Below are 113,297 nucleotides of genomic sequence, written 5' to 3' on the forward strand. Positions count from 1 at the left end.
AATACGCCGGATACCTGGTGGCCCTGGACGGTGACGGCAACGCCGGCGTGGGCCACCGGGACGTGCAAGGGCTGATCGCAGCCGGCATGCACCGCGGACCACCCAGTCAGGGCAAAGCCGAGACTGGCTTGGAGCAGATTAGCGCGCATGGCGGTCTTGGGTCACACGTTGCCACTGTCCCTGGACCAGTACTTCGTGAGGCAGGAAGCGGGCTTTGTAGTCCATCTTGGGGCTGTGCTCGATCCAGTAACCCAGGTACAGGAAGGGTAGGCGGAGCTGCCGGGCTTGCTCCAACTGCCACAGCACGGCGTAGGTGCCGTAACTGCAGTGTTCCTCGGGCTCGTAGAAGGTGTAAACGGCAGAAAGGCCATCGGCCAGCATGTCCAGGATGGCCACCATCTTCAGGACCCCGTTTGCTCTGAACTCCACCAAACGGGAGTTCACGCGGGTTTGCAGCAGGAATTCGGTGTACTGATTCACGCTGTCATGGTCCATGCCCCCACCGGCATGGCGCGCGGCTTGGTAGCGCAAATAGAGCGCGTAGTGCTCTTCGCTGTACCCCAAGCGCATCACACGGGCAGTCAGTTGCGCGTGCTGTTTCCAGGCTCGTTTATGGCTGCGGCTTGGGTTAAATGCTGCCACCGGCACCCGCAGTGGCGTACAGGCTTGGCAGCGGTCGCACAGGGGGCGGTAGGTGAAAAGCCCCGAGCGCCGAAAGCCTTGGGCAACCAACTGACTGTAGGCATCGCTGTGAATGAGGTGGCCAGGCGTGGCCACTTGGGAGCGCGCCAAGCGATCCGGCAAATAACTGCAGGCGTACGGAGCAGTCACATAGAACTGCACCTGGGTAAAGGGCAAATCCTTGAGTTGACTCACGGCGTGGGCATCACCTGGGACCAAGCCGAGGGATCATAGGCCCAGGGGTCGAGCTCGGGGGCGGCGGTGGCCCGGTGGATGTGGTGCAAGAACGCTTCCAGCGGTACCGGGGCCGCACCCATGTGCGCCAGGTGCGCGGTGGCTTGCTGGCAATCGATCCACTCGATGCCGTCCCGCCGGCACAAGGCCACCAAATAACTGAGTGCCAATTTGGATGCGTCGGGGGCGTTGGAAAACATCGATTCGCCGAAGAACATGCGCCCAATGCGCAAACCGTACAGGCCGCCGATCCGCTGCCCGCCCCGCCAGGTTTCAACGGACTGCAGCACTCCACGACGTGCCAACTCGGTATAAGCATGCTGCATGGCCGGGACAATCCAGGTTCCGGACTGGCCGGCGCGAGGCGCCCTGGCGCAATCTTGCAGGGTTCCGACGGGGTCGGCATTCACTCGGAGTTGGCACTGGGGGTTGTGAAGAAAAGCTTGCAAGGTCTTCCTCAGAGAGCGGTGCAGCTTGAAATCACGCGTTTTGAGGACCATGCGGGGGTTGAGGCACCACCACAGAATGGGCTGGTTCTCGCCGAACCAGGGAAAGATGCCTTGCCGGTACGCGGCAAGGAGGCGTTCGGGGCGCAGGTCGCCTCCAATGGCGAGCAGGCCCGGTGCATCGGTTTCCGGCCCCAGCGCGGAGCGAGGGTCGGGAAAAGACAGGGAATTCGGGTCTAGCTGGACAATCACGCTTTCATTGTGGAGGTTGGGGGCGGTGATGGTGGTTTACGGAATTCCCAATTGCGACACGGTCAAGAAGGCGCGCGCCTGGCTGGTGGCCGCCGGCTACGCCCCCCAGTTTGTGGACTTCAAGAAACAAGCGCCGACGGTGGCGCAGTTGAAGGCGTGGGCCGATCAAGTGGGGTGGGAACGCTTGCTCAACCGCGCGGGCACCACGTGGCGCAAGTTGGACGAGGCGACCCAGGGGCTGGCGCACGATGCGGCGGGTGCCATTGGCTTGATGGCCACCCACAGCAGTTTGATCAAGCGCCCGGTTGTCGATTGGGGTGGGGGCCGCTTGACCGTGGGTTTTCAGCCTGCGGTATATGAAACGATGGCGAAAGGCGGTTGATGTTCACGGGCATAGTTCAAGGGGTGGCCACGGTCGTGGGTTTGGAGCGGCGCCCAGGTCTCTCAACCCTGACTTTCGAGCTTCCCGCGGCGTTTGACGACGGGCTCGCGATCGGGGCGAGTGTGGCTTGCGACGGCGTGTGTCTCACGGTGACCGAGCGGCCCGCAGCCAATCGCGCCTCGTTTGATGTTATGGGCCAAACCCTGGCGTTGACCACGCTGGGTGGATGGGAGGTGGGCTCGCGTCTGAATGTAGAGCGGGCGGCCAAAGAGGGGGCAGAGATTGGCGGCCACCCACTGTCGGGTCACGTGGATGTGACCGCGACGGTGAGCGAGGTTCGGCGCCCGGACAACAACCATGTGCTGCGGCTGGCCGTGCCGGCTCCGTGGATGCGCTACATCTTTGCCAAGGGGTACGTGGGCGTCAACGGTTGCAGCTTGACCGTGGCGACGCTGGAGCGGCGTCCGGATGGTTCAGGTTGGTTTGAGGTCTGGCTGATTCCGGAAACTTTGCGCATGACAACCTTCGGCCAGAAAGGCGAGGGCGCTGCGGTGCATCTGGAAATCGACCGGGCGACCCAGGTGGTGGTGGACACCGTGCGGGAGGCCCTGAGCGAACAGCTGGGGCCACTCTTGCCGGTGCTGGAGCGATTGGCTGGTCAACAGGGAATTGACCTGACGGAGTTACCGAAAGCCTTGATCCGGTCCTGAATCACAGCGGCCCGTCGTCCCGCTGCAGCGGGGCGACCAGGGGCAGCGTCATCACCAGTCGCGTGCCTTGGCCCTTGTGGGTATGCAGGCCAATATGGCCGCCCAGCGCCGTGGTGACCAGGTTGTGCACGATGTGCATGCCCAGGCCGGTTCCACCTTGCCCCAGCTTGGTGGTGAAGAAGGGTTCAAACACGCGCTTGGCCGTGTCCGGGGACATGCCGTGCCCATCGTCCTCGTAAGTCAAGGCCACTTCGTCGGTGTTGGCGTGTGCGCTGATCCGGATGAGGCCACCTTCACGCCCCTCAAAACCGTGCTGCAGGCTGTTGTTGATGAGGTTGGTGATGACCTGTTCCAGCGCCCCAGGATTGCTGTCGAGGGTGATGCCCTGGGGGATTTCCAACACCAACTGGTGCGCCCCATTTCGCAACAGGTGGTGCATGGTGGCATCGACCTTGGCGATGCATTCGTCAAGCAGAAACTTGCGGCGACGCATGGAGGTTTGGTCCACTGCCACTTGCTTGAAAGCCGCAATGAGGTTGGCTGCCCGCTCCAAATTGTTTTGAACCAGGTGTGCGGCCTCGCGGGCGAAGGTCAAGAAGTCGTCCAGAACGGAGCGGCGGAGTCCTTGGGCGAGCGCCTTTTCCAGTTCGGCAACCCGGTCAATGAAGGTGGACGCCGCCATGACGCTGTTGCCAATCGGGGTGTTCAACTCGTGAGCGACGCCCGCAACCAGGTGCCCAAGTGCGGCCAGTTTTTCGGTCTGAACCAATTGGCTGATGGCCTGCTCCAGGTGATCTTGGGCCGCCACCAAGGCGGCATTGCGCTCGGCCATGCTGCTGGCGAGCTGATCGTTGGCACGGCGCAGCGCCAGTTCCGTGGACTTCTGTGTGGTGATGTCGGTGTAGGTCGTCACGAAACCCGCAATTTGGTCGTCGAAACGAACGGGTTCACCCTCCACGAGATGGGTTCGCCCATTTGGGCGGGTGCGTTCGAAACGGTGCGGCAAAAACTGGCGGGCCAGTTCCAGGCGCTTTGCGATTTGCTCCGTGGAGTCCCCTGGCCCATAGTCTCCGCGCGCCGCCATGATGGCCAGAAGGTCTTCAAACCGGGCTCCGCGGAAAATGGCCTCGGGGGGGAACTCCAAGACCTCGACAAAGGCTTGGTTCCACAGTTGCAGGACCAGGTCCTGATCGAAGAGGCTGATGCCCTGCGGCAGGTGATTGATGACCTGCGCCACCAGCGCGTCATTGCGGTTGAGTTCGGTCCGCAGCCGCTTCTGTTCGGTGACGTCCACGTAGGTGGTGACGAACCCCCCCTCCGCAATGGGCTCGCCCCGGATTTCAATGACGGTTCCATTGGGGCGCGTCCGGGTGAAGACATGGGCTTCGAACCGCAAGGCGCGTTCCGTGAATCGAGCCAACATGGCTTCCGGGTCGGTCACCGGCCCAAATTCGCCGCGAGCTATGTTGTAGCGCCACAAGTCCGGCAGCGAGACGGGCCGCTCGAACATGTCAGACGGCAAGTCCAGCAACTCCACCATGCGCTGGTTCCAGAGGACCATGCGAAGGTGGCGATCCATGACCGAGACGCCACCGGGAAAGTGGTCGCACAAGGTCCGCAGCATTCGCGCCGCTTGGGGAAAGCAGTCTTCGCAATCAGCGGGCAGGTGGGTGGCGTCCACGAATCAAGGGCTCAAACCGAGGGACTCCATATTCGCAGCGAATGAGCCTGAATAGAAGCCCAAACAACTCAGGGCTTCCCTAGGGAAGCCCTGAGTGGAGAGCCAACGCCCCCCGGGGGGGGCCTTAGTCTCAGGCGGCCAGCAGTTGGCGCAACACGAACGGCAAGATGCCGCCGTGGAAGTAGTAGTCCACCTCAATGGCGGTGTCGATCCGCAGCGTCAGTTTGACTTCCTGCTTGCTGCCATCGGCACGGGTAATGACCAACTTGGCGTCGCCCTGGGGCTTGATCTCCTTGGCCAGCTCGATGTCGATGGTTTCGTCCCCCTTCAGGCCCAGGCTCTCCCAGCTGTCACCGGTCTTGAACTGCAGGGGCAGCACGCCCATGCCGATCAGGTTGGAGCGGTGGATGCGCTCGAAGCTCTTGGCGACGACCGCCTTGATGCCCAAGAGTTGCGTGCCTTTGGCGGCCCAGTCGCGGCTCGAACCCGTGCCGTACTCCTCGCCCGCGAAGATCACGGTCGGCGTGCCTTCGGCGATGTACTGCATGGCGGCGTCGTAGATGGCCATCTTGTTGCCACCCTTGAGGGTGTAACCGCCTTCTTCACGGCTGCCGTCCGCCTTGGCGGGCAGCATCAGGTTTTTGACGCGCACGTTGGCAAAGGTGCCGCGCATCATCACGTCGTGATTGCCGCGGCGCGCGCCATAGCTGTTGAAGTCGGCCTTCTGAACCCCGTTCTCCAGCAGGAACTTGCCTGCTGGCGTGGTTTCTTTGAACGAACCGGCCGGGCTGATGTGGTCGGTGGTGATGGAGTCGCCAAACAGGGCCATAACCTTGGCGGCTTGAACGCCCGTCGTGACGGCCTTGGGCACCATCTCGAAGTCACCAAAGAACGGTGGCTCGGCGATGTAGGTGCTCTTGGGCCAGTTGTAGACCTGACCCTTGACGCCCTTGACGGCGTCCCACAGCTTGCCCGGCTTGTTCTTGACCTTGTCGTAGTTTTCCTTGAACGCCTTGGCGTTCATGGCGTGCTTCATCAGCTTGTAGACCTCGTCGCTGGTCGGCCAGATGTCGCCCAGGAACACATCCTTGCCCTTCTTGCCCTTGCCCACGGGTTCCTTCATCAGGTCCTTGGTGACGTTGCCGGCAATGGCGTAGGCCACCACCAGCGGCGGGCTGGCCAGGAAGTTGGCCTTCAGGTTCGGGTGGATGCGGGCCTCGAAGTTGCGGTTGCCGCTGAGCACCGCGGCGCAGACCAGGTCGTTGTCCTGGATTACCTTGTTCAGCTCGGGCGTCAGGTCACCGGCGTTGCCGATACAGGTCGTGCAACCGTAGGCGGCGACGTTGAAGCCGAGTTTCTCGAGGTAACGCAGCAGGCCGGCCTTTTCCAGGTACTCAGTCACGATGCGCGAGCCGGGGGCCAGCGAGGTCTTGATGTGCGGCTGCACCTTCAGGCCCGCTTCCACGGCCTTCTTGGCCAGCAGGCCAGCGGCCAGCAGCACGCCCGGGTTGCTGGTGTTGGTGCAGGACGTGATGGCGGCAATGAGCACGTCGCCGTTCTTCACATCCACGCCGTTGTCGGCCTTGAAGGTCTTGGCGAGCTTGTCGGCGGGCTGGTTGAAGCCGTTCTCGGCCACCGGCTTGCTGAACAGCTCGCTGAAGGTGCCGGCCAGGTTGGTGATCTCGATGCGGTCCTGCGGGCGCTTCGGGCCGGCCAGGCTGGGGGCCACGGTCGACAGGTCCAGCTTGACGGTGCTGGTGTAGTCGATCTCGCCGGTCTTCGGCACGCCGAACATCTTCTGGGCTTTCCAGTAGGCTTCGAAGGCCTCAATCTCGGCCTTGGTGCGGCCGGTGCCCTTGAAGTACTCGACGGTTTTTTCGTCGACCGGGAAGAAGCCCATGGTGGCGCCGTACTCGGGGGCCATGTTGGCGATGGTGGCGCGATCCGGCAAGGCCAGGGTGCGCGTGCCCTCGCCGAAGAACTCGACGAACTTGCCCACCACCTTGTGCTTGCGCAGGATCTCGGTGACGGTCAGCACCAGGTCGGTGGCGGTCACGCCTTCGCGCAGGGCGCCGGTCAACTCGAAGCCCACCACGTCCGGGGTCAGGAAGTACACGGGCTGGCCCAGCATGCCGGCCTCGGCCTCGATGCCGCCCACGCCCCAGCCGACGACGCCGATGCCGTTGATCATGGTGGTGTGGCTGTCGGTGCCGACCAGGCTATCCGGGTAGTACACGCCGGCCTTGGTCTTGTGCACGCCGCGGGCCAGGTACTCCAGGTTCACCTGATGCACGATGCCGAAGCCCGGGGGCACGACGCCGAAGGTGTCGAAAGCCTGCATGCCCCACTTCATGAATTCGTAGCGCTCGCGGTTGCGCTCGAACTCCAGCTTCATGTTCAGGTCCAGCGCCTTCTTGTTGCCGAAGTGGTCGATCATGACCGAGTGGTCGACGACCAGATCCACCGGAACCAAGGGCTCAATGGCCTTGGGGTTCTTGCCCATCTTGGCGGCCACGTTGCGCATGGCGGCCAGGTCGGCCAGCAGGGGGACGCCGGTGAAGTCTTGCAGCACCACGCGGGCCACAACAAAGGGGATTTCATCGGTCCGCTCGGCGGTGGGCTTCCAATTGGCCAGCTGCTCGACGTGCTCCTTGGTGACCTTTTTGCCGTCGCAGTTGCGCAGCACCGACTCCAGCACGATGCGCATCGACACCGGCATGCGGTTCACGTTGGGGAACAGCTTGGCCAGCTTGGGCAACGAGAACAACTGGCCTTCCTTTCCCGAGGCCGTCTTGAAACTGGCCTGGGTCTTGGCAAAAGGATGGGCAGGGGCGGCGGCTTTCTTACTCATGCGACTCAACCTCACTGGGATTGGCGGAAAACCCCCATTGTGACCGGGCGAACGTTTCGTTTTCCTGACGTGGTTCAACGAATACAGGGTGCCTCCTGTACGAGGCTTCGTCAAAATGAGGGGATGAACCCGGAAACGCCCCTCGACTTGTATTGCCTGTGCGCCGCCTGGTGCGGAACTTGCCGGGGTTACGAACAGGTCTTGCAGGCTGTGGCGGCGCAACGCCCGGGCGTGCGGATCCACTGGGTGGACATTGAAGACCAAGCCGAGCGCGTCGGCGATGTGGATGTGGAAACCTTCCCCACGCTGTTGCTGGCAGAGGCCAAGGTGATCCGCTTCTTTGGACCGGTGCTTCCGCATGAGGCCTCCGTTTTGCAGCTCCTGGACCGGGCACATGATTGGTTGGTTACCGACCCTGAAGCCACTCACTTGCTGACGCGCCTGCGCGCAGCGGATTGACGCACGATGCAGCACCTGATTTTTGTGTACGGCACTCTCAAGCAGGGTTTTCGCAATCACCCTGTCAACCAAGGCGAACGGGTGGCGGGCGAATTCACCACGGTGCAGCCCTTGCCGCTTTACATCGTGGGTCCACGCTACCTACCGTGGCTGGTGAATCAGCCCGGCGAGGGCTACCCGGTCCATGGCGAGTTGTACGAGGTGAACGACGAGGGCTTGGCTCGCATGGATGAACTCGAAGCACTGCACCTGCCCGATTGGTATGTCCGTGAGCCGGTACAGGTCAGGGAGCCGTCGGGGCGTTTGTGGAGTTGCCAGGTTTATTTCGGCTCGGCTTCGCGGTTGCAATTGGACGCCGTGCACGCGGGGCCCTTGCCGGCTTACACCCAAGAGCATGCTGAACAGCGAGTCGCCGCGCTGCGTGGTGCCGGGCTTTTGTAACGCTTGCTGGGGATTTGTTGGCCGAACCGGCAGTTTGGCCGGGCATTTGGATGGGTTTGACCGTCCAATTCGAACCAGACTGGGGAACTCAGACCCCTAACATCGGTTTCCCCGGGTCTTGCCGAGGTTTTGCCGTGCCCAAAGTTGTTCCGCTTCAAAAACCTGCACCCACGCTGGCTGAGCCCGAAGCGTCGCTGGACGCTGCCCGGCGAGGCGCGATGGACCTGCCCGGGCTGATGGGCCGGGCCGGGCAATGGCAAGCCCAAGGACAGCTGGAGGCCGTCGTCGCGCTGTACCAGGCTTGGCTCGAGCACCCGCATCACCCGGCGGCCACGCGAGCGGTGGCGCTCTTCAACTGTGGGACGGTCCTGGGGGCCTTGCAGCGCCATGACGCAGCCATTGAGGCGTACCAACAAGCCTTGGCGCACAAGCCTGACTTTGCCCAGGCCAAGCTCAATCTTGCCCATCAGTTTGAGCATCAACGCCAGTTTGATGCTGCACTCCAGCATTGGAAAGACGTTTTTGAAGCCATCGACCGCTTTGATGGCGTGGGCGTGAGCCCTGTTGACCTGCAGTTGCACGCGTTGAACAACAGTGCACGCCTGCTGGAAACCCTCAGGCGGTATGACGAGTCCGAAGCCTTGATGAAGCGCAGTCTGCTTCTGAAGGCCAGCCAAGGCGATGTGATTCAACACTACGTGCACATTCGTCAAAAGCAGTGCGAGTGGCCGGTTTATCAGCCGGTTGGGGCGGTAACGCCGAATCAGTTGCTGACCTACACCTCCTTGCTGGCCACTTTGAGCGCCAGTGATGACCCCGCCGTGCAGTTGCTCACCGCGCAGCGGTTTGTGTTCGAGCGGGTGGTCAAGTACACCGGCAAGCCATATCACCAACTCCATGGACCGAAGGCACGGGCAGGACGCTTCCGTATCGGCTACCTCAGCGGCGACCTGTGTACCCATGCGGTCGGCCTTCTCACGGCGGAGTTGTACGAGCTGCACGACCGGGCGCAGTTCGAGGTCATCGCCTACGAGTGGAGCCGGGAAGACGGAACCGAGCTTCGCGACCGCATCAAGAAGGGCTTTGACCACCGGGTTAGCCTGCACGCGCTGGACGATGAAGCGGCCGCGCGGCGGATCGCTGCGGATGGGGTTGACGTGCTCGTCGACTTGCAAGGGCTGACCAGCGGGGCCCGGCCCAACATCCTGGCATATCGTCCGGCACCCATCCAGGTGGCGTACCTGGGGCTGCCGGCAACGTCCGCGCTGCCCGGGGTGGATTGGATTTTGGCGGACCGGTATGTGATGCAGCCGGAATACCTTCGGTATTGCAGCGAGCAGCCCATTTACATCCAGCCCTGCTACCAGGTCAGTGATCGCCAGCGCCCCATGGGCGCGCCACCCACCCGAGCGCAGTACCAGTTGCCCGAGGGCGCCTTCGTTTTTGCCAGCTTCAACAACAACCACAAGGTGGGCGAAGACGTGTTCGCGGGGTGGATGCGCATTCTGTTGGGCGTGCCGGGCTCGGTGTTGTGGCTCCTCGCGGACAACCGCTGGGCGGAGGCCAATCTCAAATCCTCGGCCCAGGCTGCGGGGGTGGATCCGAGTCGGCTGATCTTTGCCCCCCGGGTCACACCGCCGGACTACTTGGCCCGCTTTGCCTTGGCGGATTTGGTGCTGGACACCTTCCCGTACAACGCCGGCACCACGGCCAGTGATTGTTTGTGGGCGGGCGCACCGATCTTGACCCGCTCGGGTCGTAGCTACATCAGCCGCATGTGCGGCAGCCTGCTTACCGCCGTCGGACTGCCCGATCTGATCACCGAGACGCAGGCGGACTACGAGCGCTTGGCCATCCAGATTGGGCGCAACCCCGCACGGGCGGCGTCCTACAAGCGCTACTTGCAGGAACGGGGGCGGCAGAGTGCGCTATTTGACATTCCGGCCATCGTGCGCGATATAGAACGTCAATTCATCCATTTGGCTACCCAGGCGCGGGCGGGATTGCCGCTGAGCCCGCTGAATTCGCAGTAAGTCATGAGTCGCAGCCCCGACCCCTTCTTCGACGAGCCCAACCGCCCGCGTGGCGGCCGCTCGCCGTTGCAGGTGGCTCCGGCGTATGCGGCACCACAGGAATCTGCGAAACCCGAGGCGCCGCCCGAGGGGGCGTCGGCGCCAGTGACCGATCCGCTGCTGCAATGTGTGGCGTGGCTGACGGCGCACCACGGCCGGGCGCGGTCGCCCGAGAGCCTGCTCGCGGATGAGCAGGTGGATGGGCAAGTTAGCCCGGATCAGGCCCTGCGCATTCTTCGAGAGAGTGGCTACAACGCCGGACTGCTGCCCAAGCGAATTCCCGACATCAATCCGCTGCTGTTGCCGGCGATTTTGTTGCTGGAGGGGAACGATGCCTGCGTGTTGGTGCGGCCCCTGGAGGGCGAGGGCGAACGCCGCTACGAAGTGGTGTTCCCGGATGGGGATGGCCAACCCGCGGCGGCGACGGCCGCTGAATTGGGGGCGGCCTACAGCGGGTTCGTCTTGGTGGCGACGCCCCGACTGGAGCACGCCACTGAAAGCCGAGCCGATGCGCTGGCCGGAGGCGGCGAGGCCCATTGGTTGTGGGGCACGCTCAAGCGTTTTGTCCCTTACTACCGCTCGGCCATGTTGGCCGCCTTGCTGTCCAACGTCCTCATGCTGGCCATTGGCCTGATTACCGCGGTCATCTTTGACAAGGTATTGCCCACGCAAGCCACTGTGACCTTGTGGACGCTCGCGATTGGGGGGGGCATTGCCCTGGCCTTTGATCTCTGTGCTCGCCAATTGCGCAGTCATTTGCTGGACTTGGCCGGGCGCAAAACTGATCTCATCATTGGATCCAAGCTGTTCCGCCACACCCTGGGCGTTCGCATGGAGCATCGCCCAGAATCCGCGGGCGCCTATGGCTACCAATTGGGGCAAATCGAGGTCATTCGGGACTTCTTTGCGTCCGCCAGTTTGTCGATTTTGACGGACCTACCGTTCATCCTGGTCTACATCGCGATGACCTTTGTGGTGGCGGGTCAGCTGGGATGGGTTCTCGTCCTGGCATTGCCCGTTTTGTTTGGCTTTACGTGGGTCATTCAATCGCGATTGCGCAAAGCCCAGCGAACCCTGCATGGCGAACAAGCCGATTTGCACGGCACGCTGGTGGAGGCGCTCGAAGGGTTGGAGGACCTCAAGACGTCGGGCGCGGCGGGCCGTTTTATTCGGCGCTATGAGACCAGCACCGCTGTGGCGGCGGAAGCCAGTCTGCGCTCCCGCACCATGATTGCCCTATCCAACAACTTGACCATGACCGGGCAGCAACTCATCACCCTGGTGATGCTGGTGTTTGGGGTCTATCTCATTCAGGACAAGGTCTTGACATCCGGGGCGCTCATTGGCGCCGTCATGTTTGCCGGCCGTGCTGTTGCGCCGATATCGAGTTTGGTGATGTTGGGCACGCGCTACCAAAGCGCGAAGGCGTGCATGCAGGCGATCGACCTGCTGATGCAAAAGCCGCAGGAGCGCGATGCCCGGCGCGCCTATGTTCCCCTCAAAGATGTCAAAGGGCGGCTGGCGCTCAATGACGTCGGCTTCAGCTATCCCTTGCCCCAGGGCGTGCAGGGCAACCCGCCCAAGGTGTTAAAGGCCGTTGGCCTGCGGTTCGAGCCGGGCGAGCGGGTTGCGGTGCTGGGGCGGATCGGCTCGGGCAAGAGCACCATCTTGCGTCTTTTGGCGGGGCTCTACCAACCGACCGAAGGGGCGGTTGAATTCGACGGCATCGACTTGCGTCAGGTGGACCCGGCAGAGCTGCGCGCGCGCATGGGCTTTGTGAGCCAGGAGCCACGGCTATTCAACGGCACCCTCAGGGACAACGTCACCATGGGCCGGGCCGACATCGATGCAGCGCGCTTGGTGGACGTGGCTCGGCTAACCGGATTGGATCGGGTGGTCAGCGCCCATCCTCAGGGCTGGGACATGGCGGTTGGGGAAATGGGCGGTTTGCTCAGTGGGGGGCAGCGCCAGTTGGTCGCCCTGGCGCGGGCGTTGGTGCACAAGCCGCAAATTGTGCTGATGGATGAGCCCACCAGCAGCATGGACGCGCAAAGCGAGTTGCAGTTTTTACGCCAGTTGAAAGAGGCCATGGCCGCCAGTTCGGCCACGATGATTGTGGTCACCCACCGCCCAGCGGTGTTGGAACTGGTGCAGCGCATCGTGGTGGTGGATGGTGGTCGTGTGGTGATGGACGGCCCGCGTGATGGCGTTTTGGCGGCGCTGTCGGGGCAGCGCCCGGCCGGCCCTGAGGGTGAGGCGCAGAAAGTTCGAATTCACCCGACCGCACAGCCGGTTGCCAAGTCCTCCACGCTATGAGTGCACTGGGTTCGGGTGAAGGCCAGTTTTTGAGTCCCATGGCGGCCGCGCAGGTGGATGAGCGCTTGCCGCGCGCCACCTGGGCGCTGTATTTGATTGCCGCCGCTGTGGTGGCGTTTGTCGCATGGGCGTCGTTGACACGCGTCGACGAGGTGGCGCGGGCTGATGGCCGCCTCGTGCCGGATGGCCCCACCCAAGTGATTGCGTCCTTGGAGTCTGGCCTGCTGGGGGAGTTGCTGGTCAAAGAAGGGGACTTGGTGGTCAAAGGCCAAGACTTGGTGCGCCTGGACCCCACGCGGGTGGAAGCCGCCCAAAACGAAGGACAGGTTCGCCTGCTGGCCCTCAAGGCGTTGGTGGCGCGGCTGCGTGCGGAAGCTCACGGGAAAGAGCTGCGGTTCCCGCCGGAATTGGCGGAGGCCAAAGCGCAAATTGAGTCTGAGCGCGAGTCCTACACCAGTCGACGGCGTTTGCTGGAAGAAAGCTTGGCGGGCATGTCCAGTTCGCTGTCCCTGGTGCAAAAAGAGTTGACGATGGCCCGCCAGATGGCCGCACAAGGGCTGATGAGCAATGTTGAAGTCATGCGCCTGACGCGGCAGGTCAGTGATTTGCAGCAAGCGCGACAAGAACGGCTGAATCGCTTTCGTCAAGACGCGAGCGGGGAACTGGTGCGGGCGCAAAACGATTTGGCTGCCTTGGAAGAGCAGTTGGTGGTGCGCAGCGACCAGCTCAAACGTACGGTGCTCACCAGTCCGGTCGCGGGGGTGGTCAAGGCCATCAAGAACAACACCGTGGGGGGCGTGGTAACCAGCGGTTCTCCGATCCTGGAAATCGCACCCATGGGGGGGCGGACCCTCATTGAGGCCCGAGTCCGGCCGCGAGACATCGGTTTTGTGGCCGTCGGGCAGAAGGCGGAGATCAAGCTGGCGGGTTACGACGTGAATGTGTACGGTGATTTGCTGGGGCGGGTCGACTACATCGGTCCGGACGCGATGGGCGAGCCGGATCGCGGACCCGATGCCACGTACTACCGGGTGCTGGTGGTTGGCGAGGAAAACCGGCTCAAGCAGGTGAATGGCAAGAACTTGCCGCTCATCCCAGGCATGGGGGCGACCGTGGACATTCGAACGGGCGAACGCTCCGTGCTCAGCTACTTGGTCCGCCCCATGTTGAAGAGCCAAGAAGCCCTTCGAGAGCGCTGAGACCCGGCGGAGCGTGCGGAAAGCCGGGCGAAGCTCCGCTTTTTCCGCGGCTGGTGCGGGGGCGGTTGGTGGTTTGATGCCCCCTGTCTCTTCACGCCCGGATCGACCATGCTGCGCAGCCTGCCCCTCTTCAAACCCGCTCTGATGGTCGGTGCTTTGGTGTTGGCGAGTGCGGGTGTGGATTCCGCGCCGCGAACCCAACGAAAGCAGGCGCAGCCGCTTTCGGCGGCTGCCCAGGCTGAGACGCCAACGCCCACCGTGCGTTGTGGCGATGACGACCGATTGGCGCTCAAGCGCGATCCTGTGAACGGCGCAGACCTGCAGTTTGCGCAGTCGGACCCCCGGGGCTATTTGGTGCAATTGGCGGACCTCGCGGTCGAGCGCAGTCGGCTGGTGGGCATGGCCCAGCTGCTCAGTTTGGCGGCACAAGATGAACTCAAGGAAGCCGAATGGGCCAGTCGGCCGGAAGCCAGCCTCAGCCTGTCGACGGTGGGGGCTTCAACCGGCGTCTCGGGCGGGGCGACGCACAGCCGCGCAGAGGGCCGTGCCACGCTGTCCGTGGCGGGTGTGCTGTGGGACGGTGGCCAGCGACGCCAATTGATCGAGTGGCGGAAACAACTCGTGGAGGCGGCGCAAGCGGCACGTCAGGGGCAGGCGGAGCAGATTGCCCTGCAGACCGTGGCCTTGAGCTTGGACCGCAGCCGCTACACCCTTCAGTTGCAGATCTATCGCCAGTACGTTCGGAAGATGGCTTGCTTGGTCGAGTCGCTCGATGCCATCACCCAATTCGACAAAGGCCGATCCAGTGAGTGGGTGCAGGCCCAGAAACAGCAGCAGCAAGCCGAATTGGCCCTGGCGTCGACGCAGGACTACTTGCAAAGTGTTGAAACGCGATTGAAGCGCTTGGTCGGAGACCCGTTGCCACCGCCGGGCAGCCTGTCTGCCGTGCTGATTCGCGTGCCCGAACTGGCGGCGCTGCAAAAGGATTTGCTGGCGTCACCAGAAGTCGCTCAGTCGACTGCCCAGGCGCTGGCTGCTCAGCGGCAAGCGGACGCACTGGCGGCGGGTCAAGGGCCGCGGTTGAACTGGGTCCTGAACGGCAGCGCGGTGGCGGCCAGGGGCGGGAACAACAGCCACGATGCGGCGGCCGGTTTGCAAGTGACGATTCCGCTTTATCGTCCGTCCGATACACCAGCGCGCGATGCCGCGCGCCGGCGTGCGGAGGCGGTCAACCTGGCCCGTGACGAGTCCCTGGATGCCAAGAACTGGCGATTGATGGAAGTGCACGATGCGGCCTCCAATTCGCTGGATCGAGCGCGTCGCATCGCCGAACTCTTGCGCAGCAGCCAGCAGTTGCGAGGGGCCACGCTGCAGCAGTGGCAACAGTTGGGACGCCGCTCATTGTTTGATGTGATGGGCGCCGAGTCGGACTACTACATGCTGAGGATCCAGCAGATCAATGCCCTGTACGACGCCCAGCAAGCCGTTGCCCTGATGGGTTCCATGGGGCGCGGGGTGGGGGCGCTGTTGCGCTAACCTTGCGCCTTTTGGGCGAAGGGGGAGTGGCGATGCGGGCTTGGGTGCAGTGGGGCCTCGTGCTGGGCATGGTGAGCGGTGCACCGGTGCAGGCGGATTCGTTCACCTCGTCTGCCAGCTCGGCGGGAAGCTCGGCGTCAAACGTGTCCGGCAGTGTGTCGGATTCAGTTGGGATGTCCAGTGACAGCGCCAAGGGCAAAAAACAGGTGGTGGCCGGCCGGTATCAAGTGCAGGCTCTTGAGCCTTGGACCGACGGTCGCGTTCTGGTCCGGCTGCAAGCCCAAGACGAAGACCGCATGTTGACGCTGCGCTTGCCGCCGCAGGCGGTGCAAGCGGGCCAGTTGCGGGCTGGGGCCGTCCTGGACATCGAGGCCCGCTCCTACGGCTGGGCGCTGGCGCGTTCGGTGGGGGAGGCGTTCTTTTTACTGCTCAACGACGCGCGCGAATTGGAAACGAAGGCGCTGTGATCCGAGCGTTGCGACGGGCCCGGCCGAGGCCCATCCGACGCCTCCTTGTCGCCGCCCTGGTCGTGGTGGGCGTCAATGCATCGGCCGGCTCGGCGCCTGGCTGTGTTGCCCCCCCGGAGCGCGACGCGCAGACGCAAGATCGTTTTTTTCAATGGGCCGAACGGGTCCGCCGGGATCTGGATGCAGCGGGCGCAGAAGTCGCGCTGATTGCGCGGGCGGGAATGGACCTGGAACGGTTGGGGGTCCGCTACACGCATGCGGCGCTGGCTTGGCGTGACCACCCTGCCGGCACGTGGGCTGTTCGTCAGTTGTATTTCGACTGCACCGAGCAGAGGCCGCGGCTGTTTGACCAGGGGCTGACGGCCTTCCTGATGGGAGGTGATGGCGTCGATTCCGGTTATCTCTTGGCCCTGCCGTTGCAAGGAGAGCCTGCCCTGGCTCTGCAGCGTTTCGTCCAAGACCGAGATCGAGCGCTGGCTCTCTTGGCCGCCCGCTACCAAGCCAATGCGCGCTTGGCCGACGAAGCCGCGCAAAACTGCAATCAGTGGGTGGCCGAGGTCCTTGCGGCCACGTGGTCCGGTGGCGACGGCGCAGGCCGGACGGTTGCCCACGACTGGATGCGGGCCCAGGGGTGGGAATCCGGCGCCGTGACTTTGCCCAACCGCCTGTGGCTGTGGGCCGCAGCCCTGACGCGGCACTTGGGCTGGACTGGGCAAACGGAATCCGACTTGGCATCCAACCAAATGCGGGTGACCTTGCCTGAGGATTTGGCCCGATGGTGGCGGCACCAGTGGCCCCAGGCATCGCGGTTGGAGTGGTGTTTGGGCGCCGGGGGTATCGGCGTTCACCAGGGGTGGGCGCGAAGTTGGCCCCAGGGGTGCGAGGTGGAGGGCCCTTAATTGCGCCGTGGCTCGGGTGTGCGGGTGGCCAGCAGGATGCCGGTCAGCGCCAACAGGAGCGCGAGGCCATGCAGAGCCGTCGCGTGTTCCCCAAGGTAAAAAATACCGACCGTGGCGCTGCTAACGGGGATCAGAACGGTGAAGACCCCCGCGCGACTGGCAGGGTACCCCTCCAACCCCCGCATCCACAGCCAGACGGAGAACATGCTGGCGGCCAACGCATAAAACGTCAACAGCCCCCAATCCTGGACGGCGACTTGGCGCCACTCAAAGCTCTGGGCTTGCCACAGGGCCAGGGGCGCCATGAGAAGCAGCCCCCACAAGTTGATGAGCGCCGTGATGCGGCGCGGCGAAAGCTTGTCGCCCAGTCGCTTGCCCGAGACCACATACGCCGCTTCACAAAACACAGCCCCCAACAGCAGAAGGTGTCCCCAGATTGAACCCGCGCTGTCAGCACCGGATGAGGGTCGGGCCAAAGCCAACAGGGCGATACCCACCCCGGAACAAAAGATGGCCAGTCGTACGCGGGGGGCGATGCGTTCACGCAACCACAAGGCGCTGAGCACTGCCACCGCGGCCGGAATGAGTGCCATCACCACGCCGGCCGACAAGGCGGAGGTCGCCTTGACGCCCAGCAGCATGCATATAGAAAAACCAAAATTGCCCAGAAAGCTGCACACAAACAACCAGGCGTGATCGACCCTGTTCAGCACTGGCTCCTGCGCAGGCCGACGAATCCAATGCAGCATGGCCAGCGCCGCCAGGCCAAACCGCAGGCCCGCCAACAGAAAGACGGGAAAAACCGCCACCAGGGCTTTGGAGAGCCCCACGTAACTTCCCACCAAGGCCATGCTGGCCGCCAGAAAAAGCCAGGCCGGCATCACGCTGCGGCCCCGCTGCGTTTCAGTGAGGGGTGGAGGAGGGGAAGCAGCTGAACGGCCAAGAGCGCCCCGAGGATCAATCCGCAACCCAACAGGCCCTGCAGATTGAGCCGTTCGCCCAAAAGCCAGTAACCGAAGAGCGCAGCAAAGAGGGTCTCGCTGCTCAAGATGATGGCAGCGTCGCTGGCCTGCGCATGGCGCTGCGCCACGACCTGGGCGGTGAACGCCATGCCCACGCTCAAGAGGCCCGTGAAGGCCACTGCGGGCCACACCTGAAGGACCTGGGTCCAGGTGAACGGCTCGGCAACGAGCGCGTAGCCCAGGCTGAGGACGCCCACCACCGCAAACTGTCCGCAGGCCACGCTGAATGGGGCGTCAAAACGGTTGGCCAAGCGCCCCACCCAGAGGACATGGGCGGCCCAGGGGAGGGTGGAGGCCAGCACCCACAAGTCGCCAGCGTTGAAGCTCAAAGTGTGGGCCCCACTGAGCAAGAAGGCGCCCGCAACACAGGCCAAAGCGCAGGGCCAAACACTCCAGTGCGGGGATTCCTTGAGCCAGATGGCCGCGAGCAGGGGCACCAGGGGCACGTACAACGCGGTCAGAAAACCGGCATTGGTGACCGTGGTGGTCTGAATGCCAATCTGCTGAAAGCCAGCCCCCACTGTCATCAACATGCCCAGGATCACGACCGCCGGGCCCATCGATTTCGTGCGGCTCTCGGGGCGCCGGCGCGGCTGCTCCCACAACGCGAGGGGCAAGACTACGAGGGCACCGAGTAAGAAGCGAACCCCGGTGAAGGCCATGGGCCCCAGGGCCGCCATGCCCTGAGCCTGAAAAACAAAGGCCGAGCCCCAAATGATGGCAACCAAGGTGAGGAGCAAGTCAGCTTGCAGGCGAGTCATGGCAATCGTGAGGGGAAAAATTTATTGGGCCTGAGCTTCCAGGCGTTGCAATTCGTCAGCCGTGAACCCAGCCAACGCGCGGGCGCCCAGATTCAGCGGCTTGCGGGGACGCGGCGCTTGATAACGCGCACACAAGGCGGGGAAGTCGGTTTCGGGGTCCACGCCGTCCCGTTCACAGGCCCAGTGGTACCAGCGATTGCCGATGGCCACATGCCCTATTTCGTCGCGCAGGATGAGGTCCAAGATCTCGACCGCGCGTGCATCCCCCGCCGCGGCGAACTTCCTCTGCAGCGGGGGGGTGGCATCCAAGCCGCGGGCTTCTAAAGTGCGTGGAACCAAGGCCATGCGGGCGCGAAAGTCGTGCGCCGTGCGCTCGCACATCGTCCACAGGCCATCGTGCGCCTCCAGCGCGCCATAGTCGCAGTCCAGGGTTTGCAAGTGTTCACGCAGCAGTTGAAAGTGCTGGCCCTCTTCAGCCGCCACCTGCAACCAATCCGAATAAAACGCGAGCGGTAGCCCGGAAAAACGCTGCACGGCGTCCAGGGCCAAATTGATGGCATTGAATTCAATGTGCGCGATCGCGTGCAGCAGAACGGCGCGACCCGCTGCCAGGTGAGGGCTGCGGCTGCGGATGGCCACATGCGCCACAAGACGCGGGGCGGGCGGTCGGCCGGGAATGGCGTGGGTGGGGACGAGGGATCGCTCAGCATCCAACGTGAGTTGCCCCGCCCGGTATGCCGCCCACAGGTCCTGCACCGCCTGCGCTTTGGTGACCGGATCGGGTTCGCACAAGAGATCCAGTGCACGCTGGCGAAGCTCGACAATCATGGGTTGCGATTATCCCGTGGAGGCTGCAAATGAGCATTTATCGGCTGGGCGAGCATGCCCCCGTTGTTCCCGTGACGGCATGGGTGGCGCCCAATGCCACCGTCGTCGGGCGTGTGACGCTGGGGGCCGACAACTCGGTGTGGTTCGGTGCCGTGCTTCGTGGCGATTCGGATACCTTGACGCTGGGCGACCGGGTCAACGTGCAAGACAACGCGGTGTTGCACGCGGACAGTGGGTTTCCCCTGGTCATTGAGCACGACGTCACCATCGGGCATCAGGCCATGGTGCATGGGTGTCACGTCGAAGCGGGGTGTTTGATCGGCATTCAGGCCGTGGTGCTCAACGGTGCGCGCATCGGTGCGGGAAGCTTGGTGGGGGCCGGCGCCCTGGTGACCGAAGGCAAGGTGTTCCCGCCGCGCAGCTTGATTGTGGGGAGCCCGGCCAAGCTGCTGCGAGAACTGACCGAAGAAGAAAGTGCGCGCCTGCGGCAATCCGCCGCGTACTACGCGCAGAACGGGGTCCGGTACGGGGCGGAATTGGAAGCAGTGGCATGAGTGAGTTTCAGAAGTTTTTGTTTGAAGGCTTGCCCGTACGTGGGGTGGCCGTTCGGCTCACCGATGGATGGCGGGACATGCAAGCTCGTCGATCGGAGCCGCTACCCGAGGCCGTAACGACCCTGCTTGGGGAAATGAGTGCCTGTGCGCTGCTGCTGCAAGGCAACCTGAAGTTCCAAGGGGCCTTGGTGTTGCAGATGGCGGGCGACGGACCGGTGAAATTGGCCGTCGCGGAGGCGCGCACCGAACTCACGTATCGCGCCACGGCAACCGTCACGGCGGCGGTTCCGCGCCTGGACAGCCAGGGGCAGTTCGACTTGGCCGACTTGCTCAATGTCCATGGCGGGGGACGTTGTGCCATCACGCTGGATGCCGATGACCGCCCCAGTGGCGTGCCACCGTACCAGGGCGTAGTGCCCCTCAACGACGAACAGGCCGCCCGCTTCAGTCGATTGGCGCAAGCGGTGGAGCAGTACATGCGGCTCTCCGAGCAGTTGGACACGAAGATCGTGCTGGCTGCCGATGCGCACAGCGCAGCCGGGTTGATGATTCAGCGCATGCCGCTGAGCGGCGAAGGCAATTTGGAGGGGCACTTGGGCGCCGAGCGCGCAGCGGAGTTGGAAGACGCCTTCCCGCGCTTGGCCATGAAAGTCGAAACCTTGAAGTCGGAAGAGCTTTTGGGCCTCCCGATTCAAGAGGTGCTTCACCGCCTGTTCTGGGAAGAACCCCTGAGGGTTTTTGAACCCGCAACGCCCCGGTTCGCCTGTACTTGTTCGCGCGAACGGGTGGGGCGCATGCTGGTGGGTCTGGGGCGCGAGGAGATTGAGTCCATCCTCGCAGAGCGTGCCGATGTTGAAATCGCCTGCAACTTTTGTGGCCACCCGTACCGTTTCGATGCCGTGGATTGCGCGCAGCTGTTTCAGACCGGGGGCGGTGTGAGCGCGGCCCCCAGCGGCCTGCAGTAAGCGCCGTCAGTCCACGCGACGAATGCGGTCCAGCGCGGGGGCGCGCACCGTGCGCTGGGCTTGGATGTAGGTCTCCAAGGCCTCCACGTCCAGCATGGCGTTTTGCCGTTGGCGGCCGGCCCGAAATCCGGGGAAGCCATCACCGCCTTCGGCGACGAAGTTGTTGACCACAAGGCGGATTTCGCGCTCGGGCGTCACAGGACGGCCGTTCAGCATCAGGCTGCCCGGCACGATGCGGGCCCCCAACGGGCGTCGGGCGTCCCATGTGTAGCTCAGGCCTGTGGAGGGCTGAAGCGGGTCGTAGCGACCACTCTCGCGCCATTGGCTCTCAATGAGTTTCTGCAATTCGGCACCACTGAGCGTCATCATGACCAAGGTGTTGCCAAAAGGCTGGGCCGTGTAGAGGTCCGCAAAGCGAATCAGGCCGTCGGCGTGTCGCGGTAAGGGGGCCCGAACCCCCCCCGTGTTGGTCAGCGCCAGTTCGACCCCGAGATGCCGGACCGCCGCGAGTTGCGCATCGGCCACCAAATGCCCCATGGGCCAGCCGCCTGCGCGATCCCCCGCACCCGTCCGGATTTCCTGATCCAGCCGGCCGATTTCTCGCTCCATCAAGGGTTTGGCTTGTTGAAGGTAGGTGTCGAGGAGCCGAGTCTGGTCGGCATCAGGGGCGTACTGGTCCAGGCGGACCAGGTGGTTTTTGGCCTGGCTCGTTTGCACGTCCCGGGTCTTGCGGTCCAGTTGCAGTTCAATCTCGGTGACGATGGAACCGTATTTGTCACCACTGGTGACCAGCTTGCCGGCAATGCGACAGGTATAGGCCCGGTGGGTGTGCCCGGACACCACCACGTCGACCGCGGGGTCAAAGCGCTGGGTCAAATCCACGATGGGACCGCTGATGCCGGGACATTCATTGTGGCCCCCAGTGGGGTACCCGCCTTCGTGGATCAGCACCACGATGGCTTCGATGCCTTGGGCTTTCAATTCGGGAACCAGTCGATTAACGGTCTGGACCTCGTCGTCGAATCGCAGACCCTCTATGGCACTGGGCAACACCAGATCGGGCGTTCCCTTGAGGGTTAAGCCGATGAAGGCGACCGGGACGCCCTCGAAGTGTCGAACGGAATAGGCGGGCAATAGGGTCTTGCCGGACTGGACATCAATGGTGCTGGCTGCGAGGTATTCAAAGCTGATGCCCTTGTACGGATTCGACCCTTTGCAACCCTCGGTGGGATGGCACCCCCCACGGATACGGCGCAGCAGTTCCACATGACCTTTATCGAACTCGTGGTTGCCCACGGCCGAGATGTGCAACCCCATGAGGCTGAGTGACTCAAGGGAGGGTTCGTCGTGAAAGAGGGCCGACAGCAGGGGGCTCGCTCCAATCAAATCACCTGCCGCAACAAAGACATGATTGGGTTCCCGGGCGCGAAGGGTCTTGACGGCCGTTGCCAGCGCCTTGGAGCCGCCAACCGGGATTTGCAGGACCTTCGATGGATCCGCAGGGTCGTTCATGCGGAAGGCAGCCGGCGGCATCAAGTTGCCGTGAAAGTCGTTGATCGCCAAGACCTGCACCCGAACGGGAGCTTGCGCAACGGGCGGCTGCGCCGAAGGGGTGTGCGAACAAGCGGTCAGGAGGGCTGCGGCGGAGAGGCCGATGCCGCGCAGAACATGCTTCATGGGAGGAACCCGCGCCGAAAAGCGCGATTCTCGTGCGAATACCGCGTCAAGAAAGCGAGTGCGGAAAGGAAGGCAGCGCCTGAATGAGGGCTTGTGCTCGGGGTAAGCGCTCACTCATGGGCCCCGCCAGGACTTGATGGGGGATGTCCTGGGCCTGAAGCAAAGCCAGCAGTTCTGCATGTGTGGAAGCCCGGACCGCTGGGGACTCCCGCAGGTGCCCATCTGAAATCCAGGGAATGCCTTCGGGGCTGCAGAGCAGGGTCAAGTCGAAGTGGCGCTGGGCGCTCAGTGCCGCTGTCAGCGCCTGAGCATCGTAAAAGTAATGCAGGCTGTAGACCGCGGTCATCAGGGCCGTGGTGTCTGCGATCACCAGCGGGTGGGCCTTCGCAGCGGCCGCAATGCGCTGGGTTTGTTCGTCCGCAATGTGAGCCTGTTCCTCGCGAGCCGGCGTGCGACGTTCGCGAATGCACCACTCACGCAGGTATTCGCTGACGGTCGCCGCGTTGTGGGTGGCGTATTGCAATCCGAGTAGGGCTGTCAGGGTGCTCTTGCCGGTGCACTCGGCCCCCAGCAAGGCCACGCGACAACTCATGGACGGGGCATCCGTGGCGCCCGAGCCCATGCCCTCCAACCCAGAACCGACAAGGGGATGAAGGCCGCGTAAAGCAGGACCGTGAGCCAGTAGGCGCGCAGGGAGAAAAGGATCACGGAGACGGCATTGACCGCCACCCAAAACCCCCAGTTCTCAAGGTACTTGCGGCCCAGTTGAACGGTGGCTACCACGCTGGCGACCGTGGGCACGGCGTCCCAATACGGGAGCGGGGAGTCGGTGTAGTGGTCCAGCACCCAACCCAAGAGGGGCGCTCCCACAGCAATGCTGCCCAAGCTCCACGCCCAGGCCGTGGGGGCCATGCGCCGAACCGTCAACGTGGATTGTGCTCGCCCTTGCCACCACTGCAGGAAACCCCAAATGGCCATGGCCACGAAGAACAGCTGAAGAGCGGCCTCCCCGTACAGCTGACCGTGGAAGAAGAGCAGACCATAGAGGAGGGACGAGGCGGCCGCCAGGGGCCACCCGACCAACCACTGGCGCATGTTGGCCAGCACCATGGCGATGGACAGCAGGAAAGCAAGGAGTTCAAGCCACGTGAACGGGGTGCCGACCAGGGTCCAGGCCGGTTGGAGCAGCGCGTCCATGGGGCTTAGCGTTTCGAGCCTGAGGCTCGGGACGCCGGATCAAGGGGCAATTTCACGAAGATCTCGTCAGGCTTGATCAGGCCCAACTCGAAGCGGGCCTTTTCTTCGACCATTTCCAGCCCCTCGCGCAAGTCCTTCAGTTCCGCCCGGGCCCGGGTCTGGGTTTCACGCGCCTGGGCGTTGGCCTGCTCTTGCTGCTGCAACTGGGTTTGCAGCTCGGCCACGCGCGCGGCCGAGCGCTGGCCGAACCAGAGCTGGGCTTGAACCCAGATCAGGCCGGCTGCCAGCAAGAGGGCGATGAAGCGCAAGACTTAGCGCAGGTTGTAGAACGCCGAACGGCCCGGGTAGACCGCGACGTCCCCCAGATCTTCTTCAATGCGCAGCAGCTGGTTGTACTTGGCCATGCGGTCCGAGCGCGACAGGGAACCGGTCTTGATCTGCCCCGCGTTCAAGCCCACGGCGATGTCGGCAATGGTGCTGTCTTCGGTTTCGCCCGAGCGGTGCGAGATGACGGCCGTGTAACCCGCGCGCTTGGCCATCTCAATGGCAGCAAAGGTCTCGGTCAGGGTGCCGATCTGGTTGATCTTGATGAGGATCGAGTTGGCGATACCCTTGTCGATGCCTTCCTTCAGGATCTTGGTGTTGGTGACAAACAGGTCATCACCCACCAGTTGAACCTTCTTGCCCAAGCGTTCGGTCAGGTGCTTCCAGCCGTCCCAATCGCTTTCGCCCATGCCGTCTTCGATGGAGATGATGGGGTACTTGTCGACCCAAGTGGCCAGCATGTCGGTCCACTGGTGGCTGGTCAGCTTCAGGCCGCCCTCACCGTCGAGGTGGTACAGGCCGTCCTTGTGGAACTCGCTGGCCGCGCAGTCCAGCGCCAGGGCGATCTGTGTGCCCGGGGTGTAACCCGCGGCCTCGATGGCCTGCAGGATCATTTGGATCGCAGCCTCGTGGCTGGGCACGTTGGGGGCGAAGCCGCCTTCGTCACCGACGGCGATGCTCATGCCTTGGTCGTGCAGGATCTTCTTCAGCGCGTGGAACACCTCGGCGCCCCAGCGCAGGGCCTCGCGGAAGCTGGTGGCGCCGACGGGGACGATCATCAGCTCTTGCAGGTCCAGGTTGTTGTTGGCGTGGGCGCCGCCGTTGACGACGTTCATCATCGGCACCGGCAATTGGCAGCCGCCCATGCCGCCGAAGTAGCGGTAAAGGGGCAGGCCCGACTCTTCCGCCGCGGCGCGGGCCACGGCCATGGAGACCGCCAGCATGGCGTTGGCGCCCAGGCGGCTCTTGTTCTCGGTACCGTCCAAGTCAATGAGCGTCTTGTCCAGGAAGGCTTGCTCGGCCGCATCCAGGCCCATGACGGCCTCGCAGATTTCGGTGTTGATGTGCTGGACGGCCTTCAGCACGCCCTTGCCCAGGTAGCGGCTCTTGTCGCCGTCGCGCAGTTCGATGGCTTCACGGCTGCCCGTGCTGGCGCCGCTGGGTACCGCGGCACGGCCCAGCGTGCCGGATTCCAACAGCACATCGCATTCAACGGTGGGGTTGCCCCGGCTGTCGAGAATCTCGCGGCCGACGATGTCAACAATGGCGCTCATGGCGTTCCTTGAGAAGTGAAAAATCCAGTTCGTGAAGTCTAGGGACGTAACCCGCCGTACTCAGACCGGCGCGTAGCCCTCGACCAACGTGACATTGAAATACTCGGTGGCTCCGGCGCGAAAGCCCCGTGCCTGGGTATAGGCGTCGCCGTGGTACCAGGCCTTGGCCCGCTCCATGCTGGGAAAGCGCAGGACCGTGATTCGCGCTGGGTTCCAGTCGCCTTCAACGGTTTCGAAAGCACCGCCGCGAACCAGGTACTCGCCCCCACAGGCAGCGATGCTGGCAGGGGCCGCCGCCATGTAGGCTTTGAAGGCTTCGGAGTCGGTGATCTTGACGGTGATGAGGGCGTAGGCAGGCGTGGTGCTCATGGATGCAAACAGGGCGGGGCCTCAGCAGGCGAAATCGTTTTCCAGCAGAGGCTGAGATTTGACGATGCGATCCAAGGCCGCCAGTTGTTCCAGCAGGGCGCGCATGTGCTTGAGCGGCACCGCATTGGGACCGTCACACAATGCCTGATTCGGATCGGGGTGGGTCTCCATGAAGAGACCTGCCACACCGGCTCCGATGGCAGCCCGAGCCAATACCGGTACAAACTCGCGCATGCCGCCACTGCTGGTGCCTTGTCCGCCCGGCAGCTGCACGCTGTGGGTGGCATCAAAAACCACCGGGGCCCTGGTTTCGCGCATGATGGCCAGCGAGCGCATGTCGCTCACCAGGTTGTTGTAGCCGAAGCTCACGCCCCGCTCGCAGGCCAGGAAGGAATCTTCGTTCAAGCCCGCTTCGCGTGCGGCGATGCGGGCCTTGTCGATCACGTTCTTCATGTCGCCCGGGGCCATGAACTGGCCCTTCTTGATATTCACCGGCTTACCCGAGCGAGCGACCGCCTGGATGAAGTCGGTTTGGCGCGCGAGCAAGGCCGGCGTTTGCAGCATGTCCACCACGGCAGCGACGGGGGCGATTTCGTCTTCACGATGTACGTCCGTGATCACGGGGATGTTCAACTCCCGGCGGACTTTGGCCAGAATTTCAAGGCCTTTTTCCATGCCCACGCCCCGGAACGCCGTGGCGCTGGTTCGGTTGGCCTTGTCAAAGCTGGACTTGAAAACGAACGGAATGCCCAGGGCTGCGGTCATTTCCTTGAGTTGACCGGCTGCGTCCATTTGGAGCTGCTCGCTTTCAACGACGCAGGGCCCCGCAATCAGGAAGAACGGCTTGTCCAGCCCAACCTCGAACCCGCACAGCTTCATGCTTGGCCTCCTTTGCGCGCTTTTTGAGCCAACGCCGCCTTGATATACGCAATGAACAGCGGGTGGCCTTCCCAAGGCGTGCTCTTGAACTCGGGGTGGAACTGCACGCCCATGAACCAGGGGTGCACGTTTTGCGGCAACTCGACGATTTCAGTCAACTTCTCACGCTGGGTGATGGCTGAAATCACCAGCCCCGCCGCCTGAAGTTGATCCAGATAGTGCTCATTGGCTTCATAACGGTGGCGGTGGCGCTCGGTCACCACATCCCCGTAGATGCTGTGGGCCAGCGTGCCGGGTTTGACATCGGAACTTTGCGCGCCCAGGCGCATGGTGCCGCCGAGGTCCGAATGGACATCGCGCTTCTGAATGGAGCCATCGGCGTCCAGCCACTCGTCGATGAGGGCGATCACTTTGTGCGGTGCCTCGGGTTCCATCTCGGAACTGTTGGCACCTTCTAGGCCGGCCATGTGGCGGGCGTATTCGATCGTGGCCACTTGCATGCCCAAGCAAATGCCCAGGTACGGGATCTTGTGTTCGCGTGCATATTGAGCGGCGCGAATCTTGCCTTCCACCCCCCGCTTACCGAAGCCACCCGGCACCAAGATGGCGTCGTATTGGGCGAGCTGCTCAATATCGGCAGACTCCAGCGCTTCGGAGTCCAGGTACTCGATATTGACGCGAGCGTGGTTGTGGATGCCGGCGTGGCGCAGCGCCTCGTTGAGTGATTTGTACGAATCAGACAAATCGGTGTACTTGCCGCACATGGCAATGCGCACTTCGTGCTGTGGGTGCTCGACTTCGCGCACCAGGGTGTCCCAGCGCGTCAAGTCGGTGCTGCGGGTGCTGAGTTGTAACTTGGTGCAAATGAGCTGGTCCAGCCCCTGTTCGTGAAGGACACGCGGCACCTTGTAAATGGTGTTGACGTCCCACATCGAAATCACGCCGTACTCGGGCACGTTGGTGAAGAGCGAGATCTTTTCCCGCTCGTCTTCCGGGATCCGTCGGTCTGCACGGCAGAGCAGGGCGTCGGGCTGAATGCCGATTTCGCGCAGTTTTTGGACCGTGTGCTGCGTCGGCTTGGTCTTCAATTCCCCGGCGGCAGCGATCCAAGGCACATAGGTCAGGTGCACGAAGGCCGTATTGGTCTGGCCCATGCGCAGGCTCATCTGACGCGCAGCTTCCAAGAAGGGCAGGGACTCGATGTCGCCCACCGTGCCGCCGATCTCCACGATGGCCACATCCACTGCGTCGTCGGTCCCGGCACCCGCACCGCGCTTGACGAAATCCTGAATCTCGTTGGTGATGTGCGGAATCACCTGCACGGTCTTGCCGAGGTAGTCGCCGCGGCGCTCCTTCTCCAGCACCGACTTGTAGATCTGACCGGTGGTGAAGTTGTTGGCGCGTTTCATCCGGGTGGTGATGAAGCGCTCGTAGTGGCCCAGGTCCAGGTCGGTCTCGGCGCCGTCGTCGGTGACGAAGACCTCGCCATGCTGGAACGGGCTCATCGTGCCCGGGTCCACGTTGATGTAAGGGTCCAGTTTGATCAGCGTGACCTTGAGGCCACGCGACTCAAGCAAAGCAGCCAAGGAGGCAGCGGCCACACCCTTGCCCAGGGAGGACACCACACCGCCGGTGACGAACACGTATTTGGTCATGTTTGTGCAGGGCATTCCCACGCGCTGCACCCCCTTGGCATCGATGCGGGGGGCCGTGCAGGCCGAAAACGCTCAAGAGGAAAGGCGAAGTATAACGGCTGGGGTTTACCCGCGAACGAGCTCTTCGATCAGATCCAGTACCTGGTGCGCCGTTGTTTCGGGCCGCACAAACGGGAAGAGGTGCCCCCCTTCCACGATACGCAGGTTCGGTCCGACAAAGCGTTGCGTGGCGTCCCAACCGCCCTGGCGCATTTCCTCGCTGTCACGCCCCGCGATCAGCCCCACCGGCACGCGCAAGCCGCGGGTCGCACGGTTCAGGTGATGTGGCAGGGTCGCGTAGATGGCGGTCTCCACCTCTCGCAAAAAAGTCAGGCGCCAGCCTCCGCGCTCGGGGTCGGGTTCGAAGGCCGTGTCCAGGTAATCCTGCAGCACGCGCGGGTCCCAGGCCTGGAAGTAAGGCTTGCTGCGAAAGTGTGTTTCGAGGCTCTGCCGGTCGGGCCAATGGTTGCGCCGCCGCTGGGCCACAGCAGCCGGCGGTACGCGGTGGATCCAACCACTGGCCTTACCGGCTTGCACCACGCGGGCGCGCCAGCCACTGACGTAGGGGGTGTCCAGCATCACCACCGCCTGCACGGTCGCCGGCCGTTTGCAGGCCGCCAGCAGGCTCAGGGCGCCGCCCAGAGAATGCCCAACCAAGACACGGGGTTGGGTGGGGGGCAGTTCGGCGTCCGCGAAGTCCAGCAGCTGCGCCACCAGCTCATTCCAGTTGCTACGCACCGGGAACCGGGGATCGTGCCCATATTGCGGGAGCGCCAGCACGGTGTGACCCGCCGCGCGCCATTGCTCGAACAGCAGGCGGTAGCAACTGGCAGGGTAACTGTTGGCGTGGGAGAAGAGCAGCGTCGACATGGGCGCGTAGTGTGCCGGCCGCCGTATCGCAGAATGCCCTCCACCTCAATGAGATTTAGGGAGATCGCTCCATGCTTAGATCCCAGTATCTAGCCCTCGCACTAAGCCCCTGGCTCGCCGCGCCCGCCGTGGCAGCGCCCAAGCCCTGCGAGGAACTCAAGACAGAGATTGCGGCCAAGCTTGATGCCGCTGGGGTCAAGGCCTACACCTTGAGCATCGTGCCAGCCGACCAGGTGGGGGAGAAGAAAGTGGTGGGCCAATGCGACGCCGGCCGCAAGCGCATCACGTACGAGCGCGGGTGATCAGGTGAGCAGCCCTTTGAGCCGGTAGAGCTGCTCCAGCGCCTCCCGCGGGGAGCAGCTGTCCACATCCAGGGCTTTGAGCGCGCGCAAGGCTTGGGGCTCGTCGGCCACGGGGGCGGGCGGCGGGGCTGCGAACAGGTCAACTTGCGATTGCGTGCCGACCTTCTGTGCTTCCAAGGCTTCGAGGCTTGAACGGGCTTGGCGCAGCACCGGGCCGGGCATACCTGCCAGCCGCGCGACCTGCACGCCATAGCTGCGACTGGCCGGGCCGGGTTGCAGCTCGTGCAGAAAGGCGATGTCGTCGCCCGCCTCCACGGCGGAAACGTGCACGTTGTGCGCTTCGCTCTTTTGGGCGGGCAGTTCGGTCAGCTCGAAGTAGTGCGTGGCAAAGAGGGTGAGCGAGCGGTTTTTGTCGTGCAAATGCGTGGCAATGGCGCCCGCCAAGGCCAAGCCGTCGAAGGTGCTGGTGCCGCGGCCTATCTCGTCCATGAGCACCAGGCTTTGCTCGCTGGCGGCGTGCAGGATGGCGGCTGCCTCGGTCATCTCCAGCATGAAGGTGGATTGGGCGTTGGCGAGGTCATCCGCCGCGCCGATGCGCGTGTGGATGGCGTCCATCGGGCCCAGGCGGCAGGCGGTGGCGGGCACGTAGCTGCCCATGGCGGCCAGCAGGGCGATCAACGCCACCTGGCGCATGAAGGTGCTTTTGCCACCCATGTTGGGGCCGGTGATGACGAGCAAACGGCGCTTGGCATCCAGGCGGCAATCGTTGGGTTGAAAGGCGGTGCCCTTGGTTTCGGCCAAGCGGGCTTCGACGACGGGGTGGCGCCCGGCTTGGATATCGATGCAGGGGTAGGACACAAACTCCGGCGCGCACCAGTTCAAGGTGGCGGCCCGCTCGGCCAGTGCGGCCAAGACGTCCAGGCTGGCCAGGGCGCGTGCCGTGAGGGCCAGGGGCTCGACGAAGGTGGAGAGATCGTCCAGCAAGCGCTCGAATAGGAATTTCTCACGGGCCAAGGCGCGCTCGCTGGCGGAGAGCGCCTTGTCCTCAAACGCCTTCAGCTCGGGCGTGATGAAGCGCTCGGCGTTCTTGAGGGTCTGGCGGCGCTGGTAGCGGTCCGGCACTTTGTCCTTTTGACCCTGCGTCACCTCGATGTAGAACCCATGCACCTTGTTGAACTGCACGCGCAAGTTGGGGATGCCGGTGGCTTCGCGCTCGCGGGCTTCCAAATCCAGCAGGAAGGCGTCGCAGTTGGCGTTGATGGCGCGCAACTCGTCCAGTTCGGCGTCAAAGCCGGTGGCGATCACACCGCCATCGCGCAGCCAAACGGCCGGCTGCTCCATCAGCGCGGTGCGCAGCAGGTCCTCGACGCCGGGTGGGGTGGCCAGGGCGGCGCGCAAATCGTTCAAAAGCCCGGCGCCGGGTGGCACGCAGGCGGCCAGGGTGGGGAGCTCGGCCAGGGTGTCGCGCAAGCCGGCCAGTTCGCGTGGGCGCACCTGGCGCAAGGCCACGCGGCTGACGATGCGCTCCACGTCCGAGACGCGGCGCAAGGCCTCGCGCAGCGGGTCAAAGCCCAATTCCATCAAGGTGGCGATGGCGGTCTGGCGCGCCATGGCCGGGTGGCGGTCGCGTGGCGGTGTCAGCAGCCACTGGCGCAAGCAGCGGCTGCCCATGCCCGTGCGGCAGCTGTCCAGCAAGGAGAGCAAGGTGGGGCTGTCCTCGCCGCGCAGGGTCTGGGTGAGTTCCAGGTTGCGTTGCGTGGCGGGCGGTAGGTCCATCAGCTCGGTGGCGCGCAGCACCGAGAGTCGCTTGACATGCCCCAGCGCGCGGCCTTGGGTGTGCTCCAGATAGGCCAGGAGCGCACCGCCCGCGGCTTGGGCGACCGGGAGATCTTGGGCATTCAGGCCCTGCAGGCTCGCCACGCCGAGTTGCTCGCACAGCTTGCGCTCGCCCAGGGGTGTGTCGAACTGCCAGGCCGGGCGTGCGGCCACAGGGGCGCGCACCACCGCCAGGGCTTCGGGCTGGCCCGGTGCGCTGTGGTCGCGGGCCACCAAGATCTCGGCGGGGTTCAAGCGGGCCAGCCAGCCGGACAGCTCCTGGCGGCTGCATTCCAAGAGGCCGATTTCGCCCTGTGAGAGCGTCACCCAGGACAAACCAAAGCGCCCCGCCGCGGCGTGCAGCGCCAGCAAGGGCGCATCCTGCTTGTCCGCCAGCAGCTCCGAATCGGTGATGGTGCCCGGCGTCACGATGCGCACCACCTTGCGCTCCACCGGCCCTTTGCTGGCACCCACCTCGCCCACTTGCTCCGCGATCGCGACCGACTCGCCCAGCTTCAACAGCTTGGCGAGGTAGTTTTCCAGCGCCGCCACGGGCACGCCCGCCATCACCACGGGCTCCCCCCCACTCTGGCCGCGAACTGTCAGCGTGATGTCCAACAGCGCGTTGCACTTGCGGGCGTCGTCGTAAAAGACTTCGTAGAAATCTCCCATCCGGAAGAACACCAGCAGGTCGGCATGCTCCGCCTTGATGCGCAGGTACTGCTGCATGAGCGGCGTGTGGGCGCTGAAATCGAGGGTCTCGCTCATCGAACGGGTATCGCAAATGAACAAAGCCCTCGGGAGAGGGCTTTAGGAGGAGCTGAGTGTAGGGGTTTCAGAGTGGCACGTCGCTGCTGGGATCCCGAACCAGCGTAGCGCGGCGTGACTTGGGCTGGGCTCCGGCGGGTGCAGGCGCCTCGGTGGCCAATTCTTCGGTTTGAATCACGCGGCTGTAGGGGGCCAGAAGCGGCACCAACTGGGCATAGATCTTGGGTGATCCGGCCAAAATTTCCCGCTGGTGGAGGAAATCCGATTCGCCGGTGAAGTTTCCGCACAACCCGCCGGCCTCTTGCACGATCAGGGAGCCTGCGGCGACGTCCCACGGTGACAAACCGGTCTCGAAAAAGGCGTCGTAATAGCCCGCGGCAACGTAGCAGAGGTCCAGCGAGGCGGCACCGGGGCGTCGTACACCAGCGGTCTGCTGCATGATTTCTTCAAACAGCTTCAGGTAGCGCTTGAAGTTGTCCCCCTTGCGGAAGGGGAAACCCGTTCCCACCAGGGCGTCCGACAACCGGGTGCGGCGCGATGCGCGCAGGCGGCGGTCGTTCAAGAAGGCGCCCCGGCCTTTGCTCGCATGGAACAGGTCGTTGCGGGTCGGGTCGTACACCACCGCTTGTTGCACCACATTGCGGTGCGCGAGCGCGATGGAGACGGCATAGATGGGCAGGCCGTGAATGAAATTGGTCGTGCCATCCAGCGGGTCGATGATCCACTGGTACTCGGACTGCGAGTTGCCGTGCTCTTTGCCGGATTCTTCGGCCAGGATGCCGTGCTGAGGATAGGCCTCAAGCAGGGTCTTGATGATGACGGCTTCGGCCGCATGGTCGACTTCGGTCACGAAGTCGTTCGTCGCCTTGGTGCCCACCTTGATGCTGTCCAGGTCCAGCGATGCGCGGTTGATCACAGCGCCAGCGGCGCGGGCGGCCTTGATGGCCACGTTGAGCATGGGATGCAGAGCTGCAGACGACATGAAGCGGTCTTCCTGAATGGGGGTGGGCTGGCGATGAAAAAGAACGGAGGGCTTGGCAACAGCCAGCCCTCGGATAATCGCGAGATTCTACTAAGTCTGACGAGTTTTGCGTGACTCTCACCCGTTTTGTCCTGATGAACCCGAGCCATCCGGGAAATGTTGGCGCGGCGGCGCGGGCACTCAAGGTGATGGGGTTCCGTGAACTTGTGCTGGTTCGGCCGCGCTTCGCCGATGTGCTGACGCAGCCTGAAACGATCGCGTTCGCCAGTGGGGCTACCGATGTGCTGAGTGCGGCTCGGGTGGTGGGTTCCTTTGAGGAGGCGGTGGCTGGCATGCAGCGGGTGGTGGGTACCGCCATGACACCGCGTGATTTCGGCCCCGCTTGCCACGCCCCACGCCCCCTCTTTGAAGCGTGGGCCACAGAGTCCCAGGTGCCGAGCTTGGCCTTGGTTTTCGGTAGCGAGCGCTTGGGTCTCAGCAACGAGGACGTCTATCGCTGCCACGCGGTGGTTTCCATTCCGACGGCGCCCGATTACGGGTCCCTCAATTTGGCGCAGGCGGTGCAATTGCTGGCCTATGAATGGCGCCAAGCGCTCGGAGGCTTCCCGGTACAGGCCCGCACGGCGCCACCGGATTTGGCCGACGCCCAAGCGGTGCAGGGTTTGCTGCGGCACTGGGAGCGGGCGCTGATTCAGATTGGGTTTCTCGACCCCGCGGCACCCAAGAAGCTCATGCCGCGCCTGAACCAACTCTTCAATCGGGCGGGCGTCCAGAGCGAAGAGGTGCACATTCTTCGTGGCATCGCCCGGGCGATGCAGAAGTCAGCCAGTGCGAACCCCGGGTCGGAGATGCCCCGGACCTGACCACGGGTTTGTTGGGTTTCGAAGGCCGGTCGCACGGGGGCTGCCTACACTCGCCGTTCGTCCTTAGAAATTTGAACCATGTTTGCCCGACTGCGCGAAGACATCGCCACCATTCTTGAGCGTGACCCCGCGGCACGCACGGCTTGGGAGGTCTTCTGGTGTTATCCGGGGCTACATGCCCTGATCCTGCACCGAAGAGCCCATTGGTTGTGGGTGCATGGATTCAAGACCCTGGGGCGGTTTGTGTCGCAGGTCAGCCGGTGGTTTACGGGCATCGAGATTCACCCGGGCGCTCAATTTGGTCGGCGGGTGTTCATCGACCATGGCATGGGGGTGGTGATCGGTGAGATGGCCGAGATCCATGACGATGTCACGATTTATCAAGGCGTCACCCTGGGTGGCACCACCCTGGTCAAGGGCGCCAAGCGCCACCCCACGTTGGCGCGTGGCGTGGTGGTGGGCGCCAACGCCTGCGTGCTCGGCGGTTTCACGGTGGGGGAGGGGGCCAAGATCGGCTCCGGGGCGGTCGTCACCAAACCAGTGCCCCCCGGTGCCACGGCGGTCGGAAATCCCGCGCGAATCATTGAGGCTTGCCAAGATCAGGCGCGAGAACAGGCGGCAAGCAAGATGGGGTTCAGCGCGTACGCGGTGACTCAAGGGGACGACCCGGTCGCCCAGGCCCTGAAAGGGCTCATTGACAACGCTGCGGGTCACGAACACCAAATCGCCCTGGTGTGGGCGGCGATCAAACGGCTTGAACAGGGGCAGCGAGACTGTGTGCCTGCGGATGCGCAGGAAGCGGAGCGATTCGATGCCGAACAGCTCAGTCGCCTGGTCAAACCGTCCTGATCATCGTGGGGGGCGCAGGGCGGACTTCGGTCGGAAGGCTTTGCAGACGGTCTCGCGGGTTTCAAGGTAGGGCCCGCCCAGTAAATCGATGCAGTAGGGCACCGCGGCAAAGATGCCAGCTGCATCGGGAAGTCCAGCCAAGGTTTCGGCAATGGCCTTGGGTTGTCCCGGCAAGTTCAAAATCAGACACTGCCCGCGGATGACACCCACCTGACGAGATAGCAGAGCGGTGGGCACAAACCGAAGCGAAATCTGACGCATTTGCTCGCCAAAGCCCGGCATCACGCGATCCGCGATGTCGAGCGTCGCTTCCGGGGTGACGTCTCGCGGCGCTGGCCCGGTTCCGCCCGTCGTCAACACGAGGTCGCATCGAGCGAGATCGACCAAGTCCTTCAAGGCCAGTGCGATGGTGGCCCGCTCATCGGGGATCAATCGCTCGACAAACTCAATCGGGTTGTGTAGCGCTTCAGTCAACCACTCTTTGAGTGCGGGCAGCCCCTTGTCTTCATAGACGCCGCTGCTGGCGCGGTCTGAGCATGAGACCAAACCGATGCGAACGCGATCCAGCTCGGGGGCGGTCATTCCGCCGCCTCCGCTGCATCCGGTTGATCCTTCAGAAATTGAAAGAGTTCTCGGAAACCGCGACCGCTGCGAGCCTCGGGGTTGGCTGCGGCGTCCTTGCGGGCCGAACGCACCAGGCTACGCAATTGCTGCACATCCACGCCAGGGTGGCTATCGATGTAGTGCTGAAGGGCGGTGTCATGGGCGATGAGTTCAGCGCGAACCGCTTCAAGCCTGTGAAGGCGGAGTTGGTCCTGCGCATGCCCCAATTTGAAGGTGGCCACGGCCTCTTCGAAGGGCCCGGGGTCGACCTGGCGCATGAGCTTCCCGATGTACTGCAATTGCCGACGTCGACCGCCATGGGCGGTGATCTTCTTGCAGTCACGCAGCGCCGTACGCAGCGATTCCGGCATGTCCAGGTTACTCAGGCGGCTCTCGGGCAGGGTCAACAGCTCCTCCCCCAATTTTTGGAGGGCATCGCTTTCGCGCTTGAGTTGGGTCTTGCTGGGCCCGTAGGCCTCGTCCTCGGCGTCGTGCAGCAGGTGAGATTGCGGGCCAGGTCGGGCACGCTTGGGGCGATCAGGGTTTGCCATGGCCTCATCATAATGAGCACCTCTTTGATCGAGCACTCCCATGACCCACGCGAACCACGGCTTCACCCACACTACCGCCGAATTTCAAGACCTCGTGGATCGCACGTTGGCCCACGCGAAGCGTCTGGGGGCCAGTGACGCGGCGGCGGAGGTGAGCGAAGGGACGGGGTTGTCGGTGTCCGTCCGTTTGGGAAAGCTCGAGAACGTGGAGCGCAACCGCGACAAGTCGTTGGGTGTCACGGTTTACTTGGGGCAGCGGCGTGGCCATGCCAGCACTTCGGATTTTTCTAATCGGGCCCTGACCGACACGGTACAAGCGGCGTACGACATCGCGCGGTTTACGGCAGAAGACCCCGCGGCTGGGCTGCCCGATGCCACGGATTTGTTCTTGGGGCCTGCGCCAGACCTGGATCTGTTTCATCCGTGGGATCTGAGTGCAGAAATGGCGTGCGAGTTGGGCTTGCGATGTGAAGCGGCAGCGCTCGGGCTTGACCGGCGGGTGACCAACAGCGAAGGCGCGCATGTGTCCGCCCAGCAGTCGCACTTTGCGGCCGCTAACAGTCGGGGCTTTCGGGGCGGTTATGCCAGCAGTCGGCATTCGTTGTCGGTCGCACCCATTGCGGGACGCGGTGCTGATATGCAGCGCGACGCCTGGTACAGCTCAGAGCGGGCGGCTACAGACTTGGCCTCTCCGGAGGCCATTGGCCGCTATGCCGCGGAGCGGGCGCTGTCGCGCTTGAAAGCGCGCAAAGTGGCGACCGCGGAAGTGCCCATTCTGTTTGAGAACACGGCGGCGGTGGGGCTGTTGGGCGCCTTGGTTCAGGCCACCAGCGGTGGCGCGCTGTATCGGCGTGCGACGTTCCTGCTGGATAGCCTGGGTCAGTCGGTCATGGCCAATCACATTGACATTGATGAAGACCCCCTCATTCCGCGGGGCAAGGGCAGTTCGGCCTTTGACGATGAAGGGGTGAAAACTGTTCAGCGGCGGGTGGTCGAAGCTGGGCAGTTGGCGGGGTATTTTTTGTCTAGCTATTCAGCCCGGAAGCTGGGCCTGAAGACCACGGGCCATGCCGGCGGATCCCATAACCTGGTCATGCGCAGCCGCTGCACCGCACCAGGGGATGACTTGAGGACCATGCTGAAGCGTCTGCATCGCGGGCTGTTTGTCACGGAACTGATGGGGCAGGGGGTGAACTACGTGACGGGCGACTATTCACGTGGTGCCAGTGGTTTTTGGGTGGAGAACGGCGAGATTGCCTTCCCGGTGCAGGAGGTGACCATCGCCGGTAATTTGCGAGAGATGCTGAACGACATCGTGGCCATCGGTGCGGATGCGTACACCATGGGTGCCAAAACGGTCGGATCAGTGCTCGTGCGCCGAATGAAAGTCGCCGGAACCTGAGGTTTGCCCTGAGCGTTCTTTGGAGGGACTTCCCTAGACTCTGAGCGGCCTTTTTTTGCCAAGGAGTCTTTGATGGAACGTCGTTCGTTTGTCGGTCACGCTGGTTTGGCCGGCATTCTTGCTGCGGGCGTGGCCCCGGCAGCCCATGCGCAAACCACACTGCGCTGGCGCTTGGCGTCCAGCTTTCCGAAGGCGCTAGACACCATTTTTGGCGCTGCCGAAGTGTTCGCCAAAAAGGTGAGCGACATGTCGGGCGGCAAGTTCCAGATCTCGGTTCACGCTGGTGGCGAACTCATGCCGCCGTTTGGTGTGGTGGATGGCGTGCAAAACGCCACGGTGGAAATGGCACACACCGCGCCGTACTACTTTTTCGGCAAGGATGAAACCTTTGCCATCGGGTGCGCCATTCCGTTTGGCCTGAACAGCCGTCAGATGACCGCGTGGCAGTACGAAGGCAATGGCCTGAAACTCATGCGCGAGTTCTACGCGAACTACAACATCATTCATTTCCCCATGGGCAACACCGGCGCTCAGATGGGGGGCTGGTACCGCAAGGAAATTAAGTCGGTTGCGGACATCAAGGGCCTGAAGATGCGCATTGGCGGTTTTGCCGGCAAGGTGCTGGAGCGCATGGGGGGTGTGCCGCAAAACATTCCGGGCGGTGAGATCTACCAAGCGCTGGAAAAGGGCACGATCGACGCCGCCGAGTGGGTGGGGCCCTACGACGACCAAAAACTGGGGTTCTACAAGGTGGCGCCGTTCTATCACTACCCCGGTTGGTGGGAAGGTGGCCCTCAACTGGACCTCTACATCAACACCAAGGCCTACAACAGCCTGCCTGCCGAGTACAAAGCCATCATTGAATCCGCATCTGCGTTTGCGCACACCGAGATGCAGGCCAAGTACGACGCGCGCAACCCGGCCGCGCTGACACAGCTCCTGGCCAACAAGGCCAAGCTGATTCAAATGCCGATTCCGGTGATGGATTTGGCCTTCCAGGAATCCATGGCGCTATACAGCGACCTGTCCAACAAAAACCCGAACTGGAAGAAGGTTTACAGCGACTATGCAGCGTTCCGCAAGGAAGCCAATCGCTGGTTCCGCTACACCGAAGCGTTCTTCGACAACTACATGCAGAGCAAGGTCAACAAGCTGTAAAGGCTTGCTTTGAAACCATGGACAAAGGGCCCCCGCGGGGGCCCTTTGTGTTGATGGACGATCCTGAATCAGGGTGTCGATGCCGGTTCACTGGCTGGTGAAGCAGGGGAGGACGGAGACTCCTCCTCCATGGGCGGTGGCGGCACGAAACTGGGCATCGCGGGTTCCATGTTCTGGTAAATCTGCTCCACATCCACATCCTTCGCGTTGGTCACAGGGTCCTGTGAAACCAAGCCAGGGAAGGTGATAACTGCGGCGACCATCAGGAGCTGAAGAACGATGAACGCGATCGAGCCTTTGTAAATTTGGGAGGTGCTGACCGCAGGGATGGTCGCCCCGGTGATGCGGTCTTGGTAATCCTTCTGGGGGGCAACGCTGCGCAGGTAGAACAAGGCAAAGCCGAAGGGGGGCGTGAGGAAAGAAGTTTGCAGGTTCATTGCCAGGATCACGCCAAACCAGATCATGACCATGTCGGGGGTCATCCAGGGCACCATTTCTGGCAGTACCTTGGCGGCCACCGGGGCCAGGATTGGGACCACGATGAAGGCGATCTCAAAGAAGTCGATGAAACAACCCAGGATGAAAACCAAGAGGTTCACGACGATGAGGAAGCCCAAGGCCCCACCGGGGAGCTGATCAAACAAGTGTTCGACCCAGACGTGCCCATCCGCCGCGTTGAACGTAAAACTGAAGACCGTCGAGCCAATCAGGATGAACAGCACGAAGCACGACAGACGCAGGGTGTTGTCCAAGGCTTGGTTGAGTAACTTGAGGCTCAACCGCTGCTTGGCCAGCGCCATCACCAGGGCCCCCACCGCCCCCATGGCGCCGCCCTCAGTGGGGGTCGCCACGCCCAGAAAAATCGTCCCAAGTACCAGAAAAATCAGCACCAGCGGCGGAATCAGGACAAAGGTGACCTGCTGCGCCAAGCGCGACAAGAGGTTCAGCCTCAACAGCTTGTTTGCGAGGGCCAGTCCCCAAGCCAAAAGGGCGGCGACGGTCATCGACATGATCACGATTTCATCTTGCGGTGCCGCGGTGCCCCGCTGGAGCCAAGCACCCATCAGCCGTTCGTGTTGAGTCGACCAGAACAGGCCCGCGCCTACACAGATCAACACCAGGACCATCAAGGAACGGTGGCCTGAACGGCCGTTCGCCTCTCGGTAGATGCGCGCTTCGACAGGGAGGGCCGGAACCCATGCGGGTTTGACGATGGCCACGCCCACGATAAACAGCAGGTAGAGGCCGACGAGCATCAGCCCCGGAACCAGCGCACCCGCGTACATGTCACCCACAGAGCGTCCGAGCTGATCAGCCAGCACGATCAGAACGAGGCTTGGCGGGATCGCTTGGGCCAGCGTTCCCGAAGCGGTGATGGTTCCCGTCGCAATCGCTCGGTTGTACCCATAGCGAAGCATGATGGGCAGGGAAATCAGTCCCATCGAAATAACCGCCGCCGCCACCACGCCGGTAGTGGCGGCGAGCAATGCGCCGACCAAAATCACGGCGATTGCGAGGCCCCCCCGAACGGGGCCGAAAACCTGCCCGACCGTCTCCAGCAGGTCCTCGGCCATCCCTGAGCGCTCCAGGATGATGCCCATCAGCGTGAAGAAAGGAATCGCCAGCAGGGTGTCGTTCTGCATGATGCCGAACACCCGCAGGGGCAGAGCTTGAAACAGGCTGGCCCCAATGTGCAAGATGTCGGGGTGAAGGGTGCTGAGTTCCATACCAATGAAACCAAACAGCAGCCCTGTTGCGGCCAGCCCAAAAGCCACCGGGATGCCGGTGAGCAGGAGCACAAACAGCCCGAGAAACATCAAGGGCACAAAATTCTGAGCCATCCAGAGCGTCATGCTTGCCCCTCGGGCGCAGGGCTTGCCGGCGCAGTCGCGTGCGAGTTTTCTACGCTAAAGGGGTGCTCAAGGTGACCCCTTAGATACGCCACGCGCTTGATGATTTCGGAGAAGGCTTGTATCCACAGGAGGGTGAACCCCAGCGGAATCAGAAGCATCACGGGCCAGCGAACGAGGCCGCCTGCGTTTTGGCTCATTTCACCCGAATGCCAAGCTTGGGTGAACAGCGGGTATGACAGATCGATGAGCAGCCAACTAAATGGCGTGAGGACCATCAGGATCCCGAGTAGATCGATGATTGCGTTGGCGCGCGTGGAGAGTCGATTGGACAGAAAGTCGATCCGTACGTGTCCATTGCGGAGGAATACATAGCCCGAGCCCAGCATAAATACCGCGGCAAACGCATACCACTGGATTTCGAGGAAGGCGTTCGAGCCAATATTGAAGGCCTTGCGGACCACCGCATTTCCGGCGCTCACTAACACGGCGGCCAGTACCAACCACCGCAGCACACTTCCAATCCAAATGCTCAGCCGATCAATGGCTTGCGAAAACTGTAGCAACCCGTGCACTTGCCCCTCCGTGCGCCAGACGGCGCAATGAGGCGCGATTCTAGGTGGGGGGCTCTAGGGCAAATCATGCGATTACCCCAGTTCGCGGGCTTGTAGGAAGAGCTGGGTTGAGCGGCTGCCAGAGCGGCAAAACAGCAGAATCGGCGGGGGCAGCGTGCGGAGCAGCTCGGCGCACGCCTGGATTTGGGCTGGGGTTTGAAAACCGCCGCTCACCGGCAAGAAACGGTATTCCAGACCGGCCGCCAGTGCGGCCGCCTCGATCGCCGCGTTTTCAGGCTGATCCGGACCGTGCTCGTAGTCGGGCCGGTTGTTGATCACGCTTCGGAAACCCAAGCGCGCGAGCTCGGCCATGTGCTCCGGCCCCAATTGCGGAGCGGCGCAAACGTGTTCGGCGATGGGGCGAATCGTGATGCTGTGCATGTCAGCCCGCCAGTGTTTTCTTCACCACTGCAGACACCAATCCCATGTCTGCCCTGCCGGCGAGCTTGGCCTTCACCGCCCCCATCACCTTGCCCATGTCGCCGGGTCCCGTCGCACCCACCTCGGCCACGATGGCGCGCACCTCGGCTTCTATGGCTTCGGAGGAAAGGCGCTCGGGCAGGTAGACCTGCAGCACCGCCACTTCGGCTTCTTCCTTGGAGGCCAGATCCTCACGCGCAGCCGCACGGAACTGCTCCATCGCGTCTTTGCGCTGTTTGATGAGCTTGTCGACGATGGCAATGAGCTGGGTGTCGTCCACCACAATGCGCTCATCCACTTCTTTTTGCTTGACGGCGGCCAGCAACATGCGAATCGTGCCCAAGCGCTCAGTCTCTTTGGCGCGCATGGCGGATTTCATGTCTTCGGTGATGCGTTCTTTCAGGCTCATGGGGGCTCCTAGAAGGTCAGAGGATGCTGGAAAGCAAAAAGCCCGCTGGGACGCGGGCTTTTTTGATGGGCCGAAGCCGATCAGTACATGCGCTTGGGCAGCTGCATGCTGCGAACGCGCTTGTAGTGGCGTTTGACAGCAGCGGCCTTCTTGCGCTTGCGCTCGGCCGTGGGCTTCTCGAAGAACTCGCGGGCACGCAGATCGGTCAGCAGACCGAGCTTTTCAATGGTGCGCTTGAAACGGCGCAGGGCAACGTCGAACGGCTCGTTCTCTTTGACGCGGATGGTGGTCATGGGGGAAAGCTTCCTTCAGATTTCGCTCGGTGTTCGCGGCGGGCATACAGGGCTGGCAGGCGCTCGGGGTCCGGACCGAAGTACCGGCTGACCTTTGCACACCCTATCCTGACGAATCGATGCGAGGGTTTGCTAGCAAAGCCTGAGAGTATATCGAAATTCGCGGGAAATTCTCGCGTTTACTGCGAAAGGGTTTGCGTGGTGCTTGTCGCTTCTTCTTGCACCCGCATCGCTTCCACTTCGGCAACCTGGGCGCTGTGCAGGCAGTTGTCCGCCATGCGCTGACCGATCTTGGAATTCATCAGCATCGACTTCACGGGCACCTGGAGCCACAACAGCCCATCCTGAGTATTCTCCAGGCGGATAACACCTGTGGTGGTCGGTTGGGGGGTGAGTGTGTAGACCTTCTGATCCAAGGTCAGCAAGAAGCGCCCATTCCACTGCGGATGCGGTTCCAACCGTACCTTGCGGCCAAATTCGCACTGCGACTCGCCCAACAGCACATTGGGGACTACCGAGAGTTGGGCGTCATCCAGCGGCAGCGGCTCCTGAACGGGGACTGGGGCGACAGCTTTGGTGACTTTGCGGCTGCTCTTGGTGCTGGGCACGGTTGGTGTCGCCCAGCTGGGAGTCAGGGCCAGAATCAGGGTGGCAACCAAGAGTGCGCGCATGGAGGGCCTCAAACAGCTTCGGGAGGGGATGATTTTCGCTCAGGCGAAATAGCGCTGTGTGACGTCTTGTGACAGGGGATACCCGGTCTGATAGGCGCGCTCCAGCAGGCACCAAAACAGACGATAGCTGGCGCGGTCGTGCAGATGGTCGCGATGGCGTATGGGGGCCCAGTGGGCGTTCTGGGCCAACTCCAAGATCTCGATGGCTTCTTCGACCTCGGCCGTGCTGGGCATGAAGGCGGCGAGGATCGGGTCAATTTGATCCGGGTGGATGCTCCACATGCGGGTATAGCCCAGGCTCTGCGAGGCTTTCCGGGCGGCGGCTTCGAGATCGGCCGGGGACTTCAGTTCGGTCACGACGCAGTGCGAAGGCACCTTGGCGTGCGCATGGCAGGCCGCGCTGATGTCCAGCTTGGCTCGGAGCACCAGGGGGTGTTCGAATTGCCCTTGCAGGGTGAGCGCACTGCGGGGAATCGCGCCGTGGTGGGCGGACACGAAGTCCATCAGGCCGAATGAGAGCGATTCGATGCTCGGATGTGCGGCCATCTGTTCGACATCCCGCAGGCCGCCATGGGTTTCGATCAGCCCATGCAGCGGGGGCGGCTCTCGGTCCACCCAGGCGGCCCGCACCCGTTCGATTCCCAGCGCGAGCTGCGCTGCAGACGCCAACTTGGGCAGCATCAGGTAGGCGGGCTGGATCGAACTGGCGGCCAAAGCGGCCAATTCCAGGTCAAAAGCCCCATGATCGACGGGGTGAACGCGAACGCCGACCCGGCCAAAGCGGTTGTCCGTACCGTTCAGCAATTCCGTGACGAGCTGAATGTGCTCCGCTTCGGCCCCGATGGCCGCACCATCCTCGCAATCCAGCGTGACATCAAAGAGCGGGCCGCGTGTGGCTTGCAGCGCCAAACTCTTGCGCATCAGTCTTTCCACGCCACAGTAGTGGTCGACCCGGGGGAGCGAAGGCGCCGGCGCGCTTTCCAAAAAGAGCGCATTGCGCGGGTGGATGAAAGGGTGCGACATGGTGCAGGGCTCGAAACGAAAAAGGGCCGGTTGAACCGGCCCAGGACTTTAGTTCGCGCGCCATTGGGCGCGTGATGGCACTTATTTCAGCAAGTGCTCGATGGCCGCTTTTTCTTCCAACAACTCGTTCAGGGTCTTGGTCATGCACTCGCGGCTGAAGGCATCGATCTCCAGGCCTTGCACAATCTTGTATTCGCCGTTTTCGCAGGTCACGGGGAAGCCGTACATCACGCCCTCAGGGATTTCATAGTCGCCCAGAGACGGGATGCCCATGGTCACCCATTCGCCCTGCGTGCCCAGGGCCCAGTCGCGCATATGGTCGATCGCGGCGTTGGCGGCCGAGGCGGCGCTCGAGAGGCCACGGGCGGCGATGATGGCTGCGCCCCGCTTGCCCACGGTGGGCAGGAACACGTCCTTGTTCCAGACTTGATCGTTGATCAGATCCTTGACCGAGGCGCCGTCGATGGTGGCGAAGCGGTAGTCGGCGTACATGGTGGGCGAGTGGTTGCCCCAAACCGTCAGTTTGCGGATGCTGCCGACGGCCTTGCCGGTCTTGGCGGCAATTTGGCTGGCCGCGCGGTTGTGGTCCAAGCGCAGCATGGCCGTGAAGTTTTTGGCCGGCAGGTCCGGAGCCGATTTCATCGCGATGTAGGCATTGGTGTTGGCGGGGTTGCCGACCACGAGCACCTTGACATTGCGGCTGGCGACCGCATTCAGGGCCTTGCCCTGTGCGGTGAAGATCTGGGCGTTGGCGGCCAGCAGGTCGGCGCGCTCCATGCCCGGGCCGCGCGGACGTGCGCCCACGAGCAGGGCGTAGTCGGTGTCCTTGAAAGCGGTCATCGGGTCGCTGTGGGCTTCCATGCCGGCCAGCAACGGGAAGGCGCAGTCTTCCAATTCCATCATCACGCCCTTGAGCGCGTTCTGGGCTTTCTCGTCCGGAATTTCCAGGAGTTGCAGGATGACCGGTTGATCCTTGCCCAGCATTTCGCCGGAGGCGATGCGGAACAACAGGGCGTAACCGATTTGACCGGCTGCGCCGGTGACGGCGACGCGAACGGGTTTCTTGCTCATGGACGAGGCTCCAAGGGTGAGTTGAGTGAGAAATGGGGGCGAGTGTAGGGCAGGGTTCCTACTGATTTCTGACGGTGTTTCTGTTGCACGTCAAGCTTCTTTGTCAGGCGCACGATAGGCGCGTTGCCTAGAATGCCCGGCCGTTGTTTCTTGCCGTTTCAGTCCTCACTGAGCATTCAAGGCACCCAATGAACACCAAAACACGCCCTCAATTCACCAACCTCAATGTCTTCCGGGACTTGACGACCTATCGCTTGCCGGCGGCGGGCTTTGTCTCGATCCTGCATCGCATCAGCGGCTTGCTGCTGTTTCTCTTGTTGCCGTTGCTGGTTTGGTTCTTTGACAAGAGCCTGACCAGTGAAATCAGCTACGACGAATTCCGGGTCGCCTTTGTGGCTGGTATCGGGTTTGTGCCGGGCTGGCTGATCAAGCTCGTGAGCTTGGGGCTGATTTGGGCCTATTTGCACCACTTTCTGGCGGGCGCGCGGCACCTGTGGATGGATGTGACGCACAGCGTCAGCAAGGCGCAAGGCCAGTCCAGCGCGGTGGTGGTGCTGACGCTGAGTCTGATCTTGACGGCGCTGCTCGGCGCCAAGCTGTTTGGCCTGTACTGAGGAACCTGAAATGACCACTTACGGAAACAAGCGTCTGGTCACCGGCGCCCACTACGGGCTGCGGGACTGGCTGGCCCAACGGATCACGGGCGCCTTGATGGCGCTGTTCACCCTGGCCGTCTTGGTCCAGGTGTTGATGCCGGGGGAACTCGGCTATGACCGCTGGGCGGGGATTTTCTCGGCCCAGTGGATGAAGGCCCTGACTTTTACCGTCATCCTCTCGTTGGCGTATCACGCCTGGGTGGGGATTCGCGACATTTGGATGGACTACGTGAAGCCGGTCGGCGTTCGCCTGGCCCTGCATGTGTTCACCCTGGTCTGGCTGGTGGCTTGCACCGGCTGGGCGGTTCAAGTGCTCTGGAGGCTCTAAGCCATGCAAACTTCTCAATTGGCCCGTCGCAAATTCGACGTCGTCATCGTCGGGGCCGGCGGCTCTGGCATGCGTGCCTCTCTTCAATTGGCACTTGCCGGTTTGAATGTGGCCGTGCTGTCCAAGGTGTTCCCGACCCGCTCGCACACGGTGGCCGCACAAGGGGGTATCGGGGCTTCGCTGGGCAACATGAGCGAGGACAACTGGCACTATCACTTTTTCGACACCGTCAAGGGGTCAGACTGGCTGGGTGACCAGGACGCCATCGAATTCATGTGCCGTGAGGCGCCGAAAGTGGTCTACGAGTTGGAACACTTCGGCATGCCCTTCGACCGCAACCCGGACGGCACGATTTACCAGCGCCCCTTCGGTGGCCACACGGCCAACTACGGTGAAAAGCCGGTGCAGCGTGCCTGTGCCGCGGCCGACCGCACCGGCCATGCGCTGTTGCACACGCTGTACCAGCAGAACGTCAAGGCCCGCACCCAGTTCTTCGTGGAGTGGATGGCGCTGGACCTGATCCGCGACGCCGATGGCGACTGTGTGGGCGTGACCGCTTTGGAGATGGAGACCGGCGAGGTCTACATCCTTGAGGCCAAGACCGTGCTGATGGCCACGGGCGGCGCGGGCCGCATCTATCAAGCCTCGACCAATGCCTTCATCAACACCGGCGACGGTTTGGGCATGGCGTCGCGTGCGGGCATCCCGCTGGAAGACATGGAGTTCTGGCAGTTCCACCCCACCGGCGTGGCCGGCGCCGGTGTGCTGTTGACTGAAGGCTGCCGCGGCGAAGGCGCGATTCTGCGCAACGCCAACGGCGAGCGTTTCATGGAGCGCTATGCCCCGACGCTGAAGGACTTGGCGCCGCGCGACTTTGTCTCCCGCTCCATGGATCAGGAGATCAAGGAAGGTCGCGGCTGTGGTCCCAACAAAGACTATGTGCTGCTGGACATGACCCACCTGGGCAAGGAAACCATCCTCAAGCGCCTGCCCTCGGTGTTTGAGATCGGCCACAACTTTGCCAACGTGGACATCACCAAGGAGCCGATCCCGGTGGTGCCGACCATCCACTACCAGATGGGCGGGATCCCGACCAACATCAACGGTCAGGTGGTGGTGCCCCAGAACGGCAACCCCAATGAGGTCATCAACGGGCTCTACGCCGTGGGTGAATGTTCGTGCGTGTCGGTGCACGGTGCCAACCGCCTGGGCACCAACTCGCTGCTGGATCTGGTCGTGTTCGGCCGGGCAGCGGGCAAGCACATCGTCGAGTTCAATCTCAAGAACCGCGAGCACAAGCCCTTGCCCAAGGACGCGGCCGATCGCACCCTGGCTCGCATGGCCCGACTGGAGTCAGCCAGGAGCGGCGAGTACGCGCAAAACGTGGCCAACGACCTGCGCGCCACCATGCAAAAGCACGCCGGCGTGTTCCGCACCCAGGCCACCATGGAAGAGGGCGTCAAGCGCGTGGCGGAGATCCGCGAACGTGTGAAGGCCATCGGCCTGAAGGACACCAGCAAGGTGTTCAACACCGAGCGCGTGGAAGCGCTGGAAGTCGAGAATTTGATTGAGGCGGCTCAGGCCACCATCGTGTCAGCCGCGGCCCGTCCGGAAAGCCGGGGTGCGCACGCCCACAACGACTTCCCGAACCGCGACGATGCCAACTGGATGAAGCACTCGCTGTGGTACAGCGAAGGTTCGCGGTTGGATTACAAGCCGGTGAAGCTCACGCCGCTCACTGTGGAATCGATCCCGCCCAAGGTGCGCACCTTCTAAGGAGAACAAGAATGGCGAATAAACGCACCTTCAAGATCTATCGCTACGACCCGGACAAGGACGCCAAGCCCTACATGCAGACCCTTGAGATCGAGCTCGATGGGTCGGAGCGCATGCTGCTGGATGCCCTGGTCAAGCTGAAATCCGTCGATCCCACGCTGTCGTTCCGCCGCTCTTGCCGTGAAGGCGTGTGTGGCTCGGACGCGATGAACATCAACGGCAAAAATGGCCTGGCTTGCTTGACGAACATGCGCTCGCTGCCGAACGAGGTGGTGCTCAAGCCGCTGCCGGGGCTGCCCGTGGTTCGCGACCTGATCGTCGACATGACGCAGTTCTTCAAGCAATACCACTCGATCAAGCCCTTCTTGGTCAACGACACGCCGCCGCCGGACAAAGAGCGTCTGCAGTCACCCGTGGAGCGCGAGGAGCTTGACGGTCTGTACGAGTGCATCTTGTGTGCGTCGTGCTCGACCTCGTGCCCGAGCTTCTGGTGGAACCCGGACAAATTCGTGGGACCGGCCGGTCTGCTGCAGGCCTACCGCTTTATCGCGGACAGTCGCGATCAAGCCACGGCGGAGCGCCTGGACAACCTGGAAGATCCGTATCGCCTCTTCCGTTGCCATTCCATCATGAACTGTGTGGATGTCTGTCCCAAGGGACTGAACCCCACGAAGGCCATCGGCAAGATCAAAGAATTGATGGTGCGTCGCGCCATCTGATGAGCATGTCCGCCGAAACCCTGCTCGATGAGCGATCGCTTTCCAAACTGCGGTGGCGTTGCCGGCGTGGGTTGCTGGAGAACGACCTGTTCATCGAGCGTTTCTTCGAGCGCCATGGCGACCGGTTGACGGAAGACCTGGGTGCTGCCATGACGCGTTTGATGGAGTTGGCGGACAACGACTTGCTTGATCTGTTGCTGGCCCGCCGCGAACCTGAAGGCGAACTTGACGACTTGCAGATTCACCGTCTGCTGCACTTGCTGCGCGAGCCGCCTGACCGTCAGAATTCCCCATAAACCCCCAATCTGGAGCCCCATCCCATGATGACCCCTTCCGACGTCAAGGCCACGCTGGCTTTCAGCGATGGCAGTCCCAGCATGGAGCTGCCCCTCTACAAGGGCTCGATCGGCCCGGATGTCATTGACATTCGCAAGCTGTATGCCCAGACCGGCAAGTTCACTTACGACCCCGGTTTCCTGTCGACGGCCTCCTGCAACTCGACGATCACCTACATCGACGGCGACAAGGGCGAACTGCTGTACCGCGGCTACCCGATCGAGCAGCTGGCCGTGAACTGCGATTACCTGGAAACCTGCTACCTGCTGTTGTACGGAGAGCTGCCGAATCAGAGCCAGAAGGACGAGTTCAACCACCGCGTGATGCGTCACACGATGGTGAACGAGCAGATGCAGTTCTTCTTGCGTGGTTTCCGCCGTGACGCCCACCCGATGGCGGTGATGACCGGTTTGGTGGGGGCGATGTCGGCGTTCTATCACGACAGCACCGACATCAATAACCCCGAACACCGCGAAATCGCGGCGATCCGCCTGATCGCCAAGATGCCCACGCTGGTGGCCATGGCCTACAAGTACACCATCGGCCAGCCCTACATCTACCCGAAGAACGACCTCTCGTACGCCGGCAACTTCATGCGCATGATGTTTGCCACGCCCTGTGAGGAGTACAAGCCCAACGATGTGCTGGTCCGCGCCATGGACCGCATCTTCACCTTGCACGCCGACCACGAGCAGAACGCGTCGACCTCGACCGTGCGTCTGTGCGGCTCCTCGGGCACCAACCCGTTTGCAGCAATTGCGGCGGGCGTCGCCTGCCTCTGGGGACCGGCGCACGGTGGTGCCAACGAGGCCTGCCTGAACATGCTCGGCGACATCCAGCAGAACGGCGGCGTGGCCAAGATCGGCGAGTTCATCAAGCAGGTGAAGGACAAGAACAGCGGCGTCAAGCTGATGGGTTTCGGTCACCGCGTCTACAAGAACTACGACCCGCGCGCCAAGCTGATGCGCGAGACCTGCCACGAGGTCCTGGGCGAGCTCGGCCTGCAGGACGACCCGCTGTTCAAGCTGGCGATGGAGCTCGAGAAAATCGCGCTGGAAGACGAATACTTCGTTGCTCGCAAGCTCTACCCGAACGTCGACTTCTACTCGGGCATCGTGCAGCGCGCCATTGGCATCCCGGTGCCGCTGTTCACGGCGATCTTCGCTCTGGCCCGCACGGTGGGTTGGATCGCTCAGCTGAACGAGATGATCGGCGACCCCGAGTACAAGATCGGTCGCCCGCGCCAGCTCTTCGTCGGCGCCAGCTCGCGTGACGTCAAGCCGATTGGCCAACGCTAAGACCCGCCCGAGACCGAGTCCTGCGGCTCGGGTTTGAACGGTCCACGCCCCCCACTGCTGTTGTGAAGTGGGGGGCGTTTTGTTATTCGGACGGCGTGGATGAATTGGGGCGTGCGGTGCACTGAAGCCAGTGCAACAGCACGCCATACAGCGCTTCGGGGTAGACCGGCTTGGAGACGAAATCTGACATGCCGGCGGTTAGGCACCGGTTGCGGTCCTCGACAAAAGCGTTGGCCGTCATGGCAATGATGGGCCAGTCGGCGCTGCGGGGCAGGCTTCGCAGTCTTCGTGTGGCCTCCAATCCATCCATGCGGGGCATCTGCATGTCCATCAGGACCACATCAAAGTCCTGCGCCTGCGCCAATTCGACCGCGGCCGCGCCATCCTCCACGGAGGTCACCACCAGGCCCACATCGTTCAGCAGGGCCTCGGTGATTTCGCGGTTGATCGGCTCATCTTCGGCCAGCAGGACACGGCGGCCTGTGTGCAGCTGGCGGAGTGCCCGCTCGGCTTCGGCCTGCAGCAGTCTGGGCCCCTCGGGGCGCTGCGGGCCAACTTTTTGCAGGCGGGCGGTGAACCAAAAGCGGCTGCCCGCGCCGGGCTGACTCTCCGCGCTGGCATCGCCCCCCATGGCCTGGGCCAGTTTGCGGCAAATCGCCAAGCCCAAGCCAGTACCGCCATATTGCCGCGTGGTGCTGTTGTCCGCTTGCTCAAATGCCACGAAAAGGCGCTGCAGCGTTTCGGGAGCAATGCCGATCCCCGTGTCAGCCACTTCGAAACGCAGCTTCACGTCGGCGTCGCTTTCTTCTTCGACCAGGACGCGCAGCGTGACGCTGCCGCGCTCGGTGAACTTCACGGCGTTCGTGGCGAAATTCAGCAGCGCTTGTTGCAGCCGCAAGGGGTCTCCGAGCAGCCCACTGGCCACTGGGTGAACCTCGGTTTCGATCCGCAACTGCTTGGCCTGGGCGCGCTCCGCGATCATGGACACCACATTGGCCACAAGACTGGAGACTTGAACGGGTTGCTGTTCGAGCACCATCTTGCCCGCTTCGATCTTGGAGAGTTCCAAGATGGCGTTGATGATGCCCAGCAAGTGTTCGCTGGCTTGCGTGAGTCGATTGAGGTGCTCGCCTTGCCGATCATCCAGTTTGCCGCGCCGAATCATCCGGGCCATGCCCATGATGGCGTTCAGGGGCGTGCGAATCTCGTGACTCATGTTGGCCAGAAAGGCGCTCTTGGCCACGTTGGCGGCATCCGCCGCCTCTTTGGCCTCGGTGAGCTCCAGCGTGCGCTCTTCGACCAACTGTTCCAGGTGGTGGCGGTGGCGTTTCAGCTCGGTTTCGATGGCCTTTTGTTCGGTGACATCCTCTTGGAGCAGCACGAGTTCAGTCACCTGACCGTCCGCGTTCTTGCTCGGGTACAAAATGGTGCGCACCAAGAAGGGCCCCAGCTCACAAGTCACCTTGGGGTTGTCGGCGCGGTCGTACTCCATCGTCAAGGGTGCGACGGCATCGCCGCGAAATGCGGCTTTGAGCGCGGGCAGGATGCCCATGCGCCCCAATTGCGCGTCCTCCAAAACGTTGTACGCCGCCAGCGCTTCGAACGGCACGCCCCAGATGCGCTCCCAAGCCGCGTTGACCCGCCGAGTGAAACCGTCCGGGCCCAGGATTTGAATGCCCAGCGGCGACTGGTCCACCAGGGTGCGAAACCGCGCCTCGGACTCGCGCAGCTGGCGGTCAATGATTTTGCGCTCCGTGATGTCTCGCATCACCGCCATCACGTGCGCGCGCCCACTGGCGTGGCTGATGATGTCCGTGCTGATTTCGACCGTGCGGCGCGTACCGTCTTTGCGGGTAATCGTCCACTCTTCGCGCCTTAGGTGGTCGCCGGCGCGCATGCGGTCCATGCGGGCCCGTGCTTTTTCTTGCACGTCGGGGTCAACGTAGACCGTCTGGTACCAGCCAAGGCGGTTGATCTCCTCCAGCGAGTACCCGGTCAGGGCCACCATGGCCGGGTTCCAAAGCAAGAACGCCACAAAGGGTGGGGCCTCAATGGCGTGACAGACTGCTATCCCATCGGCCATGGTGTGAATCAGTGATTCATTGAACGCCAAACTGGACCGCAGTTCGGCGTCGACCCGTAGACGATCACTGACATCTCGGCAGGTGGCAAAGATCGCGGGCCGGCCATTCCAATGGCCGTGCGCAATGCGACTCTCCACCGGAATGCTGCGGCCATTGGCACACAGCAGGGGCACGTCACACTGCTCGCGCTCCCCCCGCACCATTTCTTCAAACCACAGCTGGGTTTCCTGCAAAAACTCGGGTGGGTGCAGCCCCAGAATGGACCGCCCCAGCAAGGCGGACTCGGAGTACCCCAACCGGGTCAAAACCGTTTGGTTGACCTGCAAGATGGTGCCCGCCGGGTCCACGACGAACAAAAAATCTTCACTGGAATCAAAGAACGCGCGGAAGTTGGCTTCGCTGTTGCGAAGAGCCACCTGGGCTTGCTGGTGGGAGGCTGTTTCCTGAACCAGTTGCACGGAATTGGTGGCCAGGTTACTCACCAAGGCCAGGGTGACCTGCACCAGAGACTCGGCGGACTGTTCCCATTGTTGGCGTGCGGCCTGCTGCGCCGCCGGCAAATTCAGTCCCCCCCGCAGAGCTTTCACCAGCAGCGCCATATGGCGGTCCGTCCCCAAGATATGGGCGACCAACCACTGCACCAAGAAGTTCAGCGTTTGGGTGGTGACGTTGGCATCACCGCGCTCCAAGCCGGCATGCAGGGCGGCAATCTGGTCTCGAAATGACTGGTGCGCAGCCTGGTGGCTGAGGTCAAAGGGCAACTCGCCCAAGGCGTCCCGCCAGATGCGCTCTTCGGTCGAGAAGTGTTCTTGCGCGTACTGCTCCAACTGATCCAAAAGGCCACCAAGCGGGGGGATTGCACCTCCCAGGGCAATGGCACGCGCCAACTCGTCCAACATCAACGCCAAGTGCCGATGTTGAGCATCGATCTCGGGCAAGCCCGTCTCGAAGTGCGGATCCCACGGAAAAATGGTGATGTCGGCCATGGTGGGGAAGGGGAGCGAACGGTTGATCTTCGCCGAATCCCCGCGTGGTCGCACGTGAAATGAGGCGCCTCCTCCATTCGCAGGGGCGGACAATGGCCGGCATGAACGCCTCAGTGCTTGTTTTGGGAAGCGTGAATCGCGACCTCATCGCGCATGCCCCGCGCTTACCGCTTCCCGGTGAAACCCTGCGGGGCCATCACTTTGTGTCCAGCTTGGGCGGCAAAGGCGCCAACCAAGCCGTGGCGGCAGCACGGTTGGGGGCCCAGGTTCGCTTAATCGCGCGCGTAGGCCGCCTGGATGGGGGGGAGGAGCTGCTCGCGGCCCTGCGACGGGAAGGCGTCGACGTAACGCGGTGCCAGCAACCCGATGCCGAGTCGCCGGGCGTGGCCCTCATCGTGGTTGGGGCGGATTCGGGGGAAAACCAAATCGTGACCGTGGCAGGGTCCAACGCCACCTTGCGCGCCGAATCTTTGGATTCCCTGCCGCTTTCGGGTGTTCAGTGGTTGGTGGCCCAGCAAGAGTTGCCCATCGAGGCCCTGGACGCGGCGTTTCGGCATGCCCGGGCTGCGGGGGGTCGGGTCCTCCTGAACGCGGCGCCTTTCCGCGAAGAGGCGCGCCGACTGCTGCCCCTGGTGGATGTGCTGGTCGTCAACGAAGGCGAAGCCGCGGCGCTATTGGGCGCGCCGGTCTCGGCCCCAGTTGTGGCGGACGCGGCGGAGCGTTTGCTCGCTCTGGGACCGCGAGCGGTGTTGATTTCCTTGGGCTCCGCGGGGGTGCAGTGGCAGGACGGCAAGCAACGACTGCATCGACCCGCGCGACAGGTGCGCGCTGTGGATACCGTGGGGGCCGGCGACACGTTGGTGGGCGCCCTGGTCACAGCGCTCGGAGAGGGCCATGCGATTGACGCTGCCTTGGATTTTGCGCAGGCGGCCGCCGCGTGGGCGGTTTCTCGGCCCGGCGTACAAGCGGCCATGCCGCGGCGGGCTGAACTGGACGCCTGGCGTGGAGCGGAAGCGTGAGGCTTTGGTTGGACACGGATCCAGGGGTCGATGACGCCCTGGCTTTGGGGTTGATCCGGGCGCGCCCGGAGTTTGAGTTGGTCGGGCTGTCGACGGTTTTCGGCAATGCCAGCGTCGCGCAAACCACCCAAAACGCCCTCCGATTGCTGCAACTTTTGCGGTGTTCTGATATCCCCGTGCACATCGGCGCGGCCCAGCCGCTTCGTGGATCGGCGCGCTATGCCCCTGAGGTCCATGGGGGGGATGGGGTCGGAGGGATCGCCGCACAGTTGCCGTTGTCCCCCGCGGCGCCGCAGACACTACCCGCCGCCGAAGCGCTGGTTGCTGCGAGTTTGCGGTATCCCCGAGAGCTGCACTTGGTGGCTGTAGGGCCCTTCACCAATGTCGCGCAAGCGCTGCGCTTGGACCCGGGCTTGGCTGAACGGGTGGCCAGTTGCACGCTCATGGGGGCTGCGTTTGGGAGCCATGGCTTCACTGGGAATGTCACGCCCTGTGCCGAGGCCAACGCGCACAACGACCCCTGTGCGGCGGATGAGGTGTTCGCCGCACGATGGACGCGCCTGCAGGTGGTGCCCTTGGATGCGACGCAGCGGGTTTGCATCCCGCTGGAGCGTTTGATGCCGCTTCGAGACCGCGGCCCGGTCGGACAACTCCTGTGGCAAGCCATTCAACCCTATGCGGGCTATTACGCGACCCGGGACGGGCACGCCGCGCTGGTGGCCCATGATGCAACTGCCGTGGCAGCATTGCTCATGCCCGAGGTCTTTTCCTGGCGCCAGGGGCCGATTCGGGCCGTTGAGGGCGGACTGGCCCACGGCATGACCGTACAAGACTGGCAGGGACTGGCCCCCAACGACCCGGCGTGGGTCGGCCGCCCGGCGCACGCGGTGGCGCTGGACGCCCAGCCCGAACCGCTGATGAATCTGTGTTTGCAGGCCTGGCTGCAGGCTGATGCGATTGTTAAGGAGACCCTATGAAAAACAAAACCCTACTGTTGCCCCGGTGGCTGTTGAGCATGACGCCCGGTGAGTCGGTGCAGACCGGACAAGCCTTGCTGATTGAGGGCGAGCGAATCGTGGCTGTGGGTGACCGGGAGACGCTGTTGGCTCAGCACGGCGACGCACAGCGGGTGGACTTGCCAGAACATGTGCTGATGCCTGGCCTGATCAACAGCCACACCCACAGCGCCATGAGTTTGTTGCGGGGCGTGGCCGACGACCTGGGCCTGATGGACTGGTTGAACCACCACATCTGGCCGCTGGAGAAGCGGTGGGTCAGTCACGCGTGGACCCGGCTGGGCAGCCTGTTCAGCGCTGCCGAGGCCTTGCGCGGGGGGGTAACCACCTTGAATGACATGTACTTCTTCCCTGAGGCCATGGCCGAGGCCGCACTGCAGGCCGGCATTCGCGCGGCGGTGTCGATCAACGTGATCGACTTCCCCACGGGCTACGCCTCGGGCCCGGACGACTACATTGCCAAAGGAGTGGCGGCCTACGAGAAGTTCAAGGGCGAGAAATTGCTGCAGTTCACCAGCAGTCCGCACGCGCCGTACACCGTCAGTGATGAAACCTTCGTCAAGCTGCGCCAGTTGTCCGAGCAGCACGACATGGTCATGCATTGCCACATTCACGAGACGATGGACGAGGTCAACGGGGGCTTGCAGCAGCACGGCGTGCGCCCCTTGGCCCGCCTGGAAAAGCTGGGCCTCATGAACGAGCGCATGATTGCCGTTCACATGGTCCATTTGACCGACGACGAGATTGCGATGCTGGCCAAGAACCGGGTACACATCGCTCACAACGCCAGCAGCAACCTTAAGCTAGCGAGCGGCATCGCCCGCGTGGCAGACTTGGATGCCGCCGGCGTGAATGTGGCCTTGGGGACTGACGGTGCAGCCAGCAACAACCGGCAGGACATGTTCGAGGAAATCCGCCAGGCCGCGCTGCTGGCCAAGGGCAGCACGGGCCAGCCCACGGTGATCAAGGCCCGTCGCGCCCTGGAAATGGCCACCCTGGGCGGCGCCCGCGCCCTGGGCCGTGAAGCTGACTTGGGCAGTCTGGCCGTGGGCAAGCTCGCCGATGTGATCGCCGTGGACTTGTCGGCGCCCGAGTGCCGGCCGGTCTACCACCCAGATGCGCAACTGGCATATGTAGCAGCGCGCGAGCACGTGACCGATGTGTGGGTGCAAGGCGAGCGCGTGCTGCAAGGGCGTCAGCTCACGCGCTTTGACTTGTCTTCGGTGCTGGCCGAAGTGGAAGACACGGTCGCGCAAATGAAGGCGGGCCAGGCCAGTTGAGTTCCATTCGGGTGGCGAGCTAGGGGCAACCCGTAGAATGCAGCCTCCCTCCCAGCGACCCGACCGCACCTTGGTGTGGCCGGGTCGTTTCACAGGCGCACCTGCATCCGATCCCATGGCATCCTTTGAGCATCTGCACGGTTTCGAGGGTGGCAACGCCCTTTCGGCGTTCCGCACCCAATCGCTTTTGAGCAAATTGCAGGCCGCCGTGCCGCGCATCAAGGGGGTGCAAGCGCGCTTCCATCATTGGGTCGCCAGCGGGCAAGCGCTGTCCGCCGACCAAGTGGACCAACTCGCAGCCCTGCTGCGTTATGGGCCGGATGCGCTTGAGGCCCCAAAGGGGGAGACGGCCCTGGTGGTGGTCACGCCTCGACTCGGCACGGTCAGCCCCTGGGCCTCCAAAGCCACGGACATCGCCCACAACTGCGGCCTTCCGATCGCGCGGGTGGAGCGGGTCACGGTGTACCAGCTGCTGCTGGACAAGCCGTTGTTGGGCAACGCGAAGGCCCTGTCGGAGAGCGAGTGGCAAGCTTGCGCCGCGCTGGTGCATGACCGCATGACCGAATCGGTCCTGAAAGACTTGGCCGACGCCCGCCACCTGTTTGATGAAAAGGCGGCACAGCCGCTGGAGCGGGTCGACGTGTTGGGCCAGGGGCGCGCCGCACTGGAAGCGGCCAATCGGGACTGGGGATTGGCCCTTTCGGGTGATGAGGTCGATTACCTTTTGGACGCCTTCACCAAGCTGGGGCGCAACCCGAGTGATGTCGAGCTGATGATGTTCGCGCAGGCGAACAGCGAACACTGCCGCCACAAGATCTTTAACGCCAAGTTCATCGTGGACGGTGCGGAGCAAGCGCACTCTCTGTTCGGGATGATCCGCAACACCGAGAAGCTCAACCCACAGCGCTCCATCGTGGCCTACGCCGACAACGCGGCCATCATGGAAGGCCATGCCATTCAGCGCTGGTTCCCTGGGGCTGATGGGACCTATCAGCTCCGGCCGGAACAGGCTGAAGTGCTGATGAAGGTGGAAACCCACAACCACCCGACGGCGATCTCGCCGTTTTCTGGGGCGGCCACTGGGGCGGGCGGCGAGATTCGTGACGAGGGCGCCACGGGCCGCGGGGCGCGCCCCAAGGCCGGCCTGACCGGCTTCACCGTCAGCCATTTGCGCCTGCCGGGTTTGCCGGAAAGTTGGGAATCGCCGGAAAGCAAACCGGCGCACATTGCCAGCCCGCTGCAGATCATGATTGAAGGCCCCATTGGCGGGGCTGCATTCAACAATGAGTTCGGTCGACCCAACCTGCTGGGCTACTTCCGTGCCTACGAGCAAGAGGTTGCTGGCGTTCAACGCGGCTACCACAAGCCCATCATGATCGCGGGTGGCCTGGGCGCGATTCGGTCGGATCTCACCAAGAAGATTGAATTCCCTGCGGGCACCCTGTTGATTCAGCTTGGCGGCCCTGGCATGCGCATTGGCATGGGCGGCGGCGCGGCCAGTTCCATGGCGGCTGGCGTGAACAGTGCGGAGTTGGATTTCGACTCGGTTCAGCGCGGCAACCCGGAAATTCAGCGCCGGGCCCAAGAGGTCATCAATCGCTGCTGGCAGCTGGGTGCGGACAACCCAATTCTTGCCATCCACGACGTGGGCGCCGGGGGCATTTCCAATGCCTTTCCTGAGTTGGTGAACGATGCGGGAAAGGGCGCGCGGTTTGACTTGCGTGCCGTACCGTTGGAAGAAAGCGGGTTGGCCCCCAAGGAGATTTGGTGCAACGAAAGCCAGGAGCGTTACGTCTTGGCGATCGCGCCGGAGTCGCTGCCGCAGTTTCAGGCGTTTGCGGAGCGCGAGCGCTGCCCGTTTGCCGTCGTGGGGCGCGTGACGCAGGAGAAGCAGCTCCATCTGGACGATCCGCTGCACCCAGAGGCCAAGCCCATCGACATGCCCATGGAGGTTCTCCTCGGTAAGCCCCCCAAGATGACCCGCGATGTGACGCGGGTGGTCCGCGATGGAGGACGGTTCGAGGCCGATGGCATTGAGTTGGAGCCCGCGGCCCGTGCAGTGCTGCGCCACCCCTCCGTGGCCAGCAAACGTTTCCTCATCACCATCGGTGACCGCAGCGTGGGGGGGTTGACCCATCGCGATCAGATGGTGGGGCCGTGGCAGGTGCCGGTGGCGGACTGTGCTGTCACCCTGGCGGATTACACCGGGCTGGCCGGTGAGGCCATGGCCATGGGCGAACGGACGCCGCTCGCCGCAGTGGACGGTCCAGCCTCAGGCCGCATGGCGGTTGGGGAGGCGATCACCAACCTGTTGGCAGCGCCCATCGAACTTCCGCATGTCAAGTTGTCTGCCAACTGGATGGCCGCCTGCGGTGAGGTCGGGGAGGACGCCGCGCTCTTCGATACCGTCCGGGCGGTGGGTATGGAGCTCTGCCCCCAGTTGGGGGTGGGCATTCCGGTGGGCAAAGATTCGCTCTCGATGCGCACGAAGTGGAGTGAGGCCGGCCAAACGCATCAAGTAACGGCGCCGGTGTCGCTCATCGTGACGGCCTTTGCCAGCCTGCCCACGGTTGCGGGGACCCTGACGCCGGAGTTGAGCCCCGAAGGGGACTCCGTGCTCATTGCCATCGATTTGGGTCGGGGTCGGGGCCGGATGGGCGGCTCGATCTTGGCGCAAACGACGCGCCAGTTTGGCGGTGCGGTGCCGGACCTGGATGACGCATCCCTGCTGGTTGGGTTGGTTCAGGCCGTCAATGAGCTGCGGTCCAAAAACCAAGTTCTGGCGTATCACGACCGCGGCGATGGGGGGCTCTGGGCGACCGTGTGCGAAATGGCCTTTGCCAGCCGCTTGGGCTTGCAACTCAATGTGGACATGCTGTTGACCGAGGGCAACGGCGTGGATGACAGCCGCATGGACGGCGGTGACGCCAAGAATTGGGCGGGGCAAGTGAGCGGCCGCCGTCACGAGCAAACGTTGCGGGCGCTGTTCAACGAAGAGTTGGGCGCCGTCATTCAGGTGCCGGCCAGCGAGCGGGATGCGGCCTTCGCCGTGCTGCGTCGCCACGGGTTGGCGGCCCATGCCCATGTCATCGGCAAGCCCTCCGCGGACGGCCAAATCAGCGTTTGGCGCGATACCCGCTGCATTCTGAAACTGTCGCTGGCCGATGCGCTGCGGGAATGGGAGCAGGTCAGCCGCGAAATTGCGATGTTGCGGGACAACCCGAGCTGTGCCGTTTCCGAGTTTGCTGTGGCCACGGATGCCACGGCGCCCGGGCTCCACGTGGCGCTCAGCTTTGACCCCACTGAGGATGTGGCCGCAGCTTTTGCGACCGCGTCGCGTCCGCGGGTCGCCATCCTGCGCGAGCAAGGGGTGAATTCTCACTTAGAAATGGCGTTTGCGATGCATGAGGCCGGGTTCGAACCGGTGGACGTGCACATGAGCGATTTGCAGGCTGGGCGTCACCTGTTGAAAGAGTTCCGGGGCTTTGTCGCCTGCGGCGGCTTCTCGTACGGTGACACGCTTGGTGCCGGAGAGGGCTGGGCGCGTTCAATCTTGTTCAATACGGATCTGAAGGCGCAGTTCGAACAGTTCTTTGCTCGGCGCGACACATTTGCCCTGGGGGTGTGCAATGGCTGCCAAATGTTGGCGGCCTTGGCCCCAATGATTCCGGGGGCCGACGCTTGGCCCAAGTTTGTCCGCAATGCGTCGGAGCAGTTTGAAGCGCGCTTGTCCATGGTGGAGGTGCTGGATTCACCGTCGATCTTCTTCCAAGGCATGGCCGGGAGCCGCATGCCCATTGCGGTGGCCCACGGGGAAGGGCGTGCGGATTTCACCGTCCAAGGCGCCGCGCAACGAGTGCTTCCCAGCATGCGATTTGTGGACGGGGCTGGGCACGCGACCGAAGTCTATCCATTGAATCCCAATGGCAGCGTTGGCGGCCTGACCGCGGTGACGACGGCGGATGGGCGCTTCACGGCCATGATGCCGCACCCGGAGCGCGTGTTCCGCAATGCCCAACTGAGCTGGCGGGGTGCGGCGGAACTCGACGCCGCCTCGCCTTGGCTGCGGATGTTCCGCAACGCGCGCATTTGGTGTCGCTGACGCACCTCGGAAGCCGGTCCATCGGTCCCCCGCCTCGTGCGGGCGCCACCTCCGGCCCGTCCGAGCCGGTTTCGCGGGGGCGGTTTCGGGGCAACGGTACGTTGCGCGCCGCGCCCATCCATCCTCAGCCAGCGCGCATGGCGCCGGCGACCTCACGCTGCTGAGGCGCGACCAGAGGCAAGCGGAAGCGGAAGCAGCTCCCCTGACCGGGCTCGGATTTGAGCTCGACATGGCCGCCCAGCACGCCCGTGGCGATGTTGTAGACGATGTTGAGCCCGAGACCGGTGCCGCCCTGTCCAATCTTGGTGGTGAAGAACGGGTCAAAGGCGCGGCGGCGCACCTCCTCGGACATCCCCACGCCGTTGTCCTGCACCTGCAGCTCAAACCATCCGGGATCGAGCAGGCGGGCACTCAGCCACAAGCGGGGGCGCTCGACGCCTTCAAAGGCGTGCAGGTTGGCGTTCAGGATCAGATTGGTCAGCAATTGCCCCAGCGCACCCGGATAGGCATCCAGTTCCTGGCCCAGGTCGATGTCCACGGCCAGCTCGATGCGGGAGTGTTTGAGCTGGGGGCGCAGGACGGACAGCACGTCGTCGACCACGCCCTGCAACGCGAAGCGGCGTCGTTGCTCGCTGGTTTGGTCGGCCGACACTTGTTTGAAGTGCGAGACCAAGTCCGCCGCGTTGCGCAGGCCATTCAGCAGCAGGCGGCAAGCTTCCGTGGCGTCACCGAGGTAGCGGCTGAGATCGGACTTGCGCAGCGTGCCGGCCTCGAAGTGGCGCACCGTGTCACGGGTTCGGTCATCGAGCGTTGAGGCTGCGGTCATGCCCGTGCCGATGGGGGTGTTGAGTTCGTGGGCGACGCCCGCCACCAGCGAGCCCAGGGCGGCCATCTTTTCGGAACGGATCAACTCGTCTTGCGTGTGCTGCAGGCTGGTCAGGGCGGAGCTCAGGGCTGTGGTGCGTTCCTGCACGCGCCGCTCCAGGTCGGTGTTCAGTGACTTCAGTGCGGCCTCGGCTTGTAGCCGTTGGCTGATGTCCACCACCACCACCAGGAAGCCGATGTCGGCGCCGTGGGCGTCATGCAGTCGGGTGAGCGTGTGGGAGACCTGAATGGGGGCGCCGGTGTCGATCCGGTGGTAGGTCCAGACGCGATGATGGCCGCCATCCAGACCGTCGGCCTGCCGTTCAAAGACCTCCCAGCGGGGTACAGGGCGATTGAGGACTGCGGACAGGCGTTCGGCTTCCGCCTGAACCTCCGCTTGGGGATGGAAGCGGCGGGACTGGGTTCCCAGGACCTGGCTGGCCTTGCAGCCGAGGATCTGCTCGGCACCCGGGCTGAAGAGATTGATGCGCCCCTTCAAGTCCGTGCTGATGAAGCCCACCTGGACCGCGGAGTCGAACATGGCTTGCAGCAATTGGGCGCCCTGGCGCTTGGCCGCTTCTGCTGCATGCTGCGCCGTCAGATCGACGGCGATGCCCAAGAAACCGGTCACGCAACCGTCCGCCGCCCGCACCTTGCTGATGGACAGCGAAACCGTGAGCTCCCGGCCTTCGCGCGTGCACATGGTCCAGGTCTGGGTGTCGCTGCCCTGAACTTGCGCCCATGCGGTGAAGGCATCGTGCTGGGTGATTTCCCGCCCCAGGATGACGGTCAATTCCGCCGCCCGCTGGGCGACTTCTTCGGGCTTGAAGAAGGTCTGGGGGTTGCGTCCGATGACCTCGGCGGCCGACCAGCCCAGCAGCCGTTCGGCCCCTCGATTGAAGACCGTGATTCGGTCCTCGGTGTCAGTGGCAATGATGGCCACGTCCACTGCGGCGTCAAACAATTCTTGCAAACGATCCCGGGCCTCGGCCAGTGCCGCCTCGGTCTTGCGGATGGCTGTCATGTCGCGGCCGGTGCCGCGGTAGCCGACAAAGCGATTGCTGTTGTCGTAGACCGGCGATCCGGAGATGGAGACGTACAACACATCGTCGTTGGGGCCCCGCATCCGGTATTCAAAGTCCCGAAAGGCTTCGCGGCGCGCGTACACCGCCTTGTGGGCCTCCCAATCCACCCCCGGTAGAGCCAAAGTGCTGTCCCACCGGTGTTGACCAATGACCTGCTGCAGCGAACTCATGGAGTCCGAAAGGCCTTGGGAAACAAACGTGAAGCGTCCTTCGGCATCTTGCTCCCAGAGCCAATCGCTCGACAAGGCGACCAAGCCTTCAAAACGGGCCCGGGCCGCTTCGACTTCTGCCAGGGCGGCACGTCGCTTTTCCGACTCGTCGGCCAGTGCCTGGTTGCGTGCCACCAACTGCAGACGGCGCCGGCTCAGCGCCAGACTCATCAGCGTGAGCAAGAGCCCGCCCCCCAAGGCCCCCACAACGGTCCAGTCTGTCCAGGCGCTCACATGGCGCCATCCCAGCTTGGGCTCACCCAGGAGGACCCATTCCGCACCGGGTAAGCGGATCGTCAGTTGTTCGGCTTCTGGGCTGAGCGTTCCACCGTGCGTCCAAATGGGATCACCGACGGCTTGGGTGAGCGTGCGGGTGAAGACGCCCAACCGCAGCTCGTTGGTATCCAGGCGCGCCTGCGTCATGAACCGCTCCACATCGGCCACCAAGGACACCGAACCCCAGTAGCTCGGCCGCTCAGACGTGCCCAAAAAAATGGGGTTCCGCTGAATGATGCCGTGCCCGCCTTGAATCAACTTGACCGGCGCGAAGATGAGCGGTTGGCCGCTTGCCCGGATCTTCTCCAACTGCTGCCATTGCGCGGGCACCTTGCGGTAATCCAGCCCCAGCGCTTTCTCATTGCCCTCTAAGGGGTGCACCATCTGGATCACATCGCCGGGCGCCACCACGACGTTGCGTAGTTGGGGGCGGTCTGCCTGCATCACCTCCACATAGCGGGCAAAGCGCTCGGACGTGATGCCGCCGTCGGTTCGGACCACCGAGGCCAGGCCCGCTGACAAATTGAACGTGGACTCCGCCACGATGGCCAATCGGCTTTGAGCCGCGGCCAGAGCCTGCCGCACTTCCAGGCGCTCCGCGTGGTCGAGCTGCTGGCGCCGGGCGTCGTGGACCGCCAGCCCGGCCACGCCGCTCATGAGCGCGACCAGGGCGCTGGGCCAATAGGAAAGCCAACGACGAAGGAGGGCCGGCACTGCCATGATGGCCCCACGCTAGCACGGTCGGGCGCGACCGGCGAGTCGGGCTTGACCCAGGAGCGCTCAGTTCGCGAAGACCACCTGCGTTGCGCGAAAAATCAGTCGCCTGCGCGCAACTGCACCCCGACCTGGCGGCGTCGCCCGTCGCGTTCCACGGTGAGGCGAACCTGATCCCCCGCCTGGCGTTTTTCCAGTTCGTTCAGCAGGTCGTCGAAGTCTGCGACGGGGGTGTCGTTCACCGCCGTGATGACGTCGCCCGCTTCAATCTGACCGTTGCGGTTTTGGCTGAAGGGCCGCAACCCAGCTCGGGCCGCTGGCCCTTGTGCCGTCACGCCCACGAGCGCGACCCCTTTGGGCAAGCCCATGCGCCGGCGCAAGGTGGCGGTCCACCGTTCATCCAGGGGCGTAATGCCCAGGACCGGGCGCACGAAGCGACCATCCCGAATCAGCCGGGGGACGATGCGGTTGACTTCATCCACGGGAATGGCAAAGCCAATCCCGGCGCTGGCGCCACTGGGGCTGTAAATGGCCGTATTCACTCCGATCAGACGCCCTGCCGAATCCAACAGGGGCCCCCCCGAGTTTCCCGGATTGATCGCCGCATCGGTCTGGATCGCGCCCCGAATGCTGCGCCGGGTCACCGATTCGATCTCGCGATTGAGGGCGGAAACTATTCCGGTGGTCAGGGTGAAGTCCAGTCCAAATGGGTTGCCAATGGCATACACCTTTTGACCCACTTGCAGGTCCCGGCTGGTGCCGATGGGAATGGGCGGATGTTTGCTGGCGGGCCAATCGACTTTGAGGACGGCGAGATCGCGGTCCGGGAAAGCTCCCACCACCCGCGCCGCCCACTCACTCTGGTCGGCCAGCGTGACCTTGACCCCTTCCGCGTTTTGGACAACGTGGAAATTGGTGACGATGTGCCCACTCTCATCCCAAACAAATCCCGAACCGGTTCCTTGGGGAACTTCCCGCACGGGGTTGGAGAAGAAGTCCCGCTGAACGGCGGTTGTCGTGATGTGGACGACCGACGGGGATACCGTCTTAAAAACACGGATGTGATTGAGCTCGTCGGCCTCAAAAGCCCCCCGCTGCAAGACGGGCCGGGGTTGGGCGTCGGGTTTGGTCTGGGCCCAGGTGGGCCAAAGCCAAGCGGCACCCACCAGGGCGGCAGCACTCAAACCGAGGGCGGTGAGGCGAGCTGAATGGGAAGGGGCGGTCATGGGCATGCAATTGAGGCCGGGAGGCGGGTTTTCAAGCGGCTCCCAAGAACCACTTGATCAGCCCCTTGAGGGCAAAACCCAAGAGACCAAAACCCAGGGCCAAGAACAGCACAAAGGTTCCAAATTTCCCGGCTTTGGATTCGCGTGCCAACTGGGCAATGATGAACACCATGTAAAGCATGAAGGCTCCGACCCCAAAGGTCAGGCCAAACTGGGCGATTTGTTCTTCGGTGAAGCCCCCCATTTAGCGCCGCTCCTCCAGGGCCGAGGCGTCCACCAGATCGGCATAGGCATGCCAGCTGGCATGGGCCAGCCAGGGGCCGATCACGATCAAGCCCGCCAGCAGCGTCGCCATGCCCAGCAAGCTGAGCAGGACCAGGGTGCCGGCCCAGAGCGTCAGGGTGCCCGGAGCGGCCAACACCACGCGCCAGCTGGTGAGGACTGCGGCCCAGAGGCCCACACGGCGATCCAGCAGGAGCGGGATGGAAATCACGCTACTGGCATACACCGGCGCGGCAAGCAGCGCGCCCATCATCATCCACAGTTCCAGCAAGAACCCCTCTGGCGCCAAGACCACGATGCGGACGAAGTCGGCGGGTGTTTGAATGGGCGCCGGGGACAGGACCGTGAATAGCGCGGCCGACGTTAGCACCCACCCCGTGCCGGCCAGGGACAGCAAGAGGCCAAAACCAATCAACACGGGTTTGTTGGGTTTCCACAAAGCCAGTGCCATGCTCAAACCCGTCGGCTGACCGCGGGAGCGGGCCCGGCTGATCGCATAAAGCCCCGTTGCGGCAATGGGGGCGACCAGCAAGAACCCAGTAAAAGCCCCCGCCAGCATCCAAAACTGGTGATGGGCGACGGCCAACAAGAGCCAGCCGAAGATGGCCATGAGCGCACCATGGAACAAACCGGTCACGGGATAGGCGCAGAAATCCAACCACCCGCGACCCAGCCAGTGGCGGATCTGTGCGGGGTGCGCAGGGCGCAAGCGAATGTCCAGGGATTGGGCCAGGGCAGGGCTCATGGGCTGAGTAAATCCAGGGGCTGAAGGGGATCCTGCAAGGGGTTGAAGCCCACTTGCACCGGCAAGATCCGGCAGGGGCCGGGTAGCAGCGTGTCGTCCTGGGACAGCTCGTCGCAGAGCGCCTGCGCGCGCAGGCGGTCCAATCCGGGCAAATCCAGCACCAAGACATAGGCTCGGAGCCACAGAAACTCGGGCAGGACTTTGCGGGCGAGCCACGCCCGTTCAATGGCGGGCTGCCGACGCAGGGTGAGGAGCAGCCTGTCTTGTTCCAGCTTGCTGAGGTCGGGCGGGCCACTGTGTGTCAGAGGTTCGCCGTCCTGCAACTGCGTGTCGATTCGCAAGTGTTCGGCCTGCACCGTGGCTTGCAGATTGCGCCAATGACGGAGTGCATCGACATCCCGGACGGGGTTTTCCAGCGCGTCCACCATGCGTGCCGCCGCCCATCCTTTGTCGGTCGGGCTGATCTCGAACAAGCGGGTGGTGAGGGCGAGGCTTTGCGGCCGGTCCAAGGCTTCCAAGGCCTCCGCCAAGCCCTTGAGGGCCGCTGCATGTTGGGGGCGCTGGGCCAAAGCTGCCATGAGCGGCCCCCGAACATCGGCCTTGGGATCGAGTCCGAGCGTGAGTCGGGTCCATTCCGTCAACTCGTCGGCGCTTTGGGCGGCGTGTGACCAATGCGACTGTTGTTCGCGCCATCGCAACAGGGTGCCGCGATAGGCTTGCCAGCGCTGGGCGTTTTGCTGACCCCACTCCCGATCAAAAGCCTCGATCGCACGCTGCAGGCTGGCCTCCTCAATGAGCTTGCTGGCAGCCGACTGTGAGTGCGCCGGGAGCGAGCGCTGGGCATGGGGGTCCAGGCTTTGAAGGCGGGTGCGAAGACTGGGCTGCGGATCGGCCTCCGTTTCGTCTCGGCGCCACAGCGCGGCCAGGGTCTGGCGGGCGAACACGGGTGGCAGGGGTTCGATGAGCTTGCGCTTGAGGGCTCGATGGGGACCCTTGGGCGTCTCATGCCGCTGGGCGCGCAGCCACAGCCAGGGCCAAAATGCCTGGTCCATCCAGGCTTTTTTGAGCGCCGCCTCCTTGAGCGCGGCCTCCCAGATGTCGGGGCCCACCCGCTTCGCGACGAGTCGGTCCGCCATGAGCACCTCGTATCGCACCAGTGGCTGGGTTCTGGCCAAAAAACGCGGCGCCAGCCACGCGTAAAAGTGGCGCGTGGGCTGTGCAATCCATCGGCGGTCATGGGCCAGCTGCTCGGCCACCCGTTGCACCAGTTCGCGCTGCAGCACCATGCGAGCGGTGAAGCGTTCGGGCCGACGCCGCAACCGGCACACGGCCAGGCCCACCAAGGCCAGCAGACGGCGGCGTTCCAAGGCCATCAACAGCGGCAGCCCAATCAGCAGGGTGTGGCGTCGCGAACCCAGCAGGCCCCAGCGGCGGCGTTGCACCAGGCGGACCTCAAACTCGGTGCTGAGGTGAACCTCGTTCAGCGGCTCAGACAGAAAAAACTGCTGCAGCCGATCCAGACCTTCAAACAGCCCGGGCGCGGCTTCTCGCGCCAGCACCAGGCCCTCCGGCTTGGGCAACCGAACGCCCAGCGGCACCAGTGCGGCGAGCAACGTGACGGTGCCGGCCAGGGCCGCGCCGATCGCGAACAAGAGGCTCAGGACGTCGGAGGCCCCGGAGATCAACCCCGAAAACCCCCAACCCAGGAGGATCGCGCCCCCCGCGAGACCCGCCCCCATGACCGCATGCGGGAGGGCGGCCCAAAGCGCGGTTTCCCGACTGAAGTGATCGGGTTGGGCCCGGTAGGCCGCTTCGCTGCGACGAACCTGATCTTGAAAAGTTGAGAGTTCCACGGGCGTGTGGGTTCGAGCAAACCGTCAATGTAGCAAGGGCACAATGCCCATCCCCATGCAAACCACAACTCGTTACGAACGCTTGGATGCCTTGCGAGGGCTGTGGATGCTCTGGATGGTGGCGTTTCACTTCGCTTTTGACTTGGCTCACCTGGGCCTGATTACGGCCAATTTCTATGCCGACCCGGTGTGGACGGGCCAGCGCACCCTGATCTTGTCCGGTTTTTTGGTGATCGCTGGCGTGAGTCAAGGTGTGGGGCAGCCCCAAGGACCGCGGTTTTGGCGCCGTTGGGCCCAGGTGGCGGGCGCGGCAACGCTGGTGAGCTTGGGATCGGCTTGGATGTTTCCTCGCTCCTGGATTAGCTTTGGCGTTCTGCACGCGGTGGCGGTGATGCTGCCGCTGGTTCGATGGGGGCTGCTGAAGTTACCCTCGGGTGCGCTGTTGATGGGCGCGGTCGTCGCCGTGGCGCTGCCGTGGTGGGTCGCGCATCCCGTGTTTAACAGCCGCTGGTTGAACCCCTTGGGGTTGGTGACGCACAAGCCCATCACGGAGGACTATGTGCCGCTCCTGCCCTGGGTGGCACCGGTCTTGGTGGGGTTGGCTTTGGCACGCGCACCGGTGTTTTTGCGGGCGATCCGAGGGCGAGCGCCCGCGGCCCTGGTCAAATGCGGCCAATGGCCGCTTTCGGTCTACTTGTTGCACCAGCCCCTGCTGCTGGGCTTGATTTATCTCTACCTGATGGCGACGCGTTCATGACCGATTCCCCTCGCAAGGTGTTGTACGGCTTTCATGCGCTGTCCACCCGACTCAAGATTGCGCCGGAAACCATTGAACTGGTTTTGTTCGATGCCAGCCGTCGCGATGCGCGCATGAAGGGCTTATTGGCGCGGGCGACCGACGCTGGGCTCAAAGTCGTGGAGACGGAACCGCTGCAGCTGGATCGATTGGCCCGCACCGATCGCCATCAAGGCGTGGTGGCCAAGGTTGAGCCGCTCAAGCAGCAGCACTCCCTGGACGATTTGCTGGACGAGGTTTCCGCGCGTGGCGAGAAGCCCTTGCTCCTGGTGTTGGATGGGGTGACTGACCCCCACAACCTGGGGGCCTGTCTGCGCGTGGCGGATGGCGCGGGGGCCCACGCCGTGATCGCGCCACGGGATCAAGCTGTGGGGCTCAATGCCACGGTTGCCAAGGTCGCCAGTGGTGCTTCGGAGTCCGTGCCGTACTTGATGGTGACCAATTTGGCGCGCACGCTGAACGAGCTGAAAGAGCGTGACATCGTGTGCGTGGGGACCTCCGATCAAGCCGAGGGCTCCATCTACCAGTGCGATGCCGTGTCCGGGCAGGGGGGGGGTGTCGCGTGGGTCTTGGGCGCCGAGGGCAAGGGCCTGCGTCAGCTCACCCAAAAGACCTGTGACCGCCTGGTGTCCATTCCGATGCGAGGTGCGGTTGAAAGCTTGAATGTGTCGGTGGCGGCCGGCATTTGCCTTTACGAAACCCTGCGCCAACGGGAGCTCTGAACCATGTCCGTCATTGCCGTTAAACATCCTTTGGTCCAGCACAAGGTGGGCCTGTTGCGGGAAGCCGAGATCTCGACCAAGAAGTTTCGGGAGTTGACCCAGGAGGTGGCCCGACTGCTCGCGTATGAGGCCACGGCCGATTTCCCGACTGAAACGGTCACCCTGCAGTGCTGGAGTGGGCCGACCGACGTGCAGCAAATCGCAGGCAAGAAAGTGACGGTGGTGCCTATCTTGCGCGCGGGCCTGGGGATGCTGGATGGGGTGCTCGACATCTTGCCCAATGCCAAGGTGTCGGTGGTTGGTTTGGCTCGCGATCACGAAACCCTGAAACCCGTGAACTACTTCGATCGATTTGTCGGGGATTTGGAGGCCCGGACCGCCCTGATCATCGACCCGATGTTGGCAACGGCGGGTTCCATGATTGCGACCATCGACCTGCTTAAGCAGCGGGGGTGCCGAGACATCCGCGCGTTGGTGTTGGTGGCTGCGCCGGAGGGTGTGGCAGCCTTACAAAAGGCCCACCCGGAGGTGCGCTGCTGGGCGGCGGCCATTGACAGCCACCTGAATGAGCAGGGCTACATCATTCCGGGCCTGGGGGACGCCGGGGACAAGATCTTCGGCACCAAGGAATGAAGCTCGGAGCACCGCATCGGCGGTGGATCCGGCGAATTGCGTTGGGATTCGCTGCCCTGGTGGTGGGGCTGGCCGGGGTGGCTTACCTCGCGCTGCGGGCCAGTTTGCCGGTTCTGGATGGGGCGCAAACGCATGCGCCCCTGCAGGCTGCCGTGGCGGTGGAGCGCGACGTCCGTGGAACGGTGACCGTACGCGCTCAAAACCGGATCGATGCCGCCTATGCCATGGGTGTGGCGCATGCTCAGGATCGCTTCTTCCAAATGGACTTGATGCGCCGTGCCGCGGCGGGCGAGGTGGCCGCGCTGATGGGCGCGCCGGGGCTGAAGATCGATCGGGCGACGCGACCGCACGATTTCCGGCAGCGCGCGGAGGCCGCATGGAGCACGCTTCCGAGCCCGCAGCAAGCGCTCATACGCGCGTACACCCAGGGGGTCAATGCGGGGCTCGCCGGTCTTGGGGCGAGACCTCCGGAGTATTGGTTGCTGCGCCAAAGGCCTCAGCCCTGGCGCGAGGTGGACAGTCTCTTGACGGTCTACGCGATGTACCTGAATTTGCAAGCCGAACAACTCAACACCCACCGGGGCCGCCTTCAGTTGCGGGCTGCCGTGGGGGATGACGTTGCGGACTTCCTGCTGGCCCGCAGCGTCCCGCAGTGGGATGCAACACTCGATGGCCAATCGATCGAGGCGCCCAAATCCATTCCGGCGCCGCCCGCTGGGTGGGGTCACGGGGGGCGACAGGTTCGCGTCGACGAGCTCCCCGCGTTCGGCAGCAACGCCTGGGCGGTGGCTGGCCGCCGGGCCCCTCATGGTGCTGGACTGGTGGCGAACGACATGCACCTCAAGCTCGGACTGCCCAACACCTGGGTGCGCATGGCCGTCCGGTGGACGGATGCACGGGGCCGCCCAGCCCAGTGGGTGGGGGTGACCCTGCCGGGGGTACCGGGCTTGGTGGTTGGCAGTACCGGTCAGGTCGCTTGGGGCTTTACCAACAGCTATGTGGCTTCGCACGAGTGGACGAAATTGCAACCCGACTCGGGCGGGCAGTGGCGGGGCCCTCAGGATCAGCGGGCGCGCCTGACGATGCGAACGCATCGCCTCGATGTGGCAGGCTCGGGGCCCGAAGAGCTTCAGGTGGAATGGTCGCCGTGGGGGCGTATCGAACGGGTCAACGGGCAAACCTATGCGGTGCAATGGACCGCCTATCGCCCTGACGCGGTCAACTTTGGCCTGTTCGAGTTGGAGGAGGCCACCAGCGTCCAGGATGCCCTGCAGTTGGCCCAGCGCGTGGGAATCCCCACGCAAAACCAAATCGTTGTCGACCGTCATGGCGCTTTGGCCTGGACGTTGGCGGGCCCCCTGCGGGAGGGCATCGACCGCCCCGTCGTCCGCGATCCGGATCTGGGGCAGTTGTGGAGCGCCAATCACTTGCATTTGGGGGGAGCGGCTGGCGTCATGCTGGGGGATGGCGGCTATGCCGGCCCCGGACGCGCGGCGCGCATCCGCGATCAGCTGGCACAACTCACCGCACCGGACGAAGCCCAGGTCATTGCCATCGCGCTAGATGCCGAAGCTCCCTTGCTGGGGCGCTGGCGAGCCTTGGTGACCCAGCACCTGGATGCGGTCGCTTTGCGTGACCATCCGGGGCGCGTCGCCTATCGGGAGGCTCTCAATGGCCCCCTTCGTGCGTCGGCGGATTCCGTGACGTACACGCTCTTGCGTGGTTTTCGAGCGGCGGCGCTGGCCAGTTTCAATGCCGCCCTGGTGGCCAGCCATCCCGGCCAGAGCAAGGACCTGAATCTCGCCAGTTTGAGCGCGCGTTGGGACGAACCCGTGACACGACTCCTGCAGGAGGATCCCGTCGCCTGGCGCTGGGCGGATCAGGGGGATGGGCCCTTGGACGCTCGCACTCGGGTTCTACGGTGGGTGGATGCCGAGATTGAACGCCTGACAAAGGCCCATGGAAGCTTGGCCCAGGCTCGATGGGGGAGCACCGACACCATTCAAGTGCGGCACCCTTTGAGCCCAGCATTGCCGGCTTGGTTGGCCTCCTTTTTGGATGCCCCGCCGCAGCCCCTGGTGGGAGACACCCTCACGCCGCGCGCCCAGGCCCGGACCTTCGGCGCCAGCGAACGTCTGGCGGTGTCACCGGGGCGCGAGGCGCAAGGACTCTTTTCCATGCCGGGTGGCCCCAGCGGGCACTTTTTGTCGCCTTACTACCTCAGCGACCACGCGGATTGGGCGCAGGGGCAGTTTGGGCCGCTTTTGCCGGGTGCCCCCCAGCACCGATTGATGCTTAGACCCAGCCCAACACCCCGGCCGTAGCCCCGAGCGTCAGCCAAATCAAGGGTGGCCAGCGCTTGCGAGCGCTGCCCACCGCGATGAGCCCCACCAGGCCCCACGCCACGCCACCGGCCTCGGCGTAGGGCTGAATCAGCACCCAGGCCCCGGACAGGGTCAGCCCCATCACCAGCGGGCCACAGCCCTCCTGGAAGGCCCGCAAGCCCGCATGACCCGGGTGGGCCTCCGCCCAGCGACTAAAGCGCCACACCACCCAGGTTGAGGGCAACAAGATGCCACCGAGGCAGGCGAAAAGCCCCCAGGGGCCCGCCGCCATCCAACCCAAGACGCCAACGACCATGACATTGGGGCCCGGGGCCGCTTGGCCCAGGGCCACGGCCTGCGCAAACTCGGTGTCGGTCAGCCAACCTCGCTGGGCGACCAAGAGTCGATGCGAATCCGCCAAGATGGCATTGACGCCGCCCAGCGACAGCAGCGAGAGCAGGGCGAAATCGGCGGATAGCGCCAGCAACTCGGTGGGCGAGACCATCATGGGGCTTCGTCCGGTTGGCGCAATTGGCGCCATGCCCTCGCCATGCCCATGCCCCCCACGGTGAGGATCACCCACACCAAGGGCCATTTGGCCAAGGCGCTCAGCCCCAGGCTCAACGCCGCGAGCCCCAGTGCAAGCTTGGGCCCCAAGGGCGACTGCCGAAGCGGTTTGACCAGTTTCCAGCAGGTGCCCAGCAACAGCCCACCCGCCGCCAGCCCCATGCCCCGCAGGGCATTGGCCACTTCGGGCCGGTGCAGGTGGCTGAGCGTGAGGGCAGTTAAGCCGATCACCAAGGTTCCGGGGACCAGAAACATTCCTGCCAACACCGCCACCCCCCCTCGCCAGCCGAAGTGGCGTTGGCCCAGCATCAAACAGAGGTTGACGATGTTGGGCCCGGGAAGCACTTGGGCGGCCGCCAGCAGGTTCATGAACTCCGACTCGGTGAGCCACGCTTCGCGTTCGACCAGTTCATGGTGGGCGACGGCCAGAATGCCGCCAAAGCCTTGCAGGGCCAGGCGATTGCAGACCCAGGCCAAATGGCCCGGCGATCGGGGGCCGCGGGCTGGGCTCACCGCTGAACCTGTAAGGCCTCAGGATTCACGAGGTTCTTGGGCTCGCCGCGCAGGAAGCCCAGCACGTTGTCAAAGGCAGCGCGGAAGTACTGCTCGTAGCTGGCCTGCTCCACGTACCCGAGATGGGGGGTGCAGACCGTGTTTTCGAGCCGCAAGAGCTGGTGGCCCTGCAGGATGGGTTCGCTCTCGAAAACGTCGATGGCAGCCATGCCGGGTCGCCCTTTGTTCAGGGCCCCAACCAACGTGTCGGGGCACAACAACTCCGCGCGGGACGTGTTCACGAACAGGGCGGTGGGCTTCATCAAGGCCAGGTCTTCGGCCGTGATGAGATTGCGCGTGGCGTCCACCAAGCGCAAGTGAACACTGAGCACGTCACTGGTCGAAAAAAAGGCTTCCCGGGTTTCTGCCACGTCGTACCCATCGGCCAGGGCCTTGAGCCGGGAGGCTTCGCTGCCCCAAATCTGAACCCGCATGCCAAAGGCGCGTCCGTAGCCGGCGACGAGCTGGCCGATGCGTCCGTAGCCCCAGACCCCCAAGGTCTTGCCGGCCAATTGAAAGCCTATTCCGAAGTTGGGCGGCATGGAGGCCGCCTTGAGTCCGCTTTGCTGCCACACCCCGTGTTTGAGGTTGCTGATGTACTGAGGCAGGCGCCGCATCGCGGCCATGATCAAGGCCCAGGTCAGTTCCGCCGGCGCAACAGGCGACCCCCCCCCTTCGGCCACGGCGATTCCCAGTTGCGAGCAAGCAGCGAGATCAATATGGCTGCCCACGCGTCCGGTTTGACTGATTAATTTCAGACGCGGCAACTTTTCCAGCAGCGCCCGGGGAAAGGCCGTGCGCTCGCGGATGGCCACGATGACGTCCGCATCGCGCAAGCGAACGGCCAATTGCCCCACGCCCTTGACCGTATTGGTGAATACCTTGGCTTGAATACCCTCGGCGTCTAACAGCGCAGCGCACGGCAATTTGCGCACCGCGTCCTGATAGTCGTCGAGGATGATGATGTTCATGGCGGCCGGCATTGTGGCTTGCGCCGGGGCGGGCGGAACCTGGGGATTGCCTAGCACAATGCCTTATTTCTTACCGCAAGGGGGCGCGTCGTGCAGGTCTTGGTCACCGGAGGGGCGGGGTACATCGGCTCGCACACCTGCGTGCAATTGCTGGAGCAAGGTCACGACGTCGTGGTCTTGGACAACTACAGCAACAGCAAACCCAGTGTTCTGCAGCGAATTGGCGAGTTGGCAGGCCGGTGTGTGGCCGCGGAGCGCGGGGATGTGCGCGATGGCGCTGTGTTGGCCCGGGTGCTCACGGAGCACCGGGTTGAGGCCGTTTTGCACTTCGCGGGCCTCAAGGCGGTGGGTGAGTCGGTGACCGATCCGCTGCGGTATTACGACCACAACGTCCAGGGTAGCCTGAGTGTTCTGAGGGCCATGCAGCAAGTGGGCGTCCCCACTTTGGTTTTCAGCAGTTCAGCGACGGTCTATGCGCCATCCGAGGTGATGCCGCTGTCGGAATCCGCAGCGCTGGGGCCGGTGAACCCCTATGGTCGGAGCAAGCGGATGGTGGAGCAGGTCATGGAAGACGTGGCGCGCGCGCCGAACACCACGTTGAGTTTGTGCGCGCTGCGCTATTTCAATCCGGTCGGCGCCCACCCCAGTGGCCGTTTGGGCGAGGACCCTCAGGGCATCCCGAACAACCTGATGCCTTTCGTGGCCCAGGTGGCGGTCGGACGCCGGCCAACCCTCCAGGTCTTTGGGAACGATTACCCGACCCCCGATGGCACGGGCGTGCGCGACTATTTGCACGTTCAAGACTTGGCGGCAGGGCATGTGGCCGCCCTGAATTGGATGCACGGACGGTCCGGGTTCCATGTGTTCAATTTGGGGACGGGCCAAGGGCAATCCGTTTTGCAGGTGTTGCGGGCCTTTGAAGCCGCTTGTGGAAGGGACTTGCCCCACGAAGTGGCCGCGCGTCGTGATGGGGACCTGGCGTATTACTGGGCGGATGCGCGCAAGGCCCGCGAGGTCCTCGGATGGCAAGCCCAGCTCAGCTTGGCGCAGATGTGTGAAGACACGTGGCGCTGGCAATCGAAGAATCCGCAGGGCTACGACGACGGGGAGGGCACCTCATGAATGCGGTACTCGCGCTGGACCAAGGAACCACCAGTTCTCGGGCCTTGATTTTTGATGGGCGAGGGCGTGTCGTCGCGCAATCGCAGCAGGCGTTTGAACAGCACTTTCCAGCGCCCGGTTGGGTCGAGCACGATCCGCAGGCGTTGTGGGCGACGCAGTTCGAGACAGCGCGCCATGCCTTGCAAGCGAGCGGGTTCTCGTCCAGCCACATCGCGGCGCTCGGATTGACCAATCAGCGGGAAACCGTGGTGCTGTGGGACCGCGCATCGGGTCAGGCCCTTACCCGGGCCGTGGTTTGGCAGGATCGCCGCACGGCGGACCTGTGCCAAAGACTTCGAGACGAGGGCCATGAGGAGGAAGTGCGGCAGCGCACGGGCTTGACGCTGGATCCCTATTTTTCGGCAACCAAGATTGCTTGGTGGCTGGATCGTCATCCGGAGTGGCGGTCCCGGGCCGAGCGCGGCGAATTGGCGGTGGGTACGGTCGACACCTGGCTGCTTTGGAAGTTGACCGAAGGGCGGGTTCACGCGACGGATGTCACCAACGCCAGTCGCACCCTGCTGATGAATCTGCAGACCGGTCAGTGGGATGTCGATCTGCTGAGCTTATTTGGCATCCCGCCGGCACTGCTGCCCGAAATTCACCCGTCGGCGAGTGATTTTGGGACGACGCGCTTGTTCGGCGGTTCGATTCGAATCGGCGGGGTGGCGGGGGATCAGCAGGCGGCGCTTTTTGGGCAAGGGTGTGTGGCGCCCGGGCAAGCCAAGAACACCTATGGCACCGGCTGTTTCATGCTCATGCACACAGGGGCCATGGCCCTGAAATCCAAGCATGGCTTGCTGACCACACGGGCCTGTCAAGTGGACGCTCAGGCGCAATTTGCGTTGGAGGGCAGTGTGTTCATGGGCGGCGCGACGGTTCAGTGGCTGCGCGATGGACTCAAGATGTTTCAAAGCAGTTCCGAGGTGGAGGCCTTGGCCCGATCCGTGCCCGACAGTGGGGGCGTGGTGGTGGTGCCTGCCTTCACGGGATTGGGGGCGCCCTACTGGAACGCGGAGGCTCGGGGGGCAATCCTGGGCCTGAGCCGCGGCAGCACGCAGGCCCACATCGCACGGGCTGCGCTGGAAGCCATCACCTACCAATGTGCTGACGTTTTGCAGGCCATGGTCCAGGACGCATCAGGCAGCGAGTTGCAACTCAGTGAGCTGCGGGTGGATGGGGGCGCGAGCGCCAATGACGCCTTGATGCAGTGGCAGGCGGATGTGCTGGGCGTGCCGGTGCTGCGCCCCCCACTGTTGGAAAGCACCGCCTTGGGGGCCGCGTCGCTGGCTGCCCGCATGGCGGGCGTTGAACTCCAGGTCGAGGCGCAAGAGGGGCGCCACTTCAGGCCATCCCTCAGTCCAAATGAGATCGAGAGTCGTATGACACGGTGGCACGACGCCGTGAGGCGCGTGCTCTAAACACTGCGCCCTGGCGAACCGGACGCAGCACGCGGCCTCAGTGCAGCCCCGACCTCAAGAGACCGACAGCCAGCCCTTCGATTGCGAACGGCTCCGAGTCGGAGACACGAATGGGCTGAAAGTCGGGGTTCTCTGGGAGCAGCCAAGCCCCCGTTGCATCCCGCCGCCACCGCTTGACGGTGACCTCATCGCCCAGGCGGGCCACAACGATTTGGCCATTGCGCGCCTCGGCGACCTTGCGGACTGCCAGCAGGTCCCCGTCCAAGATGCCGGCATCCTTCATGCTCATGCCTTTGACGCGCAGCAGGAAATCAGGGGTTTGAGAAAAGAGCTCGGGGCTGACCGCGAGTTGTTGTTCAACGTGTTGTTCCGCCAGGATGGGGTTGCCGGCGGCCACTCGTCCCACCAAGGGCAGAAGCAGTTGGGCCAAACCCGGCATGGGCAGTTCGACCTGGTGGCCGGCTGCGCTGCCCTTGCGCATGGCGCGCAGGGTCTCCGCTTGCAATCGAATGCCCCGCGAGGTGCCACTGACCAACTCAATCACGCCCTTGCGTGCGAGGGCCTTGAGATGCTCCTCTGCTGCGTTGGCGGACTTAAAACCCAACGTCTGCGCAATTTCCGCACGCGTCGGGGGACTGCCCGTGCGTTCGATGGTGCGGCGCACCAAGTCAAAGATTTCTTGCTGTCGGGGCGTCAGGGGGATCTTGGGCGTCATCGCTCGGGCTTCACAATGGACGGTCGGAGCTGGCCGTCTATCCAGCCACTGAATTTTTATACAGGAATCGCCAGATGCCAAGCCGAATCGTTGTTTTGGGGACGGGAGGCACCATTGCCGGGCAGGCCGCCAGCACCACCGATCACGTCGGTTACCGGGCCGGGGAAGTCCGTGTCGCGGATTTGGTCGCGGCCATTCCGGCCTTGCAGAGCCATGTGCTCGATTTCGAGCAATTGGCGCAGTTGGACAGCAAGGACATGGGCTTTGAGACGTGGGCCTTGCTGGCTCGCCGCACCCAGGCCTTGCTGGACGATCCGACCGTGCAGGGTGTGGTCATCACCCATGGGACCGATACGCTGGAAGAGACCGCCTACTTGCTCCACCGGGTGTTGAAAGGCCACAAACCCGTGGTGCTGACGGCAGCAATGCGGCCGGCATCGGCCCTCAGTGCGGACGGGCCGCAGAATTTGTTGGATGCCGTGGTGCTCGCCGAATCCCAGGGGGTTTTTGGCGTGCTGGTGGCGTTCGGTGGCGCGGTCTACCGCGGGGACCGCGTGCGCAAGGTCCACAGCTATCGTGTCGACGCGTTTGCCTCGCCGGACGCAGGGCCGGTGGCCTGGGTGGAGGCCGGGCAGGTGCGGCCCTTGGTTCCGTGGGTCGAGCCCGACGGGTGGGGCGTGGAGGGACTGCCGTTGCAAGCCCGCAGCTGGCCGCGGGTGGAGCTACTGTGGAACGCGGCCGGGGTGGATGGGGAGATGGTCCCCCTGTTGATCGCGCTCGCGCAGCGCGAGAACCGCCGATTGGGCTTGGTGGTGGCTGGGACCGGAAATGGCACCCTGGCGCAGCCCCTGGAGCGCGCGTTACAGAACGCGCAGGCGGCTGGCGTGCGGGTTCTGCGGTGCACCCGCTGTGCCGCCGGGCCGGTGATTCCTGCCCACGACTCCGATCTGCCCAGCGCCGGGGCCCTCAGCCCGCCGCAAGCGCGCGTGATGTGTTTGCTGTCGCTCTTGGCCGACGCAGCAGACCAGGTCGAGGGTGTCAGCGCTCGGAGCGTTGTGCCGCCAATGCCTTAAGAAAAACCGGCGACTGCCGCACGGCCGCGGATTCCCGCCAGACCCGTTGCGCCAGTTCGGGGTTGCTGTCGGCAAACGCCGGCGACAGCACGATGAAATAGGCACGCTTCTGGAGCAGGGGCTCGGCCCGCTGCAGTTGCGCACGCCACGATGGCTGTCGCACGAACACGCCTTCGACTTCCTCAACGGGTAAGGCGGCGGCTAGCACCCGGCCATCGACCAAGGCGGCCAGCGCGTCTTCGGTGCTGCGGTGGCTGTCGTCCACCGCCACCTGCTGCTGCCGCAACACGGCTGCGATGGAATACCCTTGCGGTACGGCCAGCGCCACGCCGGGCGCCAAGCTCCATCGCTGCCCATCCCAAGGCGATCGTTGACCGGTGCGCAGGTACAGCGCGTAGCCGAACGTGTGGTACGCCAGGCTCTCGTTGGGCTGTCCATCGCGCATGGGGTAGCGGTACAGGGCTTCGCGCTCGGGCAGGTAACTCATGCCCATGAGGGCATCGTGTTCACCCCGCTGCAATTCCAGCAGGCAGCGTCGCCAGGGTCGCTGTACCCACTCGAATTCCCAGCCCAAACGCTGCGCCAACAAGCGCAAAAAATCGTATTCCAGCCCCCGGGCGGTCGGGCCTTTGTCGCCCAAGCGCGGGCGGTCATTGGCCCCCAAGCGCCAAGGGGGCGAGGCCACCTCGTTCAAGCACCACCGCAAGGTGAGGGCTTGGGCAGGCACCCCAAACGCCAGCATCAGCACCACCAAGCTTGCCCGCCACAGCACGCCGACCGCCTTTCTGCGCTGGGGCCACGACCGCTGCGGCCCCTTAGCCCGACTCCCCAGGCTAAAAGTCATGGGGATGGGCGAACCCCCATCCTAACGGGCGGCCTCCTGCTTTCGAAGGGTCAATGGCGACAAAGGTGGCCAACACCCAACAGGGCGTCCAGGGCGTGTTCATCGATGGGGGTCAGTCCCTGTTGACCGACGCCGCGCTCAAAGAAGAACGGCTTGCGGGGTTTGCTGCGCACGGCGGGGCCGATTTCACTCAGGTCGGGATGGGCGTACAGCCGCCCGCCGACCATCACCTGATGAATGCGGTCGCTTTGACGGATGTCGGCCAGCACGTCACCATCCAGCACCACCACGTCGGCGAGTTTGCCCACCTCCAGCGAGCCGAGGTCGCGATCGAGCCCCAGCACCTGCGCCGGGTTCAAGGTGGCGGCCCGCAGGGCTTCCAGCGGGGTCATGCCGCCCAAAGCCAGCATCCACATTTCCCAATGGGCGCCCAGCCCCTCGCGCTGACCGTGTGCCCCGATGCTCACTTTGACGCCGGCGCGTTGCAATGCTGTGGCAGTTTGCGCCACGCGCAGCACATTGAAGTCCTGTTCAGGCGCCGTGATTCGCCGCACCGACCGGGGCTCCAAGATGCTGCGGGGAACAAAGCGCTTGAGGATGGGGTGATTCCAAACCTCGGTGCGGGCATACCAATAGTGTTCTCCGTCCAGCCCGCCATAGGCCACGTTGAGCGTGGGGGTGTAGCCCACGGGCGTTTGAGACCAGAGCTGGCGCACGTCTTCGTAGACCTCCGCCACTGGCAAGGCGTGTTCAACCGTGGTGTGCCCATCCACCACTTGGTTCATGTTGAGTTGGAACAGCGACGCGCCTTCGGGGACCACCATCATGTTCGTTTGGCGGGCGGCTTCCAGAATTTGTTGCCGTTGGTCGCGCCGCGGCTGGCTGTAACTCTTGACACTGATGGCTCCGGCCGCTTGGAGTCGATGCAAATGACCCAGCGCGTCATCCAGGTTGTTGACGACTGCCGTGACATCCGCTTTGGCGCCATAGAGGATGGTGCCGGTGCTGAAGATGCGGGGGCCGACGACTTGACCCGCACGCTGCATTTCGCTGTGCGTGAGGATGCTGCTGGTGTGATTGCTGGGATCGTGCAGCGTGGTCACGCCAAAGGCCAAGGTCGCGTAGTTGACCCAGCTTTGTTGCGGAATGAAGTGACTCTCGGCCATGGCGCCGTGCCAGTGCAGGTCGATCAGCCCGGGAATGAGGGTCTTGCCCTTGGCCTCCACGGTGAACGCATCGGCGGGAATCGTCACCGCGCTGCGTGGGCCGACCGCCAGGATGCGGGCGCCCTCGGTGACCAGTACGCCGTCCTCGATGACTTCATCGCCTTTGAGCGTGATCAATCGGGCCCCCACGAAGGCCACACGGCCTGGTGGCACATCTGACGGTTGTTTGAACCCGATGGGGGTTCCGGTCGGAGGGGGCGTAAATCCTTCTGAAAAGGCCTGGACGAGAGGCACACGGAACAGGCGGTCACCCAGGGTGTAGTGCAGGCTTGCACTATCGCCCGACCAGTGAAGCGACTCGCCCGCGTGCTGCGACAGCCGGCGCAAGGGCAGGGCGTCAACTTTGGGCCCGAGAGTCAAGGTTTTTCCGGTGCCGGGAAAAGGTGTGACGTAGGTTTGGAAGCGCTCCGTAAAGCCCAGCCAGCGCCCGTCGGGGGACACGGCAAACTCGCTAGCGAACTCGCTGCGGGCCAGAACCAGCTCTTCGCGTGTCGCAAGGTCCAGGCGAATCAGCCGGTGCTCGCTGTCCACCTCAGACAGCACCACATCCCGCGTGAACAGAACCGCATCACCCCCGGGCGCCCATTGGGGGCTGTGCCCATCGCGGCTGAGACGCTGCAAGGGTGTTTTCCCATCCACCGCGGCCAAAAACAATCCGTCTCCGAGCCCCTGCCAGGGCGTGGTGAGATAACCGCCCCGTGCCTTTTGGTAGATCACCCGCCGACCATCTGGCGACAAGCGCGGATGCAGGTATTTCCCGGCTTCTGGGGTCAGGATCGATTCCCTTCCGGTGGGCAAGTGGCGAAGCCGGACATGGCCCAATTTTTCGTCGTTCCAGGTGCTGTATACGATGGACTGTCCATCTTGAGAAAACGACGGAAAGAGTTCGAAGTGTTCGTTCTGGGAGGTCAGCCGCCGCACGGCGCCATCGGGCAGATCTCGGACATAAAGGTGTCCGAGCGCGGAGTAAATCACCCGGCTCCCGTCGGGCGCCGTCTGCACCCAGCGCAATTGCTTGACATCAAACTGCGGTGGGGCGACCGCCTGAGTCACCCGCAGCGGCTCACGCAGCTCGCGCGTGTCCTTGATGTGAAACGGAATCACCTGGGCTTTTTGATCGAACGGATTGACGCGCCAAAGGTTGCCGCGCGCCCACACGACCAATTCTTTGCCACCCGGCAACCAGGCCATACCGGGGTACACGCCATGAACGGACCAGGACTCTTGGAGATCCCGCTCCAGCGGACCCCAGGCCGGCCATTCGCGGCCGCTTCTCAAGTCTTTGAGGAACAGCAGGGACTCCTGGCGTCCAGCGTCGCTGCGAACCCGCCGAACAAACGCCAAGTACTGGCCGTCGGGTGAGGGCGTGGGCCGAATGGCGCCACCCGGACCGGTCACCAGCGGTTCGCTGCGGCCGTCCGTGAGGCTCTGCCGCATGATGCGAAAGAGCTCCCGATGGGAGTCCCGGTTGTACTCAAAGCTACGGCCCGGAGTGGCATCCTGCGAGTAGTAGAGGGTTTGACCATCGGGTGAAATCGCGGGTTCTCCCAGGTCCTTCTGCCAGTTGGGCTTCTCATTGAGTTGCAGGCCCTTGCCGCCAGCCAGGTGGTAGAGCCAAATCTCGCCCGATCCGGCCGATCGGGTTCCGGTGAAGTGCTTGCGCGCCAGGATGGCCTGACCATCCGGGTGCCAAACGGGGTTGTTCAGCAATCGAAAGTCTTCGGTGGTGAGCGCGCGAGCCTCGCTGCCATCGCTGTTCATCACCCAAATGTTGTCCCCGCCCCCGGCATCGCTGACGAAAGCGATGCGCTGGCCATCGGGAGAGAAGCGCGGTTGCATTTCCCAAGCGACCGAGTGGGTTAGCGCTTTGGCTTCGCCGCCTTCGATGGGCATCAGGTAGAGGTCCCCCAACAGGTCAAAGACGAGGTGGCGCCCGTTGGGGCTGACATCCACACTCATCCAGGTCCCGCTGCGGATGTCTAAATGCGCCGTGCGAACGGTGCCGGGCGGGGCATTGACCGACCACGCCGCTGACTTCGGGTCTTGCGGGGCCACGGCGGGCGCTGCCGAGACGGCCCCATTCCAGAACGTCAGGGCCGCCAAGAATGAGAGGACAGGAAAGAAGGAACGGGATTGCATGACGCGCATCGTGCCGAATTGCAGTGGCGGGTGTGAGAGGAGGCCTACCGGGTGAAAAAGGTCATGGCGCGCCGCCACAAGAAAAAGGGCACCCGAAGGTGCCCTGGTGGCGATGTGCGTATCGCGGGCGCTTAGACGACGGTCAGCACCACATCGATGTTGTTGCGCGTGGCATTGCTGTAAGGGCAAACCTGATGCGCGGTGGCGACGAGTTTCTCGGCATCTTCACGGCTCAGACCGGGCAGGCGAATGGCCATGCGCACGCCCACTCCGTAGCCCGTGCCTTTGGGCCCGAAGTCCACTTCCGCGTCGATCTGGGCGTCAGCCGGCACGCTGAGGCCGAGCTTGCCGGCGACTGCGCCCATGGCGCCCATGAAGCAGGCGGAATAGCCCGCCGCGAAGAGTTGTTCGGGGTTGGTGCCTTGACCGGTGCCGCCCATCTCGACGGGCTTGGCCAGGGTCAGTTTCAAGTCGCCGGTTGCGGAATGACCATTGCGGCCGCCGGTGGTGGTGGCACGGGCGGTGTAAACAACTTTGTCGAGAGCCATGGGTTTGCCTTTAGGGGTTGCGCCAAAAGCGCGGCACTCTAGCGAAGGCGAAAAAACCTTGGGCGTCTGGGGCTTCAGGCGGCGGGCGTTGATCCTGAGAGGATGGCTTCGACCTGCTCGCCCAACTCTAGCCATTCCATTTCGGCGGAATCCACGTCATCGGCCAAGGCCTTGAGGCGCCGCCCCACGTCGGCGATCCGCTGGGGCGTGGCGTTTCCGGTGGCCAGCTCGGCCTCCAGCGTTTCTCGCTCCTGACCCAGCGCCGCGAGCTGGCGGTCCAGTTGCTCCATGCGCTTCTTCAAGGGAGCGGCTTGCTGCCGCAGCGCGGCGGCGGCCCGTCGGTCCTCACGCTGGGTGACGGCGGGCTCCGTTGCTACAGGGCTCGCGGGCTCTTTGGACTCTTTGAGCCGGCGGGCTTCGTCGCGCGCACGCTCGTTGAGCCACTGCTGATAGTCGTCCAAATCCCCGTCAAAAGGTTGAACCGCACCATCGGCCACGAGCCAGAACTCGTCGCACACCTCGCGCAACAAGGCACGGTCGTGGCTGACGAGCATGACCGTGCCCTCGAACTCGTTCAGGGCGATGGAGAGGGCTTCGCGCGTCTGCAGGTCCAGGTGGTTGGTCGGCTCGTCCAGCAGCAGCAGGTTGGGGCGCTGCCAGACCAACAGCGCCAGCACCAGGCGGGCCTTTTCGCCTCCGCTGAGGCTGCCCACCACTTGGTTCACCATGTCTCCCGTGAAGCGGAATTGGCCCAGAAAATCACGCAGCTCCTGCTCGCGCGCCTGGGGGCTGATCTCTTTGGCCAGGCGCAGCATGTGGGCCAACGCGCCCTCGTCGGGACGCAGCACATCCAGTTCTTGCTGAGCGAAGTAGCCGATGGTCAGGCCTTTGCCTTCGGTCAAGGTGCCGGCCAGTGCCGGGAGCATGCGCGCGATGGTTTTCACCACGGTGGATTTGCCCTGGCCGTTGGCCCCCAGGATACCGATGCGCTGGCCGGCCAGCACCGTGCGGTTGACCTGGCGCACGATGGCGGTGTCACCGTAGCCGCAGGCCAAATCGCTCAGGGCCAGCATGGGGTTGGGCAAATTGAGGGGCTCACGGAACTCGAACGAAAACTCAGAGGCGGCCAGTACCGGGGCCAGCTTTTCCATGCGTTCCAAGGCTTTGACCCGGCTTTGAGCCTGCTTGGCCTTGGTGGCCTTGGCCTTGAATCGGTCAATAAAACGCTGAAGGTGTGCGATGCGGTCCTGTTGCTTGTCAAAGGCGGCTTGCTGGAGCACTTGCGCCTGAGCGCGAAGCGTTTCAAAGGCGGTGTAATTGCCGCCCCACCGCGTGAGCTTGGCGTGTTCCAGGTGCACGGTCACCCGGGTGATGGCGTCCAAAAATTCGCGGTCGTGGCTGATGATGATCAGCGTCCCCGGGTAACGCGACAGCCATCCCTCCAGCCAGACCAGCGCATCCAAGTCCAGGTGGTTCGTGGGTTCGTCCAGCAGCATCAATTCGGCTGGATTGATCAGGGTGCGCGCCAGCTGCAAGCGCATGCGCCAGCCCCCGGAGAAGCTGTTCACGGGCGAGTCCAACTGATCGACCTTGAAGCCCAGCCCAAGCAGCAGCGACTGCGCGCGCGATCGCGCATCAAAGGCACCGGCATCCTGCAACGCCGCATGGGCTTCGGCGATCAGGAGCCCATCGTGGGCGGACTCCGCGGACTCGAGAAGTGATCGAGCCTTTTGCAGGGTGAGATCCCCCTCCAGGACGAAGTCGGTCGCCCCTTGCTCGGTTTCGGGTAGGTTTTGCGCCACCTCGGACAAGCGCCAGGTCGGGGGCATGTCGGCATCGCCCCGGTCGGCGTGGAGCCGGCCTGCCAGGAGCGCGAACAAACTGGATTTGCCCGCCCCGTTGGCCCCCACCAAGCCAATCCGTTCGCCGGGCTGAAGGGTGAGCGAGACATCGTCGAGCACCACTTTGGTGCCGCGACGCAAGGTGACGTTGCGCAGAGTAATCACAGAGAGGGGGCGGGGCAGGCGGGGGGCGGCATCGTAACGGCCGCCGGTCGGGAGGACGGGGCGGTCAGGCGTCGCCGGTCAGTTGCTCGCGGGTCAGCAGCAGCACCATGTCGTCCCCAGCGCTGGTGGCCAACCAAATGGGCTGTAGGTAGGGAAAGGCCGCTTCAAAGTGCGCGCGCTCATGGCCAATTTCAAGAACCAACACCCCGTTGGGGTTTAGAGAATCGGGCAGGGCGGCCAACAACCGACGGATGAAATCCATCCCGTCAACGCCACCTGCCAAGGCCAGCTCCGGCTCGGCCCGGAACTCCGGCGGCAAGTCGGCCATGGACTGGGCATTGACATAGGGGGGGTTACACAACACCAGATCGAAGGTCCGACCGTTCACGGCGGCCAGACCGTCACCTTGCACCAACTGGACCCGGTGTCCCAGGGCATGCCGCTCGACGTTGCGATAGGCGACGGCCAAGGCCTCGGCACTCAGGTCGGCGCCCGTGACCTCGACCTCGGGCCACGCCATGGCGGCCAACACAGCCAAGCTGCCGTTTCCCGTGCACAAATCGAGGACCTGATGGGTGGCGTCGCTCAGCCACGCGTCGAAACTGCCCTCGGCGATCAGCTCTGCGATGAAGCTTCGCGGGACGATGGAGCGCGCGTCGATGAAAAAAGGAACCCCCTGCAACCACGCCTCCCCCGTCAGGTAGGCGGTGGGCTGACGGGTAAGGATGCGCTGGTTGATCAGGGCTTCAATGCTTTGCCGCTCGGCAGCACTGAGCTCCCGCTCGCTGTGGGTGTTTAGGCTGTCCAAGGGCAGCCCCAGGCGCCAGAGCACCAACCACGCGGCTTCGTCAAAAGCGTTGAGCGTGCCCTGCCCGAACGCCACGCCCGCGGCCTCCAGACGGGCGGCGGCGGTTTCAACGGCATCAATGAGGATCACGGCAGGCTTTCGAAAACGACTGAAGGAAGGATTTCGCTGCGGTGCCGGTCATTCACCCGGCATCACATCCAGCGTGATTTCAGTGAAGGTTGCTTTGTCGGAAACCTCTTCGGCTGCCGCCGCAGGGGCTCGCGAGGCCGGTTCCTGGGTGTTCTGCAGGCGCCACAACAAATTGGTTGGCGAATCGGCAAAGGCCAAGCCCTCTTCGCGACTGATGATCTTGTTTTCAATCAGCTTCGCGAAGTGCTCTTCGTAGGTCTGCGAACCTTCGGCCATGGATTTTTCCATCGCCTCTTTCACGCCGTTGAAGTCGCCCTGCTCAATCATTTCGGAAACGAGCTTGGTGTTCATCAGCACTTCAACCACCGGCACACGCCCCCCCGCGAGTGCGCGGACCAAGCGCTGCGAAATGATGGCTTTTAAACCCGCAGCCAAGTCCCCCAACAGTGCGGGGCGGCTCTCCGGCGGATAGAACGACAAAATCCGGTTCAGGGCGTGGTAACTGTTGTTGCCGTGCAGGGTGGCCAGCACCAAATGGCCCGACAGGGAATACGAGATGGCGGCCGTCATGGTGTCGCGGTCGCGAATTTCACCAATCAGGATCACGTCTGGCGCCTGGCGCAGGGCATTTTTCAGCGCGGTCTGCAGCGACTGGGTGTCTCGGCCGATTTCACGCTGATTGACCACGGACTTCTTGTTCTGGAACAGGTATTCGATCGGGTCCTCAATGGTCAGGATGTGCCCGGTCATGGTCTGGTTGCGCTTTTCCAGCATCGCTGCCAGCGTGGTGCTCTTACCGGTTCCGGTCGCGCCGACCATCAGCACTAGGCCCCGTTTTTCAAGGACCAAATTCCCAAGGGACTCCGGCAGTCGCAGCGTTTCCAATCCGGGAATGGTGTGCGAAATGTGGCGGAACACCGCGGCGATGGACCCGCGCTGTCGAAATCCGCTCAAACGGAACGAGCCCACCTTGGGGATGGAGATCGCTAGGTTTAGTTCTCCCTGCTCCTCCAGTTCCGCCAATTCCTTGGGCTGCAGAACCTCAGCAATGAGTTGTTTGGGCTGTTGAAAAGACAGGAGTTGATCGGAGAGCTGAACCACCTGCCCGTTGAGCTTGATCAGCACCGGCATGTTGGCCGATAAATAGCAATCCGACGCGCCTTTCTCCGCCATCAGGCGAAGGATGCGCTCCATGTTGCCGGACATGGTGGCTCCTTTCTAAAGGGCCGAGGAAACTCAGGCCCTGAGTAGTTCGTTGATCGAGGTCTTGGCGCGCGTTTGCGCGTCGACCTTTTTGACAATGATCGCAGCGTACAGGTTATAGCGCCCGCCGTCGCGCGGCAGGCTGCCGCTGATCACCACCGAGCCGGCCGGCACGCGACCGTAGGTCGTCTCACCGGTCTCGCGGTCATAAATGGGGGTGCTTTGGCCGATGTACACGCCCATGGAAATCACCGAGTGCTCTTCGACGATCACGCCCTCGACCACCTCAGAGCGCGCGCCGATGAAGCAGTTGTCCTCAATGATGGTCGGATTGGCCTGCAGGGGCTCCAACACCCCGCCGATGCCCACCCCGCCGCTCAGGTGCACGTTTTTGCCAATTTGGGCGCACGAGCCCACCGTGGCCCAGGTGTCGACCATGGCCCCCTCGTCCACATAGGCGCCGATGTTGACGTAGGACGGCATGAGCACGACGTTCTTGCCCACAAAACTGCCGCGCCGCGCGACGGCCGGCGGCACGACGCGCACGCCGCTGGCACGGAAGTCGGCCTCGCTCCAGCCGGCGAACTTGGGATCGACTTTGTCAAAAAAGGCGAGCTGCCCGGCGTCGGCATTGCCCATCACGCGGTTGTCGTTCAAGCGGAAGCTGAGCAGCACCGCCTTTTTGATCCACTGGTGCACCTCCCACTGGCCCACCGACTGGCGGCTGGCCACGCGCAGGCGGCCGGCATCCAGCTCGCCCAGCACATGGGCCACGGCCTCGCGAACCGTTGCCGGGGCATGGCTCGGGCTGAACTCGGTGCGCTGTTCCCAAGCGGTTTCGATGGTGGTTTGCAGGCTGCTGTTCATGACGGCTGACTCTCGATAAAGGTGCGAATGCGCTGCGCGGCTTGCACACAGGCCTCGACTTCGGCGACGAGGGCCATGCGCACGCGCCCCTGGCCAGGGTTGCGCCCGTTCGTCGGGTTGGTTCGGGCCAGCAGGCTGCCAGGCAGCACTTGAACGTTGCATTGTCCGAGCAGCGCCTTCGCAAACTCAATATCACAGCCTCCGCACAGCGTCTTGGGAACGCCGGCCCAAAGGTAGAAACCGGCGTCCGGTGCGGCCACGTCCAGCCCCTCCCGCAGCAGCGGCAACACGGCCTCGAACTTGGCTTGGTAGGCGGCCCGGTTCTCCCGCACATGGGTTTCGTCGTTCCAGGCGGCGATTGAGGCGGCCTGGACCACCGGGCTCATGGCGCTGCCGTGGTAGGTCCGGTAGAGGGTGAAGGCTTGAATGAGTTCGGCATCCCCGGCGACGAAGCCGCTGCGCAGGCCCGGCACGGAGCTGCGTTTGGAGAGGCTGGTGAAACTGATCAGACGGCGGAAGTCCTGGCGACCGAGCCGCGCGGCTGCCTCCAAGCTGCCCAGCGGCGGGGTGTCGCCGAGGTAAATCTCGGAATAGCACTCGTCCGCGGCAATGACGAAACCGTGACGGTCGGAAAGTTCAAACAGGCGCTGCCATTCGGCCTGGGGCATCACGGCGCCACTGGGGTTGCCGGGCGTGCAGACGTAAACGAGCTGGGTGCGCGCCCAAACCTCATCGGGAATCGCTCCCCAGTCAGCAGCGAAATTGCGGCTTGGGTCACTGTCCGCAAAGGCCAGCTGCGCCCCAGCCAGCAGGGCGGCGCCCTCGTAGATTTGATAAAAGGGGTTGGGGACCACCACGGTGGCCCCGGGACGGCTGGCGTCCACCACCGTCTGCGCGATGGCAAACAACGCTTCACGCGAGCCGTTGCAGGGCAGCACTTGGGTGGTGGCATCCAAATGCAGGCCGTACCGCCGATGGATCCACGCCGCAATGGCCGCCCGCAAAGCGGGGCTGCCGGCGGTGGCCGGATAGTTCGAGAGGCCCGCCAGGTTGTTCTTCAGCGCCTCCAACACCAGGGTAGGAGCGGGATGGCGCGGTTCGCCCAAGCCGAGGCTGATCGCAGACAGCGCCGGGTTGGGCGTCACGTCGGCCTGCAGGGCGCGCAAGCGCTCGAACGGGTAGGGCTGGAGGAGGGCGAGGCGCGGGTTCATCGGTGAGTTCGAAATAGTCGCTTCATAGTTTTAGAACCCAACGGATCAGGAACCCAACCGTCACACAGCCGATCCCAAAGAAGAGCAAGGTGCGGTAAAGCTTCGGGCTCAACCTCTGATGGGTCTCCATGAATGACGAGACGGTTCCCTCGAACCGGCCAAGTGGCATGGGGTTCAAGGCCCATGCCAAGGCAAAAATCAGCCAACCAAAGGCCCCAAGAAGTTTGCCCCAACTGGCGATTTCCCACGCTTCCCAGGCCAGAGTCGCCGCGATAAGCGCGCCAGTGACCAGATAGAACAAACGCACCGGCAGCACGGTGAGAGGTTGCTTCACAGCGGCAGCATCCCGCTTTCCTGCGGGAAACTGGCGCCGCCGAACTCGACCGGTGTCGCGGGTTTCCAGCCCTTCTTGCGGTGTTCCACCACCACATTGGTGTAGATGCCGCCGCGCACGTACCAACGGGCCTTGACGCGGCAGAAGCGTGGATTCGTGACCTTGACGATGTCGTCCAGGATCTGATTCGTGACCGCTTCGTGGAAAGCGCCCTCGTCGCGGTAACTCCACATGTACATCTTCAGGCTCTTGAGCTCGACGCACCATTCATCGGCCACCATCTCGATGACGAAGTGGGCAAAGTCCGGCTGCTGGGTCAGTGGGCAGTGACAGGTGAACTCGGGCACCTGAAACTGCAGCAGGTAGTCGCGCTGTGGGGCCGGATTGGGGAAGACCTGCAACTCCTTGCTGGGCCGCGAAGGCGGATTCGCCGGCATCTGCCGCTGGCTGGCTCCCAGCTTGGGCTGGGCGGGCGCCTTTTTCGCTGGGCTCTTAGGGGTAGGGCTCTTTTTGGGCGTGCTGGCCATGGTGTCTAAGGCTCTGAGAAAAAAGGGCTCGATGCTATCATCCGCGCCCTTTTTACGCCCTGTTTTCCCCAATGAAAACAGAGGGTTACATCGGTTTCGCCGAACACCATGCGCCTGAACTCAATCAAGCTTTCGGGCTTTAAATCATTCGCCGATAGCACTGTTTTCCAGTTGCCCGGCCAGCGCGTGGGCGTGGTTGGGCCGAACGGCTGCGGCAAGTCCAACATCATGGATGCGGTGCGCTGGGTGCTGGGCGAGAGCAAGGCCAGCGAGCTGCGTGGCGAGTCCATGCAGGACGTGATCTTCAACGGCAGCAACACCCGCAAGCCGGCCAGCCGGGCCTCGGTGGAGCTGGTGTTCGACAACAGCTTGGCTCGCGCCGGCGGCGCCTGGAACCAGTTCAGCGAGATCGCCGTCAAGCGCGTGCTGACGCGCGATGGCACCAGCTCCTACTTCATCAACAACCAAGTGGTGCGCCGCAAGGACGTGCAGGACGTCTTTTTGGGCACGGGCCTGGGGCCGCGGGCCTACGCCATCATTGGCCAGGGCACGATCAGCCGCATCATTGAGAGCAAACCCGAAGAGCTGCGCCTGTTCCTGGAGGAGGCGGCGGGGGTCAGCAAGTACAAGGAACGCCGCCGCGAGACCGAGAACCGGCTCAAGGACACGCGCGAAAACCTGACCCGCGTCGAAGACATCCTGCGCGAGCTGGACAGCAACCTGGACCGCCTGGAGCGTCAGGCCGAGGTGGCCACGAAGTACCGCGAGCTGCAGGGCCTGGGCGAGCGCCGCCTGCACCAGCTGTGGTTTCTGAAGAGCCGCGACGCCGCGCGCGAATTCGAGCGCGTGCAGGCCGCGGGGCGCGAGGCCGTCAATGCGCTGGAGGCGCGCATTGCCGAGCTGCGCGCCATCGAGGCCCGACTGGAAGAGGTGCGCCAGGCGCACTTTGCCGCCGGCGATGCCCTGCACGCCGAGCAAGGCCGTTTCGCCGAAGCCCAGCTGGCGGTGAGCCGCCTGGAAGAGCGCATCCGCTACGTGGTGGAGTCGCGGAACAAGGCCGGCAGCCGGCGCGACGAGATCCGCGGCCAGCAGGCCCTGTGGAACGAGCGTGCCGCCCAGGCCATGGCCGAGCTGGAACAGCTGGCCGAGCAGATGGCCGCCGGTGATGAAGAGAAGGAACTGGCCGCCGCCCGTGCCGAAGAATTGGCCGCGCAGTTGCCCGACCTGGAAGACGCCTTGCGGGCGGCGCAGTCCCGCGCCAACGAGAAGCGCCAGGTGGCTGTGCAGGTGCAGCAGCAGATTCAGGTGTTGGCGGCCGAGAGCCGGGCGCTGGACGAGCAGGCCCGCGCCCTGCGGCAGCGACGCGAGCGTCTGGATGCGCAGACGGCCACGCTGAATCTGCCCGATGCCGGGGCGGTCGAGCAGCTGAAAGAACGGTCAGCCGAGGCCGATGCGCAATGGGAGGAGGCTCAGGCCCGGGTGGAGGACTTGAGCGAGCGGGAACCCGAGCTAGACGCTGCGCGCCGCGCGGCCCAGACCGAAACCCACACCCAGACCGCCCAGCTGGCCCAGACCACGGCCCGTCTTGAAGCCCTGCGCGCCCTGCAGGAGAAGGTGCAGAGCCAGGGCAAGCTCGGCCCCTGGCTGGAGAAACAAGGGCTGGACAACCTGACGGCCCTGTGGAAACGCCTGCACATCGCCCCCGGCTGGGAAACCGCGCTGGAAGCGAGCATGCGCGAGCGCATGGCAGCCATCGAGGTCTCACGCCTGGACCTGGTGCGCGCCTTCGAGCAGGACGCCCCGCCCACGCGCATGGCCTTCTACACGCTGACCGAGGCTTCTCCGCCAGCCACCCATCACGCGCTGCCCGAACTCACCTCGCTTTTGCGCGTGGAGCAACCGGGCTTGAAGGCGCTGCTGGCCGATTGGCTGGATGGCGTCTACACCGCGCCCGACTTGGCGACGGCATTGACGCAACGCGACCAACTGGGCCATGGCGAGTTGATCGTCACGAAGGCTGGCCACGCCGTGTCCCGCCAGGCGGTGGCTTTCTACGCGCCGGACAGCGAGCAATCCGGTTTGTTGGCACGTGCGCAAGAAATCGAACTGCTGGAGGCGCAGCGCCGTGAGCAAGAGGCCCAGGTGGATGAGGCCCGGGTCGCTCAAGGCCGCGCCGATCAAGCCCACGCTGCGGTAGCCGCTCAACTCGCCGAAGCGCGGCGGGCGGCTGAAGCGCTGCGTGCCCAGGCCCATGCGCTGCAAGTGGACGCGCTGCGCCTCTCCCAGGCCTTTGAGGCCGCCCACGCCCAGGCGAGCCGGCTCAAAGAGGAACGCGCCGAACTTGATGCGGGCGAAGAAGGCGTGCTGGAGCGCCGCGCAGAAGGGGAAGCGCGCTTTGAGGAGCTGGACATTCAGCTTGCCGAGGCCCAGCAGCGGCATGCCGATCTGGAGGAAGACACGATCCAGGCTGAGCGTCGATTGAACGATGCCCGGGAAGCCCTGCGCCAGGCGGAGCGCCGTGCCCAGGAAGCCCAGTTTGGCGCCCGCGCCCTGCTGGCCCGCCAGGCCGAGTTGCAGCGCACCCAAGCCACGGCTCAGCAGGAGGCGCAGGGGGGCGATGAGCAACTGGCCCGTCTGAACGTCGAGCTGGCCGAGCTGGACGACAGCGCCGCCCAGGCCGGCTTGCAGGACGCGCTGGACGCCAAGCTGACCGCCGAGGGGGTGCTGGCCCAGGCCCGAAGCGCCTATGACGACCTGACCGCTCAGCTGCGCAAGGCTGACGAGGAGCGCCAGGTGACCGAGCGCGCGCTCGAACCCTTGCGCGCTCGCATCACCGAACTGCAGCTGGAAGAGCAGGCTGCCCAGTTGGGTGGCGCGCAGTTCCGCGAACAACTCGAAGCGGCCGGCGTCGACCCGGAGGCTCTGGCCCAGGGCATCGAGGCCGAAGGCGTGCGCCTGACCGGTCTGCAGGGCGAAATCGACCGCATCCAGCGCGAGATTGCCGCCCTGGGCGCCGTCAACCTGGCCGCGCTGGAAGAGCTGGGCAGTGCGCGTGAGCGCAAAACCTTTTTGGATGCCCAGATGGCCGATCTGCTGGCAGCCATCAAAACGCTGGAGGACGCGATCCGCCGCATCGACCTGGAAACGCAGGACCTGCTCAGCAACACGTTTGAACGGGTGAACGCTGAGTTCGGGCGCATGTTCCCGCAGCTGTTTGGAGGCGGGCAGGCGCGATTGGTGATGACGGGAGATTCCATCCTCGAAGCCGGCGTTCAGGTCATGGCGCAGCCGCCGGGCAAGAAGAACAGCACCATCCACCTGCTCAGCGGGGGCGAGAAAGCCCTGACCGCCATCGCCCTGGTGTTTGCCATCTTCCAGCTCAACCCCGCGCCCTTCTGCCTGCTGGATGAGGTGGATGCGCCACTCGACGATGCCAACACCGAGCGCTATGCCCGCCTGGTGACGGAAATGAGTCGGGGCACGCAGTTCTTGTTCATCAGCCATAACAAGATCGCCATGGAAATGGCCGAGCAACTGGTGGGCGTGACCATGCAGGAGCAAGGGGTCAGCCGGGTGGTGGCCGTTGACATGGAGGCGGCGCTGGGGCTGGCTGAAATTTGACCGGCGAAGCGGCGGCACAATCCCTCCCGCTATGACGTTCACTCTCACTCAGGCGTTGATGCTCACCGGTGCAGCGGTGCTGGTGGCTTTGCTGATTCAGAACTGGTGGTTGGGGAGACGCGCTGCGCCCCGGCGTACCGAGCCCGATGGCCCCCGACAAGAGCCTGGATTGGTGTCGACGGGAGAGACGCTGCCCACCGAAGCGGCTGTCTTGGACGAATTTCAATCGACTGCGGAGTCGGCAGGGCGTGATTCACTGGTGCCGGACGTCTCGGTGCCCATGGTGGTCCGCAAGGCCCAGGCCGCACCGCGTCGAGCCAGCGTGCGACTGGACCCGCTGATCGACGTGATCGCTGAACTGGAGTTGGAGTCGCCGGTCAGCGGGGATGCCGCGCTTCAGCACCTCCCCAGCAGCCGACGCGCCGGCACCAAGCCCTTGGCCATCGAAGGGTTGAATGCCGAGAGCGGGGAATGGGAGTTGCCCGTCGCGGGTCAACGCTATGGCAGTTTCCAGGCCGGGCTGCAGATGGTGAATCGGGCGGGCCCCCTGGGGGAGATTGAGTTCTCCGAATGGGTTCAGAAAGTCCAAACCTTTGCCGATGGTGTGGGGGCGCGGGCTGACTTCCCGGACATGATGGAAGCCGTCGCGCAAGCGCGCGAGCTCGATCAATTTGCCAGTGCCAATGATGCGCAACTGGAAGTGGGTATGCGGGCGCGCGGGGCGGCTTGGACACTAGGTTTTCTCTCGCACGCAGCGGCCAAAGTGGGTTTGGTGGCCGGAGCCATCCCGGGCCGATTGGTGCTGGCCAGTGAAGAGGAGGGCGCGCCGCCGGTGCTGGTGCTGCTGTATGACCCCCAGGCTGCCATGGCGGATGAAGGGGAGGCGCCCCCGCTGCGCGAGGTGACCCTGGTGTTCGATGTGCCGCAAACGCCGGAAGCGTTGGAGCCCTTTGCCGCCCTGCAGGAAGTGGCCCGGCATTTGGCGCGAGATTTGGAGGCGGAGGTGGTCGACGGCGGTGGTCGCCCCTTGGGGCCCCATGGCTTCGCAGCAATCCATGAAGAGCTTGGCCGGTTGTATCGCGTGCTGGCCTCGCGCGACATGCCGGCCGGTTCAGCCGTGGCCCGCCGTTTGTTCAGCTGAGTTGAAACCCCGGGGTATGCGTGTGCTGAAGGCGCCGGGGTGAGTGTTGCGCGCGCAGAATGCGAGCGATGGACCAACCCGATCTGTTCACAGCGCCGACGTCAGCCGCTGAAGACCCCGCCACGTCTGGCGCGAAGCGCCGGGCGCAAGCGTTGCGGTCGCAACTCCACCACCACGCCCATTGCTATTACGTGTTGGATGCCCCCGAGGTGCCCGACGCGGAATACGACCGCTTGTTCACTGAACTCCAGGCGATCGAAGCGCAGTTTCCGGAATTGCGCACACCGGACAGCCCGACCCAGCGGGTGGGCGCTGCACCGTTGCCCGAGCTGCAGCCGGTGCGCCATGCCGTGCCGATGCTGTCGATCGAAACCGAGACCAACACCACGGCCGCCGGGGCCGAGGCCTTCGATGCCCGCGTGCGTCGTGAACTGGGCTTGGACCTGGCCGACCCGGAGGTGGAATACGCCGCCGAACTGAAGTTCGACGGCCTGGCCATCAACCTGCGCTACGAACAGGGCCAGCTGGTGCAGGCCGCCACGCGCGGCGATGGCGAGACCGGCGAGGACGTGACGCAGAACATCCGCACCATCGGCCAAATTCCGCTGCGCCTGAAAGGCTGTAGCGCGCCGGTGCTGGAGGTGCGCGGCGAGGTCTATATGCGGCGCGACGACTTCGAGCGCCTGAACGAGCGCCAGCGCGAGCGCGGCGAGAAGACCTACGTGAACCCGCGCAATACCGCCGCGGGTGCGGTGCGCCAGCTCGACCCGGGCGTGACCGCGCAGCGCCCGTTGTCCTTCTATGCCTATGGCCTGGGCGTGGTGCAGGGTTGGGACCTGCCGGCCACCCATGCCGGCCTGCTGGATGCGTTGCAGGCCTTGGGGCTGCCGGTCTGCGCCGAGCGGGTGGTGGCGCAAGGTGCGGCCGGCCTGGTGGCCTTCCATCAGCGTGTGGCCGCGCTGCGCGATGGCCTGCCATTCGACATCGACGGCGTGGTCTACAAAGTCAACAGCCGCGCGCTGCAGCAGCAGCTCGGTTTCAAGACTCGCGAACCGCGCTGGGCGGTGGCGCACAAATACCCGGCCCAGGAGCAGGCCACGCGGCTGAATGGCATCGACGTGCAGGTCGGACGTACCGGCAAGCTCACGCCGGTGGCGCGGCTGGACCCGGTGTTCGTGGGAGGCACCACGGTGACGAACGCGACCCTGCACAATCTGTTCGAACTGCGCCGCAAGGGCGTGCGCCCCGGCGATCAGGTCATCGTGCGGCGCGCGGGCGATGTGATTCCGGAAATCGTCGGCCGAATGCCGGGCGCGCGCGCCAGCTATGTGCCGAACTTCGCCATGCCCAGGGCCTGCCCGGCCTGCGGCAGCGCGGTGGAGCGCGACAAGGGTTCGATCGAGCACCGCTGCACTGGCGGCCTGGTCTGCCCGGCGCAGCGCAAGCAGGCGCTGCTGCACTTCGCTGGCCGGCGCGCCATGGATGTCGAAGGCCTGGGCGACAAGATCGTCGACCAGCTGGTGGACGCCGGACTGGTGCGCACGCTGCCCGAGCTCTACAAGCTCGGTTTCGTGCAGCTGGCCGCGCTGGATCGCATGGGCGAGAAGAGCGCGGCCAAGCTGGTGGAACGACTGGAGGCGAGCAAACAGACCACGCTGGCGCGCTTCCTGTTCAGCCTGGGCATCCGCCACGTCGGCGAGTCCACGGCCAAGGAACTGGCGCGGCATTTCGGCAAGCTTGATGCCTTGATGGACGCCGACGAGGCCGCGCTGCTGCAAGTGGCGGATGTCGGTCCGGTGGTGGCGCACAGCATCCACAGCTTCTTTGCCCAGGCCCTGAACCGCGAGGCCGTGAACCAGTTGCGCGCCTGTGGCGTGCACTGGCCGGAAGGCGAGGGCGCGGCCAGCAGCCCGCAGCCGCTGGCGGGCAAGACGTTCGTGCTGACGGGCACGCTCCCGACGCTGAGCCGCGATGAAGCCCAGGCGCTGATTGAGGCGGGAGGCGGCAAGGTGAGCGGTTCGGTTAGCAAGAAGACCGACTTTGTGGTGGCTGGCGAGTCGGCCGGCTCCAAGCTGGACAAGGCGCTGCAGTTGGGCATTGCGGTGCTGGACGAGAGTAGGCTACGCGAATTGCTCGCGGAGGGGCCATGACCCATTGGACACGGCGATCTTGGTTGGCGTTGCCACTTGTGGCGGCTCAGGCAAAGGACCGGGTGGTGCGGGTAGCGACCTTTGGCTTGACGCCGTACGCCATGGATGGGGGGGCGAATGGGTCGATCCAGGGCGCCGTGGTTGAATTTTTCGAACGCGAACTGGCGCCGCGCATGGGGGTGCAGTTCCACTGGTTGCCGCTGATGACCGTGCCCAGGCTTTTGATGAGTCTTGAATCAGGCGCCGCTGATTTTTGCCCGCTCCTGACGCACAGCCCTGAGCGTGAGGCCCAGGTGCGATACGCGGCGCAAAGCTTTGTTCGCTTTGAGAGCGTGGTCGCGGTCCGGCCGGAGCATCCCATGGCTCGCCGTGCCCGCCTGGTGCCCGCCGATCTGGTGGGTGTGCAGGTGGGTTGGGTCCAAGGGGCTTCGCTGCCGGCGGGCCTGGAGTTGCCGGGCATCCGGTGGTCTTGGGTCAGTGTGGTGAACTGGGAGCGCGCCCTGCTGACGCAAGTCGAGCGCGGTCGCATCGAGGCGGCGTACTTTTCCAATCGGGCGACCCCAGAGTGGCACGTTCGAGCGAACCGATTGGGTCTTGTGTTGATCCATTTGAGCGTGCCGGCACGCCCCGTATTTGCAGTCGGCAGCCGAACTGATGGCCCGGAGCTGATGGATCGTTACAACGAGGTGGCCCCAGCGGCCTTCGCTGACCGGCGTTTTGAGGCGACTTTGCAGCGCTGGCAAACCCAAGTCGCTTGAGTGGGGGCCGGGCCAAGGGCGGGATCGCGCGAGTTGGGGATCGGATTGCCCTGATTTAGAGCTAGGGACCTATTACCATTACGGGTTTACTCGATCGCACCCGTGATCGCCGTCTTCTTTGCTTTGATCGCCCATGAAACGCCTCAATGATTTCCGCCTGCAACTGGGCCGCCACGAGCTTGTGCCCCTGATGACTGGCGGTATGGGGGTGGATATTTCGACCTCCGATTTGGCGCTGGAAGCGGCGCGCCTGGGTGGTGTCGGCCACATCTCCGACGCCATGGTCAAGACGGTGACCGATCGGCGTTACAAGACGAAATTCGTTAAGGCCAAGCAGGCCCAATACCGCCACACCATGGATTCCATGGACAAGTCGGAGGTGAAGTTTGACTTGGGCCATCTGGCCGAGGCCACCCGGTTGCATGTGGAAAGCACCATGAACCGCAAGCAGGGGCCTGGGCTGGTGTTCATCAACTGCATGGAAAAGTTGACGATGAACGGCCCCAAGGACACGCTGCAAGTCCGACTGAGTTCAGCGCTGGATGCCGGCATCGACGGCATCACGCTGGCCGCGGGCCTGCACCTGGGCTCTTTTGCCTTGATCGAACAGCACCCGCGGTTCCGGGATGCGCAGCTGGGCATCATCGTGTCGTCGCTTCGCGCGCTGCAGTTGTTTCTGAAAAAGAACTCCCGCCTGAATCGGCTGCCCGACTATGTGGTGGTGGAGGGGCCGCTGGCTGGGGGCCACCTGGGTTTCGGGATGGATTGGGCCCAGTACGACTTGGCCACCATCGTGAGCGAAATTCAGACCTGGTTGCGCGAGCAGGGCCTCGCTATTCCGCTCATTCCCGCCGGAGGAATCTTTACCGGCAGTGACGCCGTGCGGTTCCTGGACTCCGGCGCCGCGGCGGTTCAAGTGGCGACCCGCTTCACCGTCACGAACGAGTGCGGCTTGCCCCCCGATGTGAAGCAAGAGTACTTCAAGGCGCGTGAAGAGGAGATCGAGGTGAACGAGATCTCTCCCACCGGGTATCCGATGCGCATGCTCAAGAGCAGCCCCGGCATTGGGGACGGCATTCGGCCCAACTGTGAGGCCTATGGCTATTTGCTGGACGCCCAGGGCCGTTGTGCCTACATCGATGCCTACAACCGGGAGGTCCAGGCCCATCCGGAGGCCAAGCGCGTTTCAGTGATGGACAAAACCTGTTTGTGCACGCAGATGCGCAACTTCGCGATCTGGACCTGTGGGCAATCCACGGCGCGTTTGAAGGACACCACCCGACAGCGGCCCGATGGTAGCTACCAACTCCTCACGGCCGAACATGTGTTCCGCGACTATCAATACAGCGTGAACGACGAAATTGCGTTGCCGGATGGCGACTTTGTACCGGCAGCTTGAGATTTGCCCATCGGGCTTGCACGAGGTGCCCCTGCACGCGCTAGAATATAAATCTTGCCACGCTTGCTCTCTGCCGTGGCATCGTCGTCTGACGACGTGGGTGGCGGGCCTTGAGCCCTTGTTCACACCCATTGTTCCTTTTTGACACAGCCGCTGCTGCGTCAGCAGGTTGTCCGACAGCCCCCAGTGGCGAGCATCTCGGTCGGCCAACCTTCGTCAGTGCCCTCCACCTCTTGTGTGTCCCCGTGTTTCGGTTGTGTGGCTTCGTTGTGATGCCCCACCCACAGGGCCCTTGGGCTGAACATGGACCGCGCACCCCCCTTTGCGGACGCCGATCGCCGGCGCCGGGGCGGGCGGAGGGTCACCCGAACAACCGTATTGAAGGAGGCCGGATGGCCAAAGAAGAACTGATTGAAATGCGCGGCCGTGTGGACGAAGTGCTCCCCGATTCGCGCTTCCGGGTCACGCTGGAAAGCGGTCACTCCCTGGTGGCCTACACCGCGGGCAAGATGCGCAAGCACCACATCCGAATCCTGGCGGGTGACAACGTCTCGCTGGAAATGTCGCCCTATGACCTGAGCAAGGGGCGCATCACCTTCCGTCACATCGAGGGTCGTCCCAGTGGCGCCGCGCCGCGTCGCCCCGGGCCCCGCTAATCTTTTTCCCAACCCGGTCTGAAAGACTGAATTCAATGAACAGCAGCAAACTTTATGTGGGCAACCTGCCCTACAGCGTCCGTGATGACGAATTGGCCGAGCAATTCTCCGCCTTCGGCAATGTGGCTTCGGCCAAGGTCATGATGGACCGCGAAACCGGTCGTTCCAAGGGCTTTGGCTTCGTCGAAATGAGCAGCCCCGCTGAGGCGCAAGCCGCCATCACGGGTCTGAACGGCAAGTCGGCCGGTGGTCGTCCGCTGGTCGTGAACGAAGCGCGCCCCCGCGAAGAGCGTCCGGGTGGCTTCGGTGGTGGTCGCCCCCGCTATTGATCGCTGAAGTCGCAGCCGCGTTGCTGCGGCCGCATCCGAAAAAGCCCGGTCAGCGACCGGGCTTTTTCATTGGGCCGGTGACGGCCGGGGCCACAGACCCAGCGCGAGCGACGTGCCCACCAAGATGAGTCCACCACCCGCCAACAGGGCGGGGCTCAGCACCTCGCCCAGAAAAATCGCGCCCCAAACCAGCGCAAAAACGGGAATCAGGAAGGTGACCGTGACCGTATTCGTGGCCCCAAGGCGGCCCATCAGGCGGAAGTAGAACAAATAGGCAATGCCAGTGCAGAGCAGCGACAGGGCGCCCAAGTGTGCCCAAGCCACCGGATCGGGTGCTTGATGCGGCCACGCCCAGAGTCCCAGGGGCAGCAACCAAAGGGCGGCGCCCAACTGACTGCCCGCAGCAACAGCCAGTGAGGGCATGGTGCCCAGCCAGCGCTGTGTGGCCACGGCGCCGACGGCGTAATTCAGCGTGGCCAGTAAGCAAGCGGCCACGGCCCAGGCGCTGGCGTCGAGCGACAAACCGGTCTTGGCGGCTACCAGCGCGACGACGCCGAGCAACCCCAACAGCAAGCCCAAAATTCGACCCCGCGTGGGCGGCAAACCGAGCCAGAGCCAAGCCACCAGCGCACTCCACATCGGCACCGTGGCATTCAGGATGCTGGAGAGTCCGGTGGGCAAATGCAGCGCCGCAAACGCATACAGCGCAAAGGGGAGGGCCGAGTTCAGCAACCCGACCACCCCCAGCAAGTGCCATTTGTTTTGCCATACGGACAAGCCCGACTGGGCCGCCAAGATCGGCACCAGCAGTGCCGCCGCGCCGGCTACTCGCAAGAATGCCAAGGTCAAGGGCCCAAAGGCGGGGCTGGCCAGGCGCATGAAGAGAAACGAGGCACCCCAGATGGCGGCCAGGGCGAGCAGGTCGACGGCGTCGCGGAGCTTCACGGCAGAAGTTCCAACTGCCCGGCGGGCGCCACAACGGTGCGGCAGCCAGCCGCCTCTCGATAGGCCACCCCTTCCTGTTGCAAAAGGCTGCGCTTCATGGGCAATCCACCCGCGTAGCCGGTCAGGCTCTGATCACTGCCCAGCACCCGATGACAAGGAATCAGAATTCCGATCGGATTGCGACCCACGGCGGCGCCCACGGCGCGGCTCTTCCGAGCGTCTCCTAGTTGCTGAGCCAGGGCTCCATAACTGGTCCAGCTGCCGCGCGGAATTCCCAACAGGAGGGCCCAGACGCGACGCTGGAATTCCGTCCCTTGCGGATCCAGCGGAGGCAAGGCTGGATCGCGTTCCAAGGCCGGCCAGTTCAGCAGGCACGTTTGTGCTTGAAGGAACCATGGGTGCTGGGGCTCTTCGGCCAGGGCGGTCCCGGCAGGAAAGTGGAGTTGGTCCAGGTGCCAAATGCCGGACAAACCTCGCCTCGTGCGCCGCAGCAGTGTGGGCCCGTACGAGGTTTGGATTTCGCACTGCGCGATGGCCGGCGCGGGATCGTTGAAAAAATATGGAGCAGTCATGCGGCATTCCGCCAAAGTTGAAGGACCGCGTAACTGCGGTAGGGCGCTGCAGCATCCGTGTTCACCTTGGGGTGGGCCGCGAGTTGCTGTTTCAAGACCACGTCACCCGGCAGGAAACGGTCCGGCCACGGCCAGCCGCGCATGAGCAGGTACGCGGCGGTCCAAGGGCCGATGCCTGAGAGGCCCTGCAGTTCCCGCTCGGCGTGCAGGGGAACGCCTTGGCGCTTGGCATAAGCCAAATCGGGCCAGGCCTGAGCCAGCGCGATGAGGGCACGGGCGCGCTGCAAGGGCAAGCGTATCGTTGCAGCCAGGGTCTCGGCGCTGAGGAGCGCCAACTCACCCGGCAGGGGAAACCTTCGCGTCACATTCGGTGTTAGCCGTTCTTCCTCGGGCAGGGGCGCGCCGAAATGAGTGACCAATCGCTGCGCCAGCGTGCGAGCGGCCGCGACGGTGACTTGCTGGCCCAGGATCGCGCGAATGCCCAGTTCAAAGCGGTCGGCACAGCCCGGCAAGCGCAGGCCGGGTGTGGCATCAAGCCCTGCCACACGAAGGCGATCCATTACAGCTTGCGGGTCGGCATCCAGGTCCAGCCAAGTCCGGACACCGGCCACCACCGCAGCCGGGTGGCGCCATAGCCGCGGCGAGAGCTCGACCCGAACGTGGTCCGACTCGAAGCGGACAGCCAAACTGCCCCATTGCCCGTTGTCCAACGGCCACGCCCGCACCATGCGTCGGGCCTGCTCGTCCACGAGTTCCACCTCAGGGATGGACCGTCGGGCCAAGAACTGCAGTAACGCGCTGACGTCGTAGGGCGGGCGAAAGGCCAGCCGCAATTCCGCCTGGGCGTTCACGACTTCCCGCGCCTTACGCAGATCGAGTGGCTCCAAACGGTAGTGGCGCGCCCAGGCACTGTGAAAGGCGCGCGTGCTGCCAAAACCCGCCCGCTCGGCCACAGACGCGACCGACAAGCTGCTGTCGGTTAGCAGCGCCTTGGCGAGCAGCAGCCGCTGGGTTTGCTGGTACTGGAGAGGACTAACACCCAGTTGCGCTTGGAAAATGCGCCGCAAGTGACGGTCGGTAATCCCCAGTTCGGCGGCAAGTGCGGGCAACCCTTTGGCATAGCCGGCGTCCAAGCGCTCGCGCGCGGCCTGCGCCAACTGCTCGGTCGCTGCGACGACCGAAAACGCGCGCGGAGCCAGCTCCGGCCGACAGCGCCGACAGGGCCGATAGCCCGCGGCTTCCGCACTGGCGGCGTGGGCATAGAAGTGGCAGTTTTCGGCCCTCGGCGTGCGAACCCTGCAGACGGGGCGGCAATAGATGCCGGTGGTGCTAACCGCCACAAACCAATGCCCGTCAAAGCGCGCGTCGCGGGCGCAAAGGGCCGCATAACAGGCGGCGGCGTCAAGGAGAAGCGGGGCGGGGTGCATGGCTTCATTGTGCGACCGTGCTCCGAGTTGCAAGCGCTGTTTTCGGACCTGATCCTGGGGCGCGCTCGCCCGCGCAGCGCCGTTTACATGGCTTTGAATCGCGCCACGTAGGCGCGGCTCACGGGCAGCTCCCGGTCGTGATTCAGGAAGCGCACAAACAACCGGGATGCTTCGTCCCGTCGCGTTCCCGCCAAGTGGGCCAGGTTCACTATGGTGGAGCGGTGCACCTGCCAGAACTGTTCCGGGTCCAACTGGGCCACCAATTCGGCGATCGGCGTGCGGATCAGGTGTTCGCCCCGGGCGGTTTGCACCACGGTGTATTTGTCGTCGGCGTGGAAGTACAGCACCTCAGCAATGGGGATTTGGTGCGTCAGCTCGCCGCTGGAGGCGCGCACAAAACGCAGCGGGCTGGTCACCGCGGGGCGCAGTGCGGTCAGCGCGGCTGTGAGGGCCGGGTCTGCGCCCGTGTCTGCGCGCGGGGCCACCAGGCTGGCCTGCAAACGCGCCACCGCGCGCTGCAGGCGCTCCAGTTGCAACGGCTTGAGCAGGTAATCCAGCGCCGCCGTCTCGAAGGCCTGGACGGCGTACTCGTCGTACGCAGTCACGAACACCACGCGCGTGCGGCCCTCGATGCCTTGCGCCACTTCCAGGCCCGTCAGGCCCGGCATCTGAATGTCGAGAAAAGCGAGGTCCGGCTGCAGCTCGGCAATCCGCTCGGCGGCCTCCAGGCCGTTGCGGGCCGTGGCGACCACCTCCAGGTCGGGCCACGTCTGGCTCAGCAGCCCTTGCAAGTGGCGGATTAGGTGGGGTTCGTCGTCGGCAATCAGGGCGCGGATGGGGTTCATAGCAGGGCAGGGAGGGGCAGTTCAATGTGGGCTTCGGTGCCTCGTGGCTGTGCGGGGCGCAGGCTGAAGTGCGCGGCCTCTCCATAGCGGCTGGTCAGGCGCTCGCGGATGTTGGCCAGCGCCACGCCATTGCCTTTGCGGTCGAGGCGACGGGGGGCGTTCAGCCCGCTGCCATCGTCCCGCACCAGCAGACTCAGGCGGCCGTTGATCGCTTGCGCCAGGATCTCGACCCGGCCGCCTGCGACCTGGCACTCCAGGCCATGGCGGATCGCGTTTTCCACCAGCGGCTGCAAGAGCAGCGGCGGGATGGGAACCGCGCGCACTGCCGGATCGGCGTCGATGGTGAAGCTGAGGCGTTCGCACATGCGCAATTGCATCAGACGCAGGTATTGCTGCACCAACTGCAACTCGTGCTCCAGCGGCACCAACTCGGCACGCATGGCGTTGAGGCTGCCGCGCAGGTGTTCGGTGAACAAGTCCAGCATCTCGGCGGCCTGCCGCGGCTCGTAATCAATCAGGCTGCGCACGTTGGCCAGGGTGTTGAACAGGAAGTGAGGCTCGATTTGCGCCTGAAGCAGCTTGAGCTGGGCCTCGGTGAGCTGGGTCTTGAGCTGCTGTTGGCGCCACAGGTGCGACGCCCACAGGCCCCAGACGATGGACAGCGCGGTGCTGCTTGCCAGCAGCAGGGGCAGACCACTCCACGCCTGGACGGAGCCCGTCAGCACGTTGCGCTGCAGCACCAGGCTGATCACCACCACGGCGAAGAGCCACCCCACGGCCGCGGCGCTGATAGACAAGGCGGCAAAGAAGGCACCTGTGGCCAGGGTGGGCCGACCCGTCAGGCGCTGCACCAGGGCGGGCGGGGCCCAGCGCTCGGCCGCCCGAAAGGCCAGGCGGACACAGATAAAGATGCTCAGCAGGCAGAACACCGTGGGCAGGAGCGAGCGCAACCACCAGGCCGACCAGCTCAGCTCGGGAAACAGCACGAGCTTGCCGAACAGCGCCAGCAACACCCCAGCAACCAGCCCCTGGCCCAAGGTAAAGAGCCATTGCGGCAGCGCGGGGTCTGCCCGGCGTGGGGTGAAGCGCCAGTAACGGCGCCAGGCAGAAAGGAGGAGATTGAGCGGAGGCATGGGGCGCACTCTAGCGAGCAGCTCGGGCTGTGCCCCCGAGGCTGCGCCGAATCGACAGCGGCGGCGCTGAAACGACACGAAACCCGCCCTTCCTACAATCCGCGTTTCTCATTCACACCTCAGCAACGGACCGCCCATGCAAGTCGACGCATCTATCTTCAAGGCCTATGACATCCGGGGCATCGTGGGCACGAACCTCGATGAGAAAGTGGCCGAACACATTGGGCGCGCTTTTGGCACCGAAGCCCGTGCGGCCGGCGAGAAGGCCGTGGTGGTGGGGCGGGATGGGCGCGTGTCAGGCCCCAAACTGGCGGCGGCCCTGATGCGGGGGCTGCGCGCCACGGGCATGGACGTGGTGGACATCGGGATGGTCACCACACCCATGACCTATTACGTGGCTGCAACGCGGGGCCAATACGGCTGCAACAGCTGCATTCAGATCACCGGCAGCCACAACCCCAAGGACTACAACGGCTTCAAGATGGTGTTGGCGGGGCGCGCCGTCTATGGCGAGGAGATTCAGGGCTTGCGCCGGCGCATTGAGGCGGAGGATTACGCCAAGGGCAAGGGCCGTGCGGGTTCGCTGGACATTCAGGCGGAGTACCGCGACCGCATCGTGAGCGATTGCAAGCTGGCTCGCCCCATGAAAGTTGTGGTGGACAGTGGCAATGGCATCCCCGGTGCCTCGGCACCGGCCATTCTGCGGGCCCTGGGTTGTGAGGTGATCGACATCTACTCAACGGTGGACGGCGACTTTCCCAACCACCATCCCGATCCGAGCAAGCTCGAAAACCTGGAGGATTTGAAGAAGATCGTCCATGCCACTGATGCCGAGTTGGGTTTGGCTTTTGATGGCGATGGGGATCGTCTGGGCATCGTCACCCGTGATGGCAAGGTGATCATGCCCGATCGACAGTTCATGGTCCTGGTTAAGGACGTGCTGACACGGGTACCCGGCGCGGAAATCATTTACGACGTCAAGTGCACCCAGCGTTTGGCACCGTGGATCAAAAAGCACGGCGGACGCCCCCTGATGTGGAAGACGGGCCACTCGTTGGCCAAGGCCAAGCTGAAGGAAACCGGCGCCCCGATCGCCGGCGAGCTGTCGGGCCACATCTTTTTCAGCGAGCGCTGGTATGGTTTTGATGACGGCATGTACACCGCAGCGCGCATGCTGGAAATCTTGAGTCGTGAGAAGGACCCCAGCAAGCTGCTGAACAGCCTGCCGGACTCCATGAACACTCCCGAGCTCAATGTGCCATGTGCCGAGGGGGAGCACCATGCCATCGTGGCGCGATTGCTCGATGTGGCGCAGTTCCCGAACGCCAAAGAAGTGATCACCATTGACGGCCTGCGGGTGGAATACAAGGATGGGTTTGGCTTGATTCGCGCGTCCAACACCACGCCGGTGCTGGTGTTGCGCTTCGAAGGGCACACGCACGAAGCCCTGGAGCGCATCCAGACGGAGGTGATGGCAGAGCTGTTGAAGGTGAAGCCGGACGCCCATTTCCAAGCCGGGCACTGAGCCCATGCCCACACTGCGCGAGCGGGCCGCACTGCTGCTGTGGAGTGCGGTCCTGCGCTTGGCCGCGCCCGCGCTGCTTGCGCGTTGGTGGTGGCGGGGCCGGCAGGAACCAGGGTACCGCGTCAATCTATTGGAGCGACTGGGGTGTTACCGCCGTTCCACCCCAGCCGCGGGGTGGGTGTGGCTGCACGCGGTGTCTCTGGGTGAGACCCGGGCAGCCCAGCCGCTGATTGAAGCCCTGCGCCGTCGCGAGCCGGGGTTGCGGCTGCTGCTGACGCAAACGACGGCCACGGGGCGAGAGGCCGCGCAAACCCTGCTCCGCGACGGCGATGCGCTGGCCTGGTTGCCCATCGACACGCCGGGCGCGGTGGCGCGCTTTTATCGTCACTGGCAGCCGCGCTTGGGCCTCCTGATGGAAACCGAGGTGTGGCCCAATTTGCTGGCGTCCCCGCTGGCGCCCCCGATCCACCTCGTCAACGCTCGGCTGAGCGACAAAAGCCTGCGCCAAGGTCGCCGGTTTGCGGCGTTGCTGGGCGGTGCGGCGCGGCGATTGGCGGGGGCACAGGCCCAATCGCCCGCCGACGCGCGGCGACTCGTCGAAATGGGCGTCTCGCACGTCGAGGTGGCGGGCAATCTCAAGTTCGATGCCGAACCCGCCGCGAGCTTGGTGGCGCGAGGCCGTTCGTGGCGGCACGCCAGTACGCCCGTCCTGTTGGCGGCCATTACGCGCGAAGGGGAGGAGGAGGCCCTGCTGGCCGCTTGGCACGAGTTGCCGCAGCCGCGTCCGCGATTGCTGGTTGTGCCGCGGCACCCGCAGCGCTTCGAAGAGGTGGCCCAACTCTTGGGGGCCCCCGCGCGACGGTCGCAATGGGGCGATGGCGGCCCCGATGCTCAGGCGCAAACCCAATCGCTGTGGTTGGGCGACTCCATGCGAGAAATGCCGCTCTATTACGGGCTGGCGGATGTGGCGCTGCTGGGGGGCAGTTTCGGGCCCTATGGCGCCCACAACCTCATTGAGGCCGCAGCGTGTGGCTGCCCACTGGTGGTCGGGCCGAGTACCTTCAATTTCGCACAAGCCGCAGAACTGTCGATCGCGGCCGGCGCGGCGCGGCAGGTGGCCAGCGCCCGGGAGGCACTGAGCTTGGCTCAGCAGCTCCTCCAAGACAAAGCGGCCTTGCACACCATGCGCGAGGCCGCTCTAGCTTTCGCGGCGGCCCACCGCGGTGCCGCCGATCGCATGGCCGAGCGGGTGCTCGGCCCCGTCCCTCATCAGTCTTCGTTGCGATAGACCAACTTGATTTCGAGGGTTTCCTTCTGACCGGTGCCTTCGAACTTCCAACCCTTGAGGGCTTCGATCGAGGCCTTGTCAAACACGCGCTTGGGTTCGGCTTCGAGGATTTCCACATCGGTCACCGCCCCGTCCGGGCCAATGGTCAGTTTTGCCTTGACCGACCCCGCATTGATGCCCTTGCGCGCGGCCTCCGCTGGGAATTCCGGCGGGACTTTTTTCAGGACTTTCGGGCTGGCCATGGCCACTCCCAGGGCCATCATGAGCCCCACTGCCATCGCCCGAGCGAGCCATTTCATCGTTTCTCTCCTGTCGAATCAGTTGTGAGTTTTGAAGTACGCGACCGCTTGAACCAAACGGGCTGAGCTGTCCGTCAGGGCTTCGGCGTTGCGGCTGAGTTCGTTCACCAAGCCGGCATTTTGCTGGGTGCTGCGATCCAGTTCATTCATGGCTTGATTGACCACTTGAACCCCGCCCGCTTGCTCTTGGGCCGACAGGGAAATGTCTTCAATCAATTGGCCCATGTGATTGACTTCTTCCACCACCTCGCGAATGGTCGCACCGGCGTTATTCACCAGCGTGGTGCCGTTTTCGACCTTCACGGTCGATTCGCTAATCAGCACCTTGATTTCTTTGGCAGCTTCCGCTGCGCGCGAGGCGAGGGCGCGCACTTCCGAGGCCACCACCGCAAAACCCTTGCCGTGCTCGCCTGCGCGCGCGGCTTCGACGGCGGCATTCAACGCCAGGATGTTGGTCTGAAAGGCGATGCCGTCGATCACACCAATGATGTCGCCAATCTTGCGCGAACTCGCGCTGATTTCCTGCATCGTTCGCACCACCTGCTCCACCACAGTGCCACCGGTCGACGCCGAACTGCGAGCCTGTGAGGCAATGCTGGCTGCTTTGCGCGTCAGGTCGCTGGCGCCGCTGAGATTGGCGGCGATCTGCTCCACCGAAGCGGCTGTGGTCTGCAAGTTGCCGGCCGACCGCGAAGTGCGCTCCGACAGTTCATGGTTGCTGCCAGCGATGGCCTGGGCATTGGTCGAAACCTCGTGCGCCGCAGAGTTAACGCTGGCCAGCACGCCGGACAGGGCCTCCTGCATTTCACGCATGGAGCGCAGCATTTGGGCCATTTCGTCCGAGCCCTCACTGCGCACGTCGTGCGTCAAGTCGCCCGCCCGAATCGCTTCCGCCGTCCGCTGAGCTTCACGAACAGGGCGCATGATGGAGCGGGAGATCGCCCACCCCCCCCCAGCGCCGACCAAAACGGCGATCAGCACCAACCCAATGGTCATCATCATGGCCCGGTTGGCGACGGCCGAGCCTTGTTCCGCCAAATCGTGGGCGGCCTTGAATTGCAGGTCCACCATGGCCTTCAGGCTCTCTTGGAACGCGTTTTGCGCCGGGCGAATGTCGGCAATCAAACTTTCGCGGGCTTCGTCAGGGCTGCCGTCCTTTTGAATGCCCCGAAACTTATTGATCGCCGCCAGCAACTTTTCCTTGCGCTCGCGCATTTGATCCAGCAGGGCTTTCTCGTCATCGCTGGCTGAGGAGGACTCGAGTGCACCAAACTGTTTGTTCAAGTCGTCAAGGGCTGCATCCATGGCAGCTTTTTGCTTCTTGATCTGATTGGCGGAATCGAGCAACAGCAGGTCACGACTGGCCCGAGCGAGAACACTGATTTGGGCTTCAACGCCCTGGACCGCTGAAATCTTGACCAGACTGACATTGGCCGTTTGATCCAAATCCTTGGCCAGCCCAGAGGCACTTTGGGCCCCGTAGGCACCGATCAATACCAGTAACACGATGAGCAGGCCATAGCTCAGACCCAGCCGCTGGCCAATCCGCAATTGATTCAAGAAACTCATGAAGGCGATCCCATGAATGGGGGGAGACGGCGCACATGCTACCCAGGCTCTAGGCTGTTTTCCCCCGAGAAAGCCCTGGAAATGCGGGTTCTGTCACTGGTCCGGGGATTTTTGCAGCCCCGATGCAGCGAAACCGGGTTGTAACGTCGCTGGGCGGCCGGGGCGGGCGGGTGGTGCCAATGCGTATCGGGGGGACACCGCACAATCAAGGGACTTCGACAGCGGCGCCTGAGGCCCGGCCTTTTTTCTGCAAGGAGACGGTGATGGACGGAAACAAGCGATGGGTCTTGGCGGCGTTGGGCGCCGCGATGGGGCTGGGGGCCACTGACCCCGTGCAGGCCCAATCCGGTCCCAAAGAGAAGTGCTATGGCATTGCCAAGGCCGGCCAAAACGACTGTGCCAACCTGAGTGGCAAACACTCTTGCGCGGGGCAAGCCAAGGTGGACAACGCGCCTGACGAGTGGAAGTTTGTTCCCAAGGGTGAGTGCAAGAAGCTGGGCGGAATGTCCACCGAAGAGGCCAAGGCCAAAGCGGGCAAGTAAATCGTGGCGTTGGCCGGCGGGTGCGGCATCGGCTGGCGGCAGCCGCATTACCGCCAAGTGCTCGAAGACCTTCCCCGCTTGCCCTTCCTTGAGGTCCATTCCGAGAATTTTTTCGGGTCGGGTGGTGCCGCGCAGGCGCTGTTGCGCCAGGCGCGGCAGCATTACCCGCTGAGCCTGCATGGCGTGGGCCTGGGGCTGGGCTCGGCGGCGGGTGTGGACCCTGGGCATTTGAACCAACTGAACGATCTGGTGACCGCCGTCGAACCGTGGTTGGTTTCCGACCACGCTTGTTTTGGACGGGTGGCGGGGGTGGGCGGCTTCCAACACGCCGCAGACTTACTCCCCATTCCCTTTAGTGATCGCGGGTTGAACCTCCTGGCTGCGGCCGTGGATCAGGTTCAAGAGCGGCTGAAGCGCGTGATCGCCATCGAAAACCTGAGCGCGTATTTGGGTTGGGCGGAGGACACCTTGGAGGAGCCTGAATTTTTCAATGCGCTGACCCAGCGCACGGGCTGCCAACTCCTTTTGGACGTCAACAACCTCGTGGTGAATGCCCACAACCGGGGTTCCGCACGGGCGGGGTGTTGTCCCGAGGCCTGGGTACGGGCCCTGCGCCCAGGCAGCGTGGCCGAGATTCATGTGGCGGGTCACACCGTGCTGGCCGACGGGTTTGCGGTGGATGACCACGGCAGTCGGGTGCCGGAGCCAGTCTGGGCGCTGTATCGAGTGGCCATCCAGCACTTGGGGCCGGTGCCCACGCTGGTGGAGTGGGATCAAGCGGTGCCGGAGCTGGCGGTGTTGGTGGCCGAAGCGGCGCGGGCTGAGGCCGAAGCAAGGGCCGTGCTCCCATGACATCGCTCGAACACGCACAGAGCGCCCTGGTCCATCTCATCTGGGGCGACGGGATGGCGGATGCCGCGCGTGAGGCGGCATTGATTCAGGCGGGCATGGCCCCCGTGGGCCGGCACGGCGTATTGCGCGGGTTTTCGGCCTACCGGGAACATGCCAAGGCGCTGAGCGTCCGGGTGTTGAGCGCCGCGTTCCCGCGTCTAGAGGCGGTGCTGGGGCCGAATGATTTTTCTGGGTTGGCGTGGGCCTTTGCCAGGCGCCACCCACCCGGATGCGGGGACTTGAATGTCTGGGGCGCGGAGTTGCCGGTTTTTCTTGCGTCCCTGCCCGGCATGACGGACGACCTCCCCGCGCTGGCCCAACTGGACTGGGCTTTGCAGGCCTGCGGGCTCGATGCCGATGAACGGCCAGCGGGGGACCTGGCGGATCAACTCCGGGTCGGGGACGATGAACCGGTTCGACTGAGCATGCACCTGCGACGGTTTCATCTCCCCCTGGTCGCCTGGCCCGCCGCCGTCGTCGGTGGCGCGCCAGAGTGGGGCGAGTGCCATCCGGATGCATTGGTGTGGCGCGAGCATGGGCGCCCGTGCTGGGCCGGATTGCCCCGCAGTTGGGCGGCGTGGTTGGACGATCTGGCCTACGGCATGGCCTTGGGGGCCGCGCTGCGGCGGCAAGCCATGGGTTGCTCCAGTTTCGATGCGCGGTGCGCCCTCCAAACGGCTCTGGCGAGGGGGTGGATCGTGGGGACCGGGCCTGCGTTGGAATCGGGTGCCCGGTGACGGCCTTTGGGCGCTACTCGTTCGGTTTGAAACTGAGGATCAAACTGCTGGGGACTTGGCCGTTTTCATTGCGGGGCAAACGCTCCGTTTTTTCAACGGCGCGCAGCACCGCTTGGTCCCAACCGGGGTGTCCACTGCCCTTGGCCAGCCTGGCCGAAAGAATCAGGCCATCGGGTGCGCAGCGCACCTCGACTTCCGCCACCGGATTGCCCGCTACCGTCTCGCCGAACACAATGTTCGGGCGTACCCGCGCTTTGATCCGGCCTGCATAGTTGGACGCTGGGCCGCTGCTTTGCAGTGCTGTGCCGGTGGCCTGAGGCCCTCCAGATGCCCCCGCCATGCCTTGAATGCGCCGCAGGTTTTCCTGTCGCTGGACCTCGGCGCGGCGCTGGGCTTCGCGCTCACGGGCTTTCTCTTGCTCCTGAGCTTTGGCCTTGTCGCGCTCGGCGCGGGCCAATTCATCTTTGCGGCGCTGCTCGGCCTCGGCTTTTTCGCGTTTGAGCTTTTCAGCTTCGCGCCGCTCGCGCTCCAACCGTTCCAGTCGCTCCCGTTCGGCCTGTTCGCGTTTCTTCTTTTCTCGCTCAAGGGCGATGGCGGCGTCTGGCAGTGCTTCAGTCGGTAAGGGTTGGGGCTTGGCCTGCTGGGGCGGAGGCGGGGGCGGCGTGACGGGCTCGGGTTCTTCGGCGCGCGGTGCCGCCGCTTCCGGGATGGCGGACCACAACTCCGCCTCCAATGCGGGTTCAGCATGGCTGCGCCACGCAAGTCCCGCCTTGAGCGCGACAACGAGACCCAGGTGCGCCAGGACTGCCAAGGCCACGCCCCGTCCGAGTTCTGGACGGGGATCGGGGCGCAGGACGTGCACGCCAGCCATGGCTTACCGGCCCGTGGGTTTGACCGACAAGCCCACCCGCAAGACGCCGGCCGATTGCAGTTTGTCCATGACCTGAACCACGGTCTCGTACTGGACTTTGCGGTCCGCAGCAATGACAACGGGGATGTTGGCATTCCCGCCCTGTGCTGACTTGACCCGCGAGACCAAGGCACTCAGGTCCAGGGCCTCGGGTTCTTCCTTGTCACGTTTGAACTTCAGCTTGCCCTGGGCATCGATCAGCACCTGCAGCACCTGTTCCGGCTGCGCCCGGCTCTTGCCCACGC

At 63.9% G+C, this 113,297-nt stretch carries 103 protein-coding genes and 1 pseudogene (2 of these 104 only partly in view); 46 read left to right on the forward strand and 58 right to left on the reverse strand.

Features of this window, described 5'->3' with window-relative positions; all coding sequences use genetic code 11:
- The 3 genes in view from I7X43_RS08420 to aat are tightly spaced (each overlapping or abutting the next) and all read right to left on the reverse strand, a layout consistent with a single transcriptional unit that may run on beyond the window.
- Positions 1–149, reverse strand: partial view of a transporter substrate-binding domain-containing protein gene (locus I7X43_RS08420; RefSeq protein ID WP_198100492.1) — the 5' end (the start) only. It extends 736 nt beyond the left edge of the window; the window shows 149 of its 885 coding nt (coding positions 1–149); its start codon is at positions 147–149; the stop codon falls past the left edge of the window.
- Positions 139–876 (reverse strand): arginyltransferase, encoded by a 738-nt coding sequence (locus I7X43_RS08425; RefSeq protein WP_198100493.1) that lies wholly within the window; start codon positions 874–876, stop codon positions 139–141. The genes I7X43_RS08420 and I7X43_RS08425 overlap by 11 nt, the downstream gene beginning before the upstream one ends.
- Positions 873–1,613, reverse strand: a complete 741-nt coding sequence (aat, locus tag I7X43_RS08430; RefSeq protein ID WP_375140390.1) for a leucyl/phenylalanyl-tRNA--protein transferase — start codon at positions 1,611–1,613, stop codon at positions 873–875. The genes I7X43_RS08425 and aat overlap by 4 nt, the downstream gene beginning before the upstream one ends.
- A gap of 28 nt (positions 1,614–1,641) precedes the next feature.
- On the opposite strand from aat, the gene I7X43_RS08435 reads away from it, so the two are divergent.
- A complete protein-coding gene (locus I7X43_RS08435; RefSeq protein WP_198100494.1) occupies positions 1,642–1,995 on the forward strand; it encodes an arsenate reductase in 354 nt (117 codons plus the stop codon).
- Positions 1,995–2,705 carry a riboflavin synthase subunit alpha gene (locus I7X43_RS08440; RefSeq protein WP_198100495.1) on the forward strand — a complete coding sequence of 237 codons (711 nt, stop codon included), beginning with the start codon at positions 1,995–1,997 and terminating at the stop codon, positions 2,703–2,705. The genes I7X43_RS08435 and I7X43_RS08440 overlap by 1 nt, the downstream gene beginning before the upstream one ends.
- Before the next feature lies 1 nt (position 2,706).
- Here I7X43_RS08440 and I7X43_RS08445 read toward each other — a convergent pair whose 3' ends face one another.
- The gene (locus I7X43_RS08445) at positions 2,707–4,386 is read right to left on the reverse strand and encodes a PAS-domain containing protein (RefSeq protein WP_198100496.1); all 1,680 of its coding nucleotides are present in this window, start codon (positions 4,384–4,386) and stop codon (positions 2,707–2,709) included.
- Positions 4,387–4,516: 130 nt separating this feature from the next.
- Positions 4,517–7,237 (reverse strand): aconitate hydratase AcnA, encoded by a 2,721-nt coding sequence (gene acnA / locus I7X43_RS08450; protein ID WP_198100497.1) that lies wholly within the window; start codon positions 7,235–7,237, stop codon positions 4,517–4,519.
- Positions 7,238–7,360: 123 nt separating this feature from the next.
- Between acnA and I7X43_RS08455 the strand changes: the two genes are divergently transcribed.
- From I7X43_RS08455 to I7X43_RS08490, 8 genes are all read left to right on the forward strand, one after another.
- The gene (locus I7X43_RS08455; RefSeq protein ID WP_198100498.1) at positions 7,361–7,696 is read left to right on the forward strand and encodes a thioredoxin family protein; all 336 of its coding nucleotides are present in this window, start codon (positions 7,361–7,363) and stop codon (positions 7,694–7,696) included.
- A 6-nt stretch (positions 7,697–7,702) separates the two neighbouring features.
- A complete protein-coding gene (locus I7X43_RS08460; protein ID WP_198100499.1) occupies positions 7,703–8,137 on the forward strand; it encodes a gamma-glutamylcyclotransferase family protein in 435 nt (144 codons plus the stop codon).
- Positions 8,138–8,271: 134 nt separating this feature from the next.
- The gene (locus I7X43_RS08465) at positions 8,272–10,170 is read left to right on the forward strand and encodes an O-linked N-acetylglucosamine transferase, SPINDLY family protein (RefSeq protein ID WP_310737542.1); all 1,899 of its coding nucleotides are present in this window, start codon (positions 8,272–8,274) and stop codon (positions 10,168–10,170) included.
- Between the two features lie 3 nt (positions 10,171–10,173).
- Positions 10,174–12,525: a type I secretion system permease/ATPase gene (locus tag I7X43_RS08470; RefSeq protein ID WP_198100500.1), complete on the forward strand. Its 2,352-nt coding sequence runs from the start codon at positions 10,174–10,176 to the stop codon at positions 12,523–12,525.
- On the forward strand, positions 12,522–13,724 hold the full coding sequence (locus I7X43_RS08475) for an HlyD family type I secretion periplasmic adaptor subunit (RefSeq protein WP_198100501.1): 1,203 nt from the start codon (positions 12,522–12,524) through the stop codon (positions 13,722–13,724). The genes I7X43_RS08470 and I7X43_RS08475 overlap by 4 nt, the downstream gene beginning before the upstream one ends.
- A 108-nt stretch (positions 13,725–13,832) precedes the next feature.
- Positions 13,833–15,260: a TolC family protein gene (locus tag I7X43_RS08480; RefSeq protein WP_198100502.1), complete on the forward strand. Its 1,428-nt coding sequence runs from the start codon at positions 13,833–13,835 to the stop codon at positions 15,258–15,260.
- A gap of 32 nt (positions 15,261–15,292) precedes the next feature.
- Positions 15,293–15,727, forward strand: a complete 435-nt coding sequence (locus I7X43_RS08485; RefSeq protein ID WP_198100503.1) for a hypothetical protein — start codon at positions 15,293–15,295, stop codon at positions 15,725–15,727.
- The gene (locus I7X43_RS08490) at positions 15,724–16,626 is read left to right on the forward strand and encodes a DUF2145 domain-containing protein (RefSeq protein WP_198100504.1); all 903 of its coding nucleotides are present in this window, start codon (positions 15,724–15,726) and stop codon (positions 16,624–16,626) included. The genes I7X43_RS08485 and I7X43_RS08490 overlap by 4 nt, the downstream gene beginning before the upstream one ends.
- Here the strand turns inward: I7X43_RS08490 and I7X43_RS08495 are convergent.
- Genes I7X43_RS08495 through I7X43_RS08505 form a run of 3 tightly spaced genes read right to left on the reverse strand, consistent with a single transcriptional unit; the run spans position 16,623 to position 19,237 of the window.
- The gene (locus I7X43_RS08495) at positions 16,623–17,507 is read right to left on the reverse strand and encodes a DMT family transporter (protein WP_198100505.1); all 885 of its coding nucleotides are present in this window, start codon (positions 17,505–17,507) and stop codon (positions 16,623–16,625) included. The two genes, I7X43_RS08490 and I7X43_RS08495, sit on opposite strands and share 4 nt — an antisense overlap.
- Positions 17,507–18,409 (reverse strand): DMT family transporter, encoded by a 903-nt coding sequence (locus tag I7X43_RS08500; protein ID WP_198100506.1) that lies wholly within the window; start codon positions 18,407–18,409, stop codon positions 17,507–17,509. Before I7X43_RS08500 ends, I7X43_RS08495 begins: the two co-directional genes overlap by 1 nt.
- Before the next feature lie 21 nt (positions 18,410–18,430).
- Positions 18,431–19,237 carry a ferritin-like domain-containing protein gene (locus I7X43_RS08505; protein ID WP_198100507.1) on the reverse strand — a complete coding sequence of 269 codons (807 nt, stop codon included), beginning with the start codon at positions 19,235–19,237 and terminating at the stop codon, positions 18,431–18,433.
- A 29-nt stretch (positions 19,238–19,266) separates the two neighbouring features.
- Between I7X43_RS08505 and I7X43_RS08510 the strand changes: the two genes are divergently transcribed.
- On the forward strand, positions 19,267–19,791 hold the full coding sequence (locus tag I7X43_RS08510; protein WP_198100508.1) for a gamma carbonic anhydrase family protein: 525 nt from the start codon (positions 19,267–19,269) through the stop codon (positions 19,789–19,791).
- Complete coding sequence (gene hslO, locus I7X43_RS08515) at positions 19,788–20,756, forward strand: Hsp33 family molecular chaperone HslO (RefSeq protein ID WP_198100509.1); 969 nt, start codon at positions 19,788–19,790, stop codon at positions 20,754–20,756. The genes I7X43_RS08510 and hslO overlap by 4 nt, the downstream gene beginning before the upstream one ends.
- Before the next feature lie 6 nt (positions 20,757–20,762).
- On the opposite strand, the gene I7X43_RS08520 is transcribed toward hslO, so the two are convergent.
- The 9 genes from I7X43_RS08520 to I7X43_RS08560 form a co-directional block, all read right to left on the reverse strand.
- A complete protein-coding gene (locus tag I7X43_RS08520; protein WP_198100510.1) occupies positions 20,763–22,433 on the reverse strand; it encodes a bifunctional metallophosphatase/5'-nucleotidase in 1,671 nt (556 codons plus the stop codon).
- A gap of 46 nt (positions 22,434–22,479) precedes the next feature.
- Positions 22,480–23,025 carry an AAA family ATPase gene (locus tag I7X43_RS08525; RefSeq protein WP_198100511.1) on the reverse strand — a complete coding sequence of 182 codons (546 nt, stop codon included), beginning with the start codon at positions 23,023–23,025 and terminating at the stop codon, positions 22,480–22,482.
- On the reverse strand, positions 23,022–23,630 hold the full coding sequence (gene pnuC / locus I7X43_RS08530; protein ID WP_198100512.1) for a nicotinamide riboside transporter PnuC: 609 nt from the start codon (positions 23,628–23,630) through the stop codon (positions 23,022–23,024). Before pnuC ends, I7X43_RS08525 begins: the two co-directional genes overlap by 4 nt.
- 5 nt (positions 23,631–23,635) lie before the next feature.
- Entirely contained in the window at positions 23,636–23,938 is a 303-nt protein-coding gene (locus tag I7X43_RS08535; protein ID WP_198100513.1) for a septum formation initiator family protein, read from the reverse strand.
- 3 nt (positions 23,939–23,941) lie between these two features.
- The gene (eno, locus tag I7X43_RS08540; RefSeq protein ID WP_198100514.1) at positions 23,942–25,228 is read right to left on the reverse strand and encodes a phosphopyruvate hydratase; all 1,287 of its coding nucleotides are present in this window, start codon (positions 25,226–25,228) and stop codon (positions 23,942–23,944) included.
- A 60-nt stretch (positions 25,229–25,288) separates the two neighbouring features.
- Positions 25,289–25,597, reverse strand: a complete 309-nt coding sequence (locus I7X43_RS08545) for a DUF1330 domain-containing protein (RefSeq protein ID WP_198100515.1) — start codon at positions 25,595–25,597, stop codon at positions 25,289–25,291.
- Positions 25,598–25,618: 21 nt separating this feature from the next.
- Complete coding sequence (gene kdsA / locus I7X43_RS08550) at positions 25,619–26,476, reverse strand: 3-deoxy-8-phosphooctulonate synthase (RefSeq protein WP_198100516.1); 858 nt, start codon at positions 26,474–26,476, stop codon at positions 25,619–25,621.
- The gene (pyrG, locus tag I7X43_RS08555; RefSeq protein WP_198100517.1) at positions 26,473–28,131 is read right to left on the reverse strand and encodes a CTP synthase; all 1,659 of its coding nucleotides are present in this window, start codon (positions 28,129–28,131) and stop codon (positions 26,473–26,475) included. The genes kdsA and pyrG overlap by 4 nt, the downstream gene beginning before the upstream one ends.
- A gap of 105 nt (positions 28,132–28,236) precedes the next feature.
- Positions 28,237–29,040 carry an alpha/beta hydrolase gene (locus I7X43_RS08560; RefSeq protein ID WP_198100518.1) on the reverse strand — a complete coding sequence of 268 codons (804 nt, stop codon included), beginning with the start codon at positions 29,038–29,040 and terminating at the stop codon, positions 28,237–28,239.
- A 71-nt stretch (positions 29,041–29,111) separates the two neighbouring features.
- Here I7X43_RS08560 and I7X43_RS08565 point away from each other — a divergent pair, with 71 nt between their 5' ends.
- A complete protein-coding gene (locus tag I7X43_RS08565) occupies positions 29,112–29,342 on the forward strand; it encodes a DUF1161 domain-containing protein (protein ID WP_198100519.1) in 231 nt (76 codons plus the stop codon).
- Here I7X43_RS08565 and mutS read toward each other — a convergent pair whose 3' ends face one another.
- The gene (gene mutS, locus I7X43_RS08570) at positions 29,343–31,925 is read right to left on the reverse strand and encodes a DNA mismatch repair protein MutS (protein ID WP_198100520.1); all 2,583 of its coding nucleotides are present in this window, start codon (positions 31,923–31,925) and stop codon (positions 29,343–29,345) included.
- A 67-nt stretch (positions 31,926–31,992) separates the two neighbouring features.
- On the reverse strand, positions 31,993–32,907 hold the full coding sequence (locus I7X43_RS08575) for an inositol monophosphatase family protein (protein WP_198100521.1): 915 nt from the start codon (positions 32,905–32,907) through the stop codon (positions 31,993–31,995).
- 134 nt (positions 32,908–33,041) lie between these two features.
- Here I7X43_RS08575 and I7X43_RS08580 point away from each other — a divergent pair, with 134 nt between their 5' ends.
- Both I7X43_RS08580 and cysE read left to right on the forward strand, forming a co-directional pair.
- The gene (locus I7X43_RS08580; RefSeq protein ID WP_198100713.1) at positions 33,042–33,770 is read left to right on the forward strand and encodes an RNA methyltransferase; all 729 of its coding nucleotides are present in this window, start codon (positions 33,042–33,044) and stop codon (positions 33,768–33,770) included.
- A 78-nt stretch (positions 33,771–33,848) separates the two neighbouring features.
- Positions 33,849–34,619 (forward strand): serine O-acetyltransferase, encoded by a 771-nt coding sequence (gene cysE / locus I7X43_RS08585; protein ID WP_198100522.1) that lies wholly within the window; start codon positions 33,849–33,851, stop codon positions 34,617–34,619.
- Here the strand turns inward: cysE and mog are convergent, their stop codons facing one another.
- Both mog and yjgA read right to left on the reverse strand, forming a co-directional pair.
- Positions 34,620–35,201, reverse strand: coding sequence for a molybdopterin adenylyltransferase (gene mog / locus I7X43_RS08590; protein WP_198100523.1), 582 nt, complete (start codon positions 35,199–35,201; stop codon positions 34,620–34,622). It lies immediately after the preceding gene.
- The gene (gene yjgA, locus I7X43_RS08595; protein ID WP_198100524.1) at positions 35,198–35,773 is read right to left on the reverse strand and encodes a ribosome biogenesis factor YjgA; all 576 of its coding nucleotides are present in this window, start codon (positions 35,771–35,773) and stop codon (positions 35,198–35,200) included. The genes mog and yjgA overlap by 4 nt, the downstream gene beginning before the upstream one ends.
- A 40-nt stretch (positions 35,774–35,813) precedes the next feature.
- Between yjgA and pmbA the strand changes: the two genes are divergently transcribed.
- Positions 35,814–37,175: a metalloprotease PmbA gene (gene pmbA / locus I7X43_RS08600; protein WP_198100525.1), complete on the forward strand. Its 1,362-nt coding sequence runs from the start codon at positions 35,814–35,816 to the stop codon at positions 37,173–37,175.
- 72 nt (positions 37,176–37,247) lie between these two features.
- Positions 37,248–38,333, forward strand: a complete 1,086-nt coding sequence (locus I7X43_RS08605) for a TRAP transporter substrate-binding protein (protein WP_198100526.1) — start codon at positions 37,248–37,250, stop codon at positions 38,331–38,333.
- A gap of 68 nt (positions 38,334–38,401) precedes the next feature.
- Here I7X43_RS08605 and I7X43_RS08610 read toward each other — a convergent pair whose 3' ends face one another.
- The 8 genes from I7X43_RS08610 to I7X43_RS08645 form a co-directional block, all read right to left on the reverse strand.
- Positions 38,402–40,186: a TRAP transporter large permease gene (locus tag I7X43_RS08610; RefSeq protein ID WP_198100527.1), complete on the reverse strand. Its 1,785-nt coding sequence runs from the start codon at positions 40,184–40,186 to the stop codon at positions 38,402–38,404.
- A complete protein-coding gene (locus I7X43_RS08615) occupies positions 40,183–40,698 on the reverse strand; it encodes a TRAP transporter small permease subunit (RefSeq protein ID WP_310737543.1) in 516 nt (171 codons plus the stop codon). Before I7X43_RS08615 ends, I7X43_RS08610 begins: the two co-directional genes overlap by 4 nt.
- A gap of 132 nt (positions 40,699–40,830) precedes the next feature.
- Positions 40,831–41,178: a protein tyrosine phosphatase family protein gene (locus tag I7X43_RS08620; protein ID WP_198100529.1), complete on the reverse strand. Its 348-nt coding sequence runs from the start codon at positions 41,176–41,178 to the stop codon at positions 40,831–40,833.
- Between the two features lies 1 nt (position 41,179).
- Positions 41,180–41,626 carry a GatB/YqeY domain-containing protein gene (locus I7X43_RS08625; RefSeq protein WP_198100530.1) on the reverse strand — a complete coding sequence of 149 codons (447 nt, stop codon included), beginning with the start codon at positions 41,624–41,626 and terminating at the stop codon, positions 41,180–41,182.
- Positions 41,627–41,706: 80 nt separating this feature from the next.
- Positions 41,707–41,919, reverse strand: a complete 213-nt coding sequence (gene rpsU, locus I7X43_RS08630) for a 30S ribosomal protein S21 (protein ID WP_198100531.1) — start codon at positions 41,917–41,919, stop codon at positions 41,707–41,709.
- 179 nt (positions 41,920–42,098) lie between these two features.
- On the reverse strand, positions 42,099–42,590 hold the full coding sequence (locus I7X43_RS08635) for a hypothetical protein (RefSeq protein ID WP_198100532.1): 492 nt from the start codon (positions 42,588–42,590) through the stop codon (positions 42,099–42,101).
- Between the two features lie 39 nt (positions 42,591–42,629).
- Positions 42,630–43,613, reverse strand: a complete 984-nt coding sequence (locus tag I7X43_RS08640; protein WP_198100533.1) for an HpcH/HpaI aldolase/citrate lyase family protein — start codon at positions 43,611–43,613, stop codon at positions 42,630–42,632.
- An 81-nt stretch (positions 43,614–43,694) separates the two neighbouring features.
- Positions 43,695–44,684, reverse strand: coding sequence for a malate dehydrogenase (locus I7X43_RS08645; protein ID WP_198100534.1), 990 nt, complete (start codon positions 44,682–44,684; stop codon positions 43,695–43,697).
- A 188-nt stretch (positions 44,685–44,872) separates the two neighbouring features.
- On the opposite strand from I7X43_RS08645, the gene sdhC reads away from it, so the two are divergent.
- From sdhC to gltA, 6 genes are read left to right on the forward strand one after another with little or no spacing between them, the layout of a single operon-like run.
- Positions 44,873–45,298 (forward strand): succinate dehydrogenase, cytochrome b556 subunit, encoded by a 426-nt coding sequence (gene sdhC / locus I7X43_RS08650; protein ID WP_198100535.1) that lies wholly within the window; start codon positions 44,873–44,875, stop codon positions 45,296–45,298.
- A 10-nt stretch (positions 45,299–45,308) separates the two neighbouring features.
- A complete protein-coding gene (gene sdhD / locus I7X43_RS08655) occupies positions 45,309–45,668 on the forward strand; it encodes a succinate dehydrogenase, hydrophobic membrane anchor protein (protein WP_198100536.1) in 360 nt (119 codons plus the stop codon).
- A 3-nt stretch (positions 45,669–45,671) separates the two neighbouring features.
- The gene (sdhA, locus tag I7X43_RS08660; protein ID WP_198100537.1) at positions 45,672–47,444 is read left to right on the forward strand and encodes a succinate dehydrogenase flavoprotein subunit; all 1,773 of its coding nucleotides are present in this window, start codon (positions 45,672–45,674) and stop codon (positions 47,442–47,444) included.
- An 11-nt stretch (positions 47,445–47,455) separates the two neighbouring features.
- Complete coding sequence (locus I7X43_RS08665) at positions 47,456–48,163, forward strand: succinate dehydrogenase iron-sulfur subunit (protein WP_198100538.1); 708 nt, start codon at positions 47,456–47,458, stop codon at positions 48,161–48,163.
- Positions 48,163–48,459, forward strand: a complete 297-nt coding sequence (locus I7X43_RS08670) for an FAD assembly factor SdhE (RefSeq protein ID WP_198100539.1) — start codon at positions 48,163–48,165, stop codon at positions 48,457–48,459. Before I7X43_RS08665 ends, I7X43_RS08670 begins: the two co-directional genes overlap by 1 nt.
- Positions 48,460–48,486: 27 nt before the next feature.
- Complete coding sequence (gene gltA / locus I7X43_RS08675; protein ID WP_198100714.1) at positions 48,487–49,797, forward strand: citrate synthase; 1,311 nt, start codon at positions 48,487–48,489, stop codon at positions 49,795–49,797.
- 82 nt (positions 49,798–49,879) lie between these two features.
- Here the strand turns inward: gltA and I7X43_RS08680 are convergent, their stop codons facing one another.
- Complete coding sequence (locus tag I7X43_RS08680; RefSeq protein ID WP_198100540.1) at positions 49,880–52,867, reverse strand: bacteriohemerythrin; 2,988 nt, start codon at positions 52,865–52,867, stop codon at positions 49,880–49,882.
- Positions 52,868–52,968: 101 nt separating this feature from the next.
- Here I7X43_RS08680 and I7X43_RS08685 point away from each other — a divergent pair, with 101 nt between their 5' ends.
- From I7X43_RS08685 to purL, 4 genes are all read left to right on the forward strand, one after another.
- On the forward strand, positions 52,969–53,886 hold the full coding sequence (locus I7X43_RS08685; RefSeq protein WP_246480284.1) for a ribokinase: 918 nt from the start codon (positions 52,969–52,971) through the stop codon (positions 53,884–53,886).
- Positions 53,883–54,863 (forward strand): nucleoside hydrolase, encoded by a 981-nt coding sequence (locus I7X43_RS08690; RefSeq protein ID WP_198100542.1) that lies wholly within the window; start codon positions 53,883–53,885, stop codon positions 54,861–54,863. Before I7X43_RS08685 ends, I7X43_RS08690 begins: the two co-directional genes overlap by 4 nt.
- Positions 54,860–56,182, forward strand: coding sequence for a TRZ/ATZ family hydrolase (locus I7X43_RS08695; protein WP_198100543.1), 1,323 nt, complete (start codon positions 54,860–54,862; stop codon positions 56,180–56,182). Before I7X43_RS08690 ends, I7X43_RS08695 begins: the two co-directional genes overlap by 4 nt.
- A gap of 115 nt (positions 56,183–56,297) precedes the next feature.
- The gene (gene purL / locus I7X43_RS08700; protein WP_198100544.1) at positions 56,298–60,284 is read left to right on the forward strand and encodes a phosphoribosylformylglycinamidine synthase; all 3,987 of its coding nucleotides are present in this window, start codon (positions 56,298–56,300) and stop codon (positions 60,282–60,284) included.
- Positions 60,285–60,408: 124 nt separating this feature from the next.
- On the opposite strand, the gene I7X43_RS08705 is transcribed toward purL, so the two are convergent.
- From I7X43_RS08705 to I7X43_RS08725, 5 genes are all read right to left on the reverse strand, one after another.
- Entirely contained in the window at positions 60,409–63,438 is a 3,030-nt protein-coding gene (locus I7X43_RS08705; protein WP_198100545.1) for a PAS domain S-box protein, read from the reverse strand.
- A gap of 95 nt (positions 63,439–63,533) precedes the next feature.
- Positions 63,534–64,658, reverse strand: coding sequence for a S1C family serine protease (locus I7X43_RS08710; RefSeq protein ID WP_198100546.1), 1,125 nt, complete (start codon positions 64,656–64,658; stop codon positions 63,534–63,536).
- 31 nt (positions 64,659–64,689) lie between these two features.
- Positions 64,690–64,902 (reverse strand): DUF2788 domain-containing protein, encoded by a 213-nt coding sequence (locus I7X43_RS08715; protein WP_198100547.1) that lies wholly within the window; start codon positions 64,900–64,902, stop codon positions 64,690–64,692.
- Entirely contained in the window at positions 64,903–65,685 is a 783-nt protein-coding gene (locus I7X43_RS08720; protein ID WP_198100548.1) for a DUF2189 domain-containing protein, read from the reverse strand.
- A complete protein-coding gene (locus I7X43_RS08725) occupies positions 65,682–67,538 on the reverse strand; it encodes a M48 family metalloprotease (protein WP_198100549.1) in 1,857 nt (618 codons plus the stop codon). Before I7X43_RS08725 ends, I7X43_RS08720 begins: the two co-directional genes overlap by 4 nt.
- Positions 67,539–67,593: 55 nt before the next feature.
- On the opposite strand from I7X43_RS08725, the gene I7X43_RS08730 reads away from it, so the two are divergent.
- From I7X43_RS08730 to I7X43_RS08745, 4 genes are read left to right on the forward strand one after another with little or no spacing between them, the layout of a single operon-like run.
- Positions 67,594–68,295, forward strand: a complete 702-nt coding sequence (locus tag I7X43_RS08730; protein WP_198100550.1) for a heparan-alpha-glucosaminide N-acetyltransferase — start codon at positions 67,594–67,596, stop codon at positions 68,293–68,295.
- Positions 68,292–69,056 (forward strand): 23S rRNA (guanosine(2251)-2'-O)-methyltransferase RlmB, encoded by a 765-nt coding sequence (gene rlmB, locus I7X43_RS08735; RefSeq protein WP_198100551.1) that lies wholly within the window; start codon positions 68,292–68,294, stop codon positions 69,054–69,056. Before I7X43_RS08730 ends, rlmB begins: the two co-directional genes overlap by 4 nt.
- Before the next feature lie 3 nt (positions 69,057–69,059).
- Positions 69,060–69,689, forward strand: coding sequence for a uracil phosphoribosyltransferase (upp, locus tag I7X43_RS08740; RefSeq protein ID WP_198100552.1), 630 nt, complete (start codon positions 69,060–69,062; stop codon positions 69,687–69,689).
- Positions 69,690–69,730: 41 nt separating this feature from the next.
- Entirely contained in the window at positions 69,731–72,013 is a 2,283-nt protein-coding gene (locus I7X43_RS08745) for a penicillin acylase family protein (RefSeq protein ID WP_198100553.1), read from the forward strand.
- Here the strand turns inward: I7X43_RS08745 and I7X43_RS08750 are convergent.
- The 3 genes from I7X43_RS08750 to I7X43_RS08760 are packed head-to-tail and all read right to left on the reverse strand — an operon-like array spanning position 71,985 to position 74,103.
- Positions 71,985–72,521 (reverse strand): chromate transporter, encoded by a 537-nt coding sequence (locus I7X43_RS08750; protein ID WP_198100554.1) that lies wholly within the window; start codon positions 72,519–72,521, stop codon positions 71,985–71,987. The genes I7X43_RS08745 and I7X43_RS08750 overlap by 29 nt on opposite strands.
- Complete coding sequence (locus tag I7X43_RS08755; RefSeq protein WP_198100555.1) at positions 72,518–73,093, reverse strand: chromate transporter; 576 nt, start codon at positions 73,091–73,093, stop codon at positions 72,518–72,520. The genes I7X43_RS08750 and I7X43_RS08755 overlap by 4 nt, the downstream gene beginning before the upstream one ends.
- A complete protein-coding gene (locus I7X43_RS08760; protein ID WP_198100556.1) occupies positions 73,090–74,103 on the reverse strand; it encodes a D-2-hydroxyacid dehydrogenase family protein in 1,014 nt (337 codons plus the stop codon). Before I7X43_RS08760 ends, I7X43_RS08755 begins: the two co-directional genes overlap by 4 nt.
- A gap of 90 nt (positions 74,104–74,193) precedes the next feature.
- Between I7X43_RS08760 and galE the strand changes: the two genes are divergently transcribed.
- On the forward strand, positions 74,194–75,225 hold the full coding sequence (gene galE, locus I7X43_RS08765; RefSeq protein ID WP_198100557.1) for a UDP-glucose 4-epimerase GalE: 1,032 nt from the start codon (positions 74,194–74,196) through the stop codon (positions 75,223–75,225).
- Positions 75,222–76,685 (forward strand): glycerol kinase GlpK, encoded by a 1,464-nt coding sequence (gene glpK, locus I7X43_RS08770; RefSeq protein WP_198100558.1) that lies wholly within the window; start codon positions 75,222–75,224, stop codon positions 76,683–76,685. Before galE ends, glpK begins: the two co-directional genes overlap by 4 nt.
- 37 nt (positions 76,686–76,722) lie before the next feature.
- Here glpK and lexA read toward each other — a convergent pair whose 3' ends face one another.
- Positions 76,723–77,400 carry a transcriptional repressor LexA gene (lexA, locus tag I7X43_RS08775; RefSeq protein ID WP_198100559.1) on the reverse strand — a complete coding sequence of 226 codons (678 nt, stop codon included), beginning with the start codon at positions 77,398–77,400 and terminating at the stop codon, positions 76,723–76,725.
- 74 nt (positions 77,401–77,474) lie between these two features.
- Here lexA and I7X43_RS08780 point away from each other — a divergent pair, with 74 nt between their 5' ends.
- Complete coding sequence (locus I7X43_RS08780; protein ID WP_198100560.1) at positions 77,475–78,473, forward strand: asparaginase; 999 nt, start codon at positions 77,475–77,477, stop codon at positions 78,471–78,473.
- Here the strand turns inward: I7X43_RS08780 and I7X43_RS08785 are convergent.
- The 10 genes from I7X43_RS08785 to queF all read right to left on the reverse strand — a co-directional run bounded on the left by I7X43_RS08785 (position 78,439) and on the right by queF (position 90,225).
- Complete coding sequence (locus I7X43_RS08785) at positions 78,439–79,245, reverse strand: substrate-binding periplasmic protein (RefSeq protein ID WP_198100561.1); 807 nt, start codon at positions 79,243–79,245, stop codon at positions 78,439–78,441. The two genes, I7X43_RS08780 and I7X43_RS08785, sit on opposite strands and share 35 nt — an antisense overlap.
- A gap of 122 nt (positions 79,246–79,367) precedes the next feature.
- Positions 79,368–82,682: an amidohydrolase family protein gene (locus I7X43_RS08790; RefSeq protein WP_198100562.1), complete on the reverse strand. Its 3,315-nt coding sequence runs from the start codon at positions 82,680–82,682 to the stop codon at positions 79,368–79,370.
- A gap of 131 nt (positions 82,683–82,813) precedes the next feature.
- The gene (locus tag I7X43_RS08795) at positions 82,814–83,230 is read right to left on the reverse strand and encodes an organic hydroperoxide resistance protein (RefSeq protein WP_198100563.1); all 417 of its coding nucleotides are present in this window, start codon (positions 83,228–83,230) and stop codon (positions 82,814–82,816) included.
- Positions 83,231–83,304: 74 nt separating this feature from the next.
- Entirely contained in the window at positions 83,305–85,236 is a 1,932-nt protein-coding gene (locus I7X43_RS08800) for an ABC-F family ATP-binding cassette domain-containing protein (protein WP_198100564.1), read from the reverse strand.
- Positions 85,237–85,300: 64 nt separating this feature from the next.
- Entirely contained in the window at positions 85,301–86,173 is an 873-nt protein-coding gene (gene prmB, locus I7X43_RS08805; RefSeq protein ID WP_198100565.1) for a 50S ribosomal protein L3 N(5)-glutamine methyltransferase, read from the reverse strand.
- 48 nt (positions 86,174–86,221) lie between these two features.
- The gene (locus I7X43_RS08810; RefSeq protein WP_198100566.1) at positions 86,222–87,379 is read right to left on the reverse strand and encodes a PilT/PilU family type 4a pilus ATPase; all 1,158 of its coding nucleotides are present in this window, start codon (positions 87,377–87,379) and stop codon (positions 86,222–86,224) included.
- A gap of 30 nt (positions 87,380–87,409) precedes the next feature.
- Positions 87,410–88,243 carry a 2,3,4,5-tetrahydropyridine-2,6-dicarboxylate N-succinyltransferase gene (gene dapD / locus I7X43_RS08815; protein WP_198100567.1) on the reverse strand — a complete coding sequence of 278 codons (834 nt, stop codon included), beginning with the start codon at positions 88,241–88,243 and terminating at the stop codon, positions 87,410–87,412.
- On the reverse strand, positions 88,240–89,454 hold the full coding sequence (gene dapC / locus I7X43_RS08820) for a succinyldiaminopimelate transaminase (RefSeq protein WP_198100568.1): 1,215 nt from the start codon (positions 89,452–89,454) through the stop codon (positions 88,240–88,242). Before dapC ends, dapD begins: the two co-directional genes overlap by 4 nt.
- Before the next feature lie 22 nt (positions 89,455–89,476).
- Positions 89,477–89,788 carry a hypothetical protein gene (locus I7X43_RS08825; RefSeq protein ID WP_198100569.1) on the reverse strand — a complete coding sequence of 104 codons (312 nt, stop codon included), beginning with the start codon at positions 89,786–89,788 and terminating at the stop codon, positions 89,477–89,479.
- Complete coding sequence (gene queF / locus I7X43_RS08830; RefSeq protein ID WP_246480285.1) at positions 89,785–90,225, reverse strand: preQ(1) synthase; 441 nt, start codon at positions 90,223–90,225, stop codon at positions 89,785–89,787. The genes I7X43_RS08825 and queF overlap by 4 nt, the downstream gene beginning before the upstream one ends.
- Before the next feature lie 198 nt (positions 90,226–90,423).
- Here queF and smc point away from each other — a divergent pair, with 198 nt between their 5' ends.
- The 7 genes and pseudogenes from smc to rbp form a co-directional block, all read left to right on the forward strand.
- Positions 90,424–93,936: a chromosome segregation protein SMC gene (smc, locus tag I7X43_RS08835; RefSeq protein ID WP_198100571.1), complete on the forward strand. Its 3,513-nt coding sequence runs from the start codon at positions 90,424–90,426 to the stop codon at positions 93,934–93,936.
- A gap of 31 nt (positions 93,937–93,967) precedes the next feature.
- Positions 93,968–95,077, forward strand: a complete 1,110-nt coding sequence (locus tag I7X43_RS08840; protein ID WP_198100572.1) for a cell division protein ZipA C-terminal FtsZ-binding domain-containing protein — start codon at positions 93,968–93,970, stop codon at positions 95,075–95,077.
- A gap of 68 nt (positions 95,078–95,145) precedes the next feature.
- On the forward strand, positions 95,146–97,227 hold the full coding sequence (gene ligA / locus I7X43_RS08845; protein WP_198100573.1) for an NAD-dependent DNA ligase LigA: 2,082 nt from the start codon (positions 95,146–95,148) through the stop codon (positions 97,225–97,227).
- A complete protein-coding gene (locus tag I7X43_RS08850; protein WP_198100574.1) occupies positions 97,224–97,985 on the forward strand; it encodes a substrate-binding periplasmic protein in 762 nt (253 codons plus the stop codon). Before ligA ends, I7X43_RS08850 begins: the two co-directional genes overlap by 4 nt.
- A 133-nt stretch (positions 97,986–98,118) precedes the next feature.
- Positions 98,119–99,384 carry a nitronate monooxygenase gene (locus tag I7X43_RS08855; protein WP_198100575.1) on the forward strand — a complete coding sequence of 422 codons (1,266 nt, stop codon included), beginning with the start codon at positions 98,119–98,121 and terminating at the stop codon, positions 99,382–99,384.
- 392 nt (positions 99,385–99,776) lie between these two features.
- Positions 99,777–100,040 carry a translation initiation factor IF-1 gene (gene infA, locus I7X43_RS08860; RefSeq protein ID WP_198100576.1) on the forward strand — a complete coding sequence of 88 codons (264 nt, stop codon included), beginning with the start codon at positions 99,777–99,779 and terminating at the stop codon, positions 100,038–100,040.
- 35 nt (positions 100,041–100,075) lie between these two features.
- Positions 100,076–100,354, forward strand: a pseudogene (gene rbp, locus I7X43_RS08865) (RNA-binding regulator); the annotation flags it as partial.
- An 81-nt stretch (positions 100,355–100,435) separates the two neighbouring features.
- Here rbp and I7X43_RS08870 read toward each other — a convergent pair.
- The 5 genes from I7X43_RS08870 to I7X43_RS08890 all read right to left on the reverse strand — a co-directional run bounded on the left by I7X43_RS08870 (position 100,436) and on the right by I7X43_RS08890 (position 105,291).
- Positions 100,436–101,314, reverse strand: a complete 879-nt coding sequence (locus I7X43_RS08870; RefSeq protein WP_198100578.1) for a DMT family transporter — start codon at positions 101,312–101,314, stop codon at positions 100,436–100,438.
- The gene (locus I7X43_RS08875; protein WP_198100579.1) at positions 101,311–101,886 is read right to left on the reverse strand and encodes a methylated-DNA--[protein]-cysteine S-methyltransferase; all 576 of its coding nucleotides are present in this window, start codon (positions 101,884–101,886) and stop codon (positions 101,311–101,313) included. The genes I7X43_RS08870 and I7X43_RS08875 overlap by 4 nt, the downstream gene beginning before the upstream one ends.
- Positions 101,883–103,313 carry an Ada metal-binding domain-containing protein gene (locus tag I7X43_RS08880; RefSeq protein WP_198100580.1) on the reverse strand — a complete coding sequence of 477 codons (1,431 nt, stop codon included), beginning with the start codon at positions 103,311–103,313 and terminating at the stop codon, positions 101,883–101,885. Before I7X43_RS08880 ends, I7X43_RS08875 begins: the two co-directional genes overlap by 4 nt.
- Positions 103,314–103,396: 83 nt before the next feature.
- Positions 103,397–104,158 carry a LytR/AlgR family response regulator transcription factor gene (locus tag I7X43_RS08885; protein WP_198100581.1) on the reverse strand — a complete coding sequence of 254 codons (762 nt, stop codon included), beginning with the start codon at positions 104,156–104,158 and terminating at the stop codon, positions 103,397–103,399.
- A complete protein-coding gene (locus I7X43_RS08890) occupies positions 104,155–105,291 on the reverse strand; it encodes a sensor histidine kinase (RefSeq protein WP_198100582.1) in 1,137 nt (378 codons plus the stop codon). The genes I7X43_RS08885 and I7X43_RS08890 overlap by 4 nt, the downstream gene beginning before the upstream one ends.
- 136 nt (positions 105,292–105,427) lie before the next feature.
- On the opposite strand from I7X43_RS08890, the gene I7X43_RS08895 reads away from it, so the two are divergent.
- Both I7X43_RS08895 and I7X43_RS08900 read left to right on the forward strand, forming a co-directional pair.
- A complete protein-coding gene (locus I7X43_RS08895; protein WP_198100583.1) occupies positions 105,428–106,816 on the forward strand; it encodes a phosphomannomutase/phosphoglucomutase in 1,389 nt (462 codons plus the stop codon).
- A gap of 4 nt (positions 106,817–106,820) precedes the next feature.
- Positions 106,821–108,104 (forward strand): 3-deoxy-D-manno-octulosonic acid transferase, encoded by a 1,284-nt coding sequence (locus I7X43_RS08900; RefSeq protein ID WP_198100584.1) that lies wholly within the window; start codon positions 106,821–106,823, stop codon positions 108,102–108,104.
- Here I7X43_RS08900 and I7X43_RS08905 read toward each other — a convergent pair.
- Together I7X43_RS08905 and I7X43_RS08910 are read right to left on the reverse strand one after the other, a co-directional pair.
- Complete coding sequence (locus I7X43_RS08905) at positions 108,086–108,403, reverse strand: energy transducer TonB (RefSeq protein ID WP_198100585.1); 318 nt, start codon at positions 108,401–108,403, stop codon at positions 108,086–108,088. The genes I7X43_RS08900 and I7X43_RS08905 overlap by 19 nt on opposite strands.
- Before the next feature lie 18 nt (positions 108,404–108,421).
- Positions 108,422–109,972, reverse strand: coding sequence for a methyl-accepting chemotaxis protein (locus I7X43_RS08910; RefSeq protein ID WP_198100586.1), 1,551 nt, complete (start codon positions 109,970–109,972; stop codon positions 108,422–108,424).
- A gap of 263 nt (positions 109,973–110,235) precedes the next feature.
- Between I7X43_RS08910 and I7X43_RS08915 the strand changes: the two genes are divergently transcribed.
- The 3 genes from I7X43_RS08915 to I7X43_RS08925 are packed head-to-tail and all read left to right on the forward strand — an operon-like array spanning position 110,236 to position 112,142.
- Entirely contained in the window at positions 110,236–110,514 is a 279-nt protein-coding gene (locus I7X43_RS08915; protein WP_198100587.1) for a BufA1 family periplasmic bufferin-type metallophore, read from the forward strand.
- Between the two features lie 3 nt (positions 110,515–110,517).
- Complete coding sequence (locus I7X43_RS08920) at positions 110,518–111,366, forward strand: MbnB/TglH/ChrH family RiPP precursor modification enzyme (protein ID WP_310737544.1); 849 nt, start codon at positions 110,518–110,520, stop codon at positions 111,364–111,366.
- Complete coding sequence (locus I7X43_RS08925) at positions 111,363–112,142, forward strand: HvfC/BufC family peptide modification chaperone (protein WP_198100588.1); 780 nt, start codon at positions 111,363–111,365, stop codon at positions 112,140–112,142. Before I7X43_RS08920 ends, I7X43_RS08925 begins: the two co-directional genes overlap by 4 nt.
- A 13-nt stretch (positions 112,143–112,155) precedes the next feature.
- Here the strand turns inward: I7X43_RS08925 and tolA are convergent, their stop codons facing one another.
- Positions 112,156–113,004 carry a cell envelope integrity protein TolA gene (gene tolA / locus I7X43_RS08930; protein WP_310737545.1) on the reverse strand — a complete coding sequence of 283 codons (849 nt, stop codon included), beginning with the start codon at positions 113,002–113,004 and terminating at the stop codon, positions 112,156–112,158.
- A 12-nt stretch (positions 113,005–113,016) separates the two neighbouring features.
- On the reverse strand, positions 113,017–113,297 hold the 3' portion of the coding sequence (gene tolR, locus I7X43_RS08935) for a protein TolR (RefSeq protein ID WP_198100590.1). Its footprint extends 148 nt past the window's final position; 281 of the gene's 429 nt are visible here — the last part of the coding sequence; its start codon lies beyond the right edge, outside the window — the gene reads right to left on this strand; its stop codon occupies positions 113,017–113,019.

Origin of the sequence: Inhella gelatinilytica, from assembly GCF_016093295.1 — a bacterium.
GTDB classification, from domain to species: Bacteria; Pseudomonadota; Gammaproteobacteria; order Burkholderiales; family Burkholderiaceae_C; genus Inhella; species Inhella gelatinilytica.

Bases quoted from the DNA above. Each gene is read 5' to 3' on its own strand.
- I7X43_RS08435 (WP_198100494.1), top strand. From the start codon at position 1,642: ATGGTGGTTTACGGAATTCCCAATTGCGACACGGTCAAGAAGGCGCGC.
- I7X43_RS08440 (WP_198100495.1), top strand. From the start codon at position 1,995: ATGTTCACGGGCATAGTTCAAGGGGTGGCCACGGTCGTGGGTTTGGAG.
- acnA (WP_198100497.1), bottom strand. From the start codon at position 7,237: ATGAGTAAGAAAGCCGCCGCCCCTGCCCATCCTTTTGCCAAGACCCAG.
- I7X43_RS08455 (WP_198100498.1), top strand. From the start codon at position 7,361: ATGAACCCGGAAACGCCCCTCGACTTGTATTGCCTGTGCGCCGCCTGG.
- I7X43_RS08460 (WP_198100499.1), top strand. From the start codon at position 7,703: ATGCAGCACCTGATTTTTGTGTACGGCACTCTCAAGCAGGGTTTTCGC.
- I7X43_RS08470 (WP_198100500.1), top strand. From the start codon at position 10,174: ATGAGTCGCAGCCCCGACCCCTTCTTCGACGAGCCCAACCGCCCGCGT.
- I7X43_RS08475 (WP_198100501.1), top strand. From the start codon at position 12,522: ATGAGTGCACTGGGTTCGGGTGAAGGCCAGTTTTTGAGTCCCATGGCG.
- I7X43_RS08480 (WP_198100502.1), top strand. From the start codon at position 13,833: ATGCTGCGCAGCCTGCCCCTCTTCAAACCCGCTCTGATGGTCGGTGCT.
- I7X43_RS08485 (WP_198100503.1), top strand. From the start codon at position 15,293: ATGCGGGCTTGGGTGCAGTGGGGCCTCGTGCTGGGCATGGTGAGCGGT.
- I7X43_RS08495 (WP_198100505.1), bottom strand. From the start codon at position 17,507: ATGCCGGCCTGGCTTTTTCTGGCGGCCAGCATGGCCTTGGTGGGAAGT.
- I7X43_RS08500 (WP_198100506.1), bottom strand. From the start codon at position 18,409: ATGACTCGCCTGCAAGCTGACTTGCTCCTCACCTTGGTTGCCATCATT.
- I7X43_RS08505 (WP_198100507.1), bottom strand. From the start codon at position 19,237: ATGATTGTCGAGCTTCGCCAGCGTGCACTGGATCTCTTGTGCGAACCC.
- I7X43_RS08510 (WP_198100508.1), top strand. From the start codon at position 19,267: ATGAGCATTTATCGGCTGGGCGAGCATGCCCCCGTTGTTCCCGTGACG.
- hslO (WP_198100509.1), top strand. From the start codon at position 19,788: ATGAGTGAGTTTCAGAAGTTTTTGTTTGAAGGCTTGCCCGTACGTGGG.
- I7X43_RS08520 (WP_198100510.1), bottom strand. From the start codon at position 22,433: ATGAAGCATGTTCTGCGCGGCATCGGCCTCTCCGCCGCAGCCCTCCTG.
- I7X43_RS08525 (WP_198100511.1), bottom strand. From the start codon at position 23,025: ATGAGTTGTCGCGTGGCCTTGCTGGGGGCCGAGTGCACCGGCAAGAGC.
- pnuC (WP_198100512.1), bottom strand. From the start codon at position 23,630: ATGGACGCGCTGCTCCAACCGGCCTGGACCCTGGTCGGCACCCCGTTC.
- eno (WP_198100514.1), bottom strand. From the start codon at position 25,228: ATGAGCGCCATTGTTGACATCGTCGGCCGCGAGATTCTCGACAGCCGG.
- I7X43_RS08545 (WP_198100515.1), bottom strand. From the start codon at position 25,597: ATGAGCACCACGCCTGCCTACGCCCTCATCACCGTCAAGATCACCGAC.
- kdsA (WP_198100516.1), bottom strand. From the start codon at position 26,476: ATGAAGCTGTGCGGGTTCGAGGTTGGGCTGGACAAGCCGTTCTTCCTG.
- pyrG (WP_198100517.1), bottom strand. From the start codon at position 28,131: ATGACCAAATACGTGTTCGTCACCGGCGGTGTGGTGTCCTCCCTGGGC.
- I7X43_RS08560 (WP_198100518.1), bottom strand. From the start codon at position 29,040: ATGTCGACGCTGCTCTTCTCCCACGCCAACAGTTACCCTGCCAGTTGC.
- I7X43_RS08565 (WP_198100519.1), top strand. From the start codon at position 29,112: ATGCTTAGATCCCAGTATCTAGCCCTCGCACTAAGCCCCTGGCTCGCC.
- mutS (WP_198100520.1), bottom strand. From the start codon at position 31,925: ATGAGCGAGACCCTCGATTTCAGCGCCCACACGCCGCTCATGCAGCAG.
- I7X43_RS08575 (WP_198100521.1), bottom strand. From the start codon at position 32,907: ATGTCGTCTGCAGCTCTGCATCCCATGCTCAACGTGGCCATCAAGGCC.
- I7X43_RS08580 (WP_198100713.1), top strand. From the start codon at position 33,042: ATGAACCCGAGCCATCCGGGAAATGTTGGCGCGGCGGCGCGGGCACTC.
- cysE (WP_198100522.1), top strand. From the start codon at position 33,849: ATGTTTGCCCGACTGCGCGAAGACATCGCCACCATTCTTGAGCGTGAC.
- mog (WP_198100523.1), bottom strand. From the start codon at position 35,201: ATGACCGCCCCCGAGCTGGATCGCGTTCGCATCGGTTTGGTCTCATGC.
- yjgA (WP_198100524.1), bottom strand. From the start codon at position 35,773: ATGGCAAACCCTGATCGCCCCAAGCGTGCCCGACCTGGCCCGCAATCT.
- pmbA (WP_198100525.1), top strand. From the start codon at position 35,814: ATGACCCACGCGAACCACGGCTTCACCCACACTACCGCCGAATTTCAA.
- I7X43_RS08605 (WP_198100526.1), top strand. From the start codon at position 37,248: ATGGAACGTCGTTCGTTTGTCGGTCACGCTGGTTTGGCCGGCATTCTT.
- I7X43_RS08610 (WP_198100527.1), bottom strand. From the start codon at position 40,186: ATGACGCTCTGGATGGCTCAGAATTTTGTGCCCTTGATGTTTCTCGGG.
- I7X43_RS08620 (WP_198100529.1), bottom strand. From the start codon at position 41,178: ATGCACAGCATCACGATTCGCCCCATCGCCGAACACGTTTGCGCCGCT.
- I7X43_RS08625 (WP_198100530.1), bottom strand. From the start codon at position 41,626: ATGAGCCTGAAAGAACGCATCACCGAAGACATGAAATCCGCCATGCGC.
- rpsU (WP_198100531.1), bottom strand. From the start codon at position 41,919: ATGACCACCATCCGCGTCAAAGAGAACGAGCCGTTCGACGTTGCCCTG.
- I7X43_RS08635 (WP_198100532.1), bottom strand. From the start codon at position 42,590: ATGCGCGCACTCTTGGTTGCCACCCTGATTCTGGCCCTGACTCCCAGC.
- I7X43_RS08640 (WP_198100533.1), bottom strand. From the start codon at position 43,613: ATGTCGCACCCTTTCATCCACCCGCGCAATGCGCTCTTTTTGGAAAGC.
- I7X43_RS08645 (WP_198100534.1), bottom strand. From the start codon at position 44,684: ATGAGCAAGAAACCCGTTCGCGTCGCCGTCACCGGCGCAGCCGGTCAA.
- sdhC (WP_198100535.1), top strand. From the start codon at position 44,873: ATGAACACCAAAACACGCCCTCAATTCACCAACCTCAATGTCTTCCGG.
- sdhD (WP_198100536.1), top strand. From the start codon at position 45,309: ATGACCACTTACGGAAACAAGCGTCTGGTCACCGGCGCCCACTACGGG.
- sdhA (WP_198100537.1), top strand. From the start codon at position 45,672: ATGCAAACTTCTCAATTGGCCCGTCGCAAATTCGACGTCGTCATCGTC.
- I7X43_RS08665 (WP_198100538.1), top strand. From the start codon at position 47,456: ATGGCGAATAAACGCACCTTCAAGATCTATCGCTACGACCCGGACAAG.
- I7X43_RS08670 (WP_198100539.1), top strand. From the start codon at position 48,163: ATGAGCATGTCCGCCGAAACCCTGCTCGATGAGCGATCGCTTTCCAAA.
- gltA (WP_198100714.1), top strand. From the start codon at position 48,487: ATGACCCCTTCCGACGTCAAGGCCACGCTGGCTTTCAGCGATGGCAGT.
- I7X43_RS08680 (WP_198100540.1), bottom strand. From the start codon at position 52,867: ATGGCCGACATCACCATTTTTCCGTGGGATCCGCACTTCGAGACGGGC.
- I7X43_RS08685 (WP_246480284.1), top strand. From the start codon at position 52,969: ATGAACGCCTCAGTGCTTGTTTTGGGAAGCGTGAATCGCGACCTCATC.
- I7X43_RS08695 (WP_198100543.1), top strand. From the start codon at position 54,860: ATGAAAAACAAAACCCTACTGTTGCCCCGGTGGCTGTTGAGCATGACG.
- purL (WP_198100544.1), top strand. From the start codon at position 56,298: ATGGCATCCTTTGAGCATCTGCACGGTTTCGAGGGTGGCAACGCCCTT.
- I7X43_RS08705 (WP_198100545.1), bottom strand. From the start codon at position 63,438: ATGGCAGTGCCGGCCCTCCTTCGTCGTTGGCTTTCCTATTGGCCCAGC.
- I7X43_RS08710 (WP_198100546.1), bottom strand. From the start codon at position 64,658: ATGACCGCCCCTTCCCATTCAGCTCGCCTCACCGCCCTCGGTTTGAGT.
- I7X43_RS08715 (WP_198100547.1), bottom strand. From the start codon at position 64,902: ATGGGGGGCTTCACCGAAGAACAAATCGCCCAGTTTGGCCTGACCTTT.
- I7X43_RS08720 (WP_198100548.1), bottom strand. From the start codon at position 65,685: ATGAGCCCTGCCCTGGCCCAATCCCTGGACATTCGCTTGCGCCCTGCG.
- I7X43_RS08730 (WP_198100550.1), top strand. From the start codon at position 67,594: ATGCAAACCACAACTCGTTACGAACGCTTGGATGCCTTGCGAGGGCTG.
- rlmB (WP_198100551.1), top strand. From the start codon at position 68,292: ATGACCGATTCCCCTCGCAAGGTGTTGTACGGCTTTCATGCGCTGTCC.
- upp (WP_198100552.1), top strand. From the start codon at position 69,060: ATGTCCGTCATTGCCGTTAAACATCCTTTGGTCCAGCACAAGGTGGGC.
- I7X43_RS08750 (WP_198100554.1), bottom strand. From the start codon at position 72,521: ATGATGGTCTCGCCCACCGAGTTGCTGGCGCTATCCGCCGATTTCGCC.
- I7X43_RS08760 (WP_198100556.1), bottom strand. From the start codon at position 74,103: ATGAACATCATCATCCTCGACGACTATCAGGACGCGGTGCGCAAATTG.
- glpK (WP_198100558.1), top strand. From the start codon at position 75,222: ATGAATGCGGTACTCGCGCTGGACCAAGGAACCACCAGTTCTCGGGCC.
- lexA (WP_198100559.1), bottom strand. From the start codon at position 77,400: ATGACGCCCAAGATCCCCCTGACGCCCCGACAGCAAGAAATCTTTGAC.
- I7X43_RS08780 (WP_198100560.1), top strand. From the start codon at position 77,475: ATGCCAAGCCGAATCGTTGTTTTGGGGACGGGAGGCACCATTGCCGGG.
- I7X43_RS08790 (WP_198100562.1), bottom strand. From the start codon at position 82,682: ATGCAATCCCGTTCCTTCTTTCCTGTCCTCTCATTCTTGGCGGCCCTG.
- I7X43_RS08795 (WP_198100563.1), bottom strand. From the start codon at position 83,230: ATGGCTCTCGACAAAGTTGTTTACACCGCCCGTGCCACCACCACCGGC.
- I7X43_RS08810 (WP_198100566.1), bottom strand. From the start codon at position 87,379: ATGTCCGGCAACATGGAGCGCATCCTTCGCCTGATGGCGGAGAAAGGC.
- dapD (WP_198100567.1), bottom strand. From the start codon at position 88,243: ATGAACAGCAGCCTGCAAACCACCATCGAAACCGCTTGGGAACAGCGC.
- dapC (WP_198100568.1), bottom strand. From the start codon at position 89,454: ATGAACCCGCGCCTCGCCCTCCTCCAGCCCTACCCGTTCGAGCGCTTG.
- queF (WP_246480285.1), bottom strand. From the start codon at position 90,225: ATGCCGGCGAATCCGCCTTCGCGGCCCAGCAAGGAGTTGCAGGTCTTC.
- smc (WP_198100571.1), top strand. From the start codon at position 90,424: ATGCGCCTGAACTCAATCAAGCTTTCGGGCTTTAAATCATTCGCCGAT.
- I7X43_RS08840 (WP_198100572.1), top strand. From the start codon at position 93,968: ATGACGTTCACTCTCACTCAGGCGTTGATGCTCACCGGTGCAGCGGTG.
- ligA (WP_198100573.1), top strand. From the start codon at position 95,146: ATGGACCAACCCGATCTGTTCACAGCGCCGACGTCAGCCGCTGAAGAC.
- I7X43_RS08850 (WP_198100574.1), top strand. From the start codon at position 97,224: ATGACCCATTGGACACGGCGATCTTGGTTGGCGTTGCCACTTGTGGCG.
- I7X43_RS08855 (WP_198100575.1), top strand. From the start codon at position 98,119: ATGAAACGCCTCAATGATTTCCGCCTGCAACTGGGCCGCCACGAGCTT.
- infA (WP_198100576.1), top strand. From the start codon at position 99,777: ATGGCCAAAGAAGAACTGATTGAAATGCGCGGCCGTGTGGACGAAGTG.
- I7X43_RS08875 (WP_198100579.1), bottom strand. From the start codon at position 101,886: ATGACTGCTCCATATTTTTTCAACGATCCCGCGCCGGCCATCGCGCAG.
- I7X43_RS08880 (WP_198100580.1), bottom strand. From the start codon at position 103,313: ATGCACCCCGCCCCGCTTCTCCTTGACGCCGCCGCCTGTTATGCGGCC.
- I7X43_RS08885 (WP_198100581.1), bottom strand. From the start codon at position 104,158: ATGAACCCCATCCGCGCCCTGATTGCCGACGACGAACCCCACCTAATC.
- I7X43_RS08890 (WP_198100582.1), bottom strand. From the start codon at position 105,291: ATGCCTCCGCTCAATCTCCTCCTTTCTGCCTGGCGCCGTTACTGGCGC.
- I7X43_RS08895 (WP_198100583.1), top strand. From the start codon at position 105,428: ATGCAAGTCGACGCATCTATCTTCAAGGCCTATGACATCCGGGGCATC.
- I7X43_RS08900 (WP_198100584.1), top strand. From the start codon at position 106,821: ATGCCCACACTGCGCGAGCGGGCCGCACTGCTGCTGTGGAGTGCGGTC.
- I7X43_RS08905 (WP_198100585.1), bottom strand. From the start codon at position 108,403: ATGAAATGGCTCGCTCGGGCGATGGCAGTGGGGCTCATGATGGCCCTG.
- I7X43_RS08910 (WP_198100586.1), bottom strand. From the start codon at position 109,972: ATGAGTTTCTTGAATCAATTGCGGATTGGCCAGCGGCTGGGTCTGAGC.
- I7X43_RS08915 (WP_198100587.1), top strand. From the start codon at position 110,236: ATGGACGGAAACAAGCGATGGGTCTTGGCGGCGTTGGGCGCCGCGATG.
- I7X43_RS08925 (WP_198100588.1), top strand. From the start codon at position 111,363: ATGACATCGCTCGAACACGCACAGAGCGCCCTGGTCCATCTCATCTGG.